Source organism: Sodalis ligni (assembly GCF_016865525.2).
GTDB classification, from domain to species: domain Bacteria; phylum Pseudomonadota; class Gammaproteobacteria; order Enterobacterales; family Enterobacteriaceae; genus Acerihabitans; species Acerihabitans ligni.
Window position 1 is genome coordinate 2,190,797 of record NZ_CP075169.1, and the last position, 115,343, is coordinate 2,306,139.

A 115,343-nucleotide genomic window follows, 5' to 3' on the forward strand; every position below is an offset into this window, starting at 1 on the left:
CGCAACGCCTGTTATGGAGCTGTATATCTACTACGCCGAGATTGAAAAGCGTCTGAGCGCTCGCGGAGTGGCTATCCATCGCCGTTATGTGGGCAACTATTTTACCTCGCTGGAAATGATGGGGGTGACGCTGACGGTGATGAAGCTGGATGATGAACTGAAAGCCCTTATCGATGTACCGGCCCAATCGTTGGGTTTGACCCAGGTGGAATAAATTATGGCAGAGCAGATTTCAACGCAGTATGGTAGCGAGATCGTAGCGGATCTGGTGAATGTGATCGTCGGTAACCGGGAGTACCTCAGTGAAATCGACGGCGCGATTGGCGATGGCGATCACGGCATCAATATGTCCAAAGGTTTCACCTTATGCGGCAAGGCCATCAACGGCAAATCGCTGACCCTGGCGCAGGCCTTCGATGCCCTGTCCGACGCGTTGATGGAAGGTATCGGGGGATCCATGGGGCCGCTGTACGGCAGTCTCTTTATGGGCATGGCGGACAGTGTGCGGGATAAGCCGTCTCTGGATAAGGCGGCGTTTGCGGCCATGCTGCGCGGCGGCTTGACCGGATTGCAGGATATCAGCAGCGCCGGCGTCGGCGATAAATGCCTGATGGATACCCTGATCCCGGCGGTGGACGGTTTTGAACGTTCCGTGCTGCAGGGCGACAGCTTCAGCCAGGCGCTGGCGCAGCTGAAACTCAACGCGGCCCAGGGACGCGACTCCACCCGGGATCTGGTGGCCAAAATAGGCCGTGCCAGCCGTTTGGGAGAGCGTTCGCGCGGTGTGCTGGATGCCGGTGCGGTCTCCTGTTGCCTGCTATTGACCCAGCTGGCCGATACGGTGGAGCGACGATTGGCGTCGGTGGCGGTGTAGCGTCGGTATAAAAGCGGGCTTGTGATTTTCTATTCCCTCTTTCACAATGGATGAGGGATTAGAAGATGCAGGCTTGTCATGAGGAAACGGGTGATAGATGGAAAAACAAACGATATTCCAAGATAATGAACTACTGACCGAGATTGCCGTTGCTTATTATCAAGACGAGATCACCCAGGAAGAGATAGCAAATAAATTCGGCATTTCCCGCATCAAGGTTGGTCGTCTGCTTAAACGCGCCCGGGAAGAGGGCATCGTCGAAATAACCGTCCGCTATCATCCGGTGTTCAGCTCCAGGCTTGAGCAGCAGATGAAGGAGCGTTTCCCCATCAGCCGCGCGCTGATTGCGCTTGATTACCAGGACGAGGACGAACAGCGTCGCCAGGTGGCGGCCCTGGTGGCGAATTTTCTGGCGCTGACGTTGAAAGACAATATGGTGCTGACGGTGGGACAGGGCCGTAACGTTTCGGCCGTGGCGGATCATATCGGGCAGGTGCCGGAAAAAAATTGCCGGTTTATCTGCGGCATCGGCGGGACCCATCGGCCCGGAGATGCCATTAACGCCGATCATATCAGTCGTCGGATGGCCAGGAAATTCGGCGGCATCAGCGAAACGCTTTATGCGCCGGCCTATGTGGAAAATCGCGCCCTTAAACAGGCGTTCATGCAAAACGGTACGATCAAGGATACTCTTGATCGCGCTCGTAAAGCCGATATCGCCCTGGTGGGCATCGGTGATATGAATGAAAACAGCTATATGGTCAAGCTGGGCTGGTTTACTCCCCATGAGATTATCGATGCCAATCTCAACCAGGGCGTTATCGGCGATATTGCCGGTTATGATTTCTTTAATGCCCAGGGGATTCATGTGGATACGGTGATGAGCGATCGGGTGATAGGCCTGAGCATCGAGGAGTTACGGAATATTCCCTGCGTGATCGCCATTGCTTCAGAGAATACCAAGGCGCTGGCGATACTGGGCGCCCTGCGCACCGGGGCCATCAATATCATCGCCACCAGCGCCCAGAACGTGCGGACCATTATCAACCTCTCGCAATAACGGCCCGGTTCCGCGGGCCGGGCCTGTTGGCGCTGGGTAGGCTTGTCAGCCGCCCGTGCGCGGGGTTATTCGGTGGAAACCTGCCGGGCGATTTCCTCTACCTGGCGGATGGCCGCCGCGATGTGCTCCGGCGAGACGGCGTCAACCGCCAGCACGAAGGTTTCCTGCCTGCCGGCGGCGAATTCCGCCAGGGTGGCTATCGCCGTTTCACGATCGGTGGTAATGCCCAATGAGGCAAAATTGTAGGGAAATCCGTTTTTTCTATAAAAGGGCATGAGTTTTTTCACCACGTCCGCATCGCCGGTGGTGACCAGTTGCACCAGTATGCCGTAGGCCACTTTCACGCCGTGCAGTATTTCATGAGTTTCCGGCAGATAGCTCAGGGCGTTGTGAATAGCGTGGGCACCCGCCATGCGGCCATATTCTCCGCCGCAGCCGCCCACCATGCCGGCGACGGCAACTACCGCCTCGGCAACCCGCTGGAAGGCAGGGGTAACCCGGCCCGCGTCCATGTCGGCCAATGCCGCCGGTGTGTCCGCAAGCAGGGTATCCAGGGTGGTTTTCGCCGCTGCCAGTCCCATGGTTACGAACAGCGGCAAACTGTCCCGGGGGTATTTGCGGGTAATGGCTTCGGCTTCGTACCATTTTGCCAGGGTGTCGCCGATTCCGCCGACAAAGTACGCTTTGGGGGAGGTTATCAGTAACGATAAATCCAGCAGCACCAGGTGGGCGGCGCGGTGGTAATAATCCACCTGTTTGAAGGTGTGGTCGGGGTGATAGACCGCGGAGAGAGGGGTATAGGCTGAACAGGTGCCCATGACCGTCGGAATAAGGATATTTTCCACGTTCAGGAGTTCGGCGGTGCCTTTGGCGGTGTCCAGCGCGCGTCCGCCGCCGATGCCGATAATCACATCCGCGTCCGGCGCCAGTTGTGACAGCCGCTGCATATCTTCATGGCTGGCGGTTTCATCGTAAAACAGCACCGGGATAGTCAATTTTTCCGGCATGAACCGTTGGAACGCGGCATAGGCGTGTTTGCCGGCTATGATATAGGGGCGTTGGAAATGGGTTAATTTTTCCGGTAAATACCGTAAGGCTCCCTCTTCGCAGATATATTGCCCCGGACCGCTCCGTACAACCTGGCTTAATCGCATGTTACTTATTGCCCGCTAGTATAAATAAAACACGAGTATAATCGTTTGGCGGCGCCTCACGCTACCTGTAACTGGCCCGGTGCGCGTTCGGTGATGGCGGGCCTGGCGTGCCATGGGGCGCTTCGGCGGGCGGTAAAACCACGCCCGCGTCGACCCCATCGGCGCGCTCTCCCTTTAACACGTTTGCTGCGCGATCGGTGATGGCGGGCCTAGCGTGCCATGGGGCGCTTCGGCGGGCGGTAAAACCACGCCCGCGCCGACCCCATCGGCGCGCTCTCCCTTTAACACGCTTGCTGCGCGTTCGGTGATGGCGGGCCTGGCGTGCCATGGGGCGCTTCGGCGGGCGGTAAAACCATGCCCGCGCCGACCCCATCGGCGCGCTCTCCCTTTAACACGCTTGCTGCGCGATCGGTGATGGCGGGCCTGGCCTGCGGTTACAGGTCTTGCGGGTCTTCTTCAAACCAGTGGTGATAGCGCTCCGCGACCTGGGTCAGGGAGAAAATCATCTCTTTTAAGTGCTGATGCATCGCCAGCTCGGCGGCGTCGGCGTCGCCGGCGATAATGGCATCGAGGATGCGGCTATGCTGCTTAATCAGGCTCGCCGGCGGCGACTCCTTGCTCAGGGTAAGAAAGCGCACCCTGTCCATGCCGGCTTTGATATTCTCAATGGTTTCCCATGCCAGTTCGCAGTGAACGCTTTGCGCCAGTCCGCGATGGAATTCATCATCCAGCAGGAGGAATTCGTAAGGATCGTCTTTTTCCGCCGCCAATGTTTGCTGATGTATCATCCCGTTCAATCGGGCGATGTCCTCGGGTTTGGCCTCTGCCGCCGCCCGCCGGACCACCGCTGTTTCGATGGCTTCACGGATAAAGCGGCCGTCGGCCACATGGCGGGCGGATATCTTGCGTACAAAGGTGCCGCGCTGCGGCAGTATCTGCACCAGGCCGGTTTCCGCCAGTTTGATAAAGGCTTCGCGCACCGGCTGGCGGGAAATTTTGTACCGGGAGGAAATCTCGTTTTCCGACAAGGTCGAGCCAGGATGAATGGTGCAGGAGACAATATCTAGGCGTAAGAAACGGTAGATCTGTTTACTCACTGATTCGTAGGCGGTGATGTCTCGACTAAGGGGCATAAGTATTTCATTTTTATGTAGGCGTAGAAGAATTCGATAAGTCTAAAGAGGAGTGAAGGCCAGCGCCAGTCATTTTGACGTTTAGGGTGGACGGGAAGCGATCAGGCGAAAGGCGGACGGCTCGACGGGAGCCGTTCGCCCATAGGGATCAGGAGGCGGAGACCGGGTTGCCTTGATGCTTTGGCGGTTTGATCACTACCAATACCAGCAGGGCGCCCAGGGCGGCTACCACCCCCGCCAGCACGAAGGCGCTGTCGAATTTGCCGGTATGCTGTACGATATAGCCGGTGGCGACCGGGCCCACGATACCGGACACGCTGCCGATAAGATGGATAAAACCGCTTGCGCCCCCTACCCGGCTTTTATGCACCACGTCCTGGATAATGGCCCAGTAAATGGCGCCGGTGATATAAAGAAAGAAAATCGACACCGACATCAGCACCACTGCCGGCACCACGCTGCTCACCATGCCCGCCAGCGCCACGCAAATCGCCGCCGCGAATAACGACACCACCAGCACGATTTTGCGCGAGAGCAGCAGGCGGCCGGTTAACTGAAAAATTCTGTCGGAAATCCATCCCCCCAGCGCCAAACCTACGAACCCCACAATCCAAGGAATCATCGTGGTGAGGCTCATTTCCTTGATGTTCAGGTTATGGGCCTGTACCAGATAGCTGGGGAACCAGCTCAGGAAGAAAAACAGAATGTAGTTATAACAGAAGAAGGCGAAGGCGGTGACCAGGATAATCGGCTGGCGCAGGTAATATCCCAGGCCGTGGGCCGATTGGGCCAGTTCTTCGTCTGCGCTGATGACTTCCGCTTTCATCTGGTTTACCAGCAGCCGTTCCTCTTCGCTGACCCGTTTGCTGCGGGACGGATTGTCCGCGGCGAAGAACAGCCAGCCGGCCATCCACACCAGGCCGATGACGCAAATCGCTATAAAAGCCGGACGCCAGCCGAACGCCAGGGCCAGATAACCCACGATTGGCCCGCTTACCGCGCCGCCCAGCGGCGAACCGGCGCTGAGAAAACCCATGGCCGTTGCCGCCTGTTTCTTCGGAAACCAGCCATTGATGGTTTTATTGGCTGAGGCGCAGATAGGTCCCTCCGCCATGCCGAACAGTACCCGCAGGATCATCATCGACCAGAAGCCGGTGGCGAAGGCGGTCAATCCGCAAAATATGGACCAGAGCGTCACCGCCAGTCCCATCACCAGCTTGGGACCGAATCGGTCCGTCGCCAGGCTGCCGAGAAAGTTGAATAAGGCATAACCAAAAAAGAAGCTGCCGAAGATCAGGCCGAACTGTTCAGCGTTAATGGTTAGGTCTTTTTCTATCATCGGAACGGTTATCGACAATGCAACCCTGTCGATGTAATTGATCATGTAGACCAGGAATAACAGGAAAACGATCGTCCAGCGTAAGTTACGAAACATAGCAACTCCGGTTCTTATGAAGAATTTAGGGCACCGAGGCGGCGTATACCGCACGAAGCGTATCAGCCGACAGTCAGAATCACCTTGCAGCAGCGCTGCGGATCTTGTTCAAAGATAGTCATCGCCTCTTCTATCTGCGCCAGGGGCAGGGAATGGGTCACCAGCTTGGCCGGCGCGATAATGCCGCGCGTCATCCAGTCGATGACCGCCGGGAATCGCTTACTGTTCAGCCGCGAGGTGAACAGCGAAATCTCCTTGCTGGTGAGGCTTTGCTGCGTCACCGTGCAAGGGTCGCCGGAGAACCCCAGCAGGCCGATGCGGGCGGCGGGGGAGGCCAGCGCCACGGCTTCGGGCAGAATGGACGGATGGCAGGCGGCATCCACTATCAGAGTCGGCTGCTCGCCGTTTAGCAGTTCCGCCAGCGGCGTGGTGCCGTTATCCAGCGTCAGGTCGGCTCCGCTGGCACGGGCCAGCGCCAGGCGCTGCGGAATGCGGTCTACCACGATCACCCGGCTCACGTCATAGACGCCTTTTAGCACCTGGACAACCGTCAGCCCCATGGGCCCGGCGCCATATACCAGCGCCACGTCCCGCGTCGTGGGCTTGAGAAAGGCGGTGATATTGGCGGCGATGGTGAAGGGTTCCACCAGGCTCGCCACCTCATCGGGAATGGCGGCGGGCAGGAGATAGGCGTTTTCCGCCGGGGCGCAGGCATACTCGCTGAAACCGCCGTCGCGGTGTACGCCAATCACCTGCAAAGAGGCGCAGACGTTAGGGCGGCCCACCGAACAGGGGTAGCAGTGGCCGCAGCTGACCACCGGGTCCACCGCGACCCGTTCGCCGATGCGCCGGCTGTCCGCTCCCGCCCCGACCGCGTCAATTACGCCGAAAAATTCGTGGCCGATAACCCGGGGATAGCGGGCGAAGGGATTATGCCCGCGCCAAATATGCACATCGGAACCGCAAATACTGGCGGAACGAATTTTAATCCGGACTTCACCGGCGGCGGGTTGCGGTATGTCCCGCTGCTGCAAAACCAGCTCGCCCGGCTTATTGATGACTACACTTTTCATGAGGGTCGATTTCCTTACTTTATTAACCTAGAGCAATAGGTTAAAAATACTACTTCCATTCTTCCATACAAGTATTCTTGAATGGAAATAAGACGCCCGTCACATATTTAGCAGGCGTCGGGTATCAGGCTGGATTGAATGCCGGAGGATTACCGCAGTACTCTTTCGCGGGCGGCGTTAACGCTGGGGGGACTCCCCGCCGGAATATCATCACGCTGCTTTTCCGGCGGGTGGTAATATCGGGCCTCTACCGAAACGGCGGCTCGTTGAAGGTGCGAAGCTTGCGGGAATGTAATTGATCGCCTTCCGCGCGCAGCAGTTCGATGGCGTGGATGCCTATCTGCAGGTGCTCGGAGATGGCGCCGTCATAGAAACGGTTCGCCTGGCCGGGCAGCTTGATTTCGCCGTGCAGCGGCTTGTCCGAAACGCACAGCAGCGTGCCGTAAGGTACCCGGAAGCGGTAACCCTGGGCGGCAATGGTGGCGCTCTCCATGTCCACCGCCACCGCGCGGCTGAGGTTAAAACGCAGCGCCGAGGCGGAATAGCGCAGCTCCCAGTTCCGATCGTCGGTAGTGACCACGGTGCCGGTGCGCAGGCGCTGCTTCACCTCATCCCCCGGCATGGCGCTGATGGTTTTGGTCGCGTCATACAGGGCGCGCTGCACTTCGGCGATGCTGGGAATGGGAATATCCGGCGGCAACACCGCGTCCAGCACGTGATCGTCGCGCAGGTAAGCGTGCGCCAGCACATAGTCGCCTATCATCTGGCTCTCCCGCAGACCGCCGCAGTGGCCGATCATCAGCCAGGCGTGGGGACGCAGGACCGCAAGGTGATCGCAAATGGTCTTGGCGTTGGACGGTCCGACGCCGATGTTCACCAGCGTGATGCCCCGTCCCCGCCTTGAAATAAGATGGTAAGCGGGCATCTGATGATTTTTCCAGGCCAGATCGGAAACCGCTTGCCCGGGATTCAATGTCTCGGCGGTGACATAGGTGCCCCCGGCGCAGGACAGCGCCTCATACGGGCTGTCGGGGTCGGCAATCTGGCTGCAGGCCCAGCGTACGAATTCATCCACATAGCGGGTGTAGTTGGTGAACAGGATGAACGGCTGGAAATGGTCCACCGGCGTGCCGGTATAGTGCTTAAGACGGGCCAGGGAAAAATCGGTGCGCAGGGCGTCGAAATGGGATAACGGAAAGTTCTTGGCATAGGTAAATAACCCGTCGGCGGTCTCATCGCCGATTTGCGACAGCTCCGTGGTGGGAAAATGCTGCGCGATGCCGGCGCTCATGGAGCGGTCAAGAGCCAGGTCGGAACCGTCGATGACATAAGGAAAGGGAATTTCATGATGCGACGGCAGCACCTCGATACTGGCGGCGTATTCGCCCTCCAGCATCTCCAACTGGTGGGTCAGATAATGCCGAAACAGCCGTGGACGGGTAATGGTGGTGGTGTAGCAGCCCGGACGGGCGAAACGGCCGTAAGCCCGGTTCTTGGGATGGCCTTGGGAAACCCCGTCCCAGTTGACGCGCAGTTCGGGATAAGCAAACAGTCCCGCGGCCCGCGCCTGTTCGTTCGGTAGCCGGCCGTCCTTGATGAAATCCTTGATGGCTTCGCGCAGCGCCGTTACCGCGCCGTCATACAGCGACTCCAGCTTATCCAGGGCCTGGGCGGCGGTAAAGTTAATGCCGGATGTATTATTATCCACGTTGTCTCCTCGGTTTTACCGATACGGCTATTTTTCGCTGTCAGTCAGCTATAGAACAGCAGGTATAAAGCTGATTTTATCATTTGATTGCCTTATCCTGGCTGCTTTCCGACGGGATTATCGATAAATAGTTGTCGCGGGCGAGTGTGAGGCAATCACTCCGCCGTCAGAGAGGGTTTTATTCAGTGACACCGGTTGTGCACCATCCGGTTCGGCCTCTTCCGGGACAGTTTCCCTGAAGTGTGCATCCACTAAGACCGTATCCGACAGGTCAGCGCCTGTCAGATCAGCGTCCGTCAGATCGGCGCCGGCAAGGTCGGCCCCCCTGAGATCGGCACCCCTCAGGTCAGCGCCGGCAAGGTCAGCACCGCTTAAATCGGCATTGCAAAGGAACGTCTCCCTCAGATGGGCTCTCCTCATGTCAGCTCCGCTGAAATCTGTTTTGCTCAGGAAGGCCCCGTCCAGGTTGATTCTGCTTAGCTTAGCCACTCTCAGTTGAGCCCAGCTCAGGTCGGCTCCCCTCAGATCGAGCCCGCTCAGGTCAGATTCACTCAGATCGGAACCGCAAAATTTAGCCCTGCTCAGAATAGTCCCGCTCAGGTCGGCTCCTCTGAGATCGGTGCCGCCCAGATCGGCTTCACTCAGATTGGCCTCGCTCAGGTCACATCCTTGCATGTCGGCTGTCCAGAGGCTGGCTCTACTGAGATTGGCCCCGCGCAGATTGGCATCGCGCAGGTTCGCCCCTCGCAGGTCGGCTTCGCACAGATTGACCCCGCTCAGGTCAACGCCTCCCAGGTCTATATGCCCTCGGTCCGTTAAGATTACGGCGTTATGGGGAAGACCGGCCCGCCGTCGTATCAGTAAACCGGTGCTGCTGCGGCAATACATTTTTCTCTTTACTTCCGACTGGATAGATTTGTCGTCCTTGCTCACGTCGATAATGACGGGACTCGATTCATAAGGATCGTCGTCCGGCAGGGTGAACGTAACGGTATAGCCGGCGAAATCCACCACCAGCCTTGCCGGAATTTTACAGGAAGCGCCGTCTGGGGACGCAAGGTAAAGTGAGGTGGCCAAGGCTTCAGCGAACGCATCATATGCCTCGGCGCGCTGCCTGCTCAGGTAGCCAAAGGTAAAAAAATTGAGAATATGCTCAAGGATACCTTGAGGTGAGGTGGCTTCGTCTCTTGCCAAACCGGTGCCGATACCGGAAAGGCGTTCCGCCATCGAGCTTGCACGATCAATGGTAAAATTCATTGATGACACTCCCTTGCCAATGCCATTGCGGCTGACTTATTTCAACCTCTGAAATGACAAAATGAAGTTAACACGATGAAGGGGTAGCGCTCTTTCAGAAAACACTCTTTGATAAGTCCGGTTAAGCATTGGTGGAGGCGATAGTGCGAGGAGGGTAATCGCATAATATTATCATAGAGACCTGATGGCTTCGCTCAGCGTCGTCAAACAGCGGCTTCAGCTAATCCGGGACCGGCCGTTTTTTCGATACAACAGCAAGGGTTATGCTGATTTTATCATTGGATTGCCGTGGACCGGTGGCTTTCTGTTAGGATTATGTCTGAAAATAACACTGCGGTTATTTACAGGGTCTTAACATGATTCAGAATACCACTTTTACCGAACAAAAAATAAGCCGTGGGCAATTGACGAGTGGCATCATCCAGAATTGCCATTTTCTTCGCTGCCGCTTTGACCAGGCGGATTTGTCGGAATGTCAGTTTATGCACTGCTCGTTTTACGATGATCAGCAGCGGACCGGCTGCTCCTTTCAGGGAGCCAATATCAAGGAAACCTGTTTTAGCCATTGTGATTTAACCATGGCCGACTTCAGGAATACCGAGGCCCTGGGATGTGAAATGTTGGAATGCAAGGGGCAGGGGGCTGATTTTCGCGGCGCCAGCTTTATGAACAGGCTCACCAGCCGCAGCTTTTTTTGCAGCGCCTCTTTGACGAAAAATAATTTCAGCTATGCCAATTTCCAAAACGTTGTGCTGGAAAAATGCCAACTGACGGGAAATCGCTGGAGCGAAGCAAATATTCTGGGCGCGAATTTCAGCGGTTCCGATATGTCGGAAAGTGAATTCGGCCATATAGAGTGGTCATCGGCGAATTTTACTCACTGCGATTTAACCCATTCCGATCTCGGTGATTTGAATTTGCGCAAGGTGAATCTTGACGGGGTGAAAATCGACAGTTGGCAGCAGACTCAACTATTGGAAAAGCTTGGCATTATTGTGGTTAATGCCTAGTTTTTTTATGGCAATGCGCGCCACCGCGAAGTTTTCTTCGAGACAGGTCCATCGTTTGGCGCCAGATATGGGCACAATATCCCGGCGAACGAAAGGTGAGGGTTGAGTCATAATCTGAGCAACTCCCCCGACGTGGGGGAGTTGAGCTGAACGGGCAAAGCCCGCGCCGGGACGTGACGATCAGTATCTTTCCAGCCAGTGGGCATAAGGCGCCGGCAGGGTCCAGGACGGTCGATCGATACCCAGTTCGCGGGCGGCATAGTAGGCCCAGTGCGGATTGGCCAGATGTGCTTTGCCCACCAGCACCAGATCCAGCTGGCCTTCGGCGACGGCCTTTTCAGCCAGTTCAGGCGTGCCGAACCCCCAGGCGGAAGCTACCGGAATGCCGGTTTCTTCCCGCACCCGCTGCGCGATGGGGCCCATAAACGCCGGTCCCCAGGGAATGTTGGCGTCAGGTGTTGAAAACCCGATGCTGACGCTGAGCAGATCCAGCCCGGTGGCTTTGAATCGGCGGGTTAATTCGATGGACTCGGTGAGGGTTTCCTCGTCGCGGCCGTCGAATTCAATGACGCCGAAACGGGCGGTGAGCGGCAGATTTTCCGGCCAGACTTCACGCACTGCCGCCAGGGTTTCCAGCAGGAAACGGCTGCGGTTTTCCAAGCTGCCGCCGTACTGGTCGTGGCGCTGGTTGGAGTGCGTGGAGAAGAAACTCTGGCCCAGATAGCCATGGGCGAAATGCAGCTCCAGCCATTCAAAACCGGCGTCGCGGGCACGGCGGGCCGCCGCGACGAAATCGTTGCGTACCCGGGCGATATCCTCCAGGGTCATAGCTTTGGGCTGCTTGGGTAAATTGGCGCCGAAGGCTATCGCGGACGGCGCGATGGTCTGCCAGCCGCGTGGATCGCTGTCGGCGATATGATCGTCTCCTTCCCAGGGACGATTGAGCTGGCTTTACGCCCGCGTGTCCTATCTGGATGCCGGGTACCGCTCCCGCCGCTTTGATGGCTTTTACCACCGGGACAAAGGCCTGCGCCAGCTTGTCGTTCCAGATGCCGGCGCATCCGGGGTGATACGGCCTTCCGGCGCAACGGCGGTGGCTTCCACCACAACCAGTCCGGCGCCGCCGCGGGCCAGGGCGGCCAGATGTACCTGATGCCAATCGTTGATCAGGCCGTCATCGGCGGAGTACATGCACATCGGCGGGACGGCGATGCGGTTGCGAAGTGTGACATCCTTAAGCTTGAAGGGTTGAAAAAGTGCTGACATAAAGACTTCCTTTTTAAAAGTGGGATCGCATTTACTGATAATTCTATATTTCGATATTAATCGAATAATGGATTTCAGGCAACCTTTTAGGTATAGTTAGCCCATGAGACCTTTCAAACATCCTACCGCCGATGAATTCGTCCTCGAGCGCGTGCTATACGCCCTGAGCGATCCGTTGCGTCTGGACATCGTGCGGCGCCTGGCCCTCCAGGGGGAGGCCAGCTGCGGCGAACTGGACGGCGGCCGTCCTAAATCCAGCGTTTCCCACCATTTCCGCGTCTTGCGCGATGCCGGGCTGGTCCATACTCAAAACGTCGGCACCACCCATATGAATCAGCTGCGCCGTGAAGATATGCAGACCCGCTTCCCCGGCTTGCTGGACGTGATATTGTCGCAGCGGGTTTAACTTCATTGCGCTTTCCTCGCCGGGATGATAAAAACTTTTCATTGTTAGCGATGTAGCGGCCGGACAGATGACCAAAAACCGAATCCTGCGTGGCGCCCTCGCGGGCGGGAAACTCCTTACCGCCATGGCGGCTCATAATCCCCTGGCGGCGAAGCTGGCGGAAGAAGCGGGCTTCGACGCCGTTTGGGGCAGCGGTTTCGAACTGTCCGCCAGCTATGCGGTGCCCGATGCCAATATTCTTTCCATGGGGACCCATCTGGAGATGATGCGCGCCATCGCATCGGTAACAGCCATTCCGTTGATAGCCGATATCGATACCGGTTTCGGCAATGCGGTAAACGTCAGCTATGTGGTTCCGCAGTATGAGGCCGCCGGCGCCTCGGCTGTCGTCATTGAAGACAAAACCTTTCCCAAGGATACCAGCCTGCGCGCCGAGGGCCGCCAGGAGCTGGTGCGCGTTGACGAGTTCCAGGGCAAGGTGGCCGCGGCGGTGAGCGCCCGGCATGACCGGGATTTTATGGTTATCGCCCGGGTGGAAGCCCTGATAGCCGGCCTGGGCCAGGCGGAAGCGCAAAAACGCGGCCTGGCCTACCAGGAGGCGGGGGCCGATGCGGTATTGATTCACTCAAAGCAAACCACGCCGGATGAAATCCTCTCTTTTATCGCCGCCTGGCAGGGGAGCATTCCCTTGGTGCTGGTACCCACCGCCTATCCGCAGCTCACCGAAGCCGACATTGCCGCCCTGGGCAAGGTGGGTATCGTGATTTACGGTAATCACGCCATCCGCGCGGCGGTGGGCGCCATGCGCAGCGTTTTTTCGCAAATCCGCCGGGACGGCGGTATCCGTGAAGTGGATAAAACGCTGCCCGCAGTGAAAGAGATTATTGAATTGCAGGATGATGCCCGCATGCGCCGTCTCGAAGGAAAGTTTTTACGCTGACAGCGGCAATCAGGCCCTGTTTTAGCTAAGGGCCACATTATAACGATCCATGCACGCCGGGCCGCCGCGACAGCGCCATGCCATCAAGACAGCATGGCTAAAGCGTCATTAACGCCAAGCCTTTTGATGGCTCTCACGGTTTAGCCGGTCAATTTTCGGTATGATAAAAATAGGTATTATTCAGTGAAAAGAGAACGATCGTGGAAATACAACTTTTGCATGAATTTGTATTATTGTCGAAAACACTGAATTTTAGCAAAGCCGCGCAGAAAATGAATATCACTCAGCCGGTATTAAGCAGGCATATGAAATATTTGGAGGAATATTTTGAAGTCAGTTTCTTTAAACGCGACACGCATAAGGTTGAACTGACCAGCGCCGGGAAATTATTTTCTGAGGAAGCGAGCAAAATATTATTCCAATATGAAACATCGGTATCAGCGATCCAATCGTTTACCGGTAAAAGCCGACGCCGGCTCTCAATTACTTTTCTGGGAGAAGCCATCCAGAAAGTCTTGATAACTTTCCTGACGCAATTTCGCGCCAAACATAGCGATATCGCTATAGAATGCCGCGACAGCGAGCTGGATGAAGCCCTTGATTTACTGGATAACCACACCAGCGATATGGGATTTCTAATCCGGCCCAGTTTTATGGTCAATGAATCGAAATTTTGCACGCTGCCTTTTCAAACCGATCCGCTGTGTGCGGTGGTCAATAAATGTCATCCCTTGGCGGGGCGCGGCAGCGTTTCCCTGCGTGAGGTGGGTGAATGGCCGATAATGCGGGTTGATCCCCGTGAATTTACCCTGTCCGATGAATACAGCACCCGATTTTTAACCATCCATAACATTAATTTCACCCTGGACAGGGAATACCCCAATCTGAAGACCTGCTGTTTCAACCTGGAATTCACCGATCGTGCGGTGCTCCTGATGCCCAGGCACCGGGGATATCTGGCGGGCCAGAACTGCGTCATGCTGGACATTGCCGAAGAGGACTGCTGGTTCAATCTGGAACTGGTCTGGGATAATAAAAATACCAACCCCACGGTGGCCATATTTTTGAAAGAGTTTAAGAATTTTTTAAAGCAATAAATTGAGATATTGCTCCCTCATCCTCCGTAGATTTATATAAATGAAATTATCAATTGCAGTCAAACTCTAATTAAAGTTTATATTATATATATATTTTAATTACTCAGCCGCATATATATGTAATTGCCATTATCAATTAAAACTCCACGGTTATACCTTAGACTACATTAAGCCGAATTTTTACAGGGCGGTTTAATTATATTAGAAGGCCCGTGGTCCCCTTGTGAATAATATTTGAATAATTTTTATCTTATTTTTTGTGAGTGATGTCACATATTTTCATTGAAAATTTCCGTTTTCATCAAACGCCGAAAAAAATGGTTATGTGGGAAATGCATAACCGAAAATATAAAAAGAATTTCCCCCGTTCAGGGGGCAATGGTACGTTTTTATTGCCAGAAAGCATCAGGGCAAAATGTGACTCACACCACTTAAACCTGGATTGCTTTTAATAAATTCTCGTTAAGCCATAAAGGAGTAAACCATGGCGATTAAAGCCAATTATGAATCCGATGCCGGAAAACGCAAAGAAATGTCCCATAAGGAATTGGGCACTATTCCCCATATGCGTTTTGAGGAATATTCGGAAAAATTAAAACATTGCTTCACCATGAAACGGGAAAACGGAATTCTTGAAGCCCGGCTGCATACCAACGGCGACAGCCTGCAGTGGGGCGCGCCCGCGCACCAGGCTCTTCATTACTTTTTCGACTGGGCCGGCAGGGATCCGGACAACGAGATCATCATCCTCGGCGGGACGGGAAAGGACTTTATGAAGGGTATCGGCCGGCTTGACGATAAGGGCAATTGGGGCCCCGCAACCGAGTTTAACTCCGCGCCGGAAGAAGCCTGGAAGATGTATGAATATCAATATTATGACGGCACAAATGACATCGAAGGCCAGGTGTTCGATGTGGAAGTGCCCACTATCGGCGTATGGAACGGCGCCGCTTTCCACACCGATCTGGTGCTTTTCAGCGATCTTACCCTTTGTACCGAAGATGCGTGGACCACGGATATGCACTTCCGGGTCAACATGGTCCCCGGCGACGGCATCGGCATTGCCTGGCGGGAGCTGATGGGCCGCAAGCGGTATGCCTATGCGGAACTGACCGGCGAGATCATCACCGCCCGCAAGGCCCTTGCCCTTGGTATGGTCAACGAAATCTGCCCCGATACGGAATCCTGCTATGCCAGAGCAAGGGAAATAGCCGAGCTCATCATGCGGACCGGTACCCGTGTCACCCGCCGCATCACCACCCAGCAGCTGCGGAAGGCCTGGAAGGAGGATATCGCCAATGAGCTTCGCAATGCCTTCTCCACCGAAATGTTCGTGACCGCTACCGAGCACAGTCCCCACGAAGTCAATTACTGGCATTGGGCGCACGAAGAAGCCGAACTGGTCAAGGCGGCGGAGAAGAAAGGCAAGGTTATCCGGCCGCGTGTCAACGGCGGCCAGGAAGAAGATGAGATCAAGTAACCGGGCCGTCATCGGCCGGAACGGGGCGTAACGCCCCGGATGCCGGTGCATCCGGGCCGCCTTTTACCGGCAGAAAATTCATACAACTCGTAAACGGGACAGGTTCATGAATATTGGCAACGACGTCATCATTTCCGCCGCATTGACCGGCGCGGTGACACCAAAAGACATCAATGAAAATATCCCGCTGACACCGGAAGAGATCGCCGCCGATGCTTACCGCTGCTGGCAGCGGGGCGCCGCCATCGTTCATCTCCATATGCGCGACGACGGGGGCCTGGGGACGATGGACAGCAATAAATTCGCCGAAACCATCCGTCTGCTGCGCGACCGCCATGACTGCGATGTGATTATCAACTGCACCACGTCCGGCGACCATCGGGCCAGCGATAAGCAGCGTCAGGAACATGTGGCCAACCTGAACGGAATCGAAATGGCTTCCTGGGACGCGGGCTCCTTTAACTGGATGCCCGGCGGCGTATTTATCAATTCCCCGCAGTTTTTAGGTGCGCTGGGGGAGGTGCTCACCGGCCGGGGCATCAAACCGGAAGTGGAAATTTTCGATGCCGGCATGCTGGGCATCGCCGACTATTTTGTCCAGCAGGGCAAGCTGTCCAGGCCGCTGCATTACCAATTCTGCCTGGGGGTGCCGGGGAATGCCCGCCACGGTGGAGAACCTGCTTTATCTCTGCGGGCATATTCCCCCCGACGCCACCTGGTCGGCGTTCGGCGTCGGCAAAGCCCATATGCCCATGCTGTACGCCGCCATAGCATTGGGCGGACATGTCCGCGTGGGTCTGGAAGACAACGTCTATTTCAGCAAGGGCGTAAAAGCGTCCAATACGCAATTGGTTGAACGCGCCGCACAGGCGATCCGACTGTTCGGCAAAGAGGTGGCTACACCGGAACGGGCAAGGAAACTGCTGGGGCTCCGGCCGTTATGAACAAGGCCATCGCCGGACCCCTCCTGAGGGGCTCGCAGGCATGCAAAAGAAGGTTGTTATGAGAGAAGCAGTCATAGTATCCGCAGTCCGTACCCCGGTGGGCAAATGCCGCGGCGCGCTGGCGCCGGTACCGGCGCATATTTTGGGCGCCCTTGCCGTCAAAGAAGCGGTGAAGCGGGCGAACATCGAGCCGGAAAGCATTGATGATGTCATATTTGCCAACCTGATGAATAGCGAAATCAATAACATGGGGCGGATGGTGGCGCTGGAAGCCGGGCTGCCGGTTTCCGTGCCGGGAATTACCCTCGATCGCCAGTGCGCCGCGTCGCTGAACGCGCTGGCCTATGGCGCCATCCAGATCATGGCCGGTTTTGCCGAGGTGATTATCGCCGGCGGGGTGGAAAGCGATTCCCGCCGTACCTGGTCGCTGGAAAAAACCGATAGCGCCTATTCGGTACAACCGCCGCGGTTTGTGGATATCCATACCTCGCCGGACAGCCTGGGCAATCCGCCCATGGGCATCACCGCCGAAAATGTGGCCGCCAAGTATGGTTTGACCCGCCGCCAGCTTGACGAGTTCGCGCTGCGCAGCCACCGGTTGGCCAGCGCCGCCTGGCAGACGGGCCGGTTTGACGAGCAGATCGTACCGGTGCCCGTAACCGATAAAAAAGGCCGGTTAACCACGGTATCCCGCGATGAGCCGCTGCGCTCCGATTGTTCCCTGGAAGCCCTGGCTTCCCTGCGGCCCAGTTTCAGAACGGACGGCGTGGTGACCGCCGGCAACAGCTCTCCCATGAGCGACGGCGCCGGGGCTATGGTGCTGATGGAGCGTTCGCTGGCGGAGAAAAGCGGCCGCCGGATCCTGGGGGTCTTTCGCGGTTATGCGGCGGCGGGAGTGGATCCCAACCTGATGGGGCTGGGGCCGGTTCCCGCTACCGCCAAGCTCTTGAAGCAGACGGGTCTGGCGGTGGGCGATATTGATTTATGGGAGTTGAACGAGGCTTTCGCCGCCCAATCCATTGCTTGTATCCGGGAAATCGGCATGGATCCCGCGCGGGTCAATCCCAACGGCGGCGCCATTGCCTTGGGGCATCCCCTGGCGGGCACCGGGGCGATCCTGACCGCGAAAACCCTGTATGAAATGAAACGCCGCAACCTGAACAACGCCGTAATCACCTTCTGTGTCGGCGGCGGCCAGGGCGTGGCGGTATTGCTGACGAGGAGCTGATCATGCCGGGAAAATTTGCTTTCGCCGATGAAATCACCGGCTTGTTTGAAGACGGCCAGACGCTGATTTGCGGGGGGTTCGCCAATTGCGGAGTGCCCAATCACCTTATCCAATGCGTGATCGACAGCGGCGCCAGGCACTTTACGCTGATTTCCAATGATTCCGGCGACGCCGACCTCACCATCGGCCGTCTGATTCATCATGGTTTGGTGGATAAGCTCATCGCCTCGCATATCGGCCGCAATACCGAAACCGTGGCGCTGGTGGAGACCGGCAAAATCCAGCTGGAGCTGGTGCCCCAGGGCAGCCTGGCGGAGCGCATCCGCTGCGGCGGAGCGGGATTGGGCGGCGTTCTCACCAAAACCGGCCTGGGCACCATGGTGGAGGAGGGGAAACACCGGGTGGTCGTGAACGGTGAAGTGTTTTTGCTGGAAACCCGCGCTGCGGGCGGATATCGCCCTAGTGCGCGCCCGCACCGCCGATCCGTTGGGAAACCTGACCTATCGCGGCACCATGCGTAACTTTAATCCCCTGGTGGCCAAGGCGGCGCAGATGACCCTGGTAGACGCGGACATGCTGGTGGATGTAGATGAGTACGGCGTGGATCGCATCGTTACCCCCGGCGTGTATGTGGACAAGATCCTGACAACCCAAGGAGAAAAAAAATGAATGCCCGTCTGAGGATAGCAAAACGCGCCGCCGGGTATTTTTCCGCCGGCGATGTGGTCAATCTGGGCATCGGCATTCCCAGCCTGTGCGGCGACTATGCCGCCCCCGGCGTGATGTTCCATACCGAAAACGGTCTGGTGGGCATGGGTCCGCTGACGTCGGGACTGCTGGCGGTGGAAGGGTTCTGCAATGCCACCGGCATGCGTTTTGTGCCGGTGCCCGGCGCCTGCGCATTCGACAGCGCGGAATCCTTCGGGCTGGTCCGCTCCGGCAAACTGGCGGCCTCGGTGCTGGGCGCCCTGCAGGTGGCGCAAAACGGCGATCTGGCCAATTGGGCGCAGCCCGGCCGGGTTTTCGGCATGGGCGGGGCGATGGATCTGGTGAACGGCGCCCGGCAGGTGATTATCACCATGGAGCTGTGCGCCAGAGACGGCGCGCGGAAAATCGTCAACGCCTGCAGTTATCCCCTGACGGGCAAACACTGTGTCGACCATATCGTCACGGAACAGTGCGTAATTGACGTGACCGCGGACGGACTGGTGCTGGTGGAGCTGCTGGAAGGCTTGACCCCGAAGGACATCCAGCGCCAGGTGGAACCGAAGCTGATTGTGTCAGATTCCTTAAAAATCATGGAAATATGATGCCAGGAGGATCTCATGGCGAAAGACGCTTTCGGTAAACCAGCGCTGGCTTGCGGCGCGGGGGATAGCGACAAACCTATGCCGAAATGTTGGAAAACCTGCGGACCATCCCGATAAACCCATTACGCATCTCCGGGCGTGGCCCGACTGCGTACAACGAGCTTACCATTATGACTGGTCAAGAAAAATACCTGGCGCTGCCACCAAAGGCCATCGAACGCGGCACCGGTAGAGACGATCATCTTTCCGCCACCAAAAGCAGTTTCGGGCCCCATGGATGGACCATTATTTTTTTTCAGGCCCTGATGTTCTGGCTTGCCGCCGGTGCCGTAACCCACGGTCTGAACGTGATCCTGCCCGCCTTGTCCAAAACCTTTCAGCTGGATTACAACGCGCTGCTGGCGCTGGCGACCCCCGCCTCCTGGGCTTCAATCCTGGCGGGTCCCCTGTGCGCCAGATTGTGTGAAAAGAAGGGTCCCAAATTCAATATCGTTTTTTGCCTTGTCGCCTGCGGGCTGTGTTTTGGCCTGCTGGGTTACTGGGGGACGCTAACCGGATTCACCGTACTGTTTGCCGGGGTCTGCTTTTTCGGTACCGGCTTCGCCTATATGGGCGGCACCGCCCTTATCGCCAATTGGTTTATCCGTAAACAGGGCCTGGCGCTGGGCTGGTGCACCATGGGACAGACCTTTTCCAGCGCCTTCTTCGTGCCGGTGCTGGCCGGTTTCTTCTCGTGGTTCGGCGTTCACAATGGATTTTGGGGCGTGTCGCTGCTGATGTTCGCCACCGCGCTGTTGGTGGCGCTATTCGCCGCCAACAAACCGGAAGATATCGGCTGTGCGCCGGACAATGCGCCCATTACCGCCGAGGAACTGGCCGAACGGGTCCGCGAGCATAAAGACTATATCTGTCCGGTTACCACCGGCCAATTGCTGCGCATGAAGGATGTCTGGTTTATGGGCATCGCCACCGGCGGTATCTATATCATGCTGGTGGGGGTGGTGAGCCAGATAGTGCCCCGGTTGATGGGCATGGGCTTTGCACTGAGCACAGCCATCTTCTATATGACCCTCTCTGCGCTGTTCGGTACCTTGGGCGCCTATGGCTGGGGCTGGCTGAACCAAAAGGTGGGGATCAAAGCGGCCATCATGATTTACACCCTGTGGTGGATGGTGTCGGTGGTTATTAACATCTTCCAGTACAACGCGCTGACCTTGTGGATTTCCCTGCTGATGATCGGCTTTAGCCTGGCGGGCGCCACTAATTTAAGCACCGCGCTGATAGCCACTAAATTTCCGCGCAGAACCTATATCCGGGCTATCGGCATTATCGCGCCGATCCAGTCCATTGTGCGCTGCTTCGCTTTTTCCATTCTGGCGGTGGGGTTGACCTATTTGGGGGGATATGCCGGAGCCTATTTCCTGCTGGTGGCGGTAGGCGCCGTGACGCTGATTTTGATTTGGCAAACCGATGTGACGCCCGTGGAAACTCTGTCGTTTACCAGTCAGGTTTCCCGGGAGCAATGAAATGCTATTCATCAAGAGGTCGCTATGATGGAAATTGTTATTGCCAGCGCCGTACGTACCGCAATCGGCAGCTTTGGCGGCGGTCTGGCTTCGCTGGCGGCTCCCCGGCTAGGGGCGCTGGTGGCGCGGGAGAGTATCAGGCGTGCCGGTATCGAGCCCGGTATTATCGACGAGGTTTTCCTCGGCAATGTCCTGCAGGCGGGGTTAGGGCAAAACCCGGCCCGCCAGGCTATGTTGCATGCCGGCATCGATGAAAAGACCCCGGCGACCACGCTGAACGTTGTCTGCGGATCCGGCTTGAAAAGCGTGATCCTGGCGTCGCAGGTTATCGCTGCGGGCGATGCGCAGATTGTTCTGGCGGGGGGGATGGAAAATATGTCGGCGGCGCCCTATCTGCTGGATAAAGCCCGCTGGGGATACCGGATGGGGGAAGGGACGGTTACCGACAGCATGGTGCATGACGGACTATTTTGCAGTATTAATCAATACCATATGGGAATCACTGCCGAAAATGTCGCCGCCCGTTATTGCATCAGCCGGCTTGAACAGGACAGCATTGCCTTGCGCTCGCAGCAGCGGGCGGTGGCGGCCATTGGCAACGGCGCGTTTCGCCATGAAATCCTGCCGGTCATCCTGCACGGCAAAAAAGGCGACATCATTTTCGATACGGATGAACATCCCCGCGGGGATGTCAGCGCCGAGGGCCTGGCCGGACTGCGTCCGGCCTTTACGCCGGGTGGCAGCGTCACGGCGGGTAATGCTTCCGGCATCAATGACGGCGCGGCCGCGCTGGTGGTCATGAGCGAAGCCCGGGCTCGATCGCTGGATATCCGGCCCTTGGCGCGGATCCGGGGCTATGCCACCTGCGGCGTCGATCCGGCTTTTATGGGCATCGGGCCGGTGCCGGCGGTACGCGCGGCGCTGAAGAAGGCCGGCCTGGGCATGGGTGATATTGATCTGATCGAGGCCAATGAAGCCTTTGCCGCGCAGTTCGCCGCGGTGGGCCATGAGCTGGGGCTGGACGAGGAGAAGACCAACGTCAATGGCGGCGCCATTGCCCTGGGCCATCCTATCGGCGCGTCCGGCGCCAGGATCCTGGTAACGCTGCTCTATGCCCTGGCGGCCCGGGACAAAACCTTCGGCCTGGCGACCCTGTGTGTCGGCGGGGATTAGGCGTGGCGGTGGTGGTGGAACGCCTTTGACTGCAGACTTGCCGTTAAAGGGAAAGGTTTTGGCTTTTAAAAATAATGATAGAGGGAATATTGCCAGGCAAATGGGCAGGCTTTAATTCATAAATGCATTATTAATTCAAAAATACAGGGTTATTATTTTGCGGGCCAGTGTTATATCCGGATCTTGACGAGTCTTTTATATCCGGGATAGATGCCCGACCTAGCATAATAGGCGCGGTGAAGTTGGAAATGGCGTGAAATAGAACTAATTGCAATTATTTTACCTTATGTAGCCGATAAAATCGGATGCGGATTAATATTGGCACCAACTTTGCTCAATATCGTAGGTAAATAAAACATATATAAGCGGATCGATATTCTATGAAAAACGATTATGTGAAAAAAGATTACCGGCTTTTGTTGCGCTCATTCTGGGCTGCTCCGAGGTTTTTGCCAATGCGGCCGTTACCGCCGGCGATTATACGGCGTCGGCCAAAGGCCTGGAAAGCGATGTCAAGGTCACGGTTTCCATTGATCAAGCGGGAACGATTAAAAATGTCGTCGCCGATGCGTCCGGAGAAACGCCTGAATTGGGGGGCGTAGCCGGACCCCAGGTCGCCAAGGCCATGTTTGATCAACAAAGCCGGGACGAAGACGGCATGACGGGCCCCACCGAACCCAGCGATGCCGTGAAGCAACCCGCCAAGGCCGCCTTGCAAAAGGCCGGCGGGGATATCGGAAAATATCCCAGCGTATCGGATAAAACCGCCGCTCCGGTCGCCGATGAAGAGAAAACGGTGGATGTCGTGGTGATGGGGGGCGGGACTTCCGGCACTGCCGCCGCGCTGGCCGCGGAGGAAAAAGGCGCCAAGGTGTTGGTGGTGGAAAAATCAGCGGTAGTGGGCGGCAGCGGCAATATGGCCAGCGGCTTTTTTGCCGTGGAATCTTCGCTGCAAAAATCCGAAGGCATGAAGTATACCGCCTCGGAGCTGACGCACAGGCTATTGGAATACAACCACTATCTATCCGATGGTCCCCTCACCGAAGCCATTGTGAATAAATCCGGTTCAACGGCCGATTGGATGGCAAAGCACGGCGTCAAGTTTGATATCAAGTCGGCGGCTAAGGATACCAATCAGGAGCAGCAGGCCCATCGGGATGATCCCATTAAGTCGGATATATATCATCACTATCTCGATACCAACGCCGCATATAAAAGTCTGTACGACAGTTTCCTGAAGGCCGGCGGGGAATTGCTGAAGAATACCGCCGCGACGTCGCTGATTCAGGAAAAGGACGGCCAGGTTACCGGCCTCATTGCCAAGAAAGCGGACGGCGGCAAGTTAATCGTTCATGCCAAAGCGGTTATTATTGCCAGCGGTGGATTCGGCGGTAATGAAAAAATGGTGCGGGAAGTCATGAATACGCCGAATATTCACGTATTGGCCTGGCCGAATCAGGGTGAAGGCACCAGGATGGCCTGGGCGGCGGGCGGAGCGCAATGGAACCTGCATTCCGCATTAATTCATGCCTGCAAATTGGTGGGTATTACCTCATCCGCTACGGCGGATAAAGGAAATGCCGAAAACGACAGTCCGCTTATCTGGCTCTTGAAATCACCGCTATTATGGGTGGACGCCAATGGTCAGCGCTTTGGCGATGAAGGCCTGGTCTACGATACGGCCTATTGGGCCAACGTGTCGTATTCGGTGGGCGGTAAATATTACATAGTCCTCGATAGCCAGACGCTGAATGCCTATACCAAGAAATCATTCCCCTTCGCTTTATCCGGCGCGGGACCGGCCAATCCACCCAAGGGCGGGGATTTTGTGGCGCTGGCGGATGCCGCGGTTGACGGCGGTAAAAGTAAAAATATCTTCAAAGGCCAGACTATCGAAGAATTGGCGAAAAATATTGGAGTGGCAGCCCGGCTATTGGGAAAAACCGTTTCACATTATAATGATTTGATCAAAGCCAAAGCAGACCCGGATTTTGGCAAAAAGCCCGAATATCTGGTTTATTCGGTGAAATCCGGTCCCTTTTATGCGTTCGAAACCCAGGTGGTAAGTTTAAGCAGTATCGGCGGGGTGAGGGTGAACGCCAAATTACAGGTCACCGATATCAACGCCAAACCCATTCCGGGATTATATGCGGTGGGAAATGTTGCCGCAGGTTTTTATAGTGGTCCGGGCTATCCCCTATGAAGGCTTAGCCAACGGCTTTGCCCTGAACTCTGGTCGTATTGCCGGAGAAAACGCGGCTAAAGCCGTCGCTATGGCGCATTAATAATTAGCCGGGGTGCTCATGGGTGCGCTTAGCGCAATAGGGAAAAAAACGGGGAATGGCTGATTTCCCCCGGCCCCGGCCAGTTATTAAATATAACGTTGTTTTATTGATAAATTTATTATTGAAATTGGCAGCAATATCGTTTGCCGCAGGAGTGCGGTGAAAAGATGTCGTATTGCTCCCGCGTTATTTCTATTAAAGGGGTTGGTATGGGCGTTTCGCGTCGCGGGTTTATTATGGGAATAGGCGGGGCCGCATTGGCGGCCAACCCTATTAACCGTATTCTGGCGGAGGTCATTAATCCGCAAACTCTCGTCATTGGTAATATCCGCTACGGCATGGTGCATGATGAAACAAAATGCATCTGCTGTCGTGCCTGTATTCTGCCTTGCCACAGAGAGAACAAGGTTCCGGCGGAGGTCACGCGGCTGGATAGCCTGGATAACGGAACATACCGGGAGCTGAACAAGAACTCGCGGCAGTTTGTGCGTAAATCCTGCCAGCATTGCGATAACCCGCCGTGCGTGGCGGTCTGTCCCACCGGCGCGTCCTACAAGGATCCCAAAACGGGCATTGTGGATGTCCACCACGATCGCTGTGTCGGGTGCCGGTACTGCCTGGCCGCCTGTCCCTATCATGTGCGTTTTATCCATCCGCTATCGAAAACGGCGGATAAATGCAATTTCTGCCGGGATACCAATCTGGCCGCCGGCAAGCCGCCCGCCTGCGTGGCGATTTGCCCGGTGAAAGCGTTGACCTTCGGTAATCTGGACGATCCCGACAGTGATATCGCCAAACTTATCGCCAGCAAAACCGTATACCGAAACAAGCTGTATTTAGGCACTTCCCCCAAGCTTTATCATATTGCCGGTAAATTCGGAGAGATACGAGGATGAACACTGCCTTTCATTTCGATACCCTGGTCTGGGATTGGCCGATAGCGGTTTACCTGTTATTGATAGGTATTTCATCCGGCATGGTGATAATAGCCGTTTTGCTTAAAAGATATATCCTCGTGGTGAATGCCGCCGACGATGGCGTTATCAAAGCGACGACCATTATCGCGCCGTTGACGGTCATTTTGGGGCTGGTGATCCTTATTTTCCATTTGGCGCGCTCATGGACCTTTTGGTATTTGATGGTGTTTTATAATCCCCATTCGATTATGTCTCTGGGGGTGATGCTGTTTCAGATTTATATGGCGGTGTTGATATTGTGGATAATCGCCATTTATCAGGCAAAGATCAGCGATATCATCAATCTAGCCTGGGTAAGCCGCCTGGTGCGCCTCATCGCCAAAGGGGAACGCGGGCTGGATATCATTATGATCTTTTTGGCCGTCCTGTTAGGCGTCTATACCGGCTTTCTCCTGTTGGCCTTAAAATCCTACCCGTTACTGAACAATCCGGTATTGCCTTTGCTTTTTCTGGCCTCCGGCCTGACGTCGGCCGTTGCCATGGCGATTTTGTGCGGCCTGATGTTTTATAAACAATCGGTCCATTCACCGTCACTGGCCTTTATTCATAAACTGGAACTGCCGCTTATCATTATGGAGTTCGGTCTGCTGGCGGTTTTTTTTATTGGCCTGATCTTTGGCGGCGGGCAGAAGGAAGTGGCGGCCACCACCGCGTTAAGGGGATTTTGGGGCGCCGTTTTTTGGCTGGGTGTTATGGGGCTGGGTATCTTATTACCCATCGCCCTAAAATTGTTGTGCAGCGAACGTACCAAATTCAATAAGGCCTACCTGGTGACGATGTCCGCTATCGGACTTTGCAGCGTGTTCATACTCCGCATGTTTATATTGTATGCGGGACAGATGGTAATGGCATAGATGAATAACTCAACCTGGCTTCTGAGCATTGCATCATTAACGTTTTTCATGCAATCACTGGATACCACCATGCTATATCTGGCTATCCCTTCCATAGCGGAGGCATTACACCAGTCCTCTCTGGGCATGGGGATAGTGGTTGTTTCTTATATGCTGACGGTGATGATATTGACGCCGGTGTGCGGATGGCTGGCGGATACCTATGGCTATCGGCGAATCTATCTATTATCGTTGGGCCTGTTTACTTTGGGGTCTTTTGTGCGCCTCGGCTAATACGTTAACCGGTCTTATTCTAGCGCGCTTTTACAGGGCCTCGGGGGCGTTAATGCTGCCGGTGATGCGGGTTGTCATTTTGAAAACAACCTTGCCGGCGGAAAAGCTATCCGCCTTGAATAAAATCACTTTATTGGGACTGGGGCACGCTGCTGGGGCCGCCGTTAAGCGGGTTCCTGATCACCGCCTTCTCCTGGCGAATGATTTTCCTGATCAATATACCCTTCTGCCTGATTTGTTTTATCCTGGCAAAAAAATATATGCCGGAACAGATAAGGTCACAAGGGCGGGGAAGCTTCGATACGATAGGATTTATGCTGGTGGTGCCGGCATTATTATTTATCTTGCTGGGTTTATTGGGTATCGGTAAACAATATTTTACCAGCATATGGGTAATAACATTTTTTTTGCTGGCAATGGTGTTGTTATACAGTTATAAAAATCACCAGGACAAAACACTTGAGCCTTTATTTACGCTTTCGTTGTTTAGGCACAGAACCTTTGCCGTGGGCATCGCCAGTAATATTTGCGTACGGATTTTTTTAGCGTCGATACCCTTGGTGCTGTCGCTGATGCTGCAACTGGAATTTAAATATTCACCGGCGGGGGTCAGTATCATTATGCTGTCACTGGCGGCAGGATCGCTGAGCGCCAGGTTCCTGTTGCGACCGGCATTGGCGTGGTGCGGCTATCGGTGTTTATTGCTTATTGCGACGACGGCCAGCGCGACATTGATTTACGCCTTGACCCTTTCGCCTTTGAACGGTTCGCTGGATAGTATTGTTGTATTGATATTTGTGCTAGGATTTTTACCTCTGTGCTGTATGCCACCATGAATACTTTGACGTTCAGTGAGTTGACGGATGAAACCTATAATGACGGCAATAGCCTGCTTATATTGAGTCAATTACTTTCAATCATAATAAGCGTTACGTTAACATTCGCGTTGCTTCGTTATGTTAACTACGCAGATAATGCAAGGGGGTTAGAAAATTACCATGTGTCATTTTTATTAATGAGCCTGGGACTGTTTTTATGTTGCTTCATTTTTTTACGATTGGATAAAAATGATGGCGATATTTTTATTCAAAGGACGCAGAAATAAAAAATGCGGCAATACAATTAATAATCCAGCCTGCCGTTAACACCGGCTGGGCATGATGACCTAATGATTTTAGCAAGACGTACCTTATAAATGATAACCAGAGTCGGATAAAAACGCGCTGATAACTCGGCCGTTTCCGTCCTATTACCTCAATGGGATAGAACAATGAAAATAACACATCATAATATATTTACCAGAATGCTATGTTCCGGCGCGATCCTGTGCGGCATGGTGCTGACGAGCAGCGCAGCGCTTGCCGCCGGCGACGCGGAATCTTCTGAGCGCCCGTTGTCCGACGCGGGGGCATGGCTGTCGGAGCACGGCGTCACCCCGCATATCATGGCGTCCCAGCTTTGGTTGGGCAACCCCAGCGCGGGGACCTCTACCAATGAGCAGCAATCATATACGATGTTTTTCGCCGGCGCGGATTTCGATCTGGATCGTATGGGGCTGATTCCCGGCGGCACCGTCCACTTCATGCAGCTGTGGGTGCCCTTTAGCAGTAATACCTTATATGGCAATAGCGCCGGCGGCATGCTGGCCGGCGATCCGCCGCCCTATATACCCAAGGTGGCGCACCTGCTGCGTTTTGGCTATGAACAGAAACTGTTCAACGACCGGCTGTCCATTGAGGTCGGCAAGAGCAACCCCGGCCAGTTTGTCGGCTTCACCAACTGTAATATACAGTCGTCCTGCGTCAATACCGTACTTAATAAAACGGCGGGTTTTGCACCCGCGCCTTATGCCGGCTGGGGGGCACATGCCAGCTACCACTTTACGCCGGAGCTGGAGTCTAACATTGGCGTCTGGCGCACTTATCAGGCGTTTCCGTTCACCAACGGCTGGGAACGATGGGACGACGACTACGATTCCGGTAGTACCCTGTGGGTCGCCAACGTAGCGCGGCGCGTTAGCTGGCAGCAGGAACCCTATCCCTTCAACTGGGAGGCGCTGGCGTTTCACAACAATCTGCAATACAACGACGCCTACTCCACGGTAAACGGCACCTCAAAGGTATACGACAGCAGCGCCGCGGTGCTCACCCACAAAAACGTCTCCGGCTTCTATCTCACGGCAAAAAAAGCCTTATGGCGGCGTGACGGCGGAGCCGATCTCCGCAATCCCGCGCCCAGCGCCGTTAGCCTGCACGGCAGTTGGTCGCAAACCTTGCAATCGGATGCCTACACGGGGATAGCCACGTTGGCCGACGCCGGGCTTATCTGGTCGGGACCCTGGCAGAGCCGCCCCTTTGACAGTTATGGTTTGACGTTCCGCTGGGGCAGGCTGACGGACGGAGAACACCGCTACTTGCAGGATATGTTCGATTCCCAGGGCGGAACGGGCTGGTCGGTGCCGCGCAACGAGCAGCAGTTGAGCATCGATGCGTCCTTTATGGTGACGCCGGAGGTCAATTTGACGATGACCGGCTCTCGTGTCTGGAACAACACCAACTTCCAGTATCCCTATACCAACGTCAAATCGGAGGATGGCTACACATTCTGGCTTCAGGTCAACGTGATGCTGGATAAACTGCTGGGTTTGTGACCGGGGCGGACAGCGATATTGCCGGTGCGGCCTGGCGCCGGCAATGCATGTTTACCGCTATCATCCCTGATAGCAGACCGGCTCCGTATCATGGCTGGATCGTCTGCGCCCGATGCCCAGGGATTGCAGTTTCCTGACGATTGTGGGTTGGGAAACCCCCAGGGCGGCGGCAATAAGATAGGTGGTTTTATATTTTTCCACTGCCAACATCAGCACGGTCCTTTCGACGGACGACATGATGTCCGCCAGGGATTTGTTATCCTGCATTTGTTTTGCACAAAATCGAATAGCTCATCGTCGATACTATCGGTGCACGATAGGTGATTGTTTTATTTAACAGCGGCGAGATCATCTCTTCCGTGATAAAGTTTTCCTCGGAACAAATGTACAAATACTCAATGATATTTTCCAATTCTCGGATATTTCCAGGCCAAGGGTAATCAACCAATGTTTTCAATGTTTGTGGTGTGAATCTGATGATTCTGTTATAAACGGCATCAAATTTATGCAGAAAGTATTCAATCAATATCGGAATGTCAGACGCTCTTTCCCTTAAGGGAGGAAGGTGGATGGGAATAAGGCTAAGTCGGTAAAAGAGATCCGCACGAAATTGCTTTTCAGCAATTTTTTTATCCAGATCTGAATTAGTCGCGGCAATGATCCGTATGTTTAAGCCGATAGGCTTCGTGCCGCCCAAACGAACGATCTCTTTTTGCTGCAAGACGCGCAATAGTTTCGCCTGGGCCTCAAAAGGCAAATCGCCAATCTCATCAAGGAATATTGTTCCTCCGTTCGCCTGCTCGAAAAAGCCGGCTCTGCTTGACGTGGCGCCGGTGAACGCCCCTTTTTCATAACCAAACAGTTCTCCTTCTATAAGGGCGGTCGGTATCGCCGAACAATTGAGTTTGATAAAGGGTCTACCCGCTCGTGAGCTCAATCTTTGGATATTTTCGGCAACCACTTCTTTACCTGTGCCGGATTCCCCACGAATTAAAATAGTCGCGTCTGTTCTTGCGACTCTTAACATGATCCGCTTCAGCTCTTCCATGGGCTTGCTGATACCGATTAAATTGTCAAAGGGCGCGGGGGCAGGTAAACGCTTTTTTCCCAGCAAATCATGATAAGAATCGAAGGAGTAAATTGGATAATTAAATTTGGCGTGTAATTTTTGAAAAAAGGATTCTGCATAGAGAATGGAAACCACGTGCTCAATCTTGTTTTCTTCATCGAGCACCGGCATGCCGGACACAAAAGCCATTTTTTCGGGCAAAAGATGATGGACAAAAAAAGCCATTGCCTCTTTTTTTTGTTTCAACACTTCTGTGGTAATCGCATGTTTGAAATATTTTCCTTCTTTAATGATATCATCGATAGTTCGGCCTAGGATAGCATCAGCGTCTATGATGGGATTTTCACGTAGGTAAGCCTGGTTGATATATTCCGTGACGCCGCTTGAGTCAGTGATGTAGATGGGGCACTCCAGGGTGTCGACGATTTTTTTGAAATCAATGGCGGTCTCGTTGGCCGATTGAATAAAATTTCCGCTGGACATGGTGACCCTCATGAAAAACTGTGATTGAGAAAGAATCCTGTCTTAAGTCAAAGGACCTGAAGCCGGCATGGATGTCCTGGAGCTTTGACGCTGATACAGTATTGTATTAATAAAATACAATAATTAATGTTAGGTGAGGTTATAAATAAAATAGATTGCGGGTTATGTGAAATAAATCACATATCTCCGCCAGTCAGACCGGCCATCAATATTTTTGATATTAAGTAATATGATTGTAATAAGAATAATAAAATGATGTTGAATATGGAGCGCTTTGTGTCATTAAGCAACTCATTCACGCAAGAAAAAGAGATGATCAGAAACGAATGAACGATGCTTCATGTCATTAAATTTCCGGGATAACCAGATAGCGGGGTTTAGCCGTTACCTCACCACCAGTCCGATGACCAGCGCAATGCCGATGCCCACCAGAGGCGAGGCGCGGCACGATAACACTATCGCGCCCATGATAACCATCGCCACGCCCAGCAGATCCGTGGCGGCATGTGCAGCAAGGGCCGCGCTGGAGGGAATGAGCAGCGCGATGACCGACAGGCTCAGGGAATGCATGACCGCGCGAAAGCGTGGCAGATGTAACAGTCGGCTGCGGAGGTTTTCAAGTATGATAACCAGAAAGGGGGGAATAACCAGCGCCAGCGTGGCCGCGCCGGCACCTTTGATACCGCCGATGAAGTAACCCGCCACTACCAGGTAGAGACCGTTGGGACCGGGTGAAATATTGCCGATGGCGAGGGCATGCAGCAGCAGGTTGTCGGCCGGCAGCCCGGCGCTTTGGATCTGGCCGCGCAGGATGGGCAGGGAGCTAAGACCGCCGAAGCCAACAAGATTTGCCGCCAGTACTACCAGAAAAATCCGCTCCAGGCTCATGGTTCAGGTCGTTCCCCTGAAGACTCCTCCGGGGGGTGTTTTTCCAGTTTATTGAACAGGCCGGGCAACAGCAACGCAAGTACGATGGCTATTCCCATGACCATAAGCGGATTGGCCACCAGAAACGCCAGGCCGGTGTAGGCCATCACGATGACCGTGGTGAGCACAACACGGCGTCCGGCAAAAGAGTCCCGCAGCAGTTGCAGCGTCATCGCGATGGCGAAGCCGGCCGATGCGGCAACGATGGCGTGCAGGGGTGTGATGGTGGAGGGCAGGCCGTTGATGAGTTGATAAAGTTTCGACAGGGCGAGGGTTATGGCGAGTGCGGGCGTCAGCAGTCCCGCCAGTCCGGCGAACATGCCGGGGACACCGGCCACCGCGCGGCCGACAAGCAGGGTTTGCGCCAGGATACTGATACCGGGCGTCAGGCGCGACAGCACCACGATATCGAGAAACTGTTGTTCGTTCATCCAGCCGTGGCGGATGCAGGCTTGGCGCATGGCGGCGATGGTAGCGCTTCCGCCGCCAAACGCGGTCGAGCCTATTTTTGCAAAGACGACCAACACTGCCAAGGCACCTGACAAGGGGTGGCGATGCTGGGTCCGTCGTCTTTGCATTGCCCCCTCTCTTATCCAGGTGACTATTGTCGGCGATGTTTAAACCTAGAATTTCCAGCTACGATCGATGGTGGCGATGTCGATTTCAACGCCGTCCGGATCCAGGAATTTGAAGAAACGCGGCGGCACTTGCTCTTTATCTTCACCGTACCACTGGATGCCGTATTCCTTTAATGCTTCCATGACGCCGACGATGTTATCGGTTTCGACACCGATGTGATTTGGGCCTAAAGTACCTTGAGCCCATGGAGCGAATTCCACGCGTTCATCCGGACACAGCAGCGAATAGTTAACTTCACCGTCGCTCATGTCGATAGCTCTACCCGGATAATGACCTGGAGTACGTGCTGGACCCAGTCGTTTGAAGCCGAGCACTTTTTCATAAAAAGTGGCGGCTTTTTCCAGATCTTTGGTTACTACACCTATATGGCGAATACGCATCCCATCTCTCCTCTATACTGACAATGTCTTCTATAAGGAAACTATGTCCTCCGTAAGGACAAACTGGATATTGCAACGTACTTTGCATGAAGTCAAGACTGAGATGTTCTTGTTGTGGACAAAAGATCACAAAATTGACAATATTGTCTGGCATACAGAATATAACAAAGGGGTGATATGTGCGCGACGGTCCAAATTCCAGCGGTGGCAGCGAGCCTAGCTACCCCATCTCTTCGGTAGATAATGCGCTTCGCCTGTTGCTGCTGTTCCGCGAGCAACAGAGTATGCGCCTAACCGAGGCCTGCAACTATCTTGGGGTGGCCCATTCCACCGCTCATCGTTTGCTGGCGATGCTGATTCATCGGGGGTTCGTCCGGCAGGACGATACCAGGGCGTACCGGCCGGGGCCGATGCTGGTTGAGATCGGGCTGGCGGTGGTGCAAAAAATGGATGTCAGGATGCATGCGCGTCCGTTTCTGGAAAAACTGGCGGCCAAATTTGGAGAAACTGTCCATCTGGTGACACTCGAGGGGGACAAGGTGCGTTATATCGACGCGGTGGAGAGCGATCGGACGCTGCGGGTGATAGCCCGCACAGGCCAGATCCTCTATGCCCACTGCACCTCGGCGGGCAAAGCGATGCTGGGGGAACTGACGCCGGAACAGGTTCGCACTTTGTACGCTAATAAGAAACTGCTGCCGCAAACCTCCAGCTCCATCAAGTCCATGGATGCCCTGGAAAGCGCGTTGGACGATGTGCGCAGCCTGGGTTACGCCACCAATTATGAAGAAAGCGAAGAGGGAGTGGGTTCGGTGGCCATCGCCCTGGTGAACGCGGCCAATCGGCCTGTGGCCTCCATGGCGGTAGCGGTGCCCGTGACCAGGCTGGTGCCTGAGATGCAGGCCAATATTGTCAAGGCTTTGAAGGAGGTACGGCAGCAGTTCCGCGACCTGCCGGTTTGATTTATTTTATATGAATCAGCATAAGGCGGGATTATCGCCCTGTGCCCGGGACGGCATGACTGGATGACATATCGGTGATGCCGTTTTTTTTTGTAACATTTTTGACACCTTCCGGCCCGATTTTGGTCCTTCCGGCAACGGAAAAGATTCCTCCATCACATTGTGGAAAGTTAACCTGCAACTATTCTTGACGCCCGCTTCAATTTCTCTTATATCTCGGCAATGATGTCTATAGAAAAGAAATAATGTCTGTTATACGGAGGTATGGAATGCGTCGTGCTGATGTTGCGTTCGGAAGCGTGGTTGCAATAGTGGCGGCTGCCGTATTGATAATGGCCTGGCAAATGCCTTTTTATTTGAACAATGTCCCTGGTCCGGGTTTTCTGCCCAGAATCATCGCCTTTGTCTTGTTGATACTGGGATTGATTCTTGTGGCGCAAAGCCTGCGTCCCTCAATACCGGAAGTCCGTGCGATAGGGGTGGTAAATCCTATCGAAACCAAAACCCACGGCAAACCGGACCCTAAAGAAATCGCGCCGCATTTTTTCCCCAAAAAGACGGTGGCTGTATTTATCGGATATGTGGTCGCAGTTCCGCTCTTCGCTTCAATCGGGTTCGTCCTGACGGGGGTATTGCTGATGGCGTATCTGCTGCTCTATGTGGAAAAACGGCGCAGTGTCGCATCGTATATCGCTCTGGTCGCCGTACCCATAGCAATTTACCTCCTATTCGTCCAGGTCCTCAGCATTGAGCTGCCAACCGGCCTGCTCAATACCGGAATTCTTGGCATCTGACGCGATAATAAGAGAGAACTATCATGTCCCTACTCTATAACATGCTCGACGGTTTCGTGGCGGCCTTATCCTTCACGAATCTGATGTGGATAGTGATCGGCGCATTATTGGGTACCCTGATCGGCATCCTGCCGGGTTTGGGCAATCCGGCGGCGACGCTGGCCATTCTGCTGCCCTTGACGTTGCGGCTGCCGCCCACCACCGGCCTTATCATGATGGCCGGTATATATCACGGTTCGAAATTTGCCGGCGCCACAACGGCGATTTTATTGAATATCCCCACCGAGACGTCGTCGGTGGTGCTTTGCTATGACGGGCACGAGCTTGCCAAGCAGGGACGGGCCGGCGCGGCGATGGGGATGTCCGCCATTTCCGGGTTCATTGCCAGCACCATCGGCGTGATCGGCTTGACCTTTGCCGCGCCGGTAGCCGCCCGGCTGGCGGTACAGTTCGGTCCGCCGGAATTCGCCATGCTGATGATTTTCGGCCTGCTGCTGGTTATCTCCCTGGCGGGCAAATCCCCGGTAAAGGGGCTTATTTCCATGTTCTGCGGACTGCTGGTGTCCACGGTGGGGGCGGATATATTCTCCGGCGCCCAGCGGTTCACCTTCGGCAGCGTGAATTTGTATGACGGCATCGAATTTTTAGTCGTGACGTTGGGTCTGTTCGCGGTGGGCGAGGTATTAATCAATACCGGCAAAACCATGGAAAAGGCCAATCCGATGGCGGCGCCCAAACACCTGCGGGAATATTTACCCACCTGGGCCGACATTAAACAGTCGCGCCTGGCCATCACCATCGGCACCCTGGTGGGGTTTTTCATCGGCTCGCTGCCCGGCGGCGGCTCCACCATCGCCTCGTTTGTGTCCTATGCCATGGTGAAAAGCACCTCTAAACATCCGGAAAAATTCGGCACCGGCGTGATTGAAGGCGTGGCGGGTCCCGAAGCGGCCAACAATTCCGAATGCGGCGGCAGCATGATCCCGCTGCTAAGCCTGGGTTTGCCGGGCAGCGCCAGCACCACTGTGATGCTGGCCGCCCTGTTGTTATACGGCATTCAGCCCGGACCGCTGCTGTTCACCAATCACCCGGAAATCGTTTGGCCGGTTATCGCCAGTCTCTATCTGGGCACTATCGCACTGTTGGTCCTTAACTTGCCGATGATTCCGGTCTGGGTGCAGATACTGCGTATTCCCTACTGGTTGCTCTATCCCATCATTCTGCTGCTGGCGGTGGGGGGGGCCTATAGCGTAAGGGGTTCCATCTTTGATGTGTGGCTCCTGATGGGCTTTAGCGCTTTCGGTTACCTGTTCAGGCGATTGGGAGTACCGGCGGCGCCCATGCTGATGGCGTTTGTCTTGGGCCCCGAAGCGGAGCTCGCTTTCCGTCAATCCCTGATGCTTTCCAATAACAAATTGTCGATTTTTGTCGAACGGCCGATATCCGCCGGCATTCTCGGCGCCATCGTCCTGGTGGTGCTGTTCTCTGTATACAGTCGGATGAAACAGCGGAGCAAGGTCTTGTCCCCGCGCTAGAGCAATGGGTCGTATTAACGGGCGTCCGCAGAGCCGCCTGAATAACAGGAGAATTAAAATGATGATATTACGTCGAGTTGCCTATCTTGCCGTTGCGGGTTTACTGATGACCACCCTGGCGGCGTGTAATGATGATAATGATGCGGCTAAACCCAGCAATGTGCAGTTTGTGGTAGATACCGGCCCCGGCGGCGGCAGTGATTTGTTCGCCCGTAATATAGTGAAGATAGCCCGTCAAAACAAAATTATGGATGACAATTGGCCGGTGCTGTCGCGGCCGCAGGGCGGCGGATTAGGGGCCATGAATTTCATGGGGGAAAAGAAAGGGCAGCCCAACTTCATTGCGGCCTTTACCTCAAAATGGATTTCCAGCGGTTATACCGAACCTAACGCTACCACCACCGTCAAGGATTTGACCGTTATCGCCCTGCTGGCGGATGAGCAGCAAATCGTGGCGGTGCCGGCCAATTCACCCTATCACACCTTCAAGGAATTCCTTGATGGGGCCAAACAAAACCCCGGCCAACTGGTACAGGTGGGGGGAGCCTACCAATCCGTGGACAACCTCGCCGCGCTGCAGATTGAGAAGAATACCGGCACCAGCTGGAAATATCTCTCCTTTGCCGACGGCGGTCCGCGTATCACCGCCTTGCTGCGGGGCGACGCGCAGATCATGATCGGCGCGCAAACCGATTTCTCCGAACAGGTGGCGGCGGGCCAGATGCGCCTGATCGGCGTATTGGGCGACGCGCGCAGCAAGCAGTATCCGGACGTGCCGACATTGGCCGAGCAGGGCATTCCCACCCAGGGCATTCCCGATCAATTGCAATTTCGCGGTATCGCGGGACCGGCAAACATGAAACCGGAAACCGTGGCCTATTACCGGGATATCTTCGCCAAACTGGTGAAGACCCCCGACTGGGATAAGTACATGCAAGAGGAAGGCGATAGGACGCTGTTTGTGACCGGCGATGATTTAAACAAGACGTTAGACCAATACAGCCAGGACATTCAACAATTGATCAAGCTGCTCAAGGGGAATAAATGATATGTCTGTTGATATGACTGAAGTATCGCGGCCAGTCACCAAAACGCGTCAACTGGGTATATTTGCGGCTTCGCTCAGCTTTTCCGCTCTGCCGCCGGAAGTCATTCATTATGCCAAACGCGCCTTTGTGGATTGGAGCGCCGCGGCAATTGCCGGCGCGGGAGAGCCGGGAGCGCGCAAGCTCCAGAAAGTCATCTCGGCCCTTGGGCAGGGCGGACCGGCGAATATTATTGGTACGTTATTGACCGCCAATGCGCCTTATGCCGCGCTGTGCAATGCCTATGCCTCTCATTTGCTGGACTATGACGATGTGTTCAATCCCATCGAAACCACCATTCACCTGAGCTCAGGCGTCTGGCCGGCGGTGGTGGCCATCGCGCAACTGCGCGGGCTGAGCGGCCAGGACATGATCACCGCCTATGTCGCCGGTTTTGAAACCGGCGCGCGGGTGGCGAAGGCGGCGGGACCGAGCCATTATCAAAGCGCCTGGCATGTAACCGGCACCATGGGCCACGTTGCGGCGGCGGCGGCGGCGGCCAACGCCCTTAAGCTCTCACCGGAAGCCGCCACCCATGCCCTGGGCTGCAGCGCCACCCAGGCCGCCGGCGTGCGCGAAATCTACGGCAGCGATTCCAAAGCGCTGCACCCGGCAAAAGCGGCGATGGACGGCGTCATGTCGGCGCTTTTGGCCGAAGCGGGATTCACCTCCACGGATACCGCTATCGAAGGCCAGCGCGGATTGCTGCAGGCGGTGAGCAAAGACCCCGACAACGAGATGCTGGTGGCGGGGCTTAACAGCCAGTGGCAGTTGCCGAATAACGGCCACAAGCTGTATCCCACGGCGTCGCTGACCCATGCGCCCATTGAGGCGGGAATTGCGGCGTCGAAAGATCTGGCGACCAAAGGGGACATTGTCGGCATTGAACTGCACCTGCATCCTTTCTCCTCCGCGGTGACGGCGCTGGTGCATCCGGCCACCGGGCCGGAAGCCCGTTTCAGCACCCCCCATTGCGTGGCGGTGGCCCTGGCGCATCATGGCCTGGGATTGGGAGATTTCGACGATGCCACGCTGCGGGATCCTTTTATCACCCATTTGCGTTCCCTGGTGCGTATCGTCTCAGAGCCCACCATGGATAAGCGCGGCTGCAAGCTGGTCATTCACTGGGCCGACGGCACGAGTTCCGATTATGAAGTGCAGCGTAACCGGGGAACGCCGGACGCACCGCTGCTTGATCAGGACTTGACGGACAAACTTGCCACGGCGGCGGGCAGCCTGATGGACCCGGCGAGTGCGCTGGCATTGGTTGAACAATGCTGGACCCTGGAAGGGGTAAAGGACATCAACCAGATTATGCAAAAAATGACCGGCAAGTTGAAATAAGGTTTTCGAAATAATATTTGCCGCATTCGCGGGATAAACGTCCAACCGGCATTGTTATGCCGGTATGGGTGCCAATGGCATAAGTGAAATATTAATCCGACACGTATTCGGCAGGGGTAGATGTATACATAAAACAGTTGAGGGCAATTATAATGATGAAGCGCAATATTCTTGCAATGTTCATTCCGGCTCTGTTAACCGCGGGTGCAGCTTATGGGGCGGAAATCTATAATAAAGACGGCAACAAATTGGATCTGTATGGCAAAATCGACGCCATGCACTACTTCTCCAGCGCCAGCGACGGCGGTTTTGCCGGCGATGGCGATCAAACCTATGTCCGCACCGGCTTCAAGGGCGAAACCAAGATTAACGACCAACTCACCGGCTACGGCCAGTGGATTTACGAGTTCGCCGGCAATGATACCGAAAGCGGCCCGGATCACGTTGACGGCGACCATACCCGCGTGGGCTTCGCCGGGTTGAAATTCGCCAATTACGGTTCTGTGGATTACGGCCGTAACTGGGGCGTGGTATACGACTCTCTTGGCTGGACCGATATGTTGCCGGAGTTCGGCGGCGATACCGCCTATACCGATAACTTCATGGCCGCCCGCTCCACCGGTCTGGCCACCTATCGCAACACCGATTTCTTCGGCTTGGTTAAAGGCGTTGACTTTGCGGTGCAATATCAAGGCAAAAATGACCGTTCCGACGACCCGAAACGCTCCAATGGCGATGGCTACGGCGGTTCAATCTCGTACGTTTCACCTATTGGCGTGGGTATCGTAGGGGCGTATGCGTCATCCGATCGCACCGATGCCCAGAATGCCAGTGATTACGGCCGGGGCGACCGGGCGGAGGTGTGGTCGACCTCGCTGAAATACGATGCCAACAACATCTATCTGGCGGCTACCTATGCTGAAACCCACAATGCAACCTGGTTGTCGAATAATCTGCAAACCAACGCCGCCGGCGATAACCTATCCGGTTTCGCCAACAAAACCCAGGATACCCTGATTGTGGCCCAGTACCAGTTCGATTGGGGTCTGCGTCCGTCCATTGCTTACGGCCAGTCCAAAGCGAAAGATGTGGAAGGCATCGGCGATGCCGACCTGTTCAAATATTATGAACTCGGCGCGACGTACTTCTTCAACAAAAACCTCTCCACCTATGTTGACTACATCATCAATGTGCTCAATAAAGACAACCCGCTGGGCTATTCCTCGGGCGACACCGTAGCTGTTGCCCTGGTGTATCAGTTCTGACATCTATTCTCTATAGTCGCTGTTGCAGCGACTATAGAGGCAGAGGCCAATGATGATTATGCTTTCGATGAGACGATATCGATGAAAATAGTGCCGAATTCATCCACTCTCACCCGACCGGAAGGGCCGACGACAATCGTACATTCCCGCTCCTCGATAATTGCCGGGCCGTCGAACGACAAGCCTGCCCCCAGCGCGTAGCGATCGTAGATGGGCGTCTGGATAAAGTCCTTCAGTTCCGGGAAATAGACCCGGCGCGCGCCTTTCTCTCTTTGCGTATTCCGGGGGGCATGCAGTTTGGGCAGGCGAATATCGGGATCATGGCCGCTCACCGTAGCGCGGCAAGTGATCAACTGCACCGCCAGGTGCCGGTGTTCATGGCCGAACTTTTCCCGATGGGTGGTATAAAACAGCTCGCAAATGCCACGGTAATCCCCAGCCTTTACCAATTCCTCCGGGATATCCAAGGTCATCTCATGGCCTTGGCCCTTGTGACGCAAATCCAGCTGATACTGGACTTTTATCTCCTCGGGTTGCGCACTCAGCTTGACCCCGGCCAGCAGCGCCGTGCCTTCCGTTACCATTTCCTCGAACAAGGCGGCGATATGCGGCCAGGTTTGCCCGTTTACCTCTACCACCAGCGAGCGCGCATAATCAAAGGAGATGCCGGAGGTCACCAGTCCCATGGCCGATGCTGCGCCCGCGCCGTTCGGCACGATAATGCCTTTCATGCCCGCCGAGCGCGCCAACTCGTAGGCGTGAGCCGGACCGGCGCCGCCGAAGGCAAACAGATAGAACTTTCTCGGGTCGTCCCCCCGTTCGGCAATGTGCACTTTCATCGCGGATATCATGCTTTGGTTAACAATTTCATAAATGCCGGCGGCGGCTTTCTCCACGGAGATAGCCAGGGGATCGGCGATATTTTCCTTTATGGCGCTCCTGGCGGCCTGCTCATCCAGCGTCATGGCGCCGCCGAGGAAATAGCCGGGATTAAGATAACCCAGCACCAGGTTACTGTCGGTCACCGTGGGCAACCGGCCGCCCTGCCCGTAACAGGCGGGCCCGGGCTGGGCGCTGGCGCTGCGCGGTCCCACTTTAAGCAGGCCCATTTTATCCATGGCGGCGATGCTGCCGCCGCCGGCGCCGATTTCAATCAGTTCGATAATCGGCATTTTCACCGGCAGGCCGCTGCCTTTCTTGAACCGGGCCACGCGGCCGAATTCGAAGGTGCCCGACTTGGCCGCTTCGTAGTCCTTGACCAATCCCACCTTGGCGGTGGTCCCGCCCATATCGAAGGTCACCAGGCTCGGGATGCCCATCTGCCTGGCGTAGAAAATCGCCGCCAGCACCCCGGCCGCCGGCCCGGATTCCAGCATGCGGATGGGGTATTCCTTGGCGACGTCCACGCCGGTCACCCCGCCGGCGGACAGCATCATATAGAGCTTGTTGCGATAACCGACGTCGGCCAGGGTCTGGGACACCAGGTCCAGATAGTTGGCGGTAATGGGTTTGGCATAGGCGTTGGCCGCGGTGGTGCTGGTGCGTTCGTATTCGCGGATTTCCGGCGCCACGGACGAAGACGTGCTGATGGCGATACCCGGCAGTTCCCGCGCCAGTATGGCGGCCGCCTGCCGTTCATGGGCGGGATTACGGTAGGCGTGCATAAAGGCAATGGCCACCGAACGGACCTCCAGGGCGGCCAACTGCCGGGCCAGGGCCACTACCTGCGCTTCATCCACCGGAGTGAGAACCTCTCCGTCGCTGGTGATGCGCTCGTCTATTTCGAAGCGCAGATTCCGCGGGATAAGCGGCGCGGGTTTAACCATAAACAGATCATACAGGTCATAGCGGACTTCGCTGCCCATCTCCAGGGTATCGCGAAAGCCTTTGGTGGCCACCAGGGCGGTTTTCAGGCCGCGCCGCTCAATCAGGGCGTTGGTGATAAGGGTCGTGGCGTGAATGGCCACTTCAACGGATGCGCCGTCGAGGCCGCTTTTCCTGAACAGCCAATCAAGACCCTTGTTGACGCCCCGCGCCGGGTCGTCCGGGGTGGTCAGGCACTTCTCCAGTAACATTTCTCCGGTGGTTTCGTTGGTCAGGACGAAATCGGTAAAGGTGCCGCCGATATCAAAACCGAGGCGATATTTGGCTGTCATCATGTTGTCCCATATTATCTAATACGAATGGTATACCCGTCATACTTCAAGTTGCAGTCGCTGTTCAAATCTGTTCCAGACAGATTTATCGCTGCGTCGCCGCCTTCCTGCAACTCGAATTATTTAGGGTATATCCTCATAACCATTAACGGAGACCGGATTATTTTCCGGCGTAACCATATATGTCGCCGGCGGCCCGACGGCTCACCAGACCCAGCTCGATGTCGGTTTCCACCAGGGCGCGGTCGCGCTCAAGAGGATTGCCGATGCCGCCGCCGCCGGGCAGGTGCAGGGTCAGCATCTGGCCGGGCTGCAGGGCGAAGGGGTCCGGCTCGATAGGCCGGCCGTCAAGGAGCACCGCGCCTAATCCCCCCGGATGTCCTTGCAGCAATCCGTCCGAGGGATAGCGGGTATGGTCGGGCCGCACGGCGACATGCACCGGCTTATCGGATTTGGTTTCGATGCGCATAATGGAGCCCAGGCCGCCGCGATATTTGCCGGGACCGCCGGAATCCGGATGGTAAGCGCGCTCGCGGATCAATACCGGGCCGTTGGCTTCGATGATTTCCATCGGCGTTACCATCGAGCAGCCGGGAAAGGCGATGGTGGAATGCCCGTCCATGCCAATGGACGCGCCTTCGCCGCCGTTGGGCAGCATATGCACCACGAACGGCGCCCCTTCATCGTCCTGGCACATAAAGCGGATAAACCAGAAAGAACCGCTGGTGGCCTGCACGGCGTTCGGGATGACCTTGGCCAGGGCGTTGTAAATGGCGGTATGGGTATGGAAACTGGTGCGCGACCGGGCCTGCACCGCGGCGGGACGCTGGGCATTAAGAATAGAGCCCGGCGGCGCATAGCTGGTGATGGGGACGAACAGGCCCTCGTTATTGGGCAATTCCGGACAGAGGCTGCATTTCAGCGCCAGCAGCGAGTGGGCATGGGTGGCATTCATCACCACGTTGACGGCGGTGTCCGGGTTCTGCGGACTGGTGCCGGTATAATCCAGATGCAGGGTATCGCCGGCGACGGTAATCTTGAGCACAATGTTCGTCGGGCTGGTGACCCCGTCGCACAGCGCCTTGCCGAGGTATTCGCCGTCGGGGATGGCGGCGATGGCATCGCGCATCGCGTTGGCGGAGCGGCGCAAAATGAAATCCGCCACCGCATCCATTTTCTCCCTGCCGTACTCCTCCAGCATGGCGTTATAGCGTTCGGCGCCGATGCGCGCCGCGCCGACAATGGCCCCGACGTCCCCCAGCACCAGCTTGGGATAGCGCACGTTCGCTTCAATGATGCGAATCAGCTGCACGTTGGGCGCGCCGGCTTCATAGAGTTTACTGGGGGGGATTTGCAGCCCCTCTTCATACAGATCCCGCGCTTTTAATTCGTCATGGCTGCCGCCGATATCGGAAATATGCGCGGCGGAAGCGATAAAGCCGACGATGCCGCCCCGATGGAAAATCGGCATGACAATATAAAAATCCGGCAGATGGCCATGGCAAAGCCAGGGATCGTTGGTGATGAGGATATCCCCTTCCTGCAAGGTCTCCGGCGGAAAGATGTCCAGCATCGAACGGGTGGCCGACGGCAACGAGCAGGTGAACGCGGGCACGCATATCTGGGATTGGGCGATGGAGCGCGCCTGACTGTCCAATAAAATCACCGCGTAATCACGGGATTCACTGACAATGGTGGAAAAGGCGGTCCGCAGCAAAATGGCGTCCACCTCGTCCATCATGGCAATCAGGCGGTCCCATTGGATTTGCAGGCCGAAGGCATCTTCTTCAGGCGCGGTGGAGACCACATCGATTTCAATATTCATTTTAGTTTGCGATCCTTATCATTCTCCAGGCAAAACGGTTGCCGCGGCGATGGCGAATTCGATTCCGCCCCCGTGATGCATGGTGGGAATGTCATAATGGGACAGGCATGTCTTTTGCCGCGGAACAGGCGGCCGGACACTGGGGAAACGCGCGTTACCAGACCTCTTTGAGTACCCGCAGCCAGTTGCCGGACATGATTTTTTCGATTTCCCCTTCATGGAAACCCTGTTTGCTCATGGCATCCCAAACCGCCGGGGTTTTCGCCATGGACTCGTATCCCTCCGTCACATGGGTGCCGAACCGATACCAGGGTCCCAGAGAGCCGGTAATATTGGGATACAGGCCGTTTTTACCCCAGCGGGCTTCCCACTCTTCCTCGGTTTCCCCATTGGCTTCCGGCAGATCGCTGGCGAACGCCACATGGACGATACCGCCTATCTTCACCATCTACGCGATGTGGGCCACCAGATCGTTCAGGGGAGGGCGCTTATCCCAACGGACAATGGGGGACCATGACACGGCGCCCACCAGGCCGCCGTTTTCGGCCACCGCCCGGATCAAGCTATCAGGTTTGTTGCGCGGGCTGGGACATAGGGCGTAAGCATTGCCGTGGCTTATCACCAGAGGGCGTTTTGCCGCCTTGACGAAATCGGCGCTGGTGCGGTGCCCGCAATGGGAAAGATCCACCAGCAGGCGTAGTTCTTCCATCTCCCCCAGCCAGTCATAGGCATCGTCCGTCATGCCTTGGTCGCTATCCCCCACAAAGGGCGCGCCGTAGCCGAACCGGTTTTTTTCGTTGTAGGTGGGCTGGATGATCCGCATGCCCAACTGTTTGAACGAGGCCAGGATGCGCACGTCCGGCTCGGCCATCAGCGTATTCTGCGCGCCGATTATCACGCCCACCCGATGCTCGTCGTGGGCCTGTTGTATCTCGGCGACGCTGGTCACCACCGTGGCGACATCGGGCATGGCCTCGATAATGCCGCGGGCTTCCTCCAGCTGGACCAGCGCATCGGCAAGCGTTGCATCGGGATGGATGGCGGTCAGGTTGATGGCGGATACGCCCCCCTCGCGGGTACGAATAAGCTGTTCGCGGGTCAGGCCGGCGCAATTCAGGCCGTCGATAACCAGCGGGCGCGAGGATGTTGTGTGAGAAGACATGGATAACCTCTTTTATAGATTTACTACGTTAAGTCTTTCCCGGCGGCGGTCGGCATAAAGCCGCAGCCGTGCTTGCGCGATGGGAGAGAGCTTACTGGGGTCCTGGAACACCTCCTGCCATAGAGGCAATTCCAGGCGTCGATGGCAGGCGACGGCCGAGCCGTCTCCCGCCGGTTTCAATAGGGGCTCATCATGGCGGCACTTATCCACGGCGTAGGGACAGCGGGGATGGAAACGGCATCCCTCCGGCAGGTTGACCGTGGTGGAGACATCGCCGGACAGCGCCTGCCGAGCGGGACGATTGCCGGGATCAGGGCGGGGAATGGCCGAGATGAGCGCCCGGGAGTAGGGGTGGGCGGGGGCGTTGAAAAAGACCTCTTTCGGGGCGATTTCGATGATTTTGCCCAGGTACATCACCGCTACGCGATCGGAGATATGTTTCACCACCGACAGGTCGTGGGAAATAAAGAGGTAAGACAGGTTCAGGTCCCGCTGCAGATCCGACAGCAGATTGATTATCTGCGCCTGGATGGAAACGTCCAGGGCCGATACCGGTTCATCGCAGACAATCAGCGACGGCTTTAGCATCAGCGCCCGGGCGATGCCCACCCGCTGCCGCTGGCCGCCGGAAAACTCATGGGGATAACGGCGGGCATGGGTGGGGGAAAGCCCCACCTGTTGAAGCACGTCGGCGACGCGCCGCTGCCGTTCGGCTGCCCCGATGCGGTTGATGATAAGCGGCTCTTCGAGGATGTCATGGACTATCATGCGCGGGTTTAACGAGGCAAACGGATCTTGGAAGATTATCTGGAACTGTTTGCGAAAATCCCGCAGCGCGCCGCCGCGAAGTCCATTGAGCTCGGTATCCGCCAGCCGGATGGTTCCCGCGGTGGGGTCAAGCAGCTTCATCACCAGGCGTGCGGTGGTGGACTTGCCGCAGCCGCTTTCCCCCACCAGCGCCAGGGTTTCACCGTAGGCCATCTCGAACGAGACGCCGTCCACGGCCCTGACCACGGTATCCTCCTTGCCGAAACGGCCCTTCGCCAGGGTGAAATGCTTTTTGAGATTGTCGACCTGCAAAATGGCGCGGCTCATGGCTGTTCTCCTGCGAGGGGAATGTGAAAACAGGCCGTCAAATGATCATCCTGCCGGGATACCGGCAAGGGGCGGCGGTGGACGCAGTCCTGTTCCATAAAGACGCAGCGGGGGTGAAAACGGCAGCCGGCGGGCATTTGCGCCGCCGGGGGGACGGAACCCTCGATGGCCAGCAGCCGGGTCTCTTTCTCTTCCATGCGGGGAATACTGCCCAGCAGGCCCAGGGTATAGGGATGGCGGGGATCGTCGAACAGCGCCCGGCATGAGGCGTATTCAATCAGCTGGCCGGCATATATCACCGCAACGTTATCCGCCATCTGGGCCACCACGCCGAGATCGTGGGTGATAAGGATAATAGCCATATGGTTTTTTCGCTGCAGTTCACGCAGCAGCTGAAGAATCTCCGCCTGCACCGTGACATCCAGGGCGGTGGTGGGTTCATCGGCAATAAGAATATCCGGTTCACAGGCAATCACCATGGCAATGGCGATACGCTGGCGCATGCCGCCGGATAGCTGATGGGGATATTCGTTGAAACGCTGCCCCGCCCCCGGGATCCTCACCTGCTCCATGGCCGCGATGGCGCGTTCTTTCAGTGTGCGGTTCGAGGATACCCGGTCGTGAACCCGCATGGCCTCCACTATCTGGAACCCGACGCGCAGCAGAGGATTGAGGCTGGTCATCGGTTCCTGGAACACCATGCCTATCTTGCCGCCGCGAATGCCGCGCATCCGGGCGGGCCGAAGGGCCAGCAGGTTTGCGCCTTCATACTCGATCGTGCCCGTCGTCACCCCCGGCGGCGGCACCAATCCCATGATGGCCAGCGACAGCATCGACTTGCCGCAGCCGCTCTCCCCAACGATGCTTAAGGTTTCAGCCCGCCGGACCGAGAGGTTGATATCATCGAGAATAACCGCCGGGTTTTCCCGTCCGCCGAACGACACCCGCAGATTCTTGATGTCCAGTATGACCTCGTCGCCCGGTTGCCCCGGCGCGGGTAATGGGGTTAAAGCATGCATGGTTATCTCCTCCCTTCGCCGGACAAGCGCGGGTCGAGGGCATCGCGGATAAAATCCCCCAGGATATTGATGGCCAGGATCACGGCGGCAATGGCGATGCCGGGAAATACCGAAGCACCCCAGGAAACGCTGAGATAATTCTGGGCTTCGCTTACCATGCCACCCCAGGTGGGGGTGGGCGGCTGTACGCCCAGTCCCAGGAAACTCAGGGTGGCTTCGGTGAGAATCATGTCCGAAAGCTGAAAAGTGGCCATCACGATGCTGGCCGACAGGACGTTCGGCCCGATATGGCGAAAAATCACCCGCAGCGGACTGGCGCCGATGGACACCGCGGCGTCCACATACTCAAGGTTGCGTACCGACATCACCGATGACCGCACGATACGGGCAAATTGGGGCCAGCCCGAGATGCCCATGATAAGAATGAGGGCCGGCAGGGAGGCGCCGATGACGGCGACAATGGCAATCACCAGCAGGATGATGGGGAAGGCCAACTGCATATCGATAAGGCGCAATACCAGCGCGTCGGTAAAGCCGCCGTTGTAGCCGGCGATAAGCCCCACGAAAGTGCCGATAACGCAGGAAATCACCACCGCCGACACGCTGACGAATAACGTGGCTCTCGCACCATAGACAATGCGGCTGAAGACATCGCGCCCCAACTGATCGGTACCGAGCCACCAGGCCTCCTTGCCGCCCAGAAATACCGGCGGCAGCAGCCGGCGCAGCAGGCTTTGCTGGAAAGGGTCCTGCGGGGCGAAAAGCCCCGGCGCGATGGCCCATATCACGGCGATAAGGAGGATAATCACGCTGATGAGGTTAAGGGGCGAACAAAGCCGGGTGCCGGTAAACCTTGCCGGTTTCGGGGATGGCGCGATGGCGTTGACCATGGGTTCAGTGCTCATTTCAGGCGGATCCTCGGGTCAAGCAGGGCGGACAGCACATCGGCGGCAAAATTCGCCAGGATAAAAATCACCGCAAAGAAGAACACCACCACCTGCACCACCGGATAATCCCGCGCATAAATCGCCTGGATAGCCAGGCGGCCGATACCGGGCCAGGAGAACACGGTTTCGGTGATGATGACGCCCCCCATCAGGACGCCGAACTGCAGGGCGATAACCACCATCACCGGGATAAACGCATTGCGCACCACGTGGCGCGTGACCACCAGGAATTCGCTCAATCCCTTGGCGCGGGCGGTGCGGACAAAATCCTGGCGTAAAACATCCAGCGTGGTGGAGCGCATCACGCGCGCCATCAGGGCTATAAGCTTAGCGGACAGCGTAACCGCCGGCATGATCAAATGAAGGACCCCGCCCATGCCGCCGGTGGGCAGCCAATGCAGGGTGACGGAGAAGATAAGGATTGCCACCACATCAAGAAAAAAGGTCGGCACCGCCTGTGACAGCGCGGCAATGCCGCGGATAAGATAATCTATCCAGCTGTTGCGATAATAGGCAGAGCCGATCCCCGCCGGGATACCCACCGCCAGGGCAATGGCCAGGGTGGTAACCGCCAGCTCCAGGGTGGCCCCCAGCCGTTCGAACAGCAGGCTGACGGCCGGCTCGCCAAAGCGCAGCGAGTTGCCGAAATCGCCGTGGAACGCCTTGAAAACAAAGGTGATGAACTGCTCTAACAGCGAGCGGTCCAGGCCGTTTTTGATGCGAAACGCCTGTTTGGCCTGCTCCGTTGCGTCCACAGGCAGGAAGAGTGTCGTCGGATCGCCGCTTAACCGGGTAATAAAAAAGCAGGCTACAATTATGCCCAGCAATGAGGGTATAATATAAAGGATCCGACGCAGGATATAATTTGCCATGATTAACCTGCGTAAAGTCAGTGAGAAGACGCGGATGGTGCTCTTGCCCTCAACGGCAAGAGCACTTTTTTTAGCCTATGGACATGCCGGTGATGACCCAGCGCTGATCGCCCCGTGGCGTGAAGCCTTTGATCCTGCCGGCCACGCCATACAGGTCCGTGGCCTGGTACAGATAGAGTACCGACGCGTCGTCGAACATCACCTGCGAGGCCTGCTGATAGATTTCAGCCCTCTTGCCGCGATCGGTTTCATGGGCCCCCGCATTGATAAGCTTATCGAGCTGCGGATTATCCACGTAGGAATAACGCCAGTCCGAACGGTACTGCGCCATCTGCAGGTCGGGATCGTCGCCCGGCGCCAGTCCCACCAGGCCGATTGGCTCCAGCTCGCGGTTACTCAACTGACGCAGAAATTCTCCCGGTTCCAGTGAAATCATATTGGTCTTCACGCCGACATCGGCGAACATCCCGGCGATGGCTTCCGCCACTTCCTTGTCCTGGGCGTAACGCCCGGTGGGGAACTTGAAGTCAATTTGGAATCCGTTGGGATAACCGGCTTCGGCGAGCAGTTGCCTGGCCTTTTTCGGATCAAAGGGATAGTCGTCAAGATGGGGGTTGTAGCCCAATTCGTTGGCCCGCAGCAACTGACCGTGCAGCAAGCGCGCGTTGCCCTGGAACAGGCCGTCGATAATGCCCTTCTTATCCACGGCATAGTTGAGGGCCTGCCTAACCCGGCGATCCTGCACCGGACTTTTTTGATTGGGCAAACTGGACAGATCCAGGGTAAAAATGCGGTAGCTCGGCACTTCCTGTAGGCTCAAACCGTTTTGATTCTTGATCTGCGCGGCAGCCATAATGGGCACATTGGTGGCGATATCGCATTCGCCGTTCAGCAGACTGGATGCACGGGACATATCATCCGGCACGGTGCGCAGCACAACGCTGTTTATTCCTTTCGGCGCCTCGCCCCAATAGTGCGGGTTGGCGGCAAAGGTAATCCGGCTGTCGCGAACCCACTCTTTGAGCAGGAAAGGACCGGTGCCGATGGGTTTTGCGCCAAAACCATCCGCGCCCCCCACCTGCGCCCAGTATTTTGGCGGCAGGATAAAGACCTGGCTCAGCGCCAGCTCCAGGGCCGGGTAGGGGAATTTCATATGCAGGATAAGGGTCAGGTCGTCAACTTTTTCCACCTTGTCCATCAGTTGCGAATACTGGCCATAGGCGGGGGTGACAGTCACGTTCATAAAGGTTTGAAAAGAGAACATCACCGCATCCGCATCACATTTTTCCCCATTGGAAAACAAAATATTTTTACGCAGGGTGATTTTTACCTTCAGGGGATCCATCTGCTCATATTTTTCCGCCAGCACCGGCACGCAGCGGCTGGCGGTAGGTTCAATCCAAAACAGGGGTTCGACGACCAGATTCCCGGCATTGATCTGTTCCTGGGTAGTGGAGAAATTGGGCCACAGCGAAACCGGATCGAAACCCTGGGCGATGGCCAATACTCCCGGCTCGGCGGCAAACGCCAACTTCATGGATGCCAGCGGCGTTGTTAAAAACATCGACCCGGCCAATAACTTACTGAACGATCGTCTGGTCATTCCCATCGCTAATTCCCCCCTGGTGAGTGTGATTAAATAAATTAAATAAGATACGCAGAGTCCATGGAAATCGACGTTGCGCCAATGTCCGGGAACACCGTCTGTCTTGACCAGAACGGATCCCCCACCCGATTACCGATGGCGCACGCTTCTTGCCAAAGACTTCTTTGCATGCTTTTGATTAAATCCGCGTCCGCAGCGGCAACCGGGTACGAAATGGACATGGCGATCTTTTCGTTATGCCAGATGTCATGTATGGCGAGCCCCATCGCCGAGATACTCGGATTTAAACCGTTTACCAGGCTGACCAGCCCCTTTTCCCGGATGCTGCTGAGCACATTGAGAAACTTTTTTTGCTCGGCGCCTTTGGTCAAGGTTGATCCCAATTTAGTCAACACCTCTTCATCGGGTTCACAGGCAAACAAGGCCAATCCCAGCGCGGTGGGCATCGCGGCCATTTTGGCGCCCACTTCATGTACTAAACGCAGGGGATGGGATCCAATTTTGACTCTCAGCAAGACGATATCGATATCCGACAGCGCCGCCGCGTAACCGACGAAATGGTACTGTTCGGACAGCCTTTCGAGGGCGGCGTCGAGTTCATCAATCAATGAACTACCTTCCAGATAGAGCTCCGCCAGGGCGAGAACCCCGTGCCCCACGACATAGCCGTTTTCGTTGTGGCGGCGTTCCACGAAGCCGGCGTCACACAGGGTTTTCATCAGACGGGATACGGTGCTTTTCGGCACATCCAATTCACGGCAGACCTCACCGACCCGCAGTACCGGCCGTTCTTTATTAAACAGGGATAAAATTCGCAGGCCGGTATCGAGAGAACTCATAAGTGTTCCATATATAGCAACAGTGATGTTACATATGGTACACATGTACTTTTTTTGGTCAAGAATTCTTTCTTGACTTTTATTAATTATAAGAAAATGCGATAGATGCAGATTAATCTGCTAACAGAAGGTGCGCCTGGGTTTGAGGTCAATTTTTAACGCCCATGGCTCTGGCGGCGATATTTGTTTATATTATGACCCTCTGCCAATGGGCCGGACGGATTTTCCCCGCCATGACAATGCCGACATGCCCTAAGGAACCTGTTTATGACCAAAACGACTCAAGCGCGTTTATCGCATATTGCCCTCACCGGGCGCGTGCTGGGAACGTGGCTGTCCCTATCCCCTGATGGCGCGGAAAACCGTCCGCTGTTCGCCGCCATGGCGGCGCCGGGCTGGATCGATGAATGGCCTTATGGGGAGCATAGGGAACTGCAGGCTATTGCCGCCCTGGTGGCCGCGGGCCTGGCGCAAGGCGTGGGCGAATCCCCGGCCGAGGCCTACCAGCGCCTGTTTATCGGTCCTTATGCACTGCCGGCCCCCCCCTGGGGCTCGGTTTATCTGGATAAAGAAAATGTGCTGTTCGGTGAATCCACGCTCAACCTGCGGCGCTGGCTGCGGGAAAACGGCATAACCATGCAGCAATCCGGCAATGAGCCGGAAGACCATATCGGCATGTTGCTTTTATTAAGCGCCTGGCTGGCGGAACAGCATCAGGACGAATCGCTGGATATTTTGCTGGCGCAGCATCTTTTCCCCTGGTGCTTTCGTTTTCTTGAACTGCTGGAAATCCACGCCGGCCATTCGCTGTACCTGGGGGTGGCGAAGCTCGCGCGGTTAACCCTGGATGCCTGGAAAACTTCTTGTACGGCTGAGCCGCCAGCCCCGGATCTGTATTTTTAAACAGATAATCTAAGCCTCCCGGCTTGGCCCTACCGGCGTATTCTCCTGCGGATCGCTCCGCCGATGCACGCCTGCGCCTACCGTCCTTGCCCTCTCGATGCCGTCCGCACAATGGCATAATGCGTGCCGCCCTGGATGTTCAAATGAACAAATGTAAATCATATGATTTGTTTTTTACCGCTCGTTACATGGGGCTATGAAACGTTTTTTAAAAAAATGATGCGATGATCGTGCTATTTTTGCCTTTATTTATTTTTTATTTGACTCATGTAACGAATTCTATGCGTAGTTGTAGACGATATGAGACGTAGCCCGTAGTGTACATTTGTTTCATTGATGTTCATGTGGAGTGTGCGGATATGAGTCAACGTGCGTCGTTAGCCAAAGAGCCGGCTTATCTGTTAGAGGTGACCGGCCTGAAAAAAACGTTTGGTGATGTTGTCGCGCTGAAAAATGCGGAATTTTGCCTGAAGCGCGGTTCCATCCATGCGCTTTGCGGCTGTAACGGTGCCGGGAAGTCAACGTTTCTCAGTCTGTTGATGGGGTTTATCCGACCGGATGCGGGGGATATTTTCATTAACGGCGAGCGCTGTGATTTTTATTCACCGCGCCAGGCCTTGGCCGCCGGCATTACCATCGTGCAGCAGGAACTGAGCGGCGTGCAGGATTTGTCGGTGGCGGAAAATATTTATCTGGGCGCCGAGCCGAGGCGTTTCGGGGTGGTGGATTTCAAGCAGCTGAATCAACGGGCGCAGGCGCTGCTTGATGAGCTGGGTTTTGCCATTTCACCCAAAGCGAAGATGCGTAATCTCAGCGTGGCCGAACAGCAATTGGTGGAAATCGCCAAGGCGCTTTCCCATACCAACGCCGATATCATTATCATGGATGAGCCGACGTCCGCGCTGGGGGAAGAGGATGTGCAGAAACTTTTTCAGGCAATCCATCGGCTGGCTTCCCTGGGCAAAGGGATCATTTATGTTTCCCACCGGCTCTCTGAAATATTTCAGATTGCCGATAGCTATACGGTATTTCGCGACGGTAGCTATATTTGCGAAGGCCCCACGGATTCTATCAGCCGCGAGCATCTGATTGAACAAATTATCGGCGGGGAAATTGACGGCGAATTCGCCAAATACAATGAGCCCACCGATGAAGTGATATTTAAGGTCACCGACCTGAACTGGAAGGGGCGGGTTAATAATGTCAGCATGTCGTTAAGGCGTGGGGAAATCTTAGGTATCTATGGCTTGGTGGGTTCAGGGCGAAGTGAGCTGCTGAATTTGATTTTGGCATTGAGCACGCCGAAAGCGGCAGTATACAAATCGGCGACAAGGTTCTTTTGCGCCATAATCCGGGGAAATCCATCCGCGCCGGCATGGCGTATGTCACTGAAGATCGCAAGGATACCGGGCTGGTGTTAAGCAGCTCGGTTTCCGAGAATATCAATATCTCTTCCCTGCGGGCCATCAGCCGACTGCGGTTTATTGACGAGGGCAAGCTGCGGCGCCGTGCCGATGCGATGATTCGCGCCTTTAATATCCGCACGCCGGGACAGCAGCAAAAGGTCATGAATCTCAGCGGCGGTAATCAGCAGAAAGTGGTATTAGGGCGCTGGGCATTATTGGACCCAGAGATATTGTTGCTGGATGAGCCCACCCGCGGCATTGATGTCGGCGCAAAAAGAGATTTATCGTTATATGTCTGAATTTGCGCTCAAGGGAAAAGGCATAGTGATGGTGTCCTCTGAACTTTCTGAAATTATCGGCATGAGCGATAGAATACTTGTTTTCAATAAAGGAAAGGTTGTGGGCGAGCTGGCAAGGAGCGAAGCGACCCAGGCGAAATTAATGTCATTGGCAGTGTAATTTAATTCCTGATTCATATTTTTATAATTTTCTGAGAGAAAACAATATGAGCAGTTATTCATCCTCTACGCTACACCAGGCCCGTGGCGGAAAATTTAAAAAAGCAATGGTTCAATACGGGATTATTTTAGCCTTTATTGCCCTATGCGTTGTTATTGCCGTCGCCGGAGAATGGGCGGTGGCCACCGGACTCTGGACCGAGAACTATTTTCTGTCCCAAGAGAATACGCTGATTGTGTTACGTCAAATCTCCATTAACGGTATTTTAGCCATCGGCATGACGTTTGTCATCATTACCGCCGGCGTCGATCTTTCCGTCGGTTCGGTTCTGGGGCTGGCGGGTATCGTGGCGGCGCGTTTCGCCACCACCAGCAATTCAATGGCCATCGGCGGCAATGATTGGCCGCTGCTGATGCCCATTGCCGTTGCGGTGGGCATCGGCCTGGTCTGCGGCTTTCTCAACGGAATCGTGCTGAGCAAATACCGCCTGCAGCCCTTTATCGTCACCATGGGCATGCTCTCCGCCGCGCGGGGACTTACCCTTCTGACCACCGACGGCAACCCGGTTTCACAACTGCGTGACAATTTCCGCTGGCTGGGCAACGGCTACGTACTGGGTATCCCGGTACCGGTGCTGATCTTTGTCGTGCTGTTCGCCATCGCCTGGTTTGTCCTGAACAAAATGACGTTCGGCCGTTATGTCTACGCCGTGGGCGGCAACGAAAAAAGCGCGCGCACCTCCGGTATCAACGTGCTGCGGGTCAAAGTCATCGTATATACCCTGTGCGGCGTTCTGGCGGCCATGGCGGGTATTATCCTGACGGCCCGCACCGGTTCCACGCAGACCAGCGCGGGCGCCTCTTATGAACTGGACGCCATTGCGGCGGTGGTTATCGGCGGCACCAGCATGGTGGGGATAGGCACCTGCGGGGCACCCTGTTCGGCGTGCTGATCATCGGCGTGATGAACAACGGACTTGATTTACTCGGGGTGCAATCCTATTACCAGCAAATTATCAAAGGCGCCCTGATTGTATTTGCCGTAATGCTCGATCCATCCCGTAAACAACAGCGTGACTAACGCAGGAATGACTTCCCCTGCAATTTAATACTAATCATAAGACAGCTGCCCTACAAAGGAGATAACATGAAAAAATTCAAAATAGGCTTGCTCGCGGCGACGCTGGCGTTGTCCTTTTCAGCCGCCGTCCAGGCCGCCCCTGTCAGAATTGCCGTGTTGATGTACGGCATGAAAGCCGAATTCGTACAATTAATGGAGAAATCCGGGCGGGAGCATCCCGCGGTTAAGCAGGGCGTGGCCACGCTGACGGTCTTTGACGGCGGCTATGATGCGCTGGTACAGAATAACCAGGCTGAAACGGCGATCCGGACCCGCTACGACGCCATCATCATCGACCCGGTGGATTTCGAGGCCAATGTCGATGTGGTGACCATGGCGAAAAAAGCCGGCATCCCGGTCATCGTTTCCAACTCCCGCCTGAATACCGATTTGGCGCCCGAAGTGGTTTCCGACGACGTCAAGGGCGGTTATCTGGAAGCGAAAGCGGTTTTGAATAAAATGCACTGCCAGGGCAATGTGGTCATTATCGAAGGCCCCATCGGCATATCCGGTCAGATACAGCGCGGTCAGGGTAACGACCAGGCCATTAAGGAGTGCGGCCCGGGCAAAATCACCGTCTTGGAAAGAAAGACCGCCAACTGGTCCCGTGCCGAAGCAATGCCGCTTATGGAAAACTGGCTGCAGAAACACCGCGGCAAAATCAACGGCGTTATTGGCCAGAACGACGAAATGGCGCTGGGAGCCATTGAGGCTATCAAGGGCGCGGGCCTGAATGTGAAGGACTTCGCCATTGCCGGGGTGGACGGCGTTTCCGATGCGCTGCGTCTGGTCAAAACCGGTGATATGATGTCCATCCTCCAGGACGGCAACGCGCAGATGCAGGGCGCCATCGATGTTGCCTTGCGCGCGGTCAAGGGCAAGGATTACAAACCCATGTCCGCCATCTGGGATCAATATAAAGACCAGGTAGCGTGGCAGGACGGCCAGGCAAAAATGTATGAAATCCCTTGGACCGTCGTGACGCCGCAAAACGCGGATAGCCTGCTGAAAATGCGTCAATAGCCGGCAGTCTGATTTTCGCACCGCAAACCGTGGGAAACCGGCAATGACGGGATGGAGATGTCATGCCGGTTTTCTGTTGGCGGCGGGTTTATTTTGTTTCGTTCAACAGCCACCAGACCGCTTCATAAGGACGCAGCGCACCGGAGTCCGGCGTCCGGTCAACGTCGCCGTAGTTGCTCAGCAGCAGCGACCATTTCGTCTTGCCGGCGAAGTAGTCCTCTTCCAGCCGCAGATCGTCCGCACCCAGATTGGCCATCACCAGCAGCGTCTGTTCCCCGCTGTGCCGCCGATAGCACCACAAGGCGGGGTGTTCCGGCGCCAGGTCCAGATAATCCCCCCAGGTGATAACCGGGTACCGCTTACGCAGGGCAATCAGCCGCTGATAGGTATGCAAGACCGAATTCCCGTCATTTAACGCACGTTCCACGTTGATTTCTCGGTAGTTCGCCGCCAGATCTATCCAGCTGTCGCCCTCGGTGAAGCCCGCGTTGCGTGAAGCGTCCCACTGCATCGGCGTACGGCCGTTGTCTCGCGATTTTTGCGCCAGGATTGCCAGCAGTTCTCCATCGGTCCTCCCCTGGACGCGCAGCTCAGAGAACATATTCAGACTTTCCAGGTCGCGATATTGCCCGATATCCTCAAAACAGGGGTTGGTCATGGCGATTTCTTCGCCCTGATAAATAAAGGGAGTGCCCTGCATGCCGTGCAGCACCATCGCCAGCATTTTGGCCGAGACCTCCCGCCGTTCGCCGTCGTTCCCCAGCCGCGAAACAATGCGCGGCTGATCGTGGTTACACCAGAACAGCGCATTCCAGGCCTGGCCATGCATGCCCTGTTGCCACTCTCTGAAAAGGCGTTTGAGCAGGATCAGATCGGGCTTTGCCCGGGTCCATTTGGCGCCCGCGGGATAATCCACCTTCAGGTGATGGAAATTGAAGGTCATGGACAGCTCTTTTCCGTCCAGACCGGCGTAGCGCCGGCAATGCTCAAGAGTGGTGGAGGACATTTCCCCCACGGTCATCAGTCCGCCGGGCGTAAACACCTCTTCGCTCAATTCCTGCAATAGCTGATGGATATTCGGACCGTCGGTATAAAAACGCCGGCCGTCCCCTTCATCGTCGTCCGGGAAGCCGGGGTGTTTGGAGACCAGATTAATCACATCCAGCCGCAGCCCCTCGACGCCTTTGTCCGCCCAAAACCGGCACACTTTTTTCAGTTCGGCCCGCAGGCGGGGGTTCTCCCAATTGAGATCCGCCTGTTCCACGGCAAAGGAGTGCAAATAGTATTGCCCGCTGGCGTCATGCAGCTGCCAGGCCGAACCGCCGAATTTCGAGCGCCAGTTATTGGGCGGCCCGCCGTTGACGCCGTCGCGCCAGATATAAAAATCGCGATAGGGACTCGCCGGATCTTCCGCCGCCTTGAACCAGACATGCTCGGTGGATGTATGGTTGAATACCATGTCCATCACGATATGGATATGGCGCCGGCGCGCCTCGGCCACCAGCCGCTCGAAGTCGCCCAGGGTGCCGAACAGCGGATCGATGGCGCAGTAATCGGCAATATCATAGCCGTTGTCTACCTGGGGCGAGACATAGACCGGCGTCAGCCAGACAGCGTCGACCCCCAGCCACTGCAGATAATCCAGCCGCCTGATAATGCCCGGCAAATCGCCGATGCCGTTGCCGGTGCTGTCCTGGAAGCTCTTGGGATAGATTTGATAGATGACGCCGTTTTGCCACCAGGGAGTGTCGATATTGTTCATGCCTATTATCCTTAATCCACGGGACAATGGCGGACCCCGTTGCCGTGAGGTCCGTCAGGCCCGTGCGAAATCAGTCCTATACCACCGGCAGGGTATTCACATGGGTCTTGTGCCGATAAATGGCCATGGTGAGCGCCAGCGGCACCACAATCACCACCATCATGGCGATGGAGTATATTTGCCAGTACTGCGGCTGGATTGACAGGATACCCGGCAGTCCGCCGACGCCGATGCCGTTGGCCATCACGCCGAACAGTCCGCAGATAAGCCCCCCGCAAGCCGATCCGATCATGGCGCACAGCATGGGGTAGCGATATTTCAGGTTGATACCGTACATGGCCGGTTCCGTCACCCCGAGGAAGGCGGAGATGGCGGCCGGTACCGATATTTCCCGTTCATTGGTCTTGCGGCTGATAAGGATGATGCCGAGCACCGACGATCCCTGGGCGATATTGGACAGGGCGATAAGCGGCCAAACCGGCGTACCGCCGAGAGTCTGGATCATCTGCAGATCGATGGCCAGGGTGGTCTGATGGATGCCGGTAATCACCAGCGGCGCGTAGAGGAAACCGAACAGCGCCGCGCCGATGGGGGCAAAGCCGCCGGTCATGAGTCCCTTCACCGCCCAGGCGACGCCGTCGCCAATCATCCGGCCGAACGGGCCGATAATCGCATGGGCCAGGAAAACCGCCAGTAAAAGCGACACCACCGGCACCACCACCAGATAGAGATAATCCGGCACCAGCCGTTTCAACCGGGTTTCGATAAACGCCAACGCCATGCCCGCCAACAGCGACGGCACCACCTGCGCCTGATAACCCACCTTCGCGATGCTGAACAGCCCGAAATTCCACACATCCGGCGTTTGCTGACCGAGCAGATAGGCATTCATCAGCTGCGGCGATACCAGGGTAACCCCCAGCACTATGCCCAGGGCGGGCGTTCCGCCCATTTTTTTAACCGTCGACCAGCAGATGCCCACCGGCAGATAAAAGAAAATCGCTTCGCCAATCAGCCAGAGAAAATCGTATATGGCTTGCCAGACCTGCGAGTTTTTAATCAGCGGCTGATGGCCGAACAGCGGTACGTCGCCGATAACGTTACGAAACCCCAGTATCAAACCGCCGCTTATCAGTACCGGCAGCAGAGGAAAGAATATTTCGGCAAAATGGGAAATGGCCAGCTCATGCCAGCTCATGTTCTGGCGCGCGGCGCGTTTGGCGCTCTCCTTGTCGCTGGCGTTAAGCTGCGCCGCGCTGATGAGCGCCTGGTACCAGTCGCCGACGTCGGTGCCGATCACTACCTGAAACTGACCGGCATTGGTAAAACAGCCTTTTACCATGGGCAGCAGCTCAATTTCTTTCGGTTGCGCCGCCTGCGGATTGTTTAATACGAAACGCAGGCGGGTAATACAGTGGCTGACGGCGGCAATGTTCTCTTTGCCGCCAACCAGCGTTATCAAACGGTCGATATCCTGTGGGTTTATTTTCTTCATTTCGGCGACCTTTATTGTTATGGAATCCCGAGGTATTGGTGAGCAACGGGAAAATAACGCTAATAGCCTTATTGATAAAGTGGGAACGTTCCCATTTTCGACTATGATCACATTAAATCTGCAGGCAGGGGCCAAAGCATGCCGAAACACGCCGGGAAGGCACCGGCGGGCAGCTATGGTGTTACACTAGGGTAAGCAGCCCATTTTCGGATGATACTTGGCAGTTAATGAATGGAACCTCTACAGAATCGTCTCACCATCAAGGATATCGCCCGCCTGAGCGGCGTCGGTAAATCCACCGTTTCACGGGTGCTGAATAATGAAAGCAAGGTCAGCCGGCAAACCCGCGAGCGCGTGGAGGCGGTAATACGCGAATACGGTTTTGTGCCGTCAAAATCGGCGCAGGTGATGCGGGGACAAAGCGACAAAATTATCGGCATTATCGTCACCCGCCTCGACTCCCCCTCGGAGAACCAGGCGGTGCGGGCCATTTTGCCGCTGCTGTACGAACAGGGCTATGACTCCATTCTGATGGAAAGCCTGCTCAATCTCGACCGTTTGAAAGAACATTTGCGGGTACTCTTCCAGCGCAACGTCGACGGCGTGATCCTGTTTGGCTTCACCGGGTTGCAAAACGATATGCTCGCACAGTGGCAGGATAAAATGGTGGTGATGGTGCGGGAGTACGCCGGGCTTTCCTCGGTCCGCTATGACGATGCCGGCGCGGTCACCCTGTTGATGCAGCGCCTGCGGCGGCAGGGGCATCGCCATATTGGTTACATCGGCGTGAACGTCAGCGATGAGACCACCGGACGACTGCGCTACGAGGCCTATCTGCGGGCCTGCGGCGACATGCAAATCTCCCCGGCGGCGGCGCTGGGAGACCTGGGCTATCAAAGCGGCTTTCATTTGGCCGGCGAGGTTATCACCGCCGACACCACCGCGCTGATTTGCGCCACCGACACCATCGCCCTTGGGGCGATCAAATATCTGCAACAGCACCGCATCGCGCTGATGCAGATGTGCAGTATCGGCCATACGCCGCTGCTGAGCTTTTTATTCCCCGACACCCTGTCGGTGGATCTCGGCTATTCCAACGCCGGTAAAGCGGCGGCGCGCCAGTTGGTGAGCCTGCTCAACGGCGAGCCGGCGCAGGGCAATATCATCGTGCCCTGCATCCTGGATTGACCGTTAACTCAATTAACCGGGTCAACGGATCAACCGCCTAAACCAGGTTAATCGAGCTTTTATAAAATAAAGGCTTCCCGGGATCCCCCAATTCAATTTCCCTTTCTTCCCCCGCCCCTTCTTTTTAGGGCGGGCCGTTATCGCGCTGCCTACTCCCGCCGTCACCGACAGGGCAATAGCCAGGATTTGGATAAGCGTCAAATTTTCCCGCCAGCAGTAAATAGGCCACCACCGCCGCCACCGCCGGCTCCATGCTCACCAGGATGCCGAAGGTCTTGTGGGGTAATCTTTTCAAGGCGGCCATTTCCAGCGTCATGGGCAGTGAGCTTGAAATCACCGCCACCAGCAGTCCCACCAGCAGCAGGTAAGGGTGGGAGATAATGGCGCCGGCATCCGTCATACCCACCGGGATCGTTACGGCGGAAGCAAATACCAGTCCGATGGCCACGGTTTGCCCGGAGTGGCGATGGCTTACTTTTTTACCGAAGACAATATAAAGCCCCCAACCAAAGGCGGCGACCAGGGAATATATCACGCCGGTCAAATCCAGGCCGCTCTGGTTGCCCCGCAGGGGCAATATCATCAACATGCCGCCAACCGCCAGCACGATCCAGACAAAATCGGTTAATTTGCGCGAATAAAGCACCGTTACCGTCAGCGGACCGATAAATTCAATCGCCACCGCCAGGCCGAAGGGAATGGTCTTCAACGCGAGATAAAAGCACAGGTTCATCACTCCCAGCGTCATGCCGTACAGGGCGGTAAATGCCAGCTCCCGGCGGGTCATGGCCGCCTGCCAGGGCCGCCACAACACCAACAGGATAATGGCGGAAAAGCCCGTCCGCAGCGCCGAAGTGCCGGCTGCGCCTATCAAGGGAAACAGAAACTCTTTCGCCAGCGACGTCCCGATACCCAATGAAACGATGGAGCCCAGCACCAGCAGAAAGGGGACAAGCCGGTGGGCGAGAGACGATGGCATGGGGCTGTTCCGGTAAGCATGGGGTAGGGGTGACTTTTTAGCATAAAAAGAGGGGATAATGGAAAGGAAAAAGCAGGGGGCAGTGGTTATAGGGGGTCAGCCCGGCAGAGAATGATGGACCAGAGCTGGTGGCGTCGCAGGTGAATAGGTTGTTACCCTGGGTCAACAGGATAAACCGGTGCCCGGATTTGTGGCGGCCCAGCAGATCAGCTGTTCCCCGTGAACTCGGGGATAAACCGTTTTCGGCTCGTAGCCGACATAGATTTTGCCCCTGTTCCCCGCGAATGCGGGGATAAACTTATCCAAGGGCCAGAGGGGGTACAAAAGGTAGGCGATTACAACGCTGCCAATGTATGCAAATTCTCTGGATTATGCGCAATCATTTTAATAAGCAAGACAGCTTGGGCATTTGGTTTTGCTCTGCCTTGTTCCCAATTCTGATAGGTCGTGGTACCGGTGCGTAGATATTGAGCGAAAACTGACTGGGACAAATGAAGCTTATCGCGGATTGCCTTCAGCTCATCGGGGCTCATCGAAGTATGTTTATTGATCGCGACACGATGGGATTTGAGGGTTATTTTGCCGGCGTTCATATCGCTCCACGCCTGCATCCCCTCGATAAGCTCATTAAAAATATCGCGCTTACTCATAGTGTTGCCTCTCGTTTCAGTTTTTCCAGCATCTCCCGCAAGGTTTCTCGCTGCGGCTTGCTAAGATCATCCAATTCATCCTTGTCATAAAGTGTGAAAAGTAAAAATGGCTTTTCTCTATCCACCAATAATATATCATCCTGATGCCGCCACGTTTTCCCTTCCCGCGCCGAACATCGCCAAAACGCACCTTTCGCAACCCCTGTGTGCTGAATAACCACGCCGCATTGTGGATTATTGAGCAGCATTTGCTGAAAAGACCGATACTCATCATCCGCAAGATAAGTTTTGCGCAGCCGTTCGAATGGCGGTAGCTCAATAAAACAGCATCCATGTGAAAGTTGCTCCTAAGTTGAAGATAGAATATCCCTAACTTGGGGATAGATCAATGTCAACGATATCATAATCTGAAAAAGCCTTACCCTAACATGGTCGAGGCAGCTCAAACTTTGCTCAGGTGGCATCGTGACGAAATCCCTGGCGCTGAAAATATTTTTATCACCAATTATTTATTTGTTAATCAAGTAGCGTATATTGATTTTTAGTCGCCCGACAATATTTTCAATGTCTAGTATATGCTATTCTTTATAGTATTCACTAGCGACATGACAGCGCTAAGCGTTATTGAAAATACAAAGACAAAACCAGCTTAAATGATATACTCAACAATAAAAATTAAGTAGTGTTCAATATACTATTGATTACTTACTATTATGACAATTGTTAAGTATTAGTTATTTTCTTTTCAGTGATATTCGTTATCAGGTGTAAATAAAATGATTAACAATTCAACACCAGATTATCTTTGTTATTGGGGAAAAGCGCGCAAAAGGATCAAATCGGGGATGAACCGTATCATCTGCTTGCTTATCATTGCCTGGATGTAGCGGCCTGTAGCTATCTCATGGTGCAAAACAACCTTTTGGGAGTAAGGCCATGTTGGCGTCATGTTCCTCGCGAATGCGGGGATATTTGATTAGAAGACTATTGGTATCGACAGCATTGGTTGGTATGGTAGCAATACCGGTATGTATGATAAGTTGCTGTTAAGAATTTGTGAAAAGTACCGGTGAAAAAGGGTAAATTGCTAACCGGCAGAATGCACAGCGCCGCGTGTCAGGCAAGCCCGTAAAAATAGATATCAGGATTGGTTATGTCTTCTTCTGCTTCCGCCAGCGCGGATTCGCTGTTTCACCATCGCTCTTTTGTCGCTTTCTGGCTGGCCCGTACCGGTTCCAGCTTTGGTTTTCAGATGCTGTCTATCGTGGTGAGCTGGCAAATATACGCCACCACCGGCCGCGCATTGGATCTGGGGCTGATAGGTATGGCGCAGTTCCTGCCTTCGGTGGCCCTGGCATTGCCCGCCGGCCATATGGCGGACCAGTACGATCGCCGCCGTATCGTGTTGTTCGGCCAAGTCGTTGAGTGGCTCGCCGTGATCATGCTGGCGGCGTTCACCCTGCTGCACTTTGTGGATGAAATCATTATCCTGGGGCTGGTGTTTCTTATGTCGGTGGCCAAGGCCATCGAGGCGCCGGCCCTTCAGTCAATGGTGCCGGCGCTGGTGCCGCCGTCCATGTTGGCGCGCGCCACCGCCGCGACCTCTGTCTCCAGCGAGGCCGCGATGATAGCCGGTCCCGCGCTGGGCGGCCTGCTGTATGTGGCGGGGGCCGGTATGGTCTATCTGGTAACCGGTCTGCTTTATCTGGTGTCGATGGTGATGGTGGGCCTGCTGCGCTATGAACAGTCGCCGCCGCGCCGCGAGCCGGCCAGCTTTTCTACCCTGTTCGCCGGCGTGCGTTTTATCCGCGCCCGCCCCGATGTGCTGGGGGTGATTTCGCTGGATCTGTTTGCCGTGCTGCTGGGGGGCGCCACGGCGCTGATGCCGATCTTCGCCAAGGACATATTGCATACCGGCCCCTGGGGCCTGGGTTTGCTGCGGGGCGCGCCGGCGGTAGGGGCGCTGCTGATGGGTTTCTGGCTGAGCCGCCGTGCCCTGGAGCATCGCGTGGGCATGATTATGTTCGGCGCGGTGGCGGGTTTCGGCATTGCCACCCTGGTGTTTGCGTTATCCACGGTGCTTTGGCTGTCGCTGGTGGCATTGTTCGCCCTCGGCGCGTTTGACATGATAAGCATGGTGATTCGCGGCGCGCTGGTACAGCTGGATACTCCCGACGAGATGCGCGGGCGCGTTAACGCCGTTAATTCAATATTTGTCAATACCTCCAACCAGCTCGGCGAATTCGAATCGGGCATGCTGGCGGCGTGGCTGGGGGCGGTGCCGGCGGCGGCGCTGGGGGGGATCGGCACCCTGCTGGTGGTGGGACTGTGGATGGCCTGGTTCCCCAATCTGCGTCGCCGCCAGCGGCTGGATAACGAGGCGGGCTTTAAAGAGGGGGCGGCGGATACGCTCTAATCCATTGATTCTGAAATTGCCGGCGGCGGTAGCGGGACGCAACCCGCTATCGCCGCGTTTCTCTCCGTTGATTGTTGTCCGTTAAGAAGTTAATCGCTGGGTCTCCACAGAATATTTAACAGTAAAAGATTGTGATATAAATTAAACGGGAGAAAAGTAACCAATCCTTATAATTATTCTTTTCAATTAACGAATGGGTTTTAATTTATTTTCATAAATCAATTGTGGGTGCCAATAAAAAGAAACAAAAGGTCGTATTTCATAGAATTGTGAAGCTCCATGAAAATTTATTCTATATGCTGTTCGCTCCAGATGGCATTTATATTCTGGCTCGCTGTCCATTTCCTCCGGCTCTTTTGTCGAGGACGATCACCCATTACTCAGATATGCTCTACAGTATGAAAACCTCGGAAGGAGAGGGATACGTCTATTGCCGCATCGAGCACAAGTCCAGCGCGGACGAGATGATGGCGTTTCGCCTGCTGCGCTACAGCATGGCAGCCAGGGGCCTGATAAATATTTTATGTACTTTTTTTACACTTTTGCGAGTATTTTAAGGACAAATAATTCGCAAGATTGAAAAAGGCACAGGTATGTTAGTCCCTATAAAAGGTCACGGAAAAGAATTTGAGGCTTATCGGACCCTATTTATTCATGAATATGAAATGGATTTGGTACGGAATCACAAGCTCAACGACTATGACGCCCATGAAAAAGCAGTCAATATCATCGATTCTTCATTTTTGGCTGAGGCCGGGAAAAATAACAATGTCTTATACCGTATCGTAAAAAGCCTTGAGGGTGCCCAGCATAACGTGGGATATATCTGGATTTTGTCTTCTGCGAAGGATAATACCGCATTCATCATGGATTTCTATATCTTGCCAGAGTATCGAAAGCAAAGGCTGGGGACCGAGGCCTTGACGGAACTCTTCTATCAGCTGGCGCAAAACGGTAATACCGCCATTACGTTACGCGTAGATCCGGATAATCTGGCGGCGCATAATCTCTATAAAAAGTGGGTTTTGCCGTTACCGGTATCAATATGGCGAGAAAACTAAACAGCGCTGCCTTCTAGTTCGTTTTTCACGTTCTGAATTTTGCTACCTGCGGCATTCGCCCTGGCCCGCCCCCTTTTCCTCCGACGTTGGAACGGTACGGACGTGCCCCGCATGCCGTCAAACTCGCTTTCCCCGCTGCCAAAGACCGGCGCCCGCCGGCACAGCCACCTGGGCAAAATCGGTCCCGAGTCCTTTGAACGAGCCTCATCGTGAGGACAGGATCTGTCCATGATTTCGGGGGCAGTCCAGTTGCGATCGGGAAAAGCGTCGCCGCGTGATATAAGGCCGCTTTTTATCGGCAAAAATCGGCTACATTCTCTGAGTATAACCATATAAGAAGAAGGGTTTTTACGCTCTGCCGCCGTATCTGAAAAGCCGTTGCCCGGATGCCCTGTCCCGGCGGCGCTGTCTCTTTCAGCGGCGGGGAGAGGGACATGAAAGCGTCTGCCGGTCTTCCCTTGGGGTTATAACCCGCAGGGGATAGAGGGGAAACGGGACATTAGTTTCGTATGATGTATTAAGGTCTTGTGAGTGTAGCCGGTAGCCTAAACGTATTTAATGTAACGCAGAGATACGATATCAAAACGTGATGTTTTATAAAGGCGCCGCCGCAGGTTAGCACGGCTTAATATATTACCCACCCTACAGACAAGTCATTATGAAAAACAATAAAGTGAAATATCCAGGCATTCCCAGTGTGATTCATGGCAATGGTGCTGTTGCCTATATCATGAATCACGTTTGTGGCGGCGTTATCGGTTATCCCATAACCCCGTCGACGGAAATTGCAGAGATTTTCGAAGCCGCCCGCGCAGAGGGCGGCGTCAACGTCTGGGGCAAGCATCCGTTTTTCTTCAGCCCGGAAGGGGAGCATTCGGCCCAGAGCGGTGCGCTCGGGGCGGCATTGACCGGCGGGCAATACATCTCGAACGCCTCGTCAAGCCAAGGCATTCTTTATGCGATGGAATCCCACTACGTCACGGTGGGCAAGAAGGTGGGAGGTTTTGTACTGCAGGTGGCGGCGCGGGTGGTGTCAAAACATTCGTTAAACGTGATGGCCGGCCATGATGATGTCTACGCGCTGCTCCCGTCCGGATACACTATCCTTTTCGGCGCGAATCCCCAGGAAGCGGCGGATCTGGCGGCCATAGCCTACCGGGTCTCTTCACTGTCCCTCATTCCGGTCGCCAACGCCATGGACGGATTTTCCACCAGCCATATGCTGTGCGAAGCGCTGCTGCCGGAGCCGGCGCTGTTGGCGGAATATCTGGGGGACCCGGCCGGGCGCATCAAGGCGCCGACCGCGGCGCAGGAGATGCTCTATGGCGCCAAAGGCCGCGTATTTCAGCTTAAAGCGTACCTCTCCCGTCACCAGGCGGACATTGCCGCCGATGAGCGGACTATGCTGCAAAGCTATCTGGAGCTTCACGCGGAATCCATCGAACAGGATTTGCAAGGCTTCCTGATGGCGCCGACCCTGGACTGGCTGCCCGCTGAACTGCATGCTCCCTGGCGGCGGCAGTGGCTGAACGCCTTTGAACGGGGTACCCGGCAGCGAGTGCCGGCGTTAATCGACGTCAATAATCCGGGTCTGACAGGCGGGGTGCAGAACCAGCCGGATTTCCAGGCCGGGTCGGCGGATCACCGCACTCATTTCGCCAGCGACGTGCCGGCGCTGGTGCGTCAGGCGATGGCGGAATACGGCGAGTTGACCGGACGCCGCTACCAGCCGGTGCAGACCTTTATGTGTGAAGACGCCGAGGACGTCATGGTGGCGCTGGGATCCGTTACCGATGACATCGAAGCCGTGGTGGCGTATCTGCGCCGCCAGGGACAAAAAGTGGGGCTGGTGGCCGTTAAGCTGCTGCAGCCATTCCCGGAAGCGGAAGTGGTGGCGGCCCTGCGGGGCAAGCGGGCCGTGACGGTGCTGGAACGTTCCGATCAGACGGAACTCACCGTCCGGGTGACCCGTGCCCTGTTCCAGGCACGGGAAAATGCCGATGGGGTGCGCCACGCGGGAATTCCCGCTCTCCAGTCCATGCCGACGCTTACCACCGCCATTTTCGGCCTCGGCGGGCACGATTTGCAGCCGCGGCATTTGATTGCCGCCTTCAAAAATATGTCGGACGGGCAGGGTGCGCCTTTGATCTATCTGGGTTCACAGTTCTTCTCCCCGACGCCGTCCCCCTATTTGGATAAACTCCAGGCGCGCCTGAAAGGGGCATATCCTGAAACCGAACGGATGGCGCTTAATACCGGGCCGAACCCGAATTTGTTGCCGGAGGGCGCTTTCCGTATCCGTTTCCACTCGGTGGGGGGCTATGGCACCATCGCCACCGGTAAACTGTTAACCGACATTCTGGCGGGCGCTTTGGACATGCACTCCAAATCGGCGCCGAAATACGGTTCGGAAAAGAGCGGCGCGCCCACCAATTATTACATCACCCTCAGTCCGGAGCCGGTAAAAATCACCAATGCTGAATTGGAAGATGTGGAAATCGTTATTTCGCCGGATCATAAGGTCTTTAGTCATACCAACCCCCTGCGCGGTCTGACGTCCGGGGGCACGTTTATCATGCAATCCAATCTTGCTCCCGAAGAGGTTTGGCGGGAATTGCCGGCTTCGGCCCGCAAGACCCTGCGGGACAAGGCTATCCGTTTTCTGATAATCGATGCGTTTGCCGTCGCAAAAAAACACGCGCCGACGCCGGAACTGGAAACCCGCATGATGGGCATCGCCTTTATCGGCGCGGTGGTGGGGCATGTGGAGCGGGTCTCGGCGGGATCATCCGCCGCCGCCATCCTGGCGAAAATCCGCCAGCAAATCGGCAAGAAGTTCGGCGCGAAGGGCGGCGCGGTGGTTGAAGGCAATATGGCGGTAATCCACGACGGCATTGCAGCTACCCAAAGCGTCGATTACGCCTCGGCAGAATTTGCCGATGCCGACGGCCAACGGCTGTCGGCGAATCCGTATGGGCTGTCGTTGTCCGCCGATGGGGAACACTCGGCACAAACATCGGTGCTGAACGGTCTTTTCGACCATGACTATTATGAAGAAACCGTCGCGCGTCCCTTCCGGGAAGGCACTATCGGCGAAGCGCCGGTATTGCCCGGCGCCGGGCTGTTTATGCCCGCCGGCACCGCGAGCGCGAAGGATAAAGGACTGTTCCGCCGTTCCGTGCCCGAGTTTCACGCCGAGGCATGCACCGGCTGTATGGAGTGTGCGCTGGTTTGTCCGGATGCGGCGATTCCGAATTCGGTACATGATATCCATGAACTGCTGCTGGAGGGTATCCGCCGCCTCGGCCTGGCCGAAAGCCGGCGCGAGGCCATGGCGGCACATCTTTATCCGCTGGCGGATGCGGTGCGGGAAACCTATCGTCAAAGCAAAACGCCGCGGCCTTTTCATGAAGTCGTCGCCGATGCGGCGGCGGGTCTGGTCATCGACGCGGCGGCCCTGCGAACCGACTTTGCCAAACTGGCCGACGTACTGGCGGCCTATCCCGTCGCGCGGACCCGTCCGTTCTTTGATGCGGCGGAAAAAAACGGTACCGGCGGCGGCCTGTATGCCGCCGTTATCGATCCGTGGAAATGCACCGGTTGCCTTGAATGCATCAGCGTCTGCGGGCCCGGCGCGCTGAGTGAGCGTTCCCAGGATGCGCCGTTGCAGCAGACTCTGCAGGCCCGTTTCGAATTTATGACCACGCTGCCGAAAACGCCGGCGCGTTTTTATGCCGACGCGCTCAAGCCCGATGGCGACATCAAGCGGCTGCTGCTTGATCCCGGTAATTATTACGCCACCACCGGCGGCCACGGCGGGTGCCGCGGCTGCGGCGAGGTAACGGCCATCCGTTTGGTGGTATCCGCCAACCATGCCGTCACCCATAAGCGTCAGCAGGATCACCGGCGGGAGCTGGAAGACCTTATTTCCCGTCTGAACGAAAAACGGAGCGCGCTGCCCGCTATCGAAGAAATCCGGCGCGAGCGCCTGGACGGTCTTATCGGCACGCTGGAAAAAAGGCTGTATCTCTACGAAGGCGGCCCCGGCGGCAATGGCCCGGCGGGGGCCGGTATCGCCAATTCCACCGGCCTGCGCAGCGGTTACGCCTCGACCTTCCCGTACACCTGCTATAACGATCCTTGGGTCAACAGCCTGTTCCAGGATGCCCAGCCCCTGGCCAAAGGGATGTTCGAAGGGCTTGCCGCGCAGTCGGTGAACGATATCCGCGCGCTGCGCCTGGCCCGTCTTGAACTGGCGGATCAATACCTGCCGGAGCAGCACGATGCGGCGCTCCGCTACCTGGACTGGACCGGCTTCACCGCTGACGAACTGGCCCTGCTGCCGACGGTCATGACCATCGGCGGAGACGGCGCCACCTACGATATCGGTTTTGGCGCGCTATCGCGCATTTTAACCAGCGGCACGCCGCTCAAGGTAGTAGTGCTCAATACCGGCGTATATTCCAATACCGGCGGCCAGGCCTCCACGTCCAGCTTTATCGGCCAGGACGCCGACCTGGCCCGTATCGGCAAGGCCCAGGGCGGCAAGCATGAAGCGCGCAAGGAACTGGGATTGATTGCCTCCTTCCATCCGGATGTGTTTGTCTGTTCCAGCACCACCGCGCTGCCGGGGCACTTCCTCAAAAATACGCTGGAGTTCCTCCGCTATAGCGGGGGACCGGCGGTGATGGATATCTATACCCCTTGCCAGAGCGAACACGGCATTACCGACGCCGCCGCCGCCCGGCATGGCCGGCTGGCGGTGGAAAGCCGGATGAACCCGGTGTTTGTGCACGATACGCGCCGCGGCGCTTCACTGCACGAGTGGTTCTCCCTGGAGGGTAATCCCGATACGGACAAGGATTGGGCCGGCACCACCCTGGAATACCTTGATGAAAACGGCGGATTGCAACTGCTCAACATGGCGCTGACGCCGGCGGTCTTCGCCCTGGGGGAAAACCGCTTCAGGAAGCAATTCCATGCTATCGATAATACCGATGGCCGGTCTACGGTGGCGGTGGAGGACTATATCGATCTACCGCCGGATGAACGGGCGCAAAGCATTGCCTTTGTCTATTCCGTTGACGCCAATCGGCATCTGATCAAGCTGGGTGTCTCGCCGTCCCTCATCGAACTGGTGGAAGAGCGGCGTAAGTACTGGCGGATGCTGCAATATCTTGCCGGCCAGCATGCCGGGAAAATGGCGGCTGAACATGATGCCGCCATCAGTGCGCTACAGTCGCAATATGAGGCTTCCCTGCGGCAACAGGACACGGCCATGGACGTCATTGCCCGCGCCATGTCCCGGCTGGCGACATCCAGCAAGGCGCCGGCGGCGGGCGCCGGTACCATTCCCATCAGTATGGTGGACGATGCTTCATCCCCCGGCGCGTCTCCCGCGGCCGCGGCCGGCGGCGAAGTGCCGGTAACGCTCTCCCCGGAAGATCAGGAGAAATGCACCAATTGCAAAACCTGCTATCAGGATTTGCCCGAGATCTTCGAAAGAACCCTGGTGGCTTTCAACGGTGAAAGCCGGGAAGTCGCCCATATGATCCCCGGCGTGCTGGAACGCATAACCATCACGCCGGAGCTGAAACGCCGTATTGAACGGGTGGCGGCCAACTGCGATGCGGAGATCATACAATGAGCAGCGAAAACACGATTTCATCAACGCAGGAAGGTTCGCCGCAGAGCGTATTGCACCGCTATCTCAAGGCCGGCAGCGCGCTGGAAAATACGCGCGCACAGCTGGAGGCGCTGGAACAGACGGAGCCGGTGGAGACCTACCACCGGCAAATGGAGCTCCTGGGCCGACGGCTGCAAAACGATCCGCGGGTTTTTCGCGACATGTTCATCGCCGACGGGACCGAGGCGGTGGCCTGGGAGTTCCGGCAGGAGGAACTGGGCGCTGAATTTACCCATGTCTTATGGGAACTGCTATTGCGGGACGATGACGCCAGCAAGGTGCTGATGCGTTTTATCTGGGATGTTCCCCTGAAGCTCAAACGTAAATTCATTCGCGCCCTTGACCGGCATCTGTCGCAGAGATATCCGGTGTTCCTGGGATTGTCGGATAACTGGCCGGCGGAAAACGCCATTCCGCCCTATATTCGTGACCCGCAGCTGCGCGCGCGGGATTTTGAACTGGTGAATCAGGGTTACCTCGGGTATATGAATGTGGGCTACAGCGCACGGGAAGTGGAACTGCTGGTCTGGCTCGAAGCGCTGCGCGACAAGCAGTGCGAGGAAAAACCCTGTGAAGTCGGTCTCGCGGAGCCCGGCCGGCCGGAGCCCAAAGGCGGATGCCCGGTAAAAATCCATATTCCGCAAATGCTCAGCCTGCTGGGTACCGGCCGCTTTCGCCAGGCCATGGAGTTGATACAAAGCTGCAATCCCCTGCCCAACGTCACGGGACGGGTCTGCCCGCAGGAGTTGCAGTGCCAGGGGGTATGCACCCACCAAAAGCGGCCGATTGAAATCGGCCAGCTTGAATGGTATCTGCCCCAGCGGGATAAGCTGTTCGCCGGCGGCGGCGAGGATTCCCTCCCGCCTTCCGATCCCTGGCTGCAGGCGGTGAAGCCCCCTATCGCGGTGGTGGGTTCCGGGCCCGCCGGACTGATAAATGCCTATCTGCTGGCGGCGGAGGGATTTCCGGTGACGGTGTTCGAAGCGTTCCACGCCCTGGGCGGGGTGTTGCGGTATGGCATTCCGGAGTTCCGGCTGCCCAATGAACTGATTAACGATGTGGTGGACAAGATAACGCTGCTGGGGGGCAGATTTGTCACCAATTTTGTGGTGGGTAAAACCGCCACCCTCGAAGATCTGAAGAACGCCGGATTCTGGAAGATTTTCGTCGGCACCGGCGCCGGGCTGCCGCGCTTTATGAACGTGCCCGGCGAGCATCTGCTTAACGTGATGTCGGCCAACGAGTTTCTCACCCGCGTCAACCTGATGCAGGGGGCCCGTGAAGGCTATGAAACGCCGCTGCCGGAAATACGCGGCAAGCGGGTGATGGTTATCGGCGGCGGCAATACCGCTATGGATGCGGCCCGTACCGCTCTGCGCCTGGGGGGCGACGTTACCATCGTCTATCGCCGCACCGAGAGTGAAATGCCGGCGCGGGTGGAAGAGCTGCGGCATGCGCAGGAGGAGGGCATTGTGCTCAAGGTCCTGCGCGCTCCCTGCGAGTTTATCGGCGACGATAAGACCCATTTCGTCCGGCAGGCCATGCTCGATGTCATGGCCCTGGGGGATCCGGATGCCTCCGGCCGCCGCAGCCCGGCGGCCACCGGTGAGAAAGAGCCTATGGCGGTGGATCTGGTGATTATGGCCCTGGGCAACTCCCCCAATCCCATTATCAAAGACGCGGAGCCGGATCTGCATACCACCCGCTGGGGCACCGTCGAGCTTGGCCGGGGCTCGCAGCAAACCTCCCTCGACGGCGTATATTCCGGGGGCGATGCGTCGCGGGGAGGTTCCACCGCCATCAATGCCGCCGGCGACGGCCAGGCGGCGGCCCGTGAAATTCTCGGCGACATGAACCTGTCCGCCGGGGATATCCGGTCCAGGGTAAGCCTGGCCGGGAGCTACTCCAAGCTGGGCGCCGCCCCGAAAACCATTCTGGAGAAAATTGAACTGGCGGAGGGTATCGTCGAGTTTATCGTCCATGCGCCGCATATCGCCCGCGCCGCCCGCGCCGGACAATTTGTCCGCGTACTGCCGTGGGCCAACGGCGAACTGATCCCCCTGACCCTGGCCGACTGGGATGCGGAGAAAGGCACCCTCTGCCTGGTGGTGCAGGGGCTGGGCAGCAGCAGTATGGCGATTAACCGGATGCAGGTAGGGGATGCCTTCGCCGGCATCGCCGGTCCTCTTGGCCGGCCCAGCGTCCTGCACGCCTATGGGACCGGCGAAACCGTGGTGTTCCCCGCCGGCGGCGTCGGCCTGCCGCCGGTCTATCCCATTATGCGGGAGCATTTACGCGCCGGTAACCATGTCACGCTTATTGCCGGTTTCCGCAATGATTCCCTGCTGTTCTGGACCCGCGGCGACGAACGCATCGGCAAGCTGCAGCAGCGTTATCCGGGATTGCTGGACGTCATCTATACCAGTAACGACGGCAGTTACGGCGTCAAAGGCTTCGTCACCGGCCCCTTGGAAGAGCTGCTTAAAGCCAATCGGCAAGGGAGCGGCAGGGAAATAGCCGAAGTCGTCACCATCGGCCCGCCGCTGATGATGCGTGCTGTGTGCGACTTGACGCGCACGTACGGCGTCAAGACCGTTGCCAGTCTGAACTCCATCATGGTGGATGCCACCGGCATGTGCGGCGCCTGTATGGTGCCGGTAAACATCGACGGCCGGCTGGTGCGCAAACACGCCTGTATCGATGGCCCGGAAATCGACGGACATCTTATCGACTGGGACAAGTTCCTGCCGCGTTTTAATCAATTCAGCGCGCAGGAGCTGGCCAGCAAACGGCGGCACGGCTTCGCGTAATACCAGGGTCCCCGGACGGTGTCAAAGCGATGCACGGGGACCACTATCCACAAGATTTTGTGCCAACATCTATCCGATATGCCAGTTGTTTTCAGCATTCCAGCCAAATTAACCGCTATTTTGTGTCGAAATATTAACGATGCTGTAAAATAAAGTTGCGAGGAGTATTATTAAATGCTTCTGCGATGTAGATCAAATGTGAAGGAATACAGTAATGGCTTATGCAACCAAGAATCCTTTTACCGGCCAGGTAGTGAAAACCTTTCCCGACGCAACCGATGAAGAAGTGTTGACTGCTATAGAGCATGCGCACAAAGCTTTTCTCTCCTGGAAAGACCAGTCTTTCCAGGCGCGTAGTAAAATCATGCAGCGCGCCGCGGATATTCTGCGCGACAACAGCGAGCGTTACGCCAAAATCTTGACCCTGGAAATGGGGAAGATACTGTCCGAGGCGAAAGCCGAAGTGGAACTGTCGGCGCAAATTTTCGAGTTTTACGCCAACAATGCCGAAACCCTGCTGGAACCGGAAAAACTCACCGTAGCGAAACCCGAAGAAGCGGAATCGGTGGTTTATCATGAGCCGCTGGGCGTGCTGCTGGCCATCGAACCCTGGAATTTCCCCTATTACCAGATAGCCCGTATCATTGCGCCGCAGCTTTCAGCCGGGAATACCCTGCTGTTGAAGCATGCCTCCAACGTCCCCCAGGCGGCGGCTATTTTTGAGCAGCTTATGCATGAAGCGGGATTGCCGGACGGCGCGTTTACCAATCTGTATGCCACCCGCTCGCAGATCGAGCTTATCCTTAACCATCCCCATGTCCAGGGCGTGGCGCTGACGGGCTCGGAAGGCGCCGGCGCGCTGGTGGCCCAGCAGGCGGCGAAGGCACTGAAAAAATCCACTCTTGAACTGGGCGGGGCGGATGCCTTTATTGTCCTGGCGGATGCCGACATGGAGCCTACGGTGAAATGGGCGGTCTTCGGACGGCATTGGAACGGCGGCCAGGTGTGTGTTTCATCTAAACGCATGATCGTGGTTGACGACGTCTATGATGACTTCCTGACCCGCTATACCCAAGGCGTGGCGGCGCTGCGCGCCGGCGATCCCTTGCTGGAAACCACCACCCTGGCGCCCTTGTCGTCGCAGGAAGCCGCCGATGAGGTGAAACAAAAAATCCGGCTGGCGGTGGAACATGGCGCTACCGCCACGGAAGTCGGCCCGAAGGTCCCTGCGCAGGGCGCGTTTGTTCAGCCCACCATCCTGACCAACGTGGCGGAGGATAACCCGGCCTATTCCATGGAATATTTCGGCCCGGTCTCCATGATCTTCCGTGCCGAAGACGAGGACGATGCCCTGCGCATTGCCAATGATTCCCCCTTCGGCCTGGGCGGCTCGATATTTACCGCTGATGCCAAGCATGGGGCGGAATTGGCGCGGAAATTCTCCACCGGCATGGTTTATATCAACCATCCCACCCGGGTGAAAGCGGACCTGCCGTTCGGCGGCGTTCGGCGCTCCGGCTATGGACGCGAGCTTATCGGGCTCGGCATCAAGGAGTTCGTTAACCACAAGCTGGTGTCGGTGGTGGATATCAACGCCGAGTTTTAACCCGTCCGTTAACAGTCCCGCCACCTTCACAGCGGAGCCGGCCAATAGCCTCTATTGGCCGGGGTTTGTTGACAAAGTGTCCGGTCGGGGCAGGCTACCAGATCGTAAACACGCCGTGAATCCATCCCTGGAGGCTCGATCCGCGCCATCCCTGGCGCGGACGGTTTACTCTTCTGGCAGCCTGTCCCTCCTTATTAACGCCGAGTACGTTTGTCAGCAGTCTGCGGCCAATAGCCTCTATTGGCCGGCTTTTTAATCTCTCCCCTAACGCGTTAGACACCCACGTTCCTCCGCGGCGGACCCTGTTTCAGATCATCACATCGCCGCCGTTGGGGGAGAGGTTTTGCCCCACATAATAGGAACCGGCTTCGGAAGCCAGCAGTAGGGCGGTGGGCGCGATTTCCCGGGGAAAACCGAAACGGCCGATGGGAAGCTGCGCCTGTTTCATGGCGCGCCATGCGTCGGACAATCCCATCAGCATATCGGTTTCCACCGGCCCGGGCGCGATGGCGTTCACCGTGACGCCATGGGGCGCGCCTTCATAGGATAAGGCCCTGGTGAAACCCACTATCGCGCCCTTGGCCGCGCAATAGTGGGCCTGGCCGGGAGCGCCTTTAAACGCCAGCTGCGAGGAAAAATTAATCACCCGGCCCCAGCGCCGGTCGATCATGCCCTGGAAAAACGTGCGGGTCACCAGGAAGGTCCCGCGCATGTGAACGGCAATCATGCGGTCGAAAGCCGCGACGCTAAGCTCATGGAACAGCAAATCACCGCCGATGCCGGCGCAGTTGACCAGAATATCCACCTCCCCCAGCGTTTCGCCGGCCCAGCGGCCCATGGCCGCGACCTGGTCTTCGTCGGCGACGTCGCAACGGGTGTGGACTACCGGCAGGCCGCGCCGCGCCATATTTTCCGCCAGGGCGAGGGCATTGTCGTCGTCGCCGTACTGGCAATACCCCACGCTGGCGCCCTGTTCGGCGAAAAGCGCGACGATCTCGGCTCCGATGCCGCGGCTGCCGCCGGTCACCAGCGCACGGCGTCCTTCAAGACTAAAGACATTCATGGGTGTATCTCCTGTGATATCAGCGGTGCCAGCCAATCGGCATAGGCACGGATGCCCTGTGACAATGAATAATGGGGAACGAATCCCAGCCCGTCGGCGATGGCGGAAATATCAAAACGGTGCTGGACATCATCCAGGGGGTCGGGTCCGTCGGCGAACCGGATCTGCCCCTGTCCCAACACCTGCTGTACGGTTTCCGCCACCTCGGCCAGGGTCAGGTAGCTGCCTCCGGTAGCGGTATAAACCCCGTCGGGGCAGCGGGGGGCATCCAGCGCCGCCAGCAGCGCCGAAGCCGCGTCGTCCACATAAATATACTGGCGGTGGAAATTGGCGCCCCACGGCCACTCCACCGCCTGGCGCCGCAATACGGAGGTAATCAGGGAGCGGATAACGCAATCGGTGGTACGGCCGGGGCCATAGACCCAGGACAGTCGGATGGCGACATTGTCCTGGCCGTGCTGACGGCGGTAGGCGGCCAATAGCTGCTCGCAGGCCACCTTGCTGGCGCCGTAGACGCTGCCGGGGCGCAGCGGCGCCCGTTCGGTGATCCCCGCGCCGGTATCGTCGGTGGGGCCATAGGCGCTGGTGGAGGAACAGAACACCAGGCGGCGCAGGCCCATGACGCGGGCCATTTCCATGATATTGGCGGTGCCGTCGACATTGGCGCGGATAATGCCGTAAGGGTTGTCCAGCATTACCATCGGACCCGAGATGGCGCCGCAATGGATAATATCGGTCAGCGAATATTGCCGGGCCAGGCCGTAAAGGCGATGGATATCGGTAATATCGCAGGCCAACACCCGATCCGGGGCGTCACGGGCGGCCAGATCGATACCGATTGCCCGCCGGCCTTCCCGTACCAGGCGTTTGAGCAGATGCCGGCCAATCAGACCGTTGGCACCGGTGATCAGGATGGATTCGTCAGTCATGATAAAGTCTCGCCGGAAGACGGCAGCGGTACTGCCGCCGGTGGTTTACCCTCGATGGACAGTTCCGCCGACAGCAGCTTGAGGGTATAGGGATCCGCGGGCGCGTTGAAGATGGTGTCCACCGGACCCTGTTCCACGATGCGGCCTTTGTTCATGACCGCCACGTGGTGGGCCAGCGACCGCACCGAGTTGAGATCGTGGGTGATAAACAGCGCGGTGAGATGCATCCTGGACTGCAGTTCGCGTATAAGATCTATAATCTGCGCCCGTACCCGGATATCCAGGGCGGTGGTGGGTTCGTCAAAAATCACAAAATCGGGCCGGGAGATGAGGGCGCGGGCGATGCCCACCCGCTTTTGCTCGCCGGCGCTGAGTTCATGGGGATACCATTCGGCGTAATGGGCCGGCAGATTGACCAGGTCCAATCCCTGGGCGACCCGTTCCCGCCGCTGCCGCGCCGACAGGTTTTCCAGCATACGCAGTGGTTCATCCATCAGACGGCGTACCTGCCAACGGGGATTGAGCGCTACGTAGGGTTCCTGGAATACCATTTGGATTCGCTTGCGCAGCGGCCGGAACAGCCTGGGCTCCATGGCGCTGATATGCTGGCCGTCAAAGGTCACGATACCGCTTGTCATGGGCAGTAGCTGTATAAGGCATTGTCCGATGGTGGTTTTGCCGGAGCCGCTTTCACCCACCAGCGCCAAGGTCTGGCCGCGCTCTATAACAAACGAGACATTGTCCACCGCGCGTACCGTTTGCCCCGGCCGTTTGCCTGGGAACAGTTTGACCAGCCCGGTGACTTCCAGCAGCGGGCGCCGATCGCCGCTGTCCCGGTGCGTGGCCGGCAACGGGCGGGCCAGGGCGGCGGCCAGCAATGCCTGGCTGTAGGGCAGGGCCGGGCCGGCCAGGAAACGGTTGACGTCGTCGATTTCCACGAAGCGTCCCCGGCGCATAATGGCCACCCGCTGGCAGTAATGGGCGATAATGCCCAGGTCGTGGGTTATCAGCACCACCGACAGGCCGCGGGCCTTGCAGCGCGATACCAGCATATCCAATACCTGCACCGATACCGTGGCATCCAGGCCCAGGGTGGCATCGTCGGCCAGCAAAATGGCCGGCTCGGCCACCAGCGCCATGGCGATAACCACCCGTTGCGCCATCCCGCCCGAGAGCTCATGGGGGTAAGCGTTGGCCCGGTTGGCGGGATCGACAATGCCCACTTCCGTCAGCAGGTTTACCATGGTTTGCCAGGCATCGGCCTTCGGCTGCGGACGGTGACGCTGCAAGACCCGCACGATCTGCCGGCCTACCGTCTGTACCGGATCCAGCAGCGCCTTGGCGTTGGTGCCTATCAGGGCGATGTTGCCGCCGCGCACTTTTTGCCGTTCCCGGGGGCTCATCTCCCCGATGGTCTTGCCGCCAAGGGCGATACGACCGGCGCGCTGTACGGCCCCCTCCGGCAGCAAGTTCATCAGGGCCCGGGCCAGCATCGATTTACCGGCGCCGGTTTCGCCGACGATGCCCAGTATTTCGTTGGGCAGCAATTCAAAGCTGACGCCGTCCAGGACGGTATCGGCGGACGGCGCTTCGCCGATGGTCACGGTCAGGTCTTCAACGGTCATGACCGCCGGGTTATCAGTTTGGCGACGAATCATGGAGGGCCTCCGTCGGGCGGTGCGCTTTTTGCCGGGGCGCGGCCTGCCGGGTCTCTTCCGGCAGAGGAACGGCTTTTGCAATCCCCTTGCCGCCGAGGCTGCCGCTGCGGCGTACTTTATGAGGATCAAGCCAATCGCGGATTGCGTCTCCCAGCAGGGCGAAACTCAGCACCGAAAAGACAATGGCCACGCCCGGAAACAGCGAAACCCACCATACCCCCAGGATCATCTGCTGTGCGCCGCCGGCCACCATCAGCCCCCATTCGGGGGTGGGCATCCGCACCCCTGCGCCGACGAACGACAGTCCGGCGGTCAGCAGGATCGCCATGCCGATGGAGATGGAAACCTGGATCATGGCCGGCAGCATGGCGTTGGGCAGTAAATGGGAAAACATGATATGACGGTCGCCGGCGCCGCTGCAGCGGGCCGCCGCCACGAACGGACGAGCGCGCAGCGACAGCACTTCGGCCCGGATCAGCCGGGCGAAGACCGGAATAAACAGTACCGCCAGCACAATGGCCACGTTCCAGATTTCCTGGCCGGTGACCGATACCAGCGCCATGCCCAGCACAAAGATCGGGAAAGACTGGATAAAATCGAAAACCCGCATGGCAAAATGGGAAAAAGGGTTGCGGTAATAACCGATAAGCAGCCCCAGGGGCACGCCGACGACAAAAGCGATAAACACCGAGACAACGCTTATCAGCAGATTAATGCGCGTGGCATAGATAACGCGCGACAGCACGTCCATGCCGTTGATGTCGGTGCCGAACCAGTGCACGGCCGAGGGCGCCTGCAGGCTGGCCAACGGATCGGCCTGCATGGGGTCGAACGGCATCAGCAGCGGAGCAAACAGGATAAGTACGATTTGCAATACCATCAGCAGCAGGCCAAACAGGGCCGCCGGGCGATGCAGGATGAAAAGAAGGCGTCTCATGTGCGAATCCTCGGATCGGCCAGTTCATACAGAATATCCACCGCCAGGTAAACCAGCAGTACAAACACCGCGGCCACCAGGATAAACCCCTGCAGGGCTGGGTAGTCGCTGTTGATCACCGCTTGTACCGCATATTGTCCCAGGCCGCCCCAGGAGAAAATGGTCTCCACCAGCACCGCCGAACCGAGCAGGAAGCCGGTGATGAAACCGACAATGGTGATAATGGGCGGCAGGCTGTTGCGCAGCGCCATGCGCACCAGCTGCGCTTCCGACAGGCCGCTGGCGCGGCCGTGCTGTACGAATTCGCTGCGCCATACGCCCGAAAACACGCTGTGGGTCATTTTCATCAGCGCGCCGGCGTTCACCACCGCCACGGTGATAACCGGCAGGATCAGCCGGCCGACGCTGGAACGGAATGTTTCCAGTGAGCCGGCCAGCAGGCTGTCGATGGTATAAAAACCGGTCACGTAGGGCGGCGGCGAAAGGATGGCGTCCAGGCGGCCGAACGGCGGCGCGGCCCATCCCAGCACGCTGTAGAAAAAGAAGATCAGCAGCAGGCCGATCCAGAAATCCGGTATCGCCCCGGCCGCCAGACCGTATACGCGGGCAAAGAGATCGATAAAGCCGCCGCGCCACACCACTGATGCGATGGCCAGCGCGATGGCCACCACCACCATCAGCACCAGGGCATAACCTATCAGCTCAAGGGTGGCCGGCGCCCGGTCAAGCAAATCGACGGTAACCGGGTTGGAGGTAAAAATAGAGATGCCGAGATCGCCCTGGAAAATATGCCGCACATAGTCGGCGAACTGGACCCATATGCTGTGATTCAATCCCAGCCGGTCACGCAGCTGCGCCACCGCTTCCGGGGTCGCCATATTGCCCAGCAGCAGCACCGCCGGATCGCCGGGCAACAGCCGGATCAGGAAAAACGTCACCAGCAGCACCCCGAACATCTGCGGCACCACCAGCACCAGTCGCCCCAGGATAATCTGCAGCCAACGCGGGAGGATATCCCACTGTTTCTGAATAGTGGCAAGCATCACCTGCACCTTCTGCAATATAAAAACATCCCGGCGCGCCAGCGCAGCGCCGGGCCCGCTTAACGCTGGTTAATCCTTGCGAAAGTCGTACCAACTATTGCTGTTGGGGTATACCAGGAGAAGCCGGTCACTTTTTGCTCACCGCCAGCTGATAGCCGGGATTGAACAGGAAAACCCAGGGCGCTTCTTCAATCACGGTCCGCTGCACTTTTTTCATATCCGCATCGCGGGCGGCGTTATCGGTGGAGATCAACGCGTTATCGATCATCTGGTCCACCTGCGGGTTTTTGTAGTGCGAGTAGTTGACCATGGATTTACTATTGATAAACAAATTGGCGCCGTAGGCCGCGTCCGGCACGATTGCCATATCGCGGATGAAAAACATCGGCATCTGGCCTTTGGAATAACGTTCCACCAGGCTGGAAGAGGGCAAATTCACCAACTGGGCGTCGATATTGGCCTGGGCGAAGGTGGATTTCAGCGCCACCGCCAGTTGTTCTTCGATGGGCTCGCCGGTGCGGTAGCCGATTTGGGTCTTGAAACCGTTGGGATAGCCGGCCTTGGCCAGCAGCGCCTTGGCCTTTTGCACATCGAAGGTGTAGGGGAAATAGTCGCCGGTATAGGCCGGGTAGATCTCCGCCACCGGGCTCTTGGTGGGACGGGCGGTACCCATGTATACGCTTTGTTCCAGCTCGGGCCGCTGTACCAGGTAGTTCATGGCTTGCCGGACTTCCACCTTATCGAATGGCGGCGTATTGTTGTTCATTTCCAGCCGGTGGGTGTAGTTGCCGTAAACCTTCCATACTTTTACCGTGGGTATTTTGTCCGCCAGACTTATCTCCCTTGGCGTCAGCCATTCCGCCACGTCGATGGAACCGGCCTGTAGCGCCGCCAGGCGGTTGGACGAGGTGGGCATTTCACGAAACACCACGCGCTTGATGGCGGCGGGACCGCGGAAGTAGTAGGGATTAGCCTCATACACCACTTCCTGGCCCGGCGCGAAGCGGCTGATAAAGTAAGGGGCGAAGGACGCGGAATGGGAGGAGAGGTAGCGGGCGCCCCAGGGATCCTCGGCGGTCAGGTGCTTTTTGATATCCTTGCTGTCGATGATGCCCAAATCGTTATTGACCCACAGACGATCCAGCAACAGCGACGGATGGGGGATGCTCACCTTGACGGTATAGGCGTCCACTTTCTGGAATGAACTGAAATCGGCCACCTTCAGTATCTGGGTCATATACCAATAGAAGGTGGCTTTCATATTCCAGCCCCGTTCGAAGGTCCACATCACATCGTCGGCGGTCATTTCATTGCCGGCGGCGCTTTTCACCCCTTTACGCAGATGGAAGGTTATGGATTGATGATCCGGCGACAGCGCATAGCTTTCCGCCAGGTCCCCTTCGATTTTACTGAAATCCTCCACCCGTGCGCCGCTGGCCGGGTCGGTTTTACTGCCGTAGGCCAGCAGACGTTCAAAGATATTGCGGCGTGCTTCGTGTCCGGCCTCGGTGGGCGGGTATTCCTGATCCAGCGATTCCGGCGTGCGCGGTCCGCCCACCAGCAGCGTTTCAGCCGCCGTTTGCGCGTTTGCCGGTCCGGCGCAGGCCAGCCAGAGCAGCGCGGCGGCCGACAGGATGGATGAATGCTTGTTCAAAATGGTCATGTTACTTTCCCTCAGTCGTAAAACGGCTAAACAATGGGTTGAGAGACCGTTGGGCCTTGCCGTGAGCGGTCAGCTCGGTAACGTCACCCGAAAGGGGGGGACAGTGATAACGGTGCAATCATCCTCGCCGTGGTTTTTCTGCACCAGATTGGCAAACAGCCCCGGCCGGTCCAGGGCCGCCATATTGCAGTGCCAGGTTCCCCGGTGATATTGGAGAGCCATGCGCCCGTCCACGACGAACGCCAGGGCGCGGGCGGTATCCGGCCGATCCCCATCGTCGCCGGGACACACCACCACCAGGTACCGGCTCACATCCAGCGGAAAGAAGGTCTGGGTGGAAAACCCGTGCCTTTCCATCCGTTGAATGTCGCAATGACCCGGTTGCGCCGGCGCCCACAGGGTTTCGATGCAGGTCTGGCTTTGTGGTGCGTTGTGCCGGTGCTCCGCCCGCAGCCCGTCCGTCGACAGCAGGATGCCGAACGGGGCGAAGAGGGTCGGGGTTATGGGCAGCGCAATGATGTTACGCATCCGCGGAGCCTTGACGGGCCAGCCAGTCCAGGGCAATGGCCTCACGGGTGGTAAACCAGACATCGCTATACTGGCCGGCATAATCGAAAAATCGCTTCAGGGCGCGGATCCGCCCGGGACGGCCCACCATCCGGGGATGCAGGCCGATTGACATCATGCGCGGACCCTGTGCCGCCTCGGCGTACAGCACCTCGAAGCTCTCTTTCATGTACTGGAAAAAATCTTCCGCCTGGATCAATCCGGGGGAATTCCAGAAGCGGATATCATTGACATCGCAGGTATAGGGCAGTACCAGCCGCGACTGGCCTTTGACATCGACAAAAAACGGGATGTCGTCGTTATAGGCGTCGGAGTCATACAGGAAACCTCCTTCCTCGCTAATCAGTTCGCGGGTATGGATGCTGGCGCCATAACGGCAGTACCAGCCTACCGGGCGTTTACCACAGGTTTTTTCGAACGAGGCGACGGCGAGGTCGATGTGGTGTTTTTCCTGTTCGCGGGTTAGCCGGAACACCTCTTCCCAGCGATAGCCATGGCTGCAAACCTCGTGGCCGTTGTTTACCACCGCGCGGGCCACGTCGGGATTCTGTTCAAAGGCCAGGGCGCAGGCGAAAAAAGTGCTGGGCACGGCCGCGGCATCCAGCGCTTCCAGAATGCGCCATACCCCGACCCGGGAACCGTATTCATACATGGATTCCATAGCCATATTGCGGATATCGGCAGGAAAGGCGTAGCTGCCCCATTCGGTCATCGGTTCCTGATCGCCATCGCCCATGGCGAATGAGCGTTCGGAACCCTCTTCATAATTCACCACAACATTGATGGCGAGACGGGCGCCATTTTGCCAGCGCCCCGAAGGCCGGCGATTGCCATAGCCGATTAAATCACGCGGCGGATAGGGTTTTGCGTCAGCGGACATGATAACCTCATTTTTTGTCTGCAATATTGCATGCAATTATTGGTACAATAATAAAGCAATTGCCGGGCCAAGAGTGCCAGCTTCCCGCAACGGTTTAAAATCAGCGGGTTACCGATTGAAATCAGGGGGGCATACCGGTCCGGGCCGCGCGATTTCGGTGCGCGTTGCCCCATTTTGGGTATGCGCAGCGCCGGCAACCCTTTCGCCGCAACCGGCGATCCGGCCCTATCTGTCGAACAGCGGGGCATAATCGGTATATCCGCGATCGCTGTCATCGGCTCCGGGCAGCAGCGGACGATCGCAGCGCAAAAATTGGCCGCGTCCCGGCGTTCCCCGTGGGGAGCCGTCCCATACCACCTCGCCCCGGGATAGCGTCATGGCCGGCCATGCCGACAATTCCATGCCTTCGTACGGGGTATAATCCACGTTGTGGTGCAGCATATCGTTGGTGACCGTGACCTTTTTGTCCTGATCCCAAATAACCAGATCCGCATCGGCGCCCACGGCGATACTGCCTTTCCGGGGATAAAGGCCATACAGCTTGGCGGCATTGGTGGCGGTCAGCTCCACAAAACGCTGCGGCGTAATGCGCCGGCGGCAGACCCCTTCGGACCATAGCAGCGCCATGCGCGTTTCCACGCCGGGTATGCCGTTCGCCACCTGATGAAAACCGGGGTTATCCCCATGGGCCCGCTTACCGTCGGCGCCCGCGAAACGAAAGGGCGCATGATCCGAAGAAAATACCGAAAAGGTGCCGTTGGCCAGGCCGCGCCACACCGCTTCCTGGCTGCCCTTATCCCGGGGCGGGGGGCTGCAGATGCATTTGGCCCCCTCGAAATCGTCGCTCAGCCCGAGGGATTCACGGGTCAGGAACAGGTACTGCGGGCAGGTTTCGCCATATACGTTCAGGCCCTTGCCCTGGGCCCAGCGGATTTGCTCGATGGTTTCCCCGGCCGAGACATGCACCAGCAGAATGGGCACGTCTACCAGCTCCGCCAGAGAGATGGCGCGGTGCGCCGCTTCACGTTCAATCAGCCGGGGACGGGATGCGGCGTGAAAGCGCGGGGCGGTAAGACCGGCCGCCAGCAATTGTTCGGTGAGCCAGCCTATGCAGTCATGATTTTCCGCATGCAGCATGACCATGGCGTGCTCCCGGCGGGCCAGCGCCAGCACGTCCAGGATCTGCCGATCGTTGAGCATCAGGGCGGCGTAGCTCATATAGAGTTTGAACGAGGAGTAACCCTCCTGGATAAGCCGGGGTAGCTCCTCGTTGAGCACGGCGGGCGTCGGATCGGTGATAATCATATGGAAGGCAAAATCGACAAGCGCCTTATCGGTACCGGCGCGCCGATGGTAGTCTTCCACCGCGTCCCGCAAGCTGCCGCCTTTTTGCTGGCAGGCGAACGGAATAAGGGTCGTGGTGCCGCCACAGGCGGCCGAGCGCGAGCCGCTGGCAAAGTCGTCCGCCATAACCGAACCGTCGCCGGTAGGCTGGTCCAGATGCACATGGCTGTCGATGCCGCCGGGCGTGACGAAACGTCCGGCGGCGTCGATTTCCTGCGTGCCGGCCGGCAGGCGTTGCCCCAGAGTGGTAATGCGGCCGTCGCGGATGCCGATGTCGCAGTGGAAGATATCGCTGGCCGTGACGGCCCGGGCATGACGGATTACCAGATCATGGGTTTGCATGGATGGGGCTCCTGTGATGGATAACGAATAAATGCAGACATTAATGTGTGCAATTTTTTCGCCACTTTTTAAATGCCGACCGATTTTTAGGTAAAAACAAATAAAAACAATTAATTAAATAAAAAAGCCTGGAATGGGGGGGCGGCGAAGCCGAACGCGATGCACTATAAAAGCGCCCGCGTTGCGCCTGAATGGCTAAAAAAGCGGCAAAGAGTAAGATGCGGATATGGCGTGGCAGGACGATGCATCAAGGCCGTGGAATGGGGATGAACCAGCCGGCGGGCAAGAGGCAAGCCAAGGAGCGAGCAAAAGGAGCACCCGGCGGCGGACGGCCCGCCGGTCGTTGCCCAGCCAGGGCCGCCGTCCCGATTGCCCGGTTAGACCCGGTCAGATAAAGTCGTAGATATCGATGTCGCTGCGGCGGGCTTCGCTCAGATCGAGACTGGATATAATATGATCGAAATGATGGTGCATTTTTTCCTGGGCGCCGCCGATATCGCCCACGGCCAGGCTATCCACCAGATCCGCATGTTCATTGGTCAGGCAGAGCACCCCCTCCTTGGTTTCATAAACCGATTGCACCAGAATGCACCGCTGGATGAGCAGCCCGACCATGCGTTCGATCACCGGATTGCGCGCAATGTGCGCCAGCAGGATATGGAACTCGGCCGCCATGCGGTTAACGTCGTTGCGATGGGCTTCAAAGGCGGACCGTTCCTGCACCAGCAGCGCCCGCAGCGATTCTATATCCTCGGCGGTGGCCCGTTCGCACACCAGGCTGATGACGACATCCTCCAGGTGGCGACGCGCTTCGAAGACATATTTGGCGTCTTCCACCGTCGGGCGGCAAACAAAAGCGCCATGATGCAGGCGGATTTCCACCACGTCCTCGTCCCGCAGCCGTTCCAGCACCCGCCGTACCCGTGAACGGGGAATATTGTAGCTTTCCGCCAGCTTCACCTCGTTGAGATGCTGGCCGGGGCGAAGCCGTTTATCGATAATGGCATTAACCAGGCGCTGGTAAATAATTTCTTCCGTAGGGTGTTTGCCCCTAAGCTTCTCGTTACTGCTGTTGTCACCCATTTATACCTTCAGTCGCGCTTGTGAGAACGGTAAACCGAAAAACGCATCCATGATTTCTTCGATGAAACGGTCCGGATGGCCATTCCCTGTATTCGAGCCTAAAAGAATCCGCGCCGCAAGTTTTTCAACGTGGCGGCCACCAGTTTAACCATGGCCGTGATGACAAGGGAAGTTCCGGGCTGGGGAAATGTCTCCAGGATAACCATCGGATGTAAATCGCTTTTGTTAAAATAATGAACAAACAGCAGGCATCCATACCTTTATCCTATACTCTTGTCCGGTAACCCTTGGGTCTTAACATACGATCAGGAGCCTATCGCAATGCCCTTTTTTATCGTGACCATGACGCACCCCGACGGCGATGGTTGGAAAAAACGTCTTCCCGCCCATATAGCCTATCTGCAAACGCTGGTTCGAACGGGCGTTCTCCGTGCCTCCGGCCCGGTGAAAAATTCACCGCTGCGCACCGGGTTTCTCATATTCAAAGCTGATTCCCGTAAGGAAGTGGAGGCCCTTATTGAAAAAGATCCTTTTTCGATCCAACGGCTCATCGTCAGTTTGACCATTTCCGAGTGGGATCCCCTGTTCGGCGAGTTTGCGTCCGAATCCAGCGGCGTGATACCCGGATAAACATCCCGCCGCAAACCGGGTCGCCGCCGCGTCATGGCGGCGCCTGGGCCCTCCTTTTTGAAAACCCATTTCATTTCAAATGATTAAGCGCGTTAACCGATCCATATCACATTTCTAATTCAAAGCCATTGAGCGGAAAATTTGTTTGAAATATATTGCTAATTCGAGTTAGCAATGAGATTTCAGCGAACGCCATCGTTTATGCCGCCCGGCTATAGCGGGTGGTTTCACGGGCAAATATCATTTTTGTCTTCATCCAGAATAAGGAAAGAACAGAGCATGTTAACGCTACATCTTCCAGCTTCTCCTGACATTATCCGTACCCAGGACAGTGAAGTCCTGCTGGTGACCAATGCGGATCTGCGCGAACCGGCCAATGTCACCTGCTGGCCGACGCAATTGGCGTTCGAAGGGCGTTTGCAGGCTGCCCTGAAGACCTTGGGCTATCAGATGAAACGCGCTCATGAGATTAATCCCCGGCGCGGCCACGGCTTTATCAGCAGCCAGAAAGAGGGCAGCGATCTGTTTGCCGCCATTGATCCCGATGCGCCCATTATTGTCTTGCTTACCGCCTGGCAGTATTCGCACCATATTGCGCCTTCCTGGTTCACCACCGCGGACCGATACTGCTGCTGGCGAATTTTGACGGCACCTGGCCGGGCCTGGTGGGCATGCTATGTCTGGCCGGTTGCCTCACCAGCCTGGGGCGCGCCTATTCCCGGCTCTGGTCGGAGGATTTTGCCGATGAGTTTTTCCTGCAGGGCCTGAGCACCTGGCTGCGTGACGGCGCCGTGAGCCATAAAACTGGCTATCTGCATCCCATTCCCCCGACGCATCCGGTGCTTGCCGGTCAGTCGGGGCAGATCGGACGCAGGACCGGCGAGTATATTCTGCGTCACAAAGGAATAGTCGGCCTGTTTGATTCCTTTTGCATGGGCATGATCAACGGCGTGTTCCCACAGCAGGCGATGATCAACACCGGTATTCCGGTAGAGTCCCTGTCGCAATCAGCGCTGCTGGTGGAAATGGCGAAAGTGCCGCCGGCTCTGCGGGAAGCCTGCCTGCAATGGTATGAACAGCGAGGCATGCGGTTTGAATACGGTGAAGACGGCAGCAAGGATCTCAAGCGCGAACAGGTACTGGAACAATGCGCGATGATGATCGCCATGGCGCGGTTTGTAAAACGTTTCGGCCTATCGGCGGTGGGCGTACAGTACCAGCAGGGTCTGAAAGACAGCTGCGCCGCATCCGATTTCGCCGAGGGGGCCATCGGCAACGCCGAACGTTTTCCCATCCCCGATGAAAACGGCGAGATCATCTGGCCGGACCGCGCCATTCCCTGTGTCAACGAAGTGGATATGGGCAGCGCCATTCCCCAGGTCATGCTGTCGCAACTGCTGGATGCTTTGGGCATGCCCACGGAAACCACGCTGCATGATATCCGCTGGGGCAGCGTTTATCGCGGCACGTTCTATTGGGATCTGGAAATTTCCGGCGCGGTGCCCTTCGCCCATCTGAAAGGGGGGATAGCCGGCGCCACCGGCTATCGGCAGCCCGCCATGTTTTTCCCTTATGGCGGCGCCACCCTTACCGGGCAGGGAAAAGCTGGACGTTTTATCTGGGCACGGGCGCATTACGAAGGCACTGAGGTGATTATGCATATCGGTACCGGTACGGCGGTGGGAACTGCCGACGGAGGGATTCGAGCGCCGCCGCCGGGCCACCAACTATGAATGGCCGCTGCTGAACGCGGTGCTGGATGGCGTAAGCCGTGATGACCTGATGGCCGGTCATCAAAGTAATCATCTGACGATTGCCTACGTGGCTGAAAAGGATTTGAAAGCGGTGCTGCAGGCATTTGTGGCCCAGGCGCTGACGCAGCATATACGCGTGTACGCCGCCGGCGAGGCCGCTCATTATTTGTGACCCGTTATCATGAAAACCATTTTGTCCTTTGCATTGCCGGGGCGCGTTATAAACAAGATGAATATACCGATGCAAGCCGGCGGGCTTTTTACGGCTGAAATGGTTAACAACGATAAACGAAGGCGGTGATAGAGGAAGAATGAACTTAATAACCTAATACTGGCGCCGTTATTTTATTACGCCATGCGATTGCAAACCGATTATTACCCTAACAGCAGACAGATGATGGCATAAGTGAGCATAAAAGTATTAAAAATCAAAACACAACCTCAATCCTGTAATAACGGGATGAACAGGAGCTTATATGCAAAAAGAATTAAGTACCGAAGCGCTTATTTTGCTGGCGAAAGAAAAGCTTGATTTAAAAGAGGCGCCAGGGGCAACCAAGGCGGGCTGGCTGATGATAACGGCCCTATTGATAGAGTCTTGGGATATCTATTCCATGGCCTTTATTATATATGCGCTAAAAGACGTTTATCATCCCAATAGTTGGCTGCTGGGATTTACCGCGGCGGGCACGCAATTGGGGGCGATTATCGGCGCGCTGCTGGGCGGCTGGCTTACCGACAAGCTCGGCCGGCGGAAAATATTCCTCTACTCCATGCTGCTCTTCGCTATTTTCGCCGTGCTGCAGGGGCTGGCGCCGAACATCTACTGGCTGGCAATTATCCGCTGTTTTGCCGGTATCCCGGTCGGGGCGGATGTGGCCAACGGCTTTACCTATCTGATGGAGGTGATGCCGAAAGGCCGGCGGGAGGTGATGGCGAACCGCTGGCAATTCATGTTTGCCCTGGGGATCATTACCGCCATTCTCCTTTGTACCATCCTCATGGTGCTGGGCGTCCCTAATAATCTGATCTGGCGTATTGTGCTGGCGGGTTCGGGCCCTTTCGCGTTTTTGCTGTTGTTCCTGCGCCGTGAACTGCCGGAAACCCCGGCATGGTTTGTGGACCGGGGACGGTTTATTGAAGCCAAACAGGCCGCCAAAAAGTATTACGGCAATGTGCTGGAGGATGTACTGCCCGACCGGAATGTGAAGATTGAGGAAACCTCCACCGGTGAAGCGCTATATGATCTGTTCAGCCGCGACTTCTCGCGCAGGACGACCATTTTCGGCTGGATTTCCTGCGCGGTGCAGTCTTTCGAAAATTACGCGTTTTCTTTTTACCTGCCGTTGATCCTGACCACCATCGGCATCAGCGGCCATATTCAAAACAATTTGGCGCTGCTGGGGGTCAACATTATCGCGGCCATCTCGGCCTTTGTCGGCCCGCTGATACTTCCCCGCCTCGGGCATAAGAAACTGAGTCAGTTCGGCTTCCTGTTTGTTACCGTCGGCATATTGATTGCCGCCTACGGCGTATTCCAGCTGAATTTCACGCTGATTACCGGCGGCGCGGCATTAATGCTTTGGGGACATTATTGGGACGCCGAAAGCGGCATGACGGTTATTTCCCTGGTGGCCAAGCCGAAATATCGCGGCGTGGCCTCGGGCATCGGTTATACCATCGTGAAGGTGACGGCCTTTGGCACTACCCTGGTGTTTCCGCCGTTATTCGACCGGTTAGGGGTTCCCCTGGCATCAGCCATTATCGCCATCGCGCCTTTTATCGCTTTCCTTGCGGCGACGTTTATCCTGCCGGAAGTGTTTGGGCATTCCGCCGGCGACGGCAAGAATGATGATCCTGTTCATGTGAACAGCGGCGCCGGCGTTTACCGGTCCGAAAATTAATCGGTTTTAATCTGGGTTATATTCATAATATAAGAGGATTCATTATGACCTGCACCAAAATGCCAAATATTGAAAGTATTGAATTAATGACCTGTCGCGTACCTTTGCCGGAAGGTCCCTGGGGCGATCAAATTCATCATGTTACCGATATCGAGGTGGCCATTGTTGATGTGCGCGGGTCAAACGGACTGGTGGGCACCGGATTCAGTCATACCTCCGGCTGGTGCGGAGCGACCATTTCGGCGCTGATCAAGGAAATTATTCCGGATGTGATCGGACAACCGCTTTCGCCCCGCGCGCTGTGGGATCGCAGCTACAAATATATCCACGATGTCGGTGGCGCGGGCGTGACCACCCATGCATTATCGGCTCTGGATATCGCCTACTGGGATTTGCTCGGTAAAACGCTGAACGTGCCGATTGTGGATTTACTCGGCCGGGTGCGCGATCGCGTGCCGCTGTACGGCAGCGGTATCAACCTGCATATGTCGGTGGAAGAGGTCATCGAACAGGTGCGCCGCTGGAAAGCGAAGGGTTATCTCGCGGCGAAAGTCAAAGTAGGCAAACCCGATCTGGAAGAAGACGTTGAACGGCTGATTAAAATCCGGGAAGCGGTGCCGGGATATCCCCTGGCGGTGGATGCCAATCAGGGATGGAATTTTCCTCAGGCGCTCAGGGCGTTCAAGCTGTTTGAACCGCTGAATTTATTATGGATCGAAGAGCCATTGCCTTCGGACAATATCGCCGGTCACAAACTGTTGCGCGAAAGGACCAATACGCCCATCGCCTTGGGGAAAACGTCTATAACCTCAGCCAGTTCACCCAATATATTGAAAACGGAAGCGCCGATTTTATCCAGGCCGACCTGGGCCGCGTCGGCGGCATTACCGGCTATCTGGACGTCGCGACCGTTGCCCGCGCCCACAATTTGCCGATGACGCCTCACTTTGTGCTGGAGCTGAGCGCCAGTCTACTGGCCGCGGTGCCGAACGTTTCTTATGCGGAAGTGACCGACGGCGGGCGTTGGAAGGATCTACGCATCGTATTATCCGCCGGGGAAGAGGTGGACGGTTATTATATTCCCAGCGATAAAGCCGGCCACGGTATCGTATTAGACAGAGAATATTTAGGTTCCCATAAAATCTGAACAAAAAGTATAGCTACCAATCAGGAGGATGGATATGGAAGATAAATTATTTTCTGTTAAAGATAAAATTATCATCATTACCGGCGGCCTTGGGCAACTGGGGGCGCAATATGTGAAGGAGTTGCATCGCCGGCAGGCGAAAGTCGCCGTCTTTGCCGTTCACGTGACGCCGGAGAGAGTGGCGGCGGTGTTTGGCGACGATAAGGATTCCGAACGCCTGGCTTTCTATGCGGTTGATATCACGGACGGCGCCAGTATTAATCAGGCCCTTGATGATATCGGGCAAAAATGGGGCATTCCCGACGGGCTGGTCAACAACGCCGGCATCGATACCCAGCCCAGCGCGCCGCCGGAAGTCTCCGGTCCCTTTGAACATTTCCCGCTGGACGTGTTCCGCAAGGTGGTGGATGTCAACCTGGTGGGAACATTCCTGATGACTCAGCAGGTGGGGTCGCGGATGAAGGCGGCCGGCAAGGGCGGCTCCATTGTCAATGTCGGCTCTATTTATGGCGTCGTCTCGCCGGTACAGGATATTTACGGCTATAAAAAAGAAGATACCGGCGTGCCGTTTATTAAACCGGTGGCCTATTCCGCCGCAAAATCGGGAATTTATAATTTCACCCGCTACTGCGCCACCTATTGGGGCAGAGACGGTATTCGCGTGAATACCCTGACGCTGTCCGGCGTGGCCAGGCACGATCAGGACCCGAGATTTCAGAAAAATTATATTGCCCGCATGCCCATCGGCAGAATGGCTCACGAAGATGAATATAACGGCGCCGTGGTGTTCCTCCTTTCGAACGCCTCGGTTTATATGACCGGTTCCAACGTGGTGGTGGATGGAGGATGGACCGCATGGTAAATCTCGCTGATTGGGATAAATTCCGGGGGATAATATCCGCCATCGTGACGCCAATGCACCATGATGAGTCCGTCAACCATGATGCCTTGGCGCTGATAGTGGAAAAACAGCTGTCGCGCGGCGTTGAGGGATTTTATTGCTGCGGATCCTCCGGCGAGGGTCCCCTGCTGGGCCTGGATGAAAGGACTGCAATCCTAGGTACCATTGTCCGCAGCGTTAAAGGCAAGGTGCCGGTGATATCCCACGTGGGAACCGTCAGGACGTCGGATGCGGTTTATCTGGCCAAAAACGCGGAAAAAGAGGGCGCGGACGCGGTGTCCCTGGTTCCTCCCTATTATTACAAATTCACCAAAAAGGAGATCATCGCGTATTATCGAAAAATGATTGCCGCTGTCTCCATACCGGTCATTATCTATAACATACCCCAGTTCACCGGGGTGGAGCTCGATGCGAAAATCGCCGACGCGTTATTAAGCGAACAGCAGGTTCTGGGGGTAAAGCATACTTCCCATAACCTGTATTCCCTGGAGCGTATGGCGGCGAAATACCCCGATAAGGTCTTTTTCAACGGCTTCGATGAAATTTTCCTGTCGGCAATGGCCGCCGGCGCAACCGCGACCATCGGCACCACCGTCAATTTGCAGCCGGAACTGTTTTTGGCCGCCCGTGCGTTTTTCCGTCGAGGCGAGTTTGCCCAAGCCAGGGAAGTGCAGTTGCAAATCAATAATGTGGTTGAATTCATGGTTGAACGCGGGGTTTTTCAATCCGCCAAATATCTGGCGGGGCTTGGCCTGGCGGATCTCGGCCCGATACGCGAGCCGTTCGCCCCGCTGACGGCGGCGCAAAAAAAGGAGCTGGATCAACTGAATAACATCATCACGGGGCTGATTGAACATGTGGGATAAAAACGCGAGTCCGATCGCGCGTTATACGCTCAACGATAAGGCCGCGATCCATATGGTGGCTGACATCATTGAAGCCATATCTGCGGACCCGGCCACCAGCGGGCTGGCGGCGGCCATCGTGGGAGCCGGCGGCGAACTCGTGGCGTTCGGCGCCCATCATTCCTGTCCGCCGCTGCCGCGACTGCTGGCGCAACGCAAGGCCTACACCGCCTTGATGCTGCGCCGCAGCACCCGCATTGTGCAGGAGGATGTGCGCAGCGGCTCGCTGGATATGAGCGTGCTGAACGATCCCCGGCTATTGCCGATGCCCGGCGGTGAGCCCGTTTTCATCAACGGCACGGTGGTAGGCGCCATCGGCATCAGCGGTTTAACGGCGGAAAAGGATATTGAGCTGGCGCACTACTGGGCAGCGCAGTTTTCTTGACGTTATTCATCGGCCGTCATCCGCCAGCCGGCGATGACGGCCAATCCATCCCCCGTCCCGGTTATGGCGATTATTCGCCAACAAACGCCCGTTGGCGATGGATCATCGTCATGGGGATCATCACTTTACCCGACGGCGGCGCTTCACCGCTCAGCGCGGTTTGCATCGCGGTAAACGCGTGTTCGGCCCAGGCATCCTCATTTTGCCGCATCGACCAGACATTGTTGGATAAAAACCCCAGCATGGCATGTTCGTCAAAGGTACCGATATTGATTTCCGCCGGTATATAGCCGTATTGTTCACGCAAAACGCTGAGCGCGCCTTCCAGTATCGGCAGCGAGGAGGCGATAAAACCCTGGGGCGCCCGATGGTGCCGCTGGAAAAACTGTCGCATCATCAAGCTCCCGTCCTCCTGGCGGTTATGGCCGGCCTCCAGTATCCATTGGCCGGGGTTTTCGCCCATGACCCGCCGATAACCCTGCAAACGCATTTTAATCGCCGGCTGTTCCGTATCTCCCGCCAGAAAATAGAGCGGAGCCGACCCATTGGCAGCCATCATGACGCGGGTGAGCTGCTCGGCGCCCTGGCAATTGTCACTCACCACCAATGCGATCCCCGTCTCGCCAAAGTCGCGGTCCAGCAGCACCAATGGCCGTCTTTCCACCAGTTTGGCATGGTGATTCTGCGACTGGAGGGATGAGGGGACGACAAACAGACCGTCCACATTGCGCTGCAGCAGCGCCTCCACCAGTTTATTTTCATGGCGGGCGTCGCTGTATGTGCAGCCGATCATCAACTGGTACCCGGCGTCACGGCAGCGTATTTCCAGCTTCTCCGCCAGGGTGGAAAAAAACAGGTTGGACAGGCGCGGCACAATCAGTCCCAGCGTATCGGTTTTATTCAGTTTCAGGCTGCGGGCCGTGTGGTTGACCTTGTAGCCGAATTCGGCCACATAGTTATGGATACGTTCCTGGGTTTTGGCGCTGATACGATACTGCTCAGCCTTACCGTTCAGCACCAGGCGAATGGTGGTAATGGAGAGATGTAACGCCGTGGCAATCTGCTCGACCGTTTTTACCATGAATAATGCGATCCTGAAATGTCATCGTAGAAAAAGTGTAACGTATTCGCTAACTCGAGTCAGCTATTTCATGCCTGACCATGTCCATGGGTCGTCTGCCGGCCCGCGTCGGCTTATCGCTGCAACGAGTCAATGCCGGCCGCCGCAGCCTTTATCTCGGCGGTAACCGCGGAGGAACGCGGATTCCGCGCCTTTATCGGGATCGGGATAATCTTGACGTGGGAACTTTGTTAAGGAGAGGCTCATCCGGCCCCGAAAGCAGGGGGCCGTCATCTGTCTGGCAAGGGACATAATCCCGGTACCGCGGCTCGGGCAGCCGGCTTCTAATAGCCGCCTTTGGCCGCCGGTTCATCCGCCGCTTTCGGGCGGAACTGCGCCAGGCGCCGGTCCAGGGCCTCGGTATACAGCATGGTATCCACCCCGACCGCCACGAAATTGGCGCCCCATTCGATGCTTTTGCGCGCCATGTCCACATCCACCGCCAGGAAACCGGCGGCTTTGCCGGCCTGGCGGATGCGCCGGATGCTGTCTTCGATAATGCGCTGTACGGCGGGATGCCCGGCATTGTCCGGGTAGCCCAGGGAGGCGGACAGATCCGCCGGTCCGATGAACACGCCGTCGATACCTTCCACCGCCAGAATCTCATCCAGATTATCCAGCGCGGCCTTGCTTTCCACCTGAATCAGCAGGCAGAGCTCATCATTTGCTCTTTTCATATAGGCATCCACCCGTCCCCAGCGGGCGGCGCGGGCCACCCCCGCCCCCACGCCGCGCGCCCCGTCCGGCGGATAGCGGGTGGCCGCCACCACATCCCGCGCCTGTTGCGCCGTATCCACCATGGGGATCAGCAAGGTTCTGGCGCCGATATCCAGCACCTGCTTTATCAGCGCACGCTGGCCTTCCACCGGGCGTATAACCGGCTGGCTGTCATAGGCGGCGATGGCCTGCAGCTGATGATATAAATCCTGCACGGTGTTCGGCGCGTGCTCGCCGTCAATCAACAGCCAGTCGTAAGAGGACGTGGCGGCGATTTCCGCCATATAGGCGCTGGTGCTGCTTAACCAGAGTCCTATCTGGACTTCCCCGCGCCGTAATCCGGCTTTAAAGGCGTTGGCTAAAATATCTTTCATGGAAAATCCTTACTAGCGGTTATTTACTGGAGAGGTTATTGGCGGTATTGATGCCCGGTTTGGTCGTGGCCACTTTCAGCGTCAGGATGCCCAGCGCGCCCACAATGGCAATGGCCGCCAGCGTCAACAGGCCCGCCGCGCCGTTGCCGAAACCGGATTCCGCCTTCACTCGGATAAGCGGGGCCAGAAAGCCTCCCACGGCGCCGAACAGATTGACAAAACCGATGCCCGCCGCCAGCGCGGTGCCGGACAAAAGCTGGGTCGGCATGGTCCAGAACACCGGTTGTACGGCAATGCAGCCGATGGCGGCCACGCAGAGCGCAATAATGGCCGCCAGCGGGCTGACCAGCCCGGAGATGCCGATGCCCAGCCCGGCGCAGAGCAGGGTCGCTGCCGCAATCAGGCGGCGTTCGCCGGTTTTATCGGAATAACGCGGGATGTACCAGGTGCCGAACAGGGCGGCTATCCAGGGGATGGCGGTGACCAGGGATGCGACAAAACCCACTTTGGTGCCCATCAGTTGCGCCACCTGGCTGGGAAGGAAGAAAATCAGGCCGTAAACCGCAATCTGGATGGTCATATAGATCAGGGCCAGTTGCCAAACCCGGCCGTGGATGACGGCATCGCGCAAATGGGTGGCGGTTTTGTTTTTCTCCTCGCTTTCCAATTGGGTTTGCAGCGTCTGTTTTTCCTGCGGCGTTAAAAAGCGCGCGGCGGCGGGGGTGTCGTCCAGGTAGAAGAAGGTGAATATGCCGGCGATCACCGCCAATATTCCTTCAATCATAAACATCCAGAACCAGCCTGGCCGGCCCATGAAACCGTGCATTTCCAGCAGCGCCCCCGATAAAGGGGAGCCGAGGGTCAACGCCAAAGGCGCACCCATATAAAACAGTCCCATAATGCCCGCGCGGTTACTTTGCGGAAACCACTGGGACGTCAGATAAATCATACCGGGGAAAAAACCGGCTTCGGCCGCCCCCAAGAGCGTGCGCACCACCAGGAACTTGGTTTCGCTATCGGCAAACCCCATGGCGGCGGATAACAATCCCCAAATAAGCGTCGTGCCGCCAATCCAGCTGCGGGCGCCGAATTTACGCATCAATAAATTGGCGGGCACGCCCAGAATTGCATAGACCACGAAGAATATGCCGGCACCCAGCGCATAGGCCTCATTACTGAGCCCCGTGTCGAGCTGATAGGTTTCTTTGGCGAAGCCGATATTCGATCTATCCAGAAAAGCCAATATATACAGCGCCAGCATAAAAGGAATTAATCTGGCGCGGTTCTTTTTTATCGCGCTTTCAAGGAGCGTATTCATGGCCGTGTCTTCCTGTGCGGAGGGTTTTCGTTATTATCTTGGCCGGCAAATAAACATTACCGGCCAAGGTCTTATACCCTCAATAATTCGAGTTGCGGGAAAGCCTACGCACCTTCAACTTGAAGTATGTCGGGTATATATCGCCATTAATGGGTATAAGGCCGCTGCAAATTACATTCGCGGTTAAGCTCAACGCCAAAACCGGGTTTATCCAGCACTGATTTATGCATACGGCCGTTTTCAGGCACCGGTTCATTAAGCAGAATCGGATCAAATTGCGGCCGCAGCGTGGCGCAGTCCGGGCTGGTCATCAGAAATTCGCTGAAGGGCGTATTGGTAAAGGTGATAACCGCATGGTGGGAGTAGACCGATGAGCCATGGGGCACCACCAGCTGGCCGCGGGATTTGGCGATGGCGGCGATTTCAATCAGCGTCGTCAGGCCGCCGCACCAGCCCACATCGGGCTGCATGATATCGATGCCGGTTTCCGCCAGGGTCCGGAATGATTGCAACGTACCGTGGTGTTCGCCGCTGCTGACCATCATTCCCGGCGGCGCGTTGCGCTTTAACTCCCGGTAGCCTTCAAACTGCTGCGGCGGCAGGCACTCCTCGATCCATTTCAGGTTGTAAGGGGCGCAGGCGTAGGCCAGTTTGGTGGCGTAATTGACGTCCTGGCTCATCCAGCAATCCAGCATCAGCCAGAAGTCCGGACCGCATTTGTCGCGGTATTCCGCCACCATGGCCGCATCCTGGCGTATCCCGGCATCGCCGTCATGGGGCCCGCGATGGGTCGGCATCTTACCGCCGATAAAGCCCATCTGCTGCGCCAGATCGGGCCTGGCGCCGGTGGCGTAGAACCGTATTTCATCGCGGACCGCGCCGCCCAGCAGCTTATATACCGGCAGATCGGCCACTTTGCCGAAAAGATCCCACAGCGCCAGATCGACGCAGGAAATGGTATTCATGACCAGGCCGCCGGAACCGGCATAATAGAGGGTGGCATTGAGCATCTGGTCGTGGATAAGCTTAATGTCGCTGACGCATTTCCCCTCGATAAAACGGTTCAGATGCTTTTCCACGATAAAACAGCCCATTTCGCCGGCGGTGGAAACCGCAAAGCCGGTCTGGCCGTTATCCGCTTCCACCTCCACCACCAGCGTGCCCAGCACGTTGATGCCGAACGACTGCCTGGACTGTTCATACTCCTTATATTTGCTCATCGGCGTGGCGATATGGTCGTCAATCCAGTGCTGACCGACCTGGTCGTGGTAATCGCCGCCGCCGGCGCCTTTGGCCGCGGTTGCGCCGCCGGTAAACCAGGCGCGGACATGTTTGATTTTCGGTAGGATCATGAGAATGTCTCCTTAAAAGGGGTTAGGAAGCCTTGCGTTCGAAGGGGCTTTTCCAGCCCAGCCGCCGGGAAATATCTTTGGCGCAGGCAATGGCTTTGCCGGCCAGCAGATCGCGGTTATCCGTCGTGATTTGTTGCCCGGTTCCCACCACCGAGATGGCGGCGGCCAATTCATTGCGGGCATTGAATACCGGCGCGGCCACGCAGCGCACATCGGCGTAATCCTCGCCGTTGTCAAAGCTCCATCCCTGGCGGCGGATGCCGTCCAGCTCTTTTTTGAGGGCGGCCAGGGTAATAATCGTGCTGGGGGTTTTGCTGATGAACCGGATATTATTCATGATCTTCTGCTGCTGGCGCTCGTCCTGCCAGGCCAGCAAACATTTGCCTATTCCGGAGCGATACAGGGAGAGACTTTTGCCTTCATGGGACCGGACGCTAATGGTGGAAGTAGATTCTATTTTTAAAATATAATAGGCATTCTGATCGTCGATAATACCCAGATGGCATAATAATCCGGTATCTTCCATTAATTCCGTCAGCCGCTGTTTGGCGATATCCCGTAAATCCATTTTGCCTAGCGCCTGCTCGGACAATTCCACCAATTTAGTCCACAGGCAATAATTATCACGAACATCAAGCGCAATAAAACGCTGCCTTTTTAATTCAGCCAATATTAAATACGTGGTGCTTTTAGGCAGTCCCAGCTCGGCGATAATATCGGCGGCGGAGCAGGGGCCGCGCCGGGCAATAACATTCAGGATATCAATGGCGCGTGTCAACGCCGGGACTTTGCTGTTTTCCATTATGCTGGACTCCGGTCTTGTGTAATGGAATCAGTGTTGTCTTGCGGGGGGTTAAATTATGTGAGCAATATCAAAAATGGCTATTTCGGCAAAATAATGGGATGGTCACAGATCAATTCTGTGAGATTGCGCACGGTTTTTTAAGCAGCGAGTACAATGGGCTGTACTGAACCGCCGGTTCAAATCCGTTAATCATATAAGCCCTCCCGATCCACCGCACAGTAGTTTTTACGACCACGGATCCGGCGTACGGAGTCCCTGATTATCAGCGTGCCGTTCAGCAATAGGCTACCCACCGGCGCGTCAGGCCGTAGCAGTCGCTGCTGGAGCATTCTGACGGCCTCTGCGCCCAGCTCGTCCCGCGGCACATGCACTGAGGTGAGGGAATATCATGGATGGCGGCGAGGTTGAAACCGTCCATGCTCATCACTGATACATCCTGGGGCACGCGTAAGCCGGCCTTCTGCAACGCATTCATCGCCCCTACCGCCATAAAGTCCCCGCCGGCAAGGATAGCGCTCGGTCGCTCCGAAGGCGGGCAGGACGACAAAAAGGCGCTCATCAGGCGCTCGGATTCCGCGGCGCCGAAACCTTGTGCTATAAGCTGATGCCGTTCTTCGCTGAAAGCGAGATTGCGCATGTTCCAGGCCTCCCGCACACCGTACATTCGCAGTTCCATGGTGTAGCGTCGCAGGCAATGCAGCGTCAGGATATTGCAATGCCCCTGCTCGAACAGATAATTTATTGAAAATTCGCCGATGAGCTGATGATGGGGCGAAACCGAGGGCAGCCTCATACGGCGGTCACGACAGTTAATCAGCACGCAGGGCTTATGCAGCTCGGCCGCTAAGGTATGTATTCTGGGGTCGTCAATGCCGATAATCAGCGCGGCCTCGGTTTCCGGCAGGCTCATTTTTTCCAGAAACAGCGCGGCGTCGCTGTCGTTTTCCTCCAGTCCGCAATAGCGCAATCGTACCTCGTGCTGCGTCAGCGCCTGGCTGATGCCCTGGATGACCTTGTAATAAAAAATATCGGTGCGCACGTCGAAGGCGCGGGGCGGAGCAAAGACCAGCAATCCGTTCATCAGCAGCCGGCCGTTCGACAGTTCGTTCATCCCGCCTTTTTGGCGGGCGGCCGCCAATACCCGACTGCGCGCCGTGGCGCTGGTATTGGCCTTTCCCGCCAAAACCCGTGAAACGGTGCTGATGGAAAGCCCCGTTTCACGGGCCAGGGCGGTGATATTTAATTTTTCTTTCATTTTGTGATCTTCATCATATTTGCCCATGCAAAAATTTTCATGAGCTTATTTGCCGTTTTTTAGCAGGCTCGCGGGGAAATAGAACGCTATATTTATTATGTCATGAAAATTTTTGCAAAAAACGGCATAGACTCGCATTTTTGGCTCTTTTACTGTCGGGATGATAGCCAACCGATACGTAGAGGAAGTCATGAGTCTCGTTAATCATTCCAAAGCGGTAACCCAGGCAGGTAAACGGGCGGTAAAAAATTTACGCTGGTGGATGCTGGCCTTATTTCTGCTCGGGGTTACCGTTAATTACATCACGCGTAATGCCCTGGGGATACTTGCTCCTGAATTAAAAAATTCCCTGCATATGACCACCGAGCAATATTCGTGGATCGTTGCCGCTTTTCAATTGGCCTACACCATTTTTCAGCCGTTTTGCGGCTGGCTCATTGATGTGATCGGCCTGAAATTGGGTTTTTTAATTTGTGCTGTAATTTGGGCGTTGATGTGTTTGCTGCATGCCGGAGCCGGCAGTTGGATTCAACTGGCGGTGCTGCGCTTTTTTATGGGGGCGTCGGAGGCAGCGGCCACTCCCGCCAATGCCAAGGCCATCGGCGACTGGTTCCCGAAAAACGAGCGCCCGGTGGCGGCGGGTTGGGCCGGCGTCGGGTTTTCCATCGGGGCTATGCTGGCGCCGCCGATTATCTATGCCGCCCACGCCTCTTTCGGCTGGCACGGCGCTTTCTTCCTGTCGGGCTGTCTGGCCCTGCTGTGGGTGGGGCTTTGGTGGTGGCTGTATCAATCGCCGGCCACGCATCCAAACCTGACCGAAAGCGAGCGCGCCTTCATCCTGCAGGATAACGATCCCGTCCCCGTCAGGCAGCCGTTTTGGCGGTCGATGAAAAATATCTCAAAAGACAGACGTTTCTACGGCATCGCCATTCCCGCGTTTCTGGCGGAACCCGCCTGGGGGGTCTTGAGCTTCTGGGTGCCGCTCTACCTGGCGAACGAACGGGGCATGGATCTCAAACAAATTGCCCTGTTTGCCTGGATGCCGTTTCTCGCCGCCGATTTAGGCAGTATCGCCAGCGGTTATCTCACCCATCTCTATATCCGTTTATTTGGCTGCACCCGCATTAATTCGGTGGTGGCCAGCTCAATTACCGGCGCGTTTCTGATGTTGTCGCTGGCGTTGATGACGCTGGTGCAAACCCCTTGGCTGGCTATTTTGCTTATCTCGGTGGGCGGTTTCGGCCATCAGGTTATCTCCTGCATGCTCAGCGCGCTGGTGGTGGAAACGTTCGACAAGGGACAAATGGCGACGGTAAATGGCATGCGGGGTTCATGCGCCTGGGTGGCCAGTTTCGCCTTTTCCCTGATTATCGGCGTTACCGCCGATACCTTCGGTTTTAAACCGCTTTTTATTGCCATGGGCTTTTTTGACCTGATTGGCGCTATTTTTCTGGTGATGTTTATTGCGCAGCGCCGCGCCGGCGTGCCGGCCTGACGTAAAAGGAACAAAATGACATGAAAACATTGAAGAACTGGATACTGTCGCGGCAAACCGATGCGTTCGTTGAGCTTAAGGTGGACGATCTGCATATTTTTCGCCTGTATGTGCTGGAAAACGGCCTGTTCCGGGTGTTGATCAAACGGCAGGGCACGCTGGCGCTGGATCGCACCTGGAGTATCGCGCCAAAGCAGGACGTCCCCTGGGAAGGACGCGAGCGCGAATATGTCGGCGATTTCTCCCGGCCGGGCTATCAGCTTGAGCAGGACGGCGATACGCTGCGCGTTTGTACCCATACCCTCAGGGTGACGGTACATCAGCCGCTATGGCTGGAATGGGAATACCGCCTGCAGGACCGGTGGATGCCGCTGGCCGCCGATCGTCCCACCGGGGCCTATCTGCTCAATGCCCACGGCGACGGCATTGAACATTACCAGCGGCGCCATGGGCAGGAACGTTATTACGGACTGGGAGAAAAGGCCGGCGACCTCAATCGCCTCGGCAGGCGTTATGAAATGCGCAATCTGGATGCCATGGGCTATAACGCCGCCTCAACCGATCCTCTGTACAAGCATATCCCTTTCACCATCACCCAGCGCAGCGATGCCAGTTTCGGGGTTTTCTACGATAACCTCAGCAGCAGCTGGTTTGATTTGGGCAATGAACTGGATAATTATCATCCGGCTTACCGCCGCTATCGCGCCGAGGCGGGGGATCTTGACTATTACCTGTTCCTTGGCCCGCGCGTGCTGGACGTCACCAAGGCATTCGTGCGGCTGACCGGTAAAACCCTGTTTGGTCCGAAATGGAGCCTCGGTTACAGCGGGTCCACCATGCATTATACCGACGCGCCTGATGCCCAGCGGCAACTGATGAAATTTATCGCGCTGTGCCGGGAACACGCTATCCCCTGTGATTCGTTTCAGCTTTCCTCCGGCTATACCTCTATTAATGACAAGCGTTATGTCTTCAATTGGAACCTTGAAAAATTTCCCCGGCCCCGGGATATGACCCGTGCGTTCCATCAGGCGGGGCTGAAACTGGCGGCCAATATCAAACCCTGCCTGCTGCTGGATCATCCGCAGTACGACGAAGCGGCGGCGCAAGGGCTGTTTATCCGCGATTCGCAGTCTGACGGTCCGGCGCGCTCGGTTTTCTGGGATGACGAGGGGGCCAGCCTGGATTTTACCAATCCCGACACGGTCGCCTGGTGGCAAAAAAATGTCCGGCAACAGCTGCTGGACATGGGCATCGATGCTACGTGGAATGACAACAACGAGTATGAACTGTGGGACGGGGAAGCCCGCTGCCATGGATTTGGCCGGGAAATCGCCATCAAGCACATCCGGCCGGTGATGCCGCTGCTGATGATGCGGGCGTCGTTTGAGGCACAGCTGCGGTTCGCGCCGGATAAACGGCCCTATTTGATCTCCCGTTCCGGCTGTGGGGGAATGCAGCGCTATGTACAGACCTGGAGCGGAGATAATCGCACCAGTTGGCAAACTCTGCGTTTCAATACCCGCATGGGCATCGGGATGAGCCTGTCCGGATTATATAACGTCGGTCACGACGTCGGCGGTTTTTCCGGCGAACGGCCGGATGCGGAGCTGTTCGTCCGCTGGGTGCAAAACGGCGTGATGCACCCGCGCTTTACCATTCACTCCTGGAACGATGACGGCACCGTCAACGAACCCTGGATGTATCCGGCGGCCACCCCGGCGGTACGCGAAGCCATTCGCTTGCGCTACCGGTTGATGCCATATCTTTATACCCTGTTCTGGCTGGCCTGCAGTGAAGATGAGCCGATGCTGCGCCCGACGTTTCTCGATCATGAACAGGATGAACGTACCTTTGCGGAAACCGACGATTTCATGCTGGGGCGAGACCTGCTGGTGGCAAGCGTTGTCGAGCCGGGGGCGCGTCGGCGCAGGGTCTACCTGCCCGACAATCAGTGCGGCTGGTACGATTGGCATAGCGGACAGTACTTCACCGGCGGGCAGGAGATTGTGCTGGATGCTCCCCTTGAACGCCTGCCGCTGCTGGTGCGGGCCGGCGCGGCGATTCCCCTTTCCGGCCATTATCACTGCCAGGACAGCGCGGCGGATGACCGGCGCCGGCTGGCGCTTTTCCCCCTGTCGGGCATCGGCTCAGGTACCGGGCTGCTGTATGAGGATGACGGAGAGAGCTTCGGCTGGCGGGACGGGCATGCCCTTTGGCTGCGCTGGGAAATGCACAGCAAGGCTGACCGGATAGATATCCGTTTCCAGCAAGAGGGAGATTACCGCCCGGCCTGGGATGTCTTGACGCTTCAACTGCCCGCCGGCGAGGATCGCCCTCTTTATATCAACGGCACGCGGACCACAACATATCGCCTTGGCTGAGGGGCATTGTCGGCTATTTTATAGGTAGGATTATCATTCTTCAGGCCATTGGGCCGACAGCGGGCGGGGATTTCAATGAAAAACAGCCCGGTTTTCCAGTTATGCGCTGCAGCAACCCGTCCTGCCGGCGATGATATCCTTATCCCGCCGCCGGATGTTGCGCCTGGGGGCCGCATGGGCAGCCTGCGGCGTCCTGGGGGGCAGTGTTGTCTCCGTCGGCGCATCGGCCGCCGCCGGCGGGCAACCTATACCCGGAGGAAAAACCATGCCGACCCGAATAATACCCTCTTCCGGCGAGGCGCTGCCGGTTATCGGCCTCGGTACTTATCGCGGTTTCGATGTCAGTCCCGGCGGCGCCGATTATGCCCGGCTTCCGGCGGTGCTGGATGCGCTGTTCGCCGCGGGCGGCACGGTTATCGACAGTTCCCCCATGTATGGTCTGGCGGAGCGCACGGTGGGGGCGCTATTAAGCGAACGGCACCCCCGCCCAGCGGCGTTTATCGCCACCAAGGTGTGGACCTCCGGCCGGGAGGCCGGTATCCGGCAGATGAATGATTCTTTCCGGTTGCTGCAAACCGACATCATTGATTTGATGCAGATTCACAATCTGCTGGATTGGCGGACGCACCTGCCGACGCTGCGCGACATGAAAGCGGCCGGCCGCATCCGCTATATCGGCGTCACGCATTATTCCTCCTCGGCCTACGATGCCCTTGAATCAGTGCTGAATACCACGCCTCTGGACTTCCTGCAGATCAATTATGCACTGGATGACCGCGCCGCCGAAAAGCGGCTGTTGCCGCTGGCCCGGGATAAAGGCGTGGCCGTCATCTGCAATACCCCCTTCGGCGGCGGAGGCCTGCTGCGCCGCCTGGCTTCAACGCCATTGCCCGGCTGGGCCGGGGAGGCGGGGGCCGTTTCATGGGCACAATTGGCGCTGAAATTTATATTGGCCAATCCGGCCATAACCTGTGGGATACCGGGTACCGGCAATCCCAAGAACATGGCGGAAAACGCGGCGGCGGCTTCCGGCCCGGCGCTCTCCCCGGCCCAGCTGCGCGAGCTTATTGCGTTGGCCTGATTTCAGGGGCATCCCCATATGCCAAGGCGTGTTTTTTATTCGAGGGCGGATAATGTAATGCCTAATGATTTGAGGAAGTCGGCCTCGGTGAGACGCGCGCCTTCCTGTTTGAAACGCGTAAAATCGGGTTGTTCGTTTATATAAATTTCCGAAGCCAATAACAGCTCTTCACGGTCTTTGTCCGTGAGCTCAAGGGCCGCATAGCTGACACATGCCTGTTGACCATCCGCTGATTGCCAAAAGACTGCTTCCGCAGTGGGTGCAAAACCCGCGTCTCGCCCATTCTGAAGAGGCATATAAACCTAACGATTCCCCTGCGTGATTTCCAGGCTGTCTTTGACATCCAAAGAAAGAAAACGCCTCCGCTCCATTTACGGCACATACCGCAATGGCAGGCTGAAACCCGGAAATCATTCAGCATCACCGAAAATGGATATCTCCGCACAAACACTTTCCCGTCACTCTCTTCATATTATCCTCGTCTAGAGTATGTATGAACAATACGCGGCCCGCCGGGCGTGCATTACGCCGCTTTTTTGCCTCTCAGCCCCAGCCGGCAGCCAGGATAATGAACCAGAGCGGCGTGACCAGCAAGGCTTCCCGGGTATCTTCCTGGAGCGCCAGCAGGATCAGGACAAACACAAAAAACGCCATGCATACCCAGCACATCCCTTTACCCAGCGGCATTTTAAAGCGCGATTGCCGATGCCGTTCCGGGTATTTCCTACGATAAGCGAGGTAAGAGCAAAGGATAATGGTCCAGATGAACATAAACAGTATTGCCGACACCGTGGTCACCAGGGTGAAGACCGTCATGACGTTGGGAATCAGGTAAATCAGGGCCACGCCAGCTAACAGGCAAAGGCAGGAAAACATCAGACCGTTGGTGGGCACGGCGCGGCGCGACAGATGGGCAAAACGGCGATGGGCCGACCCCTGTTCCGCCAGGCCGTAGAGCATGCGGCTGGTGGAAAACATGCCGCTGTTGGCCGAAGAGGCCGCCGAGGTCAGCACGACAAAGTTCACCACGCCGGCGGCGGCAGGCAGCCCCGTCAACATGAACATGGACACAAACGGGCTATGATCCGGCGCGATGCTGTCCCAGGGCGTTACCGCCATAATGGCTATCAGCGCCAGCACATAAAACATAATGACGCGCAGAGGGATGGCGTTAATGGCGCGCGGCAATACCTTGTGCGGATCGCGGGTTTCCGCCGCGGTGGTTCCCACCAGCTCGATACCCACAAAGGCAAAAACCGCGATTTGGAAACCGGCAAAAAAGCCGCTGAGACCTTTAGGAAACAGACCGCCATGCCGCCAGAGATTGGACAGGGCCGCCGTATCGCCGGCATGTGAGGGATAATGCAGGGCCGCCAGCACGAAGCCGGCGACAATCAGGGCGACTATCGCCACGATTTTAATAATGGCAAACCAAAACTCCATTTCGCCAAACAGCCTGACGGTGGCGATATTCAAGGTGACAAACACCCCAACGCACAGCAGTGCGCTCATCCAGATTGAAAAATCGGGAAACCAGAACTGAAAATAGGCGCTGATGGCCACCACATCGGCGATGCCGGTGACTATCCAGCAAAACCAGTAGGTCCAGCCGGTAAAATAACCTGCCCAGGGGCCTAGCAAATCGGCGGCGAAATCGCTGAAAGATTTGTATTCAAGATTGGAAAGCAGCAGTTCCCCCATGGCGCGCATCACGAAAAACAGCATAAAGCCGATGATCAGATAGACGAAAATGATGGACGGGCCGGCCAGGCTGATGGTCTTGCCGGAACCCATAAAGAGTCCGGTGCCGATGGCGCCGCCGATGGCAATCAGCTGTATATGGCGATTATGGAGATTGCGCTGCAGTTTCTCCGGGCTCTGTTCAGCTAATAGATTTTCTGTTGATTGCTCAACCATATAGACTTATTCCTGTCGGTGATATTGTTTCGGCTCTGCTGGCCGATATCTGTGCGGCGCGAACGCCGGTAAGCCGGCATAAGATAGTGGAATAATAGCTTTAGGGGGTAATTATTTTTAACCGGCCGAATGAAAACGGACAGTACGGTCCGCACGGGGAATATTTCCGCGTGATGCCCGAGGAAAGGGTTCAGGCAGCGCTAGCCTAATAAAAAGGATGCCGCGCGCGCCGTTGCGTCAACAATGCCGCCTGTTGCTGAACGACCTCCCAAATCACTTCCCCGGCAGGTGATAACGTTCGGTTTTTACGCCGGGCCAACATGAGCGAACGATTGATTTCCGGTTGCAGCGCCCGGACCACCAGGGAACTGCCCGCCGGCAGCGGCAGGGCCAGCGCCGGTACGATACTGATGCCGATACCCGCTTCCACCATGGGAAACAGCGTGGCGGGATGGCCTATCTCCTGCACTATCTCGGCGTTGATGCCCTGTTGCCTGAGGGCTTCATCCAGCAGGGCGCGGCTGCCGGAGGCATAATCCTGTAAGACCAGACGGCAGCCGTTCAGGGATTGCCAGGAGACCTGCTTTTGCCCGGCAAACGGATGATCGCTGCGGCATAAAAGCAAAAAAGGTTCCAGCAACACCGGCTGACAATATAAGTCCGCGGTTTGGATCGGGTCGATGACAATACCAAAGTCCACTTCGGCATTGCGGATACTCTCCAGCACCCACTGCTGAGGCCGGTCTCGTAACCGCACCTTGATGCCGGGGTACAGCTTCTCGCTCACCGACAGGCACTGCGGCATCAGATGGGCGGAGATGGTCGGGCTTGCCGCGACATGGACCTTACCGCTGCGCTGCTGCCCGTAATGACGGGCGTCTTGCAAGGTGGTGTTCAATTCATCCAATGCGCGTTCCAGGCGACTGACCAGACGCTGTCCGGCTTCGGTCAACACCACTTCTCGGGTGGTGCGATCGAGTAACGTGACTCCCACCTCTTTTTCCAGTTCTTTAATACTATGGCTTACCGCCGACTGGCTCAGACCGATGGTTTCGCCCGCGCGGCTGAAGCTGCCGTGGCGGGCAATGGCGACAAAAACGCGCAGCTGACGTAGAGAATAGTTCATGCATAAAATTCATAAGTAGATTAGATAAATCAATTTTATTTCTTAAAGCAGCTTAAGCACAATAGCTTATGCTTTTTTTTTCGACAGGATTTTTGATGAAACTGCCCGATTATTTAGATCCCATGACGCTGTCCCTGGTCTGCACCGTGCTGCTTGCCTCGATATTTCCTGCCCGCGGCGATTTGGTGGAGTTCTTTCAGGCATTGACCACCGCCGCCATCGCGCTGCTGTTTTTCATGCACGGCGCTAAACTTTCCCGAGAAGCCATCATCGTCGGCAGTTCGCACTGGCGTCTGCATTTATGGATCATGGGCAGCACCTTTGTCATGTTTCCTCTGTTGGGACTGCTCTTTAGCTGGTGGCGACCGGTACCGATGAGCCGGGAAATATATGATGGTTTTCTTTATCTGGCCATTTTGCCGGCCACCGTGCAGTCAGCCATAGCATTTACCTCCCTGGCCGGCGGCAATGTCGCGGCGGCGGTATGCAGCGCTTCGGCTTCCAGCCTGCTCGGCGTGTTCATCTCTCCGTTACTGGTGGGTTTGGTCATGCATGTCCACGGCGCCGGCGGCAATTTCCATGAGTTCGGCAGCATAATGCTGCAGCTGTTGGCGCCTTTTATCGCCGGTCATCTGATGCGCCCCTGGATTGCCGGCTGGTTGGGACGTCATAAAAACATCGTCGGGAAAACCGATCGGGCTTCGATACTGCTGGTGGTCTACTCGGCATTCAGCGAAGCGGTAACGCATGGTATATGGCATCGCGTCAGTTCGGGCGCACTGGCGTTGATTCTGGCGTCATGCCTGGGTTTTCTGGCGATCATCATGATTTTCAATGTCTGGTGCGCCAGGCGTTTGGGGTTTAACCGGGAAGATGAAATTACCATATTATTCTGCGGTTCAAAAGAGTCTGGCCAATGGAATACCTATGGCGAACATACTTTTCCCGGCCGCAAGCGTAGGCGTAATGGTATTGCCTTTGATGATATTCCATCAGGTTCAGTTAATGCTGTGCGCTGTATTAGCAAGAAGATATAAAAATAAAGCGAAACAGGTATTGGCCACGGGTACGAAACACCCGGCGCGCGTAAACCGATAATGAAGGAATAGGTGTGATGGAAATTGTCATACAATAAGAAAACGATATGATAAATGTCTGCTGATATATGCTATAGATTGCGGAATTAAGAGCGTGTTTTAAACGGTGTAGTGTTTTTATATATAATCATCGACCTTTTCAACGAGAGAGTCCCAAGAATGTTAAAATAACTGCACTATGTTGTTTTTCCTATGCACTTAATTAGGGCAGGTTTCTGACCAGACAATAACGTATTATTACTCCGTCCATGGATTCAATGCTATTACATTGTTACAAAAGGAATAATTATTTTAATAAATTCTTTTTTTGTGGTACGTTTTATGCTTATTTATGTAAAGTTATGAAAGACGTTTAAAGCGTCTGTTTGTACCGATACTATTAATCAAAGCGTTCATCCCTTTTTTATCATTTTTTTTATTATTTGCTGGCGTTATTTCAATAAGCTGTTTTTTTTCAGATAACGTACAGAAATAAGATAGCCGGCGCAGTTCGTGAGATGGATATCAAAACTGTCACATGTAAATACTATTTCAGAACCAGGTAATTGGCGAATAACGTTGTTATCTGGTCAATGCAGGCCAGTCTTGAATAACGAACAGGAAATGCTCATGACAGCTTCAATGTGTCAGGAATCCATGGTTTTAAATGTCGACAACCTCCAGGTTCAGTTTAGCCATGCGCCAATGCCGGTGCTGGATAATATATCTCTGGCTATCAAGAGCGGGCAAACACTTGCGGTGGTGGGAGAGTCTGGCTGCGGTAAAAGTATTACCTCGCTGGCGTTAATGGGATTATTACCGCCCAACGCCAAGGTCATCACCGGCAACCTGGAATTGGACGGCACGGATCTGACCCAACTTTCCGAACGTGAGTTCGCCGATTTCAGGTGTCGGCAGGTTGCCATGATATTCCAGGAACCCATGACCTCCCTTAATCCGTCATTTACCCTTGGCAATCAGCTTATGGAGGCGGCCTTGCGCCATCAGGCGCTCACCGGTCCGCAGGCAAAAGCGTTGGCATTGGACATGTTGAAAAAAGTCCAGATCCCCGATCCGTTAGCGCGTATGGGCAATTATCCTCATCAGCTCTCCGGAGGAATGCGCCAGCGGATCATGATTGCCATGGCGCTGATCAACGGCCCCCGTCTGCTCATTGCCGATGAACCCACCACCGCGCTGGATGTCACCATCCAGGCGCAGATTCTGCAGCTGTTACGCCAATTACAGCGGGATACCGGTAGCGCAATATTATTGATTACCCATGATCTGGGTGTCGTAGCACAGATGGCCCATCATGTCGCGGTGATGTATGCCGGACAGATTGTCGAGCAGGGGGCTGTCCTGGAGATTTTCAACGATCCTCAGCATCCTTATACCATCGGTTTGATGGGTTCCATCCCCATGCTCTCCGCCCACGGGGGAAAGCTGTCCACCATTCCCGGCACGGTGCCCCAGCTCCATGAGATGCCAGCCGGCTGCCGTTTCGCCACCCGTTGCCCCTTTGCGGATCATCATTGCCGCCATCACCGCCCGCAGCTGGAAAATCTGACCCCTGAACATCAGGTGGCGTGTTTCAAAGCCCCGCTGGAAGAAAACATATCGGCGGAGGTTGCACAATGAATAGTCCACATCCGCCGTTGCTGGAGGCTTTGTCGTTAACCAAACGCTTCAACGCCGCCAAAACGCTGTTTCGCACTTCATCCGGCGTGCTGGCCGTGGATCGGGTGTCACTGAACGTATTCCCGGGGGAAACGCTGGCGATAGTGGGTGAGTCCGGATCGGGAAAATCCACGCTGGGCCGTCTGCTGTTGGGGTTACTCCCCGCCAGCGAGGGCGAGGTCTGGTATCAGGGCCGCAATATCTGTGCCTTGAAAAAAAAGCCGCTCAACCAGCTCAGGCGCGAATTGCAGATTATTTTCCAGGATCCCTTCGCCTCCCTTAATCCGCGTATGACGGTAGGGGAGATTATCGGCGAACCGATCTGGCTGCATGAAAACGTCGGACAGGAGGAACGGCGGCAACGAGTCAGGGAATTATTGGACACGGTGGGTTTGCCCGCGGTGTTTGAAGACCGGTATCCCCATGAATTTTCCGGCGGCCAGCGACAGCGCATCGGCATCGCGCGCGCGCTGGCCTGCGGTCCCAAACTGCTTTTGGGCGACGAGCCGGTTTCGGCGCTGGATGTTTCGGTGCAGGCCCAGGTGATTAATCTGCTGGCAAAACTTAAACAGCAGTTTGGACTGACCATGATTATCGTCGCCCATGGATTGGCGGTTGTTCGTCATATGAGCGATCGCACCGCGGTCATGTACCTGGGACAAATCATTGAAGCGGCCCCCCCCGGCGCGTTGTTCGACAGCCCGCTGCATCCTTATCCCCAGGCGCTGATACGTTCCGCGCCCGGGCTTGCCCCGGGAGGACAGCGCGACCTGCCGATAGAGACGGGGGAGTTGCCGGGCCCCGGCTCCGTGCCCCAGGGCTGCCGGTATCACACCCGCTGTCCCCATGTCCGCGACGTTTGCCGCAACTGGGAACCGGTATTGACGCCGGTAGGTGAGGGCCGCCAGGTCTCATGTCATCGTTGGCGGGAATTGCAGCAGCCGGGGACTATCGTGGCCGCCCCCTTATCCGAGGCTTTTTTAAGACGCCATAAGCTTTTTGAACGCCAGATTTCCATTAACAACAGTCAATCCTAAAGGTAAATTCCTGATGAAAATATGTGCCCGGTTTTTTCTTGGTCTTAGTGGTTTGATTTTGCTCGGCGCGAGCGGCATTGCCCAGGCGGAAACCATGCTTCGGGTAGGTCTTAGCAGCGATCCCGATCAGCTCGACCCGGCAACGTCGCGCTCCTATACCGGCAGATTCGTCTTTAATGCGCTGTGCGATCGGCTGGTGGATATCGATGCGCATCTGGATATCGTCCCGGGCCTGGCGACCCAATGGTCCTGGAGCGCGGATAATAAAGCGTTGACCCTGCGTTTGCGTCAGGGCGTGGTGTTCCATGACGGCGAAAAATTCGATGCCGCCGCCGTCAAATATAATATCGAACGGGATCTCACCTTGCCGGGGTCAACCCGTAAAAGCGAAATTTCTTCCGTCAGTTCGGTGGAGGTGGTGGATCCCTATACCGTTGTCTTGCATCTTAAGAATCCCGACGCGGCGCTGTTATCCCAGTTAACCGATCGTGCCGGCGCCATGTTGGCCCCCGGCGCCACGGCCAAAGGAAATGTCGCCGCCCACCCGGTATGTTCAGGACCCTATCAATTCGACAGTCGGGTGCAGCAGGATCGCATAGTACTGACAAAGTTTAATCAGTACTGGAACCCCAAACCTTATCATTTTGACCGGGTTGTCTTTCTACCGGTCCCCGACGCTTCCGTGCGGCTGGCCAACTTGCGCGCCGGCGACCTGGATCTCATTGATTGGGTCTCGGCCAGCGATGTGGGCACGGTGACGTCTGACAGCCACCTGACCCTGGCCAAGCCCACGCCGCTGGGATACATGAGCGTGGTGTTCAATATCGGTAATGGCCAAAACAAACCCACCAGTCCGCTGGCCGCCGACGCGCGCGTCAGGCAGGCTTTTTCGTGGGGCATCGATCGGCAGGCCCTCAATCAAGTGGTTTTTGCCGGGCAGTATACGCCGGCAAACCAGCCCTTTACCGATGCCAGTCCCTATCATGTACCGCTGCCGATTCCGTCCCGTGATGTGGCTAAGGCCAAGGCATTATTGGCCTCGGCGGGGGTGACCTCGCCGCTGCATGTCACCATGGTGGTGCCGAACGAACCCGTGGCCCAGCAAGTCGCCCAGGTTATCCAGTCCATGGAGGCCGAAGCGGGTTTTGATGTCAGCCTGCAGATGACGGAGCATGCCACGCTGCTGAGCCGGCTATCGTCCGGTGACTTCCAGCTGGCGCTGTCTTCCTGGTCCGGACGCCCGGATCCGGACGGCGATATCTATTCGTTTATTTCAAGCCACGGCGCCTTGAACGACGGTCGCTATAGCAACGAACAGGTGGATAAATGGCTGCTGGCGGCCCGGCAAATCAATAACCAGGACCAGCGAAAAGCGCTGTACACCAACGTGGTTCGGCAACTGCAAATCGACATGCCGGTGGCCTATCTCTATTTTGAACCGCGCATATTTGCCATCAGCGCCAAGGTGAAGGGATTCGTTCCTTATCCCGATGCCTTATTGCGACTGGCGGATGTGACCCTGAGTCAATGAGTGCAGCGAACCACGGGCGTACGGCCGAGGATACCTTATGTTAGAGATCATTTGTAAACGCCTGATCCTGGCGATACCGACACTGTTGCTGGTCACCGTGATGGCCTTTTGCCTGCAAAAATTGCTGCCCGGCGACCCGGTGCTGGCCATGGCCGGCGAGGAGCGGGATCCCCAGGTTATTCAGGCGTTGCGGACGAAATACCATCTGGACGATCCTCTTCCGGTGCAATATTACCGTTGGCTTACCAGTGCGGTTCGGG

General features: G+C 56.4%; 85 protein-coding genes and 13 pseudogenes (2 of these 98 running past the window's edge). 53 read left to right on the forward strand and 45 right to left on the reverse strand.

The features are described from left to right. The 3 genes and pseudogenes from GTU79_RS10290 to GTU79_RS10300 form a co-directional block, all read left to right on the forward strand. Positions 1 to 214, forward strand: a pseudogene (locus GTU79_RS10290) (dihydroxyacetone kinase subunit DhaK); it begins 787 nt to the left of the window's first position. A 3-nt stretch (positions 215 to 217) separates the two neighbouring features. Next, on the forward strand, positions 218 to 874 hold the full coding sequence (dhaL, locus tag GTU79_RS10295; protein WP_132922302.1) for a dihydroxyacetone kinase subunit DhaL: 657 nt from the start codon (positions 218 to 220) through the stop codon (positions 872 to 874). 97 nt (positions 875 to 971) lie between these two features. Further along, on the forward strand, positions 972 to 1,934 hold the full coding sequence (locus GTU79_RS10300) for a sugar-binding transcriptional regulator (protein WP_132922301.1): 963 nt from the start codon (positions 972 to 974) through the stop codon (positions 1,932 to 1,934). 65 nt (positions 1,935 to 1,999) lie between these two features. Here the strand turns inward: GTU79_RS10300 and GTU79_RS10305 are convergent, their stop codons facing one another. The 6 genes from GTU79_RS10305 to GTU79_RS10330 all read right to left on the reverse strand — a co-directional run bounded on the left by GTU79_RS10305 (position 2,000) and on the right by GTU79_RS10330 (position 9,694). Continuing rightward, a complete protein-coding gene (locus tag GTU79_RS10305) occupies positions 2,000 to 3,088 on the reverse strand; it encodes an iron-containing alcohol dehydrogenase family protein (RefSeq protein ID WP_203521993.1) in 1,089 nt (362 codons plus the stop codon). 434 nt (positions 3,089 to 3,522) lie between these two features. Next, positions 3,523 to 4,221, reverse strand: a complete 699-nt coding sequence (locus GTU79_RS10310; RefSeq protein WP_132922299.1) for a GntR family transcriptional regulator — start codon at positions 4,219 to 4,221, stop codon at positions 3,523 to 3,525. 148 nt (positions 4,222 to 4,369) lie between these two features. After that, positions 4,370 to 5,656: an MFS transporter gene (locus GTU79_RS10315; RefSeq protein ID WP_214513889.1), complete on the reverse strand. Its 1,287-nt coding sequence runs from the start codon at positions 5,654 to 5,656 to the stop codon at positions 4,370 to 4,372. Between the two features lie 62 nt (positions 5,657 to 5,718). Next, complete coding sequence (locus tag GTU79_RS10320; RefSeq protein ID WP_203521992.1) at positions 5,719 to 6,729, reverse strand: Zn-dependent oxidoreductase; 1,011 nt, start codon at positions 6,727 to 6,729, stop codon at positions 5,719 to 5,721. 247 nt (positions 6,730 to 6,976) lie between these two features. Then, the gene (locus GTU79_RS10325; protein WP_203521991.1) at positions 6,977 to 8,437 is read right to left on the reverse strand and encodes an AMP nucleosidase; all 1,461 of its coding nucleotides are present in this window, start codon (positions 8,435 to 8,437) and stop codon (positions 6,977 to 6,979) included. 117 nt (positions 8,438 to 8,554) lie between these two features. Then, positions 8,555 to 9,694 carry a pentapeptide repeat-containing protein gene (locus GTU79_RS10330; RefSeq protein ID WP_203521990.1) on the reverse strand — a complete coding sequence of 380 codons (1,140 nt, stop codon included), beginning with the start codon at positions 9,692 to 9,694 and terminating at the stop codon, positions 8,555 to 8,557. Between the two features lie 356 nt (positions 9,695 to 10,050). Between GTU79_RS10330 and GTU79_RS10335 the strand changes: the two genes are divergently transcribed. Next, positions 10,051 to 10,704, forward strand: a complete 654-nt coding sequence (locus tag GTU79_RS10335) for a Qnr family pentapeptide repeat protein (protein ID WP_203521989.1) — start codon at positions 10,051 to 10,053, stop codon at positions 10,702 to 10,704. 180 nt (positions 10,705 to 10,884) lie between these two features. Here GTU79_RS10335 and GTU79_RS10340 read toward each other — a convergent pair. Then, positions 10,885 to 11,970 (reverse strand): annotated as a pseudogene (locus GTU79_RS10340) (NADH:flavin oxidoreductase/NADH oxidase). A gap of 103 nt (positions 11,971 to 12,073) precedes the next feature. Between GTU79_RS10340 and GTU79_RS10345 the strand changes: the two are divergent. From GTU79_RS10345 to GTU79_RS10425, 16 genes and pseudogenes are all read left to right on the forward strand, one after another. Beyond that, a complete protein-coding gene (locus GTU79_RS10345; RefSeq protein ID WP_132922293.1) occupies positions 12,074 to 12,376 on the forward strand; it encodes an ArsR/SmtB family transcription factor in 303 nt (100 codons plus the stop codon). A gap of 67 nt (positions 12,377 to 12,443) precedes the next feature. Next, positions 12,444 to 13,316: a phosphonopyruvate hydrolase gene (locus GTU79_RS10350; RefSeq protein WP_203521988.1), complete on the forward strand. Its 873-nt coding sequence runs from the start codon at positions 12,444 to 12,446 to the stop codon at positions 13,314 to 13,316. A 200-nt stretch (positions 13,317 to 13,516) separates the two neighbouring features. Next, positions 13,517 to 14,413 carry a LysR family transcriptional regulator gene (locus tag GTU79_RS10355; protein WP_203521987.1) on the forward strand — a complete coding sequence of 299 codons (897 nt, stop codon included), beginning with the start codon at positions 13,517 to 13,519 and terminating at the stop codon, positions 14,411 to 14,413. A 484-nt stretch (positions 14,414 to 14,897) separates the two neighbouring features. Beyond that, positions 14,898 to 15,893, forward strand: coding sequence for an enoyl-CoA hydratase/isomerase family protein (locus GTU79_RS10360; RefSeq protein WP_132922290.1), 996 nt, complete (start codon positions 14,898 to 14,900; stop codon positions 15,891 to 15,893). Positions 15,894 to 15,999: 106 nt separating this feature from the next. Further along, a pseudogene (locus GTU79_RS10365) lies at positions 16,000 to 16,837 on the forward strand (beta-keto acid cleavage family enzyme). Between the two features lie 58 nt (positions 16,838 to 16,895). Next, the gene (locus tag GTU79_RS10370; protein WP_203521985.1) at positions 16,896 to 18,065 is read left to right on the forward strand and encodes a thiolase family protein; all 1,170 of its coding nucleotides are present in this window, start codon (positions 16,896 to 16,898) and stop codon (positions 18,063 to 18,065) included. Positions 18,066 to 18,067: 2 nt separating this feature from the next. Next, positions 18,068 to 18,734: pseudogene (locus GTU79_RS10375) on the forward strand (CoA transferase subunit A). Then, entirely contained in the window at positions 18,731 to 19,375 is a 645-nt protein-coding gene (locus tag GTU79_RS10380; RefSeq protein WP_132922286.1) for a CoA-transferase, read from the forward strand. Before GTU79_RS10375 ends, GTU79_RS10380 begins: the two are co-directional and overlap by 4 nt. A 170-nt stretch (positions 19,376 to 19,545) precedes the next feature. After that, positions 19,546 to 20,901, forward strand: coding sequence for an MFS transporter (locus GTU79_RS10385; RefSeq protein WP_132922285.1), 1,356 nt, complete (start codon positions 19,546 to 19,548; stop codon positions 20,899 to 20,901). Between the two features lie 24 nt (positions 20,902 to 20,925). Then, a pseudogene (locus tag GTU79_RS10390) lies at positions 20,926 to 22,103 on the forward strand (acetyl-CoA C-acetyltransferase). Between the two features lie 518 nt (positions 22,104 to 22,621). Next, entirely contained in the window at positions 22,622 to 24,277 is a 1,656-nt protein-coding gene (locus GTU79_RS10395) for an FAD-dependent oxidoreductase (protein WP_253073642.1), read from the forward strand. Between the two features lie 291 nt (positions 24,278 to 24,568). Continuing rightward, on the forward strand, positions 24,569 to 25,255 hold the full coding sequence (locus GTU79_RS10400; protein ID WP_214513890.1) for a 4Fe-4S dicluster domain-containing protein: 687 nt from the start codon (positions 24,569 to 24,571) through the stop codon (positions 25,253 to 25,255). Beyond that, positions 25,252 to 26,190, forward strand: a complete 939-nt coding sequence (nrfD, locus tag GTU79_RS10405; RefSeq protein WP_203521980.1) for a cytochrome c nitrite reductase subunit NrfD — start codon at positions 25,252 to 25,254, stop codon at positions 26,188 to 26,190. The genes GTU79_RS10400 and nrfD overlap by 4 nt, the downstream gene beginning before the upstream one ends. After that, entirely contained in the window at positions 26,191 to 26,463 is a 273-nt protein-coding gene (locus tag GTU79_RS10410) for an MFS transporter (protein WP_214513891.1), read from the forward strand. Between the two features lie 200 nt (positions 26,464 to 26,663). Further along, complete coding sequence (locus GTU79_RS10420; RefSeq protein ID WP_338091471.1) at positions 26,664 to 27,299, forward strand: MFS transporter; 636 nt, start codon at positions 26,664 to 26,666, stop codon at positions 27,297 to 27,299. A 434-nt stretch (positions 27,300 to 27,733) separates the two neighbouring features. Beyond that, a complete protein-coding gene (locus tag GTU79_RS10425; RefSeq protein ID WP_253073530.1) occupies positions 27,734 to 29,113 on the forward strand; it encodes a carbohydrate porin in 1,380 nt (459 codons plus the stop codon). Between the two features lie 60 nt (positions 29,114 to 29,173). Here GTU79_RS10425 and GTU79_RS10430 read toward each other — a convergent pair whose 3' ends face one another. The 5 genes from GTU79_RS10430 to GTU79_RS10450 all read right to left on the reverse strand — a co-directional run bounded on the left by GTU79_RS10430 (position 29,174) and on the right by GTU79_RS10450 (position 32,611). After that, on the reverse strand, positions 29,174 to 29,380 hold the full coding sequence (locus GTU79_RS10430) for a hypothetical protein (protein WP_214513894.1): 207 nt from the start codon (positions 29,378 to 29,380) through the stop codon (positions 29,174 to 29,176). Then, the gene (locus GTU79_RS10435) at positions 29,370 to 30,665 is read right to left on the reverse strand and encodes a sigma-54 interaction domain-containing protein (protein ID WP_214513895.1); all 1,296 of its coding nucleotides are present in this window, start codon (positions 30,663 to 30,665) and stop codon (positions 29,370 to 29,372) included. Before GTU79_RS10435 ends, GTU79_RS10430 begins: the two co-directional genes overlap by 11 nt. A gap of 384 nt (positions 30,666 to 31,049) precedes the next feature. Beyond that, on the reverse strand, positions 31,050 to 31,553 hold the full coding sequence (locus GTU79_RS10440) for a chromate transporter (protein ID WP_203521977.1): 504 nt from the start codon (positions 31,551 to 31,553) through the stop codon (positions 31,050 to 31,052). Then, positions 31,550 to 32,119: a chromate transporter gene (locus GTU79_RS10445; RefSeq protein ID WP_203521976.1), complete on the reverse strand. Its 570-nt coding sequence runs from the start codon at positions 32,117 to 32,119 to the stop codon at positions 31,550 to 31,552. The genes GTU79_RS10440 and GTU79_RS10445 overlap by 4 nt, the downstream gene beginning before the upstream one ends. Positions 32,120 to 32,215: 96 nt before the next feature. Beyond that, the gene (locus GTU79_RS10450; RefSeq protein ID WP_132922276.1) at positions 32,216 to 32,611 is read right to left on the reverse strand and encodes a VOC family protein; all 396 of its coding nucleotides are present in this window, start codon (positions 32,609 to 32,611) and stop codon (positions 32,216 to 32,218) included. 179 nt (positions 32,612 to 32,790) lie between these two features. On the opposite strand from GTU79_RS10450, the gene GTU79_RS10455 reads away from it, so the two are divergent. From GTU79_RS10455 to GTU79_RS10480, 6 genes are all read left to right on the forward strand, one after another. Beyond that, positions 32,791 to 33,573, forward strand: a complete 783-nt coding sequence (locus GTU79_RS10455) for an IclR family transcriptional regulator (protein WP_203521975.1) — start codon at positions 32,791 to 32,793, stop codon at positions 33,571 to 33,573. Positions 33,574 to 33,842: 269 nt separating this feature from the next. Beyond that, positions 33,843 to 34,367: a tripartite tricarboxylate transporter TctB family protein gene (locus GTU79_RS10460; RefSeq protein ID WP_165934136.1), complete on the forward strand. Its 525-nt coding sequence runs from the start codon at positions 33,843 to 33,845 to the stop codon at positions 34,365 to 34,367. A gap of 23 nt (positions 34,368 to 34,390) precedes the next feature. Further along, entirely contained in the window at positions 34,391 to 35,902 is a 1,512-nt protein-coding gene (locus GTU79_RS10465; protein ID WP_214513896.1) for a tripartite tricarboxylate transporter permease, read from the forward strand. Positions 35,903 to 35,960: 58 nt separating this feature from the next. Beyond that, positions 35,961 to 36,950: a Bug family tripartite tricarboxylate transporter substrate binding protein gene (locus GTU79_RS10470; RefSeq protein ID WP_165934135.1), complete on the forward strand. Its 990-nt coding sequence runs from the start codon at positions 35,961 to 35,963 to the stop codon at positions 36,948 to 36,950. Position 36,951: 1 nt separating this feature from the next. Continuing rightward, positions 36,952 to 38,331 (forward strand): MmgE/PrpD family protein, encoded by a 1,380-nt coding sequence (locus GTU79_RS10475; protein WP_214513897.1) that lies wholly within the window; start codon positions 36,952 to 36,954, stop codon positions 38,329 to 38,331. 152 nt (positions 38,332 to 38,483) lie between these two features. Beyond that, positions 38,484 to 39,596: a porin gene (locus tag GTU79_RS10480; protein ID WP_275956926.1), complete on the forward strand. Its 1,113-nt coding sequence runs from the start codon at positions 38,484 to 38,486 to the stop codon at positions 39,594 to 39,596. A gap of 56 nt (positions 39,597 to 39,652) precedes the next feature. Here GTU79_RS10480 and GTU79_RS10485 read toward each other — a convergent pair whose 3' ends face one another. From GTU79_RS10485 to GTU79_RS10530, 9 genes and pseudogenes are all read right to left on the reverse strand, one after another. Beyond that, a complete protein-coding gene (locus GTU79_RS10485; RefSeq protein WP_203521972.1) occupies positions 39,653 to 41,755 on the reverse strand; it encodes a hydantoinase/oxoprolinase family protein in 2,103 nt (700 codons plus the stop codon). Positions 41,756 to 41,912: 157 nt separating this feature from the next. Continuing rightward, positions 41,913 to 43,577: a hydantoinase B/oxoprolinase family protein gene (locus tag GTU79_RS10490; protein WP_203521971.1), complete on the reverse strand. Its 1,665-nt coding sequence runs from the start codon at positions 43,575 to 43,577 to the stop codon at positions 41,913 to 41,915. A 154-nt stretch (positions 43,578 to 43,731) separates the two neighbouring features. Further along, positions 43,732 to 44,739 (reverse strand): annotated as a pseudogene (locus GTU79_RS10500) (dipeptidase). A gap of 12 nt (positions 44,740 to 44,751) precedes the next feature. Beyond that, complete coding sequence (locus GTU79_RS10505) at positions 44,752 to 45,834, reverse strand: ABC transporter ATP-binding protein (RefSeq protein WP_203521969.1); 1,083 nt, start codon at positions 45,832 to 45,834, stop codon at positions 44,752 to 44,754. Next, entirely contained in the window at positions 45,831 to 46,853 is a 1,023-nt protein-coding gene (locus tag GTU79_RS10510) for an ABC transporter ATP-binding protein (RefSeq protein ID WP_203521968.1), read from the reverse strand. Before GTU79_RS10510 ends, GTU79_RS10505 begins: the two co-directional genes overlap by 4 nt. A gap of 2 nt (positions 46,854 to 46,855) precedes the next feature. Further along, entirely contained in the window at positions 46,856 to 47,758 is a 903-nt protein-coding gene (locus GTU79_RS10515; RefSeq protein WP_203521967.1) for an ABC transporter permease, read from the reverse strand. Beyond that, positions 47,755 to 48,672: an ABC transporter permease gene (locus GTU79_RS10520; protein ID WP_214513900.1), complete on the reverse strand. Its 918-nt coding sequence runs from the start codon at positions 48,670 to 48,672 to the stop codon at positions 47,755 to 47,757. Before GTU79_RS10520 ends, GTU79_RS10515 begins: the two co-directional genes overlap by 4 nt. Before the next feature lie 70 nt (positions 48,673 to 48,742). After that, entirely contained in the window at positions 48,743 to 50,281 is a 1,539-nt protein-coding gene (locus GTU79_RS10525) for an ABC transporter substrate-binding protein (protein ID WP_203521965.1), read from the reverse strand. A 35-nt stretch (positions 50,282 to 50,316) separates the two neighbouring features. After that, on the reverse strand, positions 50,317 to 51,117 hold the full coding sequence (locus GTU79_RS10530; RefSeq protein ID WP_203521964.1) for an IclR family transcriptional regulator: 801 nt from the start codon (positions 51,115 to 51,117) through the stop codon (positions 50,317 to 50,319). Positions 51,118 to 51,384: 267 nt separating this feature from the next. Between GTU79_RS10530 and dmsD the strand changes: the two genes are divergently transcribed. From dmsD to GTU79_RS10550, 4 genes and pseudogenes are all read left to right on the forward strand, one after another. After that, the gene (dmsD, locus tag GTU79_RS10535; RefSeq protein WP_203521963.1) at positions 51,385 to 52,020 is read left to right on the forward strand and encodes a Tat proofreading chaperone DmsD; all 636 of its coding nucleotides are present in this window, start codon (positions 51,385 to 51,387) and stop codon (positions 52,018 to 52,020) included. Between the two features lie 359 nt (positions 52,021 to 52,379). Continuing rightward, positions 52,380 to 53,885 (forward strand): annotated as a pseudogene (locus GTU79_RS10540) (sugar ABC transporter ATP-binding protein). Positions 53,886 to 53,931: 46 nt separating this feature from the next. Further along, positions 53,932 to 54,965: pseudogene (locus GTU79_RS10545) on the forward strand (ABC transporter permease). A 66-nt stretch (positions 54,966 to 55,031) separates the two neighbouring features. After that, a complete protein-coding gene (locus tag GTU79_RS10550; protein ID WP_132922269.1) occupies positions 55,032 to 56,027 on the forward strand; it encodes a substrate-binding domain-containing protein in 996 nt (331 codons plus the stop codon). Positions 56,028 to 56,115: 88 nt separating this feature from the next. On the opposite strand, the gene treC is transcribed toward GTU79_RS10550, so the two are convergent. Both treC and treB read right to left on the reverse strand, forming a co-directional pair. Beyond that, complete coding sequence (gene treC, locus GTU79_RS10555; RefSeq protein WP_203521962.1) at positions 56,116 to 57,789, reverse strand: alpha,alpha-phosphotrehalase; 1,674 nt, start codon at positions 57,787 to 57,789, stop codon at positions 56,116 to 56,118. A gap of 76 nt (positions 57,790 to 57,865) precedes the next feature. Further along, positions 57,866 to 59,284, reverse strand: a complete 1,419-nt coding sequence (gene treB, locus GTU79_RS10560) for a PTS trehalose transporter subunit IIBC (RefSeq protein WP_132922267.1) — start codon at positions 59,282 to 59,284, stop codon at positions 57,866 to 57,868. A gap of 231 nt (positions 59,285 to 59,515) precedes the next feature. Between treB and treR the strand changes: the two genes are divergently transcribed. Then, entirely contained in the window at positions 59,516 to 60,472 is a 957-nt protein-coding gene (gene treR / locus GTU79_RS10565) for a trehalose operon repressor TreR (protein ID WP_203521961.1), read from the forward strand. A gap of 124 nt (positions 60,473 to 60,596) precedes the next feature. Here treR and GTU79_RS10570 read toward each other — a convergent pair whose 3' ends face one another. The 3 genes from GTU79_RS10570 to GTU79_RS10580 all read right to left on the reverse strand — a co-directional run bounded on the left by GTU79_RS10570 (position 60,597) and on the right by GTU79_RS10580 (position 62,349). Further along, positions 60,597 to 61,451, reverse strand: coding sequence for an EamA family transporter (locus GTU79_RS10570; protein WP_214513901.1), 855 nt, complete (start codon positions 61,449 to 61,451; stop codon positions 60,597 to 60,599). A 335-nt stretch (positions 61,452 to 61,786) separates the two neighbouring features. Continuing rightward, positions 61,787 to 62,101 carry a helix-turn-helix domain-containing protein gene (locus GTU79_RS10575; protein WP_203521959.1) on the reverse strand — a complete coding sequence of 105 codons (315 nt, stop codon included), beginning with the start codon at positions 62,099 to 62,101 and terminating at the stop codon, positions 61,787 to 61,789. Next, positions 62,098 to 62,349: a toxin gene (locus GTU79_RS10580; RefSeq protein ID WP_338091473.1), complete on the reverse strand. Its 252-nt coding sequence runs from the start codon at positions 62,347 to 62,349 to the stop codon at positions 62,098 to 62,100. The genes GTU79_RS10575 and GTU79_RS10580 overlap by 4 nt, the downstream gene beginning before the upstream one ends. A 563-nt stretch (positions 62,350 to 62,912) precedes the next feature. Between GTU79_RS10580 and GTU79_RS10585 the strand changes: the two genes are divergently transcribed. The 7 genes and pseudogenes from GTU79_RS10585 to GTU79_RS10615 all read left to right on the forward strand — a co-directional run bounded on the left by GTU79_RS10585 (position 62,913) and on the right by GTU79_RS10615 (position 75,680). Further along, positions 62,913 to 63,077, forward strand: coding sequence for an HD domain-containing protein (locus GTU79_RS10585; RefSeq protein WP_253073643.1), 165 nt, complete (start codon positions 62,913 to 62,915; stop codon positions 63,075 to 63,077). Positions 63,078 to 63,254: 177 nt separating this feature from the next. Further along, the gene (locus tag GTU79_RS10590) at positions 63,255 to 64,517 is read left to right on the forward strand and encodes an MFS transporter (protein ID WP_214513902.1); all 1,263 of its coding nucleotides are present in this window, start codon (positions 63,255 to 63,257) and stop codon (positions 64,515 to 64,517) included. Positions 64,518 to 64,848: 331 nt separating this feature from the next. After that, positions 64,849 to 65,020 (forward strand): annotated as a pseudogene (locus GTU79_RS10595) (Rpn family recombination-promoting nuclease/putative transposase); the annotation flags it as partial. 90 nt (positions 65,021 to 65,110) lie between these two features. Continuing rightward, positions 65,111 to 65,578, forward strand: coding sequence for a GNAT family N-acetyltransferase (locus tag GTU79_RS10600; protein ID WP_214513903.1), 468 nt, complete (start codon positions 65,111 to 65,113; stop codon positions 65,576 to 65,578). Between the two features lie 658 nt (positions 65,579 to 66,236). After that, positions 66,237 to 71,225: a 2-oxoacid:acceptor oxidoreductase family protein gene (locus GTU79_RS10605; protein ID WP_214513904.1), complete on the forward strand. Its 4,989-nt coding sequence runs from the start codon at positions 66,237 to 66,239 to the stop codon at positions 71,223 to 71,225. After that, a complete protein-coding gene (locus GTU79_RS10610) occupies positions 71,222 to 74,074 on the forward strand; it encodes a sulfide/dihydroorotate dehydrogenase-like FAD/NAD-binding protein (protein ID WP_214513905.1) in 2,853 nt (950 codons plus the stop codon). Before GTU79_RS10605 ends, GTU79_RS10610 begins: the two co-directional genes overlap by 4 nt. A gap of 214 nt (positions 74,075 to 74,288) precedes the next feature. Beyond that, complete coding sequence (locus GTU79_RS10615) at positions 74,289 to 75,680, forward strand: NAD-dependent succinate-semialdehyde dehydrogenase (protein WP_203521952.1); 1,392 nt, start codon at positions 74,289 to 74,291, stop codon at positions 75,678 to 75,680. A gap of 307 nt (positions 75,681 to 75,987) precedes the next feature. Here GTU79_RS10615 and GTU79_RS10620 read toward each other — a convergent pair whose 3' ends face one another. The 10 genes from GTU79_RS10620 to GTU79_RS10665 all read right to left on the reverse strand — a co-directional run bounded on the left by GTU79_RS10620 (position 75,988) and on the right by GTU79_RS10665 (position 87,189). Continuing rightward, complete coding sequence (locus GTU79_RS10620; RefSeq protein WP_132922254.1) at positions 75,988 to 76,743, reverse strand: 3-oxoacyl-ACP reductase family protein; 756 nt, start codon at positions 76,741 to 76,743, stop codon at positions 75,988 to 75,990. Further along, positions 76,740 to 77,672: an NAD-dependent epimerase/dehydratase family protein gene (locus tag GTU79_RS10625; RefSeq protein WP_203521951.1), complete on the reverse strand. Its 933-nt coding sequence runs from the start codon at positions 77,670 to 77,672 to the stop codon at positions 76,740 to 76,742. The genes GTU79_RS10620 and GTU79_RS10625 overlap by 4 nt, the downstream gene beginning before the upstream one ends. After that, complete coding sequence (locus tag GTU79_RS10630) at positions 77,669 to 79,330, reverse strand: ATP-binding cassette domain-containing protein (RefSeq protein WP_203521950.1); 1,662 nt, start codon at positions 79,328 to 79,330, stop codon at positions 77,669 to 77,671. Before GTU79_RS10630 ends, GTU79_RS10625 begins: the two co-directional genes overlap by 4 nt. After that, positions 79,311 to 80,267 carry an ABC transporter permease gene (locus GTU79_RS10635; RefSeq protein ID WP_214513906.1) on the reverse strand — a complete coding sequence of 319 codons (957 nt, stop codon included), beginning with the start codon at positions 80,265 to 80,267 and terminating at the stop codon, positions 79,311 to 79,313. The genes GTU79_RS10630 and GTU79_RS10635 overlap by 20 nt, the downstream gene beginning before the upstream one ends. Continuing rightward, complete coding sequence (locus tag GTU79_RS10640; protein WP_203521949.1) at positions 80,264 to 81,310, reverse strand: ABC transporter permease; 1,047 nt, start codon at positions 81,308 to 81,310, stop codon at positions 80,264 to 80,266. The genes GTU79_RS10635 and GTU79_RS10640 overlap by 4 nt, the downstream gene beginning before the upstream one ends. Positions 81,311 to 81,437: 127 nt before the next feature. Further along, entirely contained in the window at positions 81,438 to 82,973 is a 1,536-nt protein-coding gene (locus tag GTU79_RS10645) for an ABC transporter substrate-binding protein (RefSeq protein WP_214513907.1), read from the reverse strand. A 69-nt stretch (positions 82,974 to 83,042) separates the two neighbouring features. Continuing rightward, positions 83,043 to 83,501: an ureidoglycolate lyase gene (locus GTU79_RS10650; RefSeq protein ID WP_203521948.1), complete on the reverse strand. Its 459-nt coding sequence runs from the start codon at positions 83,499 to 83,501 to the stop codon at positions 83,043 to 83,045. After that, positions 83,494 to 84,420: an allantoinase PuuE gene (locus GTU79_RS10655; RefSeq protein WP_203521947.1), complete on the reverse strand. Its 927-nt coding sequence runs from the start codon at positions 84,418 to 84,420 to the stop codon at positions 83,494 to 83,496. Before GTU79_RS10655 ends, GTU79_RS10650 begins: the two co-directional genes overlap by 8 nt. 225 nt (positions 84,421 to 84,645) lie before the next feature. Then, the gene (gene hydA, locus GTU79_RS10660; protein ID WP_203521946.1) at positions 84,646 to 86,106 is read right to left on the reverse strand and encodes a dihydropyrimidinase; all 1,461 of its coding nucleotides are present in this window, start codon (positions 86,104 to 86,106) and stop codon (positions 84,646 to 84,648) included. A 387-nt stretch (positions 86,107 to 86,493) separates the two neighbouring features. After that, positions 86,494 to 87,189, reverse strand: a complete 696-nt coding sequence (locus GTU79_RS10665; RefSeq protein WP_132922248.1) for a GntR family transcriptional regulator — start codon at positions 87,187 to 87,189, stop codon at positions 86,494 to 86,496. A gap of 321 nt (positions 87,190 to 87,510) precedes the next feature. Between GTU79_RS10665 and GTU79_RS10670 the strand changes: the two genes are divergently transcribed. The 7 genes and pseudogenes from GTU79_RS10670 (at position 87,511) to GTU79_RS10700 (ending at position 94,815) form a co-directional block, all read left to right on the forward strand. Further along, positions 87,511 to 87,819 carry a YciI family protein gene (locus GTU79_RS10670; protein WP_203521945.1) on the forward strand — a complete coding sequence of 103 codons (309 nt, stop codon included), beginning with the start codon at positions 87,511 to 87,513 and terminating at the stop codon, positions 87,817 to 87,819. 279 nt (positions 87,820 to 88,098) lie between these two features. Next, positions 88,099 to 89,745, forward strand: a pseudogene (locus GTU79_RS10675) (signal transduction protein). Between the two features lie 304 nt (positions 89,746 to 90,049). Then, positions 90,050 to 91,477, forward strand: a complete 1,428-nt coding sequence (locus GTU79_RS10680) for an MFS transporter (protein WP_214513908.1) — start codon at positions 90,050 to 90,052, stop codon at positions 91,475 to 91,477. A gap of 86 nt (positions 91,478 to 91,563) precedes the next feature. Next, positions 91,564 to 92,624 (forward strand): annotated as a pseudogene (locus tag GTU79_RS10685) (mandelate racemase/muconate lactonizing enzyme family protein). Between the two features lie 34 nt (positions 92,625 to 92,658). Next, positions 92,659 to 93,486 carry an SDR family oxidoreductase gene (locus GTU79_RS10690; protein ID WP_203521941.1) on the forward strand — a complete coding sequence of 276 codons (828 nt, stop codon included), beginning with the start codon at positions 92,659 to 92,661 and terminating at the stop codon, positions 93,484 to 93,486. Next, positions 93,480 to 94,391: a dihydrodipicolinate synthase family protein gene (locus GTU79_RS10695; RefSeq protein WP_203521940.1), complete on the forward strand. Its 912-nt coding sequence runs from the start codon at positions 93,480 to 93,482 to the stop codon at positions 94,389 to 94,391. Before GTU79_RS10690 ends, GTU79_RS10695 begins: the two co-directional genes overlap by 7 nt. After that, entirely contained in the window at positions 94,381 to 94,815 is a 435-nt protein-coding gene (locus tag GTU79_RS10700) for a GlcG/HbpS family heme-binding protein (RefSeq protein WP_203521939.1), read from the forward strand. Before GTU79_RS10695 ends, GTU79_RS10700 begins: the two co-directional genes overlap by 11 nt. A gap of 70 nt (positions 94,816 to 94,885) precedes the next feature. Here GTU79_RS10700 and GTU79_RS10705 read toward each other — a convergent pair whose 3' ends face one another. The 6 genes and pseudogenes from GTU79_RS10705 to GTU79_RS10730 all read right to left on the reverse strand — a co-directional run bounded on the left by GTU79_RS10705 (position 94,886) and on the right by GTU79_RS10730 (position 101,756). Continuing rightward, complete coding sequence (locus GTU79_RS10705) at positions 94,886 to 95,896, reverse strand: LacI family DNA-binding transcriptional regulator (protein ID WP_214513909.1); 1,011 nt, start codon at positions 95,894 to 95,896, stop codon at positions 94,886 to 94,888. A gap of 323 nt (positions 95,897 to 96,219) precedes the next feature. Beyond that, on the reverse strand, positions 96,220 to 97,026 hold the full coding sequence (gene yfaU, locus GTU79_RS10710; protein WP_132922244.1) for a 2-keto-3-deoxy-L-rhamnonate aldolase: 807 nt from the start codon (positions 97,024 to 97,026) through the stop codon (positions 96,220 to 96,222). 19 nt (positions 97,027 to 97,045) lie between these two features. Then, the gene (locus GTU79_RS10715; protein WP_203521937.1) at positions 97,046 to 98,344 is read right to left on the reverse strand and encodes an MFS transporter; all 1,299 of its coding nucleotides are present in this window, start codon (positions 98,342 to 98,344) and stop codon (positions 97,046 to 97,048) included. A gap of 146 nt (positions 98,345 to 98,490) precedes the next feature. Beyond that, positions 98,491 to 99,696, reverse strand: coding sequence for an L-rhamnonate dehydratase (gene rhmD / locus GTU79_RS10720; RefSeq protein WP_203521936.1), 1,206 nt, complete (start codon positions 99,694 to 99,696; stop codon positions 98,491 to 98,493). Between the two features lie 22 nt (positions 99,697 to 99,718). Further along, the gene (locus GTU79_RS10725) at positions 99,719 to 100,501 is read right to left on the reverse strand and encodes an IclR family transcriptional regulator (protein ID WP_132922241.1); all 783 of its coding nucleotides are present in this window, start codon (positions 100,499 to 100,501) and stop codon (positions 99,719 to 99,721) included. 185 nt (positions 100,502 to 100,686) lie between these two features. Beyond that, positions 100,687 to 101,756: pseudogene (locus GTU79_RS10730) on the reverse strand (LacI family DNA-binding transcriptional regulator). 190 nt (positions 101,757 to 101,946) lie between these two features. Here GTU79_RS10730 and GTU79_RS10735 point away from each other — a divergent pair. The 3 genes from GTU79_RS10735 to GTU79_RS10745 all read left to right on the forward strand — a co-directional run bounded on the left by GTU79_RS10735 (position 101,947) and on the right by GTU79_RS10745 (position 106,716). Then, the gene (locus GTU79_RS10735; RefSeq protein ID WP_203521934.1) at positions 101,947 to 103,251 is read left to right on the forward strand and encodes an MFS transporter; all 1,305 of its coding nucleotides are present in this window, start codon (positions 101,947 to 101,949) and stop codon (positions 103,249 to 103,251) included. A gap of 20 nt (positions 103,252 to 103,271) precedes the next feature. Next, positions 103,272 to 105,635 carry a glycoside hydrolase family 31 protein gene (locus GTU79_RS10740; protein WP_203521933.1) on the forward strand — a complete coding sequence of 788 codons (2,364 nt, stop codon included), beginning with the start codon at positions 103,272 to 103,274 and terminating at the stop codon, positions 105,633 to 105,635. 130 nt (positions 105,636 to 105,765) lie between these two features. Beyond that, the gene (locus GTU79_RS10745; protein ID WP_243701433.1) at positions 105,766 to 106,716 is read left to right on the forward strand and encodes an aldo/keto reductase; all 951 of its coding nucleotides are present in this window, start codon (positions 105,766 to 105,768) and stop codon (positions 106,714 to 106,716) included. A gap of 35 nt (positions 106,717 to 106,751) precedes the next feature. Here GTU79_RS10745 and GTU79_RS10750 read toward each other — a convergent pair whose 3' ends face one another. From GTU79_RS10750 to GTU79_RS10760, 3 genes are all read right to left on the reverse strand, one after another. Beyond that, positions 106,752 to 107,012, reverse strand: a complete 261-nt coding sequence (locus GTU79_RS10750; RefSeq protein WP_214513910.1) for a hypothetical protein — start codon at positions 107,010 to 107,012, stop codon at positions 106,752 to 106,754. A gap of 247 nt (positions 107,013 to 107,259) precedes the next feature. Beyond that, positions 107,260 to 108,633, reverse strand: a complete 1,374-nt coding sequence (gene cycA, locus GTU79_RS10755) for a D-serine/D-alanine/glycine transporter (RefSeq protein WP_214513911.1) — start codon at positions 108,631 to 108,633, stop codon at positions 107,260 to 107,262. A gap of 205 nt (positions 108,634 to 108,838) precedes the next feature. Then, complete coding sequence (locus GTU79_RS10760) at positions 108,839 to 109,759, reverse strand: LysR family transcriptional regulator (RefSeq protein ID WP_203521930.1); 921 nt, start codon at positions 109,757 to 109,759, stop codon at positions 108,839 to 108,841. Between the two features lie 95 nt (positions 109,760 to 109,854). On the opposite strand from GTU79_RS10760, the pseudogene GTU79_RS10765 reads away from it, so the two are divergent. The 5 genes and pseudogenes from GTU79_RS10765 to GTU79_RS10785 form a co-directional block, all read left to right on the forward strand. Continuing rightward, positions 109,855 to 110,857, forward strand: a pseudogene (locus GTU79_RS10765) (bile acid:sodium symporter family protein). 608 nt (positions 110,858 to 111,465) lie between these two features. Next, positions 111,466 to 112,476, forward strand: a complete 1,011-nt coding sequence (locus GTU79_RS10770; RefSeq protein WP_214513912.1) for an ABC transporter ATP-binding protein — start codon at positions 111,466 to 111,468, stop codon at positions 112,474 to 112,476. Beyond that, positions 112,473 to 113,552 carry an ABC transporter ATP-binding protein gene (locus GTU79_RS10775; RefSeq protein WP_214513913.1) on the forward strand — a complete coding sequence of 360 codons (1,080 nt, stop codon included), beginning with the start codon at positions 112,473 to 112,475 and terminating at the stop codon, positions 113,550 to 113,552. The genes GTU79_RS10770 and GTU79_RS10775 overlap by 4 nt, the downstream gene beginning before the upstream one ends. Before the next feature lie 13 nt (positions 113,553 to 113,565). Further along, positions 113,566 to 115,083, forward strand: coding sequence for an ABC transporter substrate-binding protein (locus tag GTU79_RS10780; RefSeq protein ID WP_203521926.1), 1,518 nt, complete (start codon positions 113,566 to 113,568; stop codon positions 115,081 to 115,083). 37 nt (positions 115,084 to 115,120) lie between these two features. Beyond that, positions 115,121 to 115,343, forward strand: partial view of an ABC transporter permease gene (locus GTU79_RS10785; protein ID WP_203521925.1) — the 5' end (the start) only. 722 nt of this gene lie beyond the right edge of the window; 223 of the gene's 945 nt are visible here — the first part of the coding sequence; it begins with the start codon at positions 115,121 to 115,123; its stop codon lies beyond the right edge, outside the window.

Bases quoted from the DNA above. Each gene is read 5' to 3' on its own strand.
- dhaL (WP_132922302.1), top strand. From the start codon at position 218: ATGGCAGAGCAGATTTCAACGCAGTATGGTAGCGAGATCGTAGCGGAT.
- GTU79_RS10300 (WP_132922301.1), top strand. From the start codon at position 972: ATGGAAAAACAAACGATATTCCAAGATAATGAACTACTGACCGAGATT.
- GTU79_RS10305 (WP_203521993.1), bottom strand. From the start codon at position 3,088: ATGCGATTAAGCCAGGTTGTACGGAGCGGTCCGGGGCAATATATCTGC.
- GTU79_RS10310 (WP_132922299.1), bottom strand. From the start codon at position 4,221: ATGCCCCTTAGTCGAGACATCACCGCCTACGAATCAGTGAGTAAACAG.
- GTU79_RS10315 (WP_214513889.1), bottom strand. From the start codon at position 5,656: ATGTTTCGTAACTTACGCTGGACGATCGTTTTCCTGTTATTCCTGGTC.
- GTU79_RS10320 (WP_203521992.1), bottom strand. From the start codon at position 6,729: ATGAAAAGTGTAGTCATCAATAAGCCGGGCGAGCTGGTTTTGCAGCAG.
- GTU79_RS10330 (WP_203521990.1), bottom strand. From the start codon at position 9,694: ATGAATTTTACCATTGATCGTGCAAGCTCGATGGCGGAACGCCTTTCC.
- GTU79_RS10335 (WP_203521989.1), top strand. From the start codon at position 10,051: ATGATTCAGAATACCACTTTTACCGAACAAAAAATAAGCCGTGGGCAA.
- GTU79_RS10345 (WP_132922293.1), top strand. From the start codon at position 12,074: ATGAGACCTTTCAAACATCCTACCGCCGATGAATTCGTCCTCGAGCGC.
- GTU79_RS10350 (WP_203521988.1), top strand. From the start codon at position 12,444: ATGACCAAAAACCGAATCCTGCGTGGCGCCCTCGCGGGCGGGAAACTC.
- GTU79_RS10360 (WP_132922290.1), top strand. From the start codon at position 14,898: ATGGCGATTAAAGCCAATTATGAATCCGATGCCGGAAAACGCAAAGAA.
- GTU79_RS10370 (WP_203521985.1), top strand. From the start codon at position 16,896: ATGAGAGAAGCAGTCATAGTATCCGCAGTCCGTACCCCGGTGGGCAAA.
- GTU79_RS10380 (WP_132922286.1), top strand. From the start codon at position 18,731: ATGAATGCCCGTCTGAGGATAGCAAAACGCGCCGCCGGGTATTTTTCC.
- GTU79_RS10385 (WP_132922285.1), top strand. From the start codon at position 19,546: ATGACTGGTCAAGAAAAATACCTGGCGCTGCCACCAAAGGCCATCGAA.
- GTU79_RS10400 (WP_214513890.1), top strand. From the start codon at position 24,569: ATGGGCGTTTCGCGTCGCGGGTTTATTATGGGAATAGGCGGGGCCGCA.
- nrfD (WP_203521980.1), top strand. From the start codon at position 25,252: ATGAACACTGCCTTTCATTTCGATACCCTGGTCTGGGATTGGCCGATA.
- GTU79_RS10410 (WP_214513891.1), top strand. From the start codon at position 26,191: ATGAATAACTCAACCTGGCTTCTGAGCATTGCATCATTAACGTTTTTC.
- GTU79_RS10420 (WP_338091471.1), top strand. From the start codon at position 26,664: ATGATTTTCCTGATCAATATACCCTTCTGCCTGATTTGTTTTATCCTG.
- GTU79_RS10425 (WP_253073530.1), top strand. From the start codon at position 27,734: ATGAAAATAACACATCATAATATATTTACCAGAATGCTATGTTCCGGC.
- GTU79_RS10430 (WP_214513894.1), bottom strand. From the start codon at position 29,380: ATGCAGGATAACAAATCCCTGGCGGACATCATGTCGTCCGTCGAAAGG.
- GTU79_RS10435 (WP_214513895.1), bottom strand. From the start codon at position 30,665: ATGTCCAGCGGAAATTTTATTCAATCGGCCAACGAGACCGCCATTGAT.
- GTU79_RS10440 (WP_203521977.1), bottom strand. From the start codon at position 31,553: ATGAGCCTGGAGCGGATTTTTCTGGTAGTACTGGCGGCAAATCTTGTT.
- GTU79_RS10450 (WP_132922276.1), bottom strand. From the start codon at position 32,611: ATGCGTATTCGCCATATAGGTGTAGTAACCAAAGATCTGGAAAAAGCC.
- GTU79_RS10460 (WP_165934136.1), top strand. From the start codon at position 33,843: ATGCGTCGTGCTGATGTTGCGTTCGGAAGCGTGGTTGCAATAGTGGCG.
- GTU79_RS10465 (WP_214513896.1), top strand. From the start codon at position 34,391: ATGTCCCTACTCTATAACATGCTCGACGGTTTCGTGGCGGCCTTATCC.
- GTU79_RS10470 (WP_165934135.1), top strand. From the start codon at position 35,961: ATGATGATATTACGTCGAGTTGCCTATCTTGCCGTTGCGGGTTTACTG.
- GTU79_RS10475 (WP_214513897.1), top strand. From the start codon at position 36,952: ATGTCTGTTGATATGACTGAAGTATCGCGGCCAGTCACCAAAACGCGT.
- GTU79_RS10480 (WP_275956926.1), top strand. From the start codon at position 38,484: ATGATGAAGCGCAATATTCTTGCAATGTTCATTCCGGCTCTGTTAACC.
- GTU79_RS10485 (WP_203521972.1), bottom strand. From the start codon at position 41,755: ATGATGACAGCCAAATATCGCCTCGGTTTTGATATCGGCGGCACCTTT.
- GTU79_RS10490 (WP_203521971.1), bottom strand. From the start codon at position 43,577: ATGAATATTGAAATCGATGTGGTCTCCACCGCGCCTGAAGAAGATGCC.
- GTU79_RS10505 (WP_203521969.1), bottom strand. From the start codon at position 45,834: ATGAGCCGCGCCATTTTGCAGGTCGACAATCTCAAAAAGCATTTCACC.
- GTU79_RS10510 (WP_203521968.1), bottom strand. From the start codon at position 46,853: ATGCATGCTTTAACCCCATTACCCGCGCCGGGGCAACCGGGCGACGAG.
- GTU79_RS10515 (WP_203521967.1), bottom strand. From the start codon at position 47,758: ATGAGCACTGAACCCATGGTCAACGCCATCGCGCCATCCCCGAAACCG.
- GTU79_RS10520 (WP_214513900.1), bottom strand. From the start codon at position 48,672: ATGGCAAATTATATCCTGCGTCGGATCCTTTATATTATACCCTCATTG.
- GTU79_RS10525 (WP_203521965.1), bottom strand. From the start codon at position 50,281: ATGGGAATGACCAGACGATCGTTCAGTAAGTTATTGGCCGGGTCGATG.
- GTU79_RS10530 (WP_203521964.1), bottom strand. From the start codon at position 51,117: ATGAGTTCTCTCGATACCGGCCTGCGAATTTTATCCCTGTTTAATAAA.
- dmsD (WP_203521963.1), top strand. From the start codon at position 51,385: ATGACCAAAACGACTCAAGCGCGTTTATCGCATATTGCCCTCACCGGG.
- GTU79_RS10550 (WP_132922269.1), top strand. From the start codon at position 55,032: ATGAAAAAATTCAAAATAGGCTTGCTCGCGGCGACGCTGGCGTTGTCC.
- treC (WP_203521962.1), bottom strand. From the start codon at position 57,789: ATGAACAATATCGACACTCCCTGGTGGCAAAACGGCGTCATCTATCAA.
- treB (WP_132922267.1), bottom strand. From the start codon at position 59,284: ATGAAGAAAATAAACCCACAGGATATCGACCGTTTGATAACGCTGGTT.
- treR (WP_203521961.1), top strand. From the start codon at position 59,516: ATGGAACCTCTACAGAATCGTCTCACCATCAAGGATATCGCCCGCCTG.
- GTU79_RS10570 (WP_214513901.1), bottom strand. From the start codon at position 61,451: ATGCCATCGTCTCTCGCCCACCGGCTTGTCCCCTTTCTGCTGGTGCTG.
- GTU79_RS10575 (WP_203521959.1), bottom strand. From the start codon at position 62,101: ATGAGTAAGCGCGATATTTTTAATGAGCTTATCGAGGGGATGCAGGCG.
- GTU79_RS10580 (WP_338091473.1), bottom strand. From the start codon at position 62,349: ATGCTGCTCAATAATCCACAATGCGGCGTGGTTATTCAGCACACAGGG.
- GTU79_RS10590 (WP_214513902.1), top strand. From the start codon at position 63,255: ATGTCTTCTTCTGCTTCCGCCAGCGCGGATTCGCTGTTTCACCATCGC.
- GTU79_RS10600 (WP_214513903.1), top strand. From the start codon at position 65,111: ATGTTAGTCCCTATAAAAGGTCACGGAAAAGAATTTGAGGCTTATCGG.
- GTU79_RS10605 (WP_214513904.1), top strand. From the start codon at position 66,237: ATGAAAAACAATAAAGTGAAATATCCAGGCATTCCCAGTGTGATTCAT.
- GTU79_RS10610 (WP_214513905.1), top strand. From the start codon at position 71,222: ATGAGCAGCGAAAACACGATTTCATCAACGCAGGAAGGTTCGCCGCAG.
- GTU79_RS10615 (WP_203521952.1), top strand. From the start codon at position 74,289: ATGGCTTATGCAACCAAGAATCCTTTTACCGGCCAGGTAGTGAAAACC.
- GTU79_RS10620 (WP_132922254.1), bottom strand. From the start codon at position 76,743: ATGAATGTCTTTAGTCTTGAAGGACGCCGTGCGCTGGTGACCGGCGGC.
- GTU79_RS10625 (WP_203521951.1), bottom strand. From the start codon at position 77,672: ATGACTGACGAATCCATCCTGATCACCGGTGCCAACGGTCTGATTGGC.
- GTU79_RS10630 (WP_203521950.1), bottom strand. From the start codon at position 79,330: ATGATTCGTCGCCAAACTGATAACCCGGCGGTCATGACCGTTGAAGAC.
- GTU79_RS10635 (WP_214513906.1), bottom strand. From the start codon at position 80,267: ATGAGACGCCTTCTTTTCATCCTGCATCGCCCGGCGGCCCTGTTTGGC.
- GTU79_RS10640 (WP_203521949.1), bottom strand. From the start codon at position 81,310: ATGCTTGCCACTATTCAGAAACAGTGGGATATCCTCCCGCGTTGGCTG.
- GTU79_RS10645 (WP_214513907.1), bottom strand. From the start codon at position 82,973: ATGACCATTTTGAACAAGCATTCATCCATCCTGTCGGCCGCCGCGCTG.
- GTU79_RS10650 (WP_203521948.1), bottom strand. From the start codon at position 83,501: ATGCGTAACATCATTGCGCTGCCCATAACCCCGACCCTCTTCGCCCCG.
- GTU79_RS10655 (WP_203521947.1), bottom strand. From the start codon at position 84,420: ATGTCCGCTGACGCAAAACCCTATCCGCCGCGTGATTTAATCGGCTAT.
- hydA (WP_203521946.1), bottom strand. From the start codon at position 86,106: ATGCAAACCCATGATCTGGTAATCCGTCATGCCCGGGCCGTCACGGCC.
- GTU79_RS10665 (WP_132922248.1), bottom strand. From the start codon at position 87,189: ATGGGTGACAACAGCAGTAACGAGAAGCTTAGGGGCAAACACCCTACG.
- GTU79_RS10670 (WP_203521945.1), top strand. From the start codon at position 87,511: ATGCCCTTTTTTATCGTGACCATGACGCACCCCGACGGCGATGGTTGG.
- GTU79_RS10680 (WP_214513908.1), top strand. From the start codon at position 90,050: ATGCAAAAAGAATTAAGTACCGAAGCGCTTATTTTGCTGGCGAAAGAA.
- GTU79_RS10690 (WP_203521941.1), top strand. From the start codon at position 92,659: ATGGAAGATAAATTATTTTCTGTTAAAGATAAAATTATCATCATTACC.
- GTU79_RS10695 (WP_203521940.1), top strand. From the start codon at position 93,480: ATGGTAAATCTCGCTGATTGGGATAAATTCCGGGGGATAATATCCGCC.
- GTU79_RS10700 (WP_203521939.1), top strand. From the start codon at position 94,381: ATGTGGGATAAAAACGCGAGTCCGATCGCGCGTTATACGCTCAACGAT.
- GTU79_RS10705 (WP_214513909.1), bottom strand. From the start codon at position 95,896: ATGGTAAAAACGGTCGAGCAGATTGCCACGGCGTTACATCTCTCCATT.
- yfaU (WP_132922244.1), bottom strand. From the start codon at position 97,026: ATGAAAGATATTTTAGCCAACGCCTTTAAAGCCGGATTACGGCGCGGG.
- GTU79_RS10715 (WP_203521937.1), bottom strand. From the start codon at position 98,344: ATGAATACGCTCCTTGAAAGCGCGATAAAAAAGAACCGCGCCAGATTA.
- rhmD (WP_203521936.1), bottom strand. From the start codon at position 99,696: ATGATCCTACCGAAAATCAAACATGTCCGCGCCTGGTTTACCGGCGGC.
- GTU79_RS10735 (WP_203521934.1), top strand. From the start codon at position 101,947: ATGAGTCTCGTTAATCATTCCAAAGCGGTAACCCAGGCAGGTAAACGG.
- GTU79_RS10740 (WP_203521933.1), top strand. From the start codon at position 103,272: ATGAAAACATTGAAGAACTGGATACTGTCGCGGCAAACCGATGCGTTC.
- GTU79_RS10745 (WP_243701433.1), top strand. From the start codon at position 105,766: ATGATATCCTTATCCCGCCGCCGGATGTTGCGCCTGGGGGCCGCATGG.
- GTU79_RS10750 (WP_214513910.1), bottom strand. From the start codon at position 107,012: ATGCCTCTTCAGAATGGGCGAGACGCGGGTTTTGCACCCACTGCGGAA.
- cycA (WP_214513911.1), bottom strand. From the start codon at position 108,633: ATGGTTGAGCAATCAACAGAAAATCTATTAGCTGAACAGAGCCCGGAG.
- GTU79_RS10760 (WP_203521930.1), bottom strand. From the start codon at position 109,759: ATGAACTATTCTCTACGTCAGCTGCGCGTTTTTGTCGCCATTGCCCGC.
- GTU79_RS10770 (WP_214513912.1), top strand. From the start codon at position 111,466: ATGACAGCTTCAATGTGTCAGGAATCCATGGTTTTAAATGTCGACAAC.
- GTU79_RS10775 (WP_214513913.1), top strand. From the start codon at position 112,473: ATGAATAGTCCACATCCGCCGTTGCTGGAGGCTTTGTCGTTAACCAAA.
- GTU79_RS10780 (WP_203521926.1), top strand. From the start codon at position 113,566: ATGAAAATATGTGCCCGGTTTTTTCTTGGTCTTAGTGGTTTGATTTTG.